A 108422-nucleotide genomic window follows, 5' to 3' on the forward strand; every position below is an offset into this window, starting at 1 on the left:
TACGCGGTGCCCGACCGCCACAAGCTCGGCAAGATCCTCGTCAACGCGGTCGCGCACATGGTGACGTCGGCCTCCGTCGGCCTCGTCAAGAAGTTTCCCCGTCGACCCGCCGGCGTGGTCGCGCCGCCGCTCGCCGTGGGCGCTCCGATGACCGGACGGGCTCGACCGAAGGCCCGGCTCGCCTAGCGGGGACCACCGGGCGAAGTCGGGCGGGAGAGGTCGTCGACCTCTCCCGCCCGTCGGGCGGTCAGCCCTTCGTCACATCGCCGAGGTCTCGGCGGTACGTCTCGGCGATCGCCGCGACGCTGACCACGCTGATCAGGGAAACCACCACCATGTACGCGGCGACCGAGGCCGACCCGCCGGTGGCGCTGTACAGCGCCGTGGCGATGAACGGTGCGATACCGCCACCGAACGTCGCACCGAGCTGGTAGCCGAGCGACGCCCCGCTGTACCGGACCCGTGTGTTGAACATCTCGGAGAAGAGCGCCGCCTGTGGGCCGTACGAGATGCCGAGCGTCAGGGCCATCCCGCCCAACGCCACCAGGGCGAGTGGCATGGACTTGGTGTCCATCAGCGGGAAGAACGCGATGGACCACAGGGCCATCGCCCCGGTGCCGACCAGGAAAACCTTGCGGCGACCGACCCGGTCGGACCACTTGCCCGCCGGTGCCAGCGCGGCCAGCCACACCAGCGACGAGCAGACCAGGGCGATGAGTACCTGCTGCCGGGTGAAGCCGACCACCTTGGTCATGTACGACAGGGCGTAGACCAGGAACAGGTAGCCCATCGCGTTGATGCCGATGTGGGCGCCGCAGGCCAGCAGCACCTGCTTCGGGCTGCGCCGCACCACCTCGCCCAACGGGAACTTGCTCTGGTCGTTCTCCTGCTTGGCCTTGACGAACTCCGGGCTCTCCCCGATAGCCAGCCGGATGAAGAGTCCGACCACGACGAGCACGATGCTGGAGAGGAAGGCGATCCGCCAACCCCAGGCGGCGAACTCCTTCTCCGTGGTGAACGCGTTCAGCAGCAGGAAGACACCGTTGGAGAGGACGAGCCCGGCGGGGACGCCCATGGCCGGGAAGCTGCCGTAGAAGCCGCGCTTGCCGGCCGGGGCGAACTCGACGGCCATCAGCGCCGCGCCGCCCCACTCGCCGCCCGCGGCGATCCCCTGCACGAAGCGGAGCGTGACGAGCAGGATCGGCGCCCACACCCCGATGGTGTCGTAGGTGGGGAGCAGCCCGATGCAGAAGGTCGCCGCACCCATCGCGAGCAGGGTGGCGACCAGCATCGACTTGCGGCCGACCTTGTCACCGAGGTGACCGGCGATCATCCCGCCGACGGGACGGGCCACGAAGCCGACAGCGAACGTGGCGAACGCGGCCAGCGTGCCACCGACGGAGGAGAACGAGGGGAAGAACTGCGGGCCCAGCACGAGCGCCGCGGCGATGCCGTAGATGTAGAAGTCGTACCACTCGATCGCGGTGCCGATGAGGCTCGCGACGGCGACCTTCCGCGCCGAGGCCGTGTTTTTCTGGTCGGGGCCGGCCTGGGTTGGGACCGTTCGGGTCATGGTGAATCTCCCTGGGGGTATTCGGTTCGCTGGCCGGATCACGCGTTTTGCTGGAGGACGTTCTGAGCTGCGGTGGCCATCCGGCCGCTCAGCTCGGGCTCCCAGCCTTCCCACTTGGGCCCGTTGTGGAAGGCGTCGATGACCGCCTCGTAGTGCTCCGGGGGGAGCGGATCCCGCTTCGGCACGGGGCGCCCCTCGGGGATCGGGCTGTACCAGCGGACGTCCTTGGTACGTTCCTCGAATTCGGCCTTCGCCGCGTCGAGGGTCGGCCGGTCACGCAGCAGGTCCAGCACGGTCGTCGAAATGATCTTCGCGGCGGTGAGGAACGACTGGTGCGCGATGTTGGAGAGGCTGAACGACGCGGTCGACCAGTCGGGCATGCCCCAGGCGCCGAGGTAGTTGGTCGAGATCATCACGAAGGGGCACTTGTACGAGAACGTGGTGATGTCCGTGGTGATCATGGTGTTGCGGACCGGCCGGGTCCCCGGCGGCGCCAGCTGCAGAGTGCCGAACGGGGTGTCGGTCTGCGGGGCCCCGATCGCCTTCTGGATGAGCTTGCCGAACTCGACGTCGGTCTCGGAGAAGCGCGGCGCACCGATGACCTCGACGTTCTTGTGCGCGGCCCGGGCCAGCACGAGGTTGGGGATCGGCTCCCAGGTGCCGGTGAGCACCTCGTTGCTCACCTTGACGCCCATCGCGAGCGCGGCCCCGTTGGCGCAGTCGAAGATCCGCTCCTGGATCTTCTCGTGCTCGGCCCGGGTCATCGCCCGGGAGATGTAGGTCGACTTCGCGACGCCCGGGATGCTGGAGACCGCGTAGTCGGCGTACTCCTTGTTCAGAATCGAGGCGATGATCGGGTACGACGACGCCGGGATGATCGAGTCCTTGATGAAGTTGACCGCGACGTCGGTGAGCTCCAGCGCGTGCAGCGCGTTGTTGCCGCCCCACGGCATGGCGTTGTAGACGGACACACCGTCGAAGGTGTGCGCGGTCTGGTTGTTGCAGCGGATCTGGCTGGAGAGGAACCAGTCGGCGCCCGTCTCGTCCGAGGGGTGCCACCCCACGCACGCGTCCAGCCCGTCGAAGACGCCCGCGCTGGCCATCACGTTCTTGCCGAACGCGTTCTTCTCCGCCGGCGTGCCGAAGAGCTTGAACGTCCCCGGGATCTGGTTGGCCTCCATCGCGTGCTTGATCGCGATGGCCGCGCCGACCGCGCCGGCGCCGAGGCCGTGGTGCATGTCGTAGCAGCCGGCCAGCCCCGGCAGGACCTGCTGCTTGTACGGCACCGGCATCTGCGACGTGCCGTCGACCGCCTCGTACTCGGCGAAGCTGCCGATCACCGGATAGCCGGAGCCGTACGTCGCGACGAAGGACGTCTCGAGGCCGGCGACGCCGGTCTCGACCGTGAAGCCCTCCTTGCGCAGGAGTTCCACGATCGCCGCGGCGGCGCGGTATTCCTGGAGCGCCGGTTCCGCGAAGAGCCAGATGCGGTCGCTGAGCTCGGTGATGACGGCCTGATTGTCATCGATCCACCGGACAGCGTCCTGCTTTTCACCCGAAAAGGACATGGTTCTGCACCTCCGTGAAGAGAAGTCGTGGGAACGAGCCGCTGCGGCGCGCTACGGGGTTCCGAGCCGTTGCGTCAGGAGGCTCCGGACGAGGACGTCCATGGTGTCGACTCCCGCGGCGATCGCCCGCTCGTCGACGTCGAACAATGAGTGGTGCAACGGGTGACAGCCGTCGGGACCGGCCACGCCCAGCTTGAAATACAGCCCCGGTACGCGTTCCGCGTAGAGCGCGAAGTCGTCCGTGGTCATCGGAGGTTCCGTGAGCCGCCGGACCGACCCGGCCCCGAGCGGTCCGGGCAGGACCGCATGGGCCCGGGCAACGACCCGCGGGTCGTTGCGCAGCGCCGGCATGGCGTTCGCCCACTCGACCTCGGCCGTGGTCCCCGCCGCCGAGGTCACGCCGGCGACGACCTGCTCCAGCCGCGCCTTGAGGCGCTCGCGCACGACGTCGTCGACCGTGCGGATGGTCCCGGTCATCTCGACACTGTCGGCGAGGACGCTCTGCGAGTTGCCGCCGGCCACGGTGCCGACGTTGAGCGACGCCAGGTCGCCGGCGTCGGTCGAGCGGGAGACGAGGTGGTGCAGCGCCCCGATGAGCTGGCTCGCGACCAGGATGGCGTCGACGCCGCGGCTCGGCGTCGCCGCGTGGGCGCCGACGCCCGCCACGTGGATCCGGAAGGCGTCCTTGGCGGCCATCGCCACCGCGTTGTCGACACCGATCACGCCGGCGGGCAGGTCCGGCCAGCAGTGCAGTCCGAGCACGGCGTCCACGGCGGGGTTGTCGAGCACCCCGGCGTCGACCATCGCCGCGCCGCCGCTCGCCTGCCCGAACGGGATCTCCTCGGCGGGCTGGAACAACAGCTTCACCGTCCCGGGCCAGTTCCGGTCACGGGCGAGACGCTCCCCCAGTCCGACCACCACCGTGGTGTGCACGTCGTGTCCGCAGGCGTGGCAGACGCCCGGGTTGGCCGAAACGTAGGGCACGGTCTTGCGGTCCGGCACGGGCAGGGCGTCCAGGTCGGCGCGGACCGCGACACAGGGTCCGGGGCGTTCGCCCGAGAGGACGGCGACGACACCGGTCTTGGCGACCCCCTCGACCACGTCCCAGCCGGCGGCCCGCAGCCGCGCCGCCACCAGCCCGGCCGTGCGGTGTTCGGCGAAGCGCAACTCCGGGTGGGCGTGCAGATCCCGCCGCAGCGCGACGAGTTCGGCGAACTCGTCAGTCGTTGTCTCCAAGCCGAAGCCCTTCTCTTGCCGGAATAGGCCCGTAATTACGTTCGGCTCACCGTAGAAGTACCGCTGTTAGGAGTCAAGACCTGCTTGACGGTGGTTTTTTTGCGTCCTACGCTGCCAATAGCGGACGTATTTCGGACTTTAGGTGGCAGCGTGCGGCGAGACGACGGATCGGCGACCCAGACTGGGACGGCTCACACCGAGGCGGTTCCGACCGAGCCGGCGGCGGCGACAGCGCCCCGGCGTGGACCCGAGGCGGTGCGCGCGGTCCTGCCACCCGCCTGCCGCGAGGTGGGCCAGCTCTGGATCGACGGAGAGTGGCGCCCGGCGAGCACCGGTGCCACATTCGACACCATCGACCCCACCACCGGCCGCCACCTCTACACCGTCGCCGCCGCCAGCACCGCCGACGTCGACGCCGCGGTCGACGCCGCGCGACGCGCCAGCGCGCGATGGTGGGCGATGGACGGCCAGGACCGCGCCCGGATCCTGCGCCGGATCGCCGACGCCCTGCGTGCCCACGCGCCCCAGCTGGGGCTCCTGGACACCCTCGACGCCGGTCGGCCCATCCGCGACACCCAGACCCGCGACGTGGAGCGGGCCGCCCGCATCTTCGAGTTCTTCGCGGGCGTCACCGACCGGCTGCGCGGCGCGAACATTCCCGGCCAGCCCGGTTTCGTCAACCTGACCCGGTACGAGCCCTACGGCGTGGTCGGCGCGATCATCCCGTGGAACTACCCGATGACCAACGTCGCCACGAAGGTGGCCCCCGCCCTGGCCACGGGGAACGGCGTGGTGCTCAAGCCCGCCGAGCAGACGCCGCTCTCCGCGCTGCTCATCGCCCAGGTGGCGCACGACGCCGGCCTGCCACCGGGACTGCTCAACGTGGTCAACGGCCCCGGCGACGAGACCGGACGGGCGATCGTCGCCCACCCCGGCATCCCGAAGATCAGCTTCACCGGCTCGACCGAGGTCGGACGCCTCATCGGACGCACCTGCGGCGAATCGCTCAAAAGCGTGACCCTCGAGCTCGGCGGCAAGACCGCCAACGTCGTGTTCCCCGACGCTGACCTCGCCGCCGCCGCCGACGCGGCCGTCTTCACCGCCTTCATGAACCAGGGCCAGACCTGCACCGCAGGCACCCGCCTCCTGCTGCACGACTCGATCGCCGATGAGTTCATCACGCTCGTCCGCGACCGGATGGCGACGATCGAGGTGGGGGATCCGCTCCGCCCCGAAACCCAGATCGGACCGGTCGTCTCCGAGGCGCAGTTCGACCGGGTCAAGTCGTACCTGAGCGCGGGCCTCGACGACGGAGCCCGGCTGCTCGTCGGCGGGGCGCGACCAGCGGGCGCACCAGACGCCGGCTTCTTCGTCGCACCGGCGCTCTTCGTCGACGTCGAGCCGACCATGCGGATCGCCCGGGAGGAGATCTTCGGCCCGGTCCTGTCCGTGCTGCGCTTCGGCGACGAGGACGAGGCCATCGCGCTGGCGAACGGAACGCCGTACGGGCTGGCGGCCGCGATCTGGACGAGTGACGTCGGTCGGGTGCACCGCTTCGCCGAGCGGGCGGAGGCCGGCATCGTGTGGGCCAACACCGTCCACACGCTGCACCCCGGGTCACCGTACGGCGGCTACAAGCAGAGCGGGGTCGGCGCCGAGATGGGCATCGAAGCGGTCACCCACCTGATGCGGCTCAAGAGCATCTGGATCGGCACGGAACCCTGGCGCTCCCCGTGGGTGGGCTGACGGGCGGGACCACACGCGACAGTCCGTGCATGCGAGCATTGGCGGTCACGGTGGCCCATGACGCGCTCGCACAGGGGGTGGTGGTGTGATCGGGATCGTCGGACCCGAGGACTCGGTCGCGCTGACTCTGCGGGTCGCCGCCGAGATCGGGCTCGCCGACTCGGTCATCGCCCGCACCTACGAGGTCGCCGACCAGGCGCCCGAGCTGGCGCGGGAGCTGGACGCCGTATGCCAGGTGGTGCTCTTCACCGGCCGCGTCCCGTACCTCTTCACCCTCGCGGCCGGCGACCACCGGGCGAATCTGGACTGCGTCGCCCACTCCGGCATCGACCTCTACCGCTCGTTGGTGCTGCTCCTGCGCACGTTCGGCGGCCATCTGCCCGCGCTGAGCATCGACACGGTGGAAGGCGAGGTGGTGAGCGAGGTCTGGCGCGACCTGTCGTTGGACCCGCCGACGACCGTGCTGCCGCTGACCAGCGCCGGCGACGCCGCGACGGTGCGCGGCACCGACGACATCGTGGCGTTCCACCTCGAGGCGTGGCGCTCCGGCGCCGTCGAGGCGTGCCTGACCTGCCTGCGTTCGGTCTACGACGCGCTGGTCCGCCACGATGTACCGGTGTTCCGGGTGGAGCACACCCGCGCGGCGATCCGCGACGCCCTCGACCGGGCGCGGCAGACGCTGCAGACCGCCCAGGTGGAGGCCCAGCAGATCGCCCTCGGTCTGCTGGAACTCCTGCCGACCGGCACGGACACCCCGCAGCCGGCCTTCGCCGCCGCCCGCGACCACCTGGTCAGCCTGCTGCACGGGCGCGTGCAGCAGGTCGACGAGCGGACGCTGATGCTCTTCACCACGTGGGGAACGCTGCAGAACGTGCTCAGCCGTCCCGGCTCAGGATCGGCGCTCATGCCGGACGGGTTGCGCGACGGGATCGCGTTGGGCTTCGGGCTCGGCGCCACGCTGCCGCGGGCCGAGGAGAACGCACGGCGCGCCGTGGCGCTGTCACGGGTGGAACGCGCCATCGGCTGCGTGGTCTTCACCGACGGCACGGTCCGCCGTCTCGACGACGACCGTCCGGGCACGACCCTGACGCTGCGCCAGACGGATCCCCGGATGCTCGAGCTGGCCCGCGCCCTGGACATGAGTCCGACCTCGTTCCAGCGTCTCGCCGCGGCCCTGCAGGGCCTGGACGCGCGTGCGCTGACCGCACAGGACCTCGCCGATTCGCTGGGCGTGGGCGCCCGCAGCGCCCGCCGGATCCTGCTCAAGCTGGAGCAGGGCAGGATCGTCTCCCGCAGCGGCAGTGTCACCGGGCCGGGCGCGGGGCGTCCGCAGACCCTGTTCAAGGTCGACCTGCAGAAGCTTCTCCCGGAGTCCTGACGCGTCGCCGGAGGCCGAGGATGCCGCGCCGGACGGGCGCGGCATCCTCTCCCCCACCACTCGGCTGAGGCGACGGTGGTGAACGCCGTCAGGCGGAGACGGCGGCCGGCTGCTCCTCGGTGCGCGTGCGCTTCTTCCGCCGACCGATCATCTGCGGCAGGAGAAGGAGCAGCGTGGTCGCCGTGACGATGATGCTCGACGCGGCCGCCATGGTCGGATCGATGTTGTACGTGACGCTGGTGAACATCTGCACCGGCAGCGGGCGCAGATCCGGCGACTGCAGATAGAGCGAGATCACCACCTCGTCGAAGGAGGTGACGAAGGCGAACACCGCGCCGGAGAGCACCCCCGGCACGATGAGCGGCGCGATGATCAGCCGGAGCACGGTGATCGGCGACGCGCCCAGACTCGCGGCGGCATGCTCGATCCGCCGGTCGAGCGTCCGGATGCTCGCGGAGACGGTGATCACCACGAAGGGGATGGCGAGTGCCGTGTGCGCGACAACGAGGCCGATCATCGTCCCCTGCAGTCCCCACTCCAGGAAGGCGATGTAGATCGCGATCGCGACCACGATCTGAGGAATGATCATCGGCAGCAGGAGCAGCCCCTGGGCGGCGACGGCCACCCTGATACGCCCGCGTACGAGCGCGAACGCCGCCGCGGTGCCGAGGACCGTCGCCAGCAGCGTCACCCAGACCGCGAGTTGCACCGACACCAGCAGGGCGTCCGTCCACGCCGGATCGGTGAAGAACTGCTTGTAGTAGGTGAGCGACCAGGACTCCGGCGGAAAGTTGAAGCTCTGCTCGCCGGTGAAGCTGAGCGGGATCACGACGAAGGTCGGCGCGACCAGCCACAGCCCCACGACGACGCAGAGCACCCGCAGCGGCCAGGGCACCCGGACGTGTTGCTTCATCGGTCTCCCTCCAGACGCGCGAGCGCACGGTTGAACCCGGCGACCCGGGAAACCACGGCCAGCAGAAGCAGGGTCACCACCAGCATGATCGCGCTCAGCGCGCCGGCCCCGCCGAACTGCAGGAGTTCCTGCACCTTCGTGCCGATGAGCTGGGACATCATCGACTGGGACGGCGAGCCGATCAGCGCCGGCGTGACGTAGAAGCCGAGCGACAGGATGTACACCATCGCGCCGCCCGCCACCAGGCCGGGCATCGACAGCGGCAGGTACACCTTGAGGAACGCGACCACCGGACGGGCACCCAGCCCGAGCGCCGCGTCCACCAGCCGCCGGTCGATGCCGCTCAGCGTGGCATAGAGCGGAAGCGTCATGAACGGCATCAGCACCTGCGTCATCGCGAGCGTGACGCCGCTCCCGGTGCCGAGCAGCTTGACCGGTCCCGCGCCGAGGGCACTGAGGAACGAGTTGACCGGTCCGTTCTCCTGCAACAGCACGACCCAGGCGAAGGTCCGGGCCATCAGGCTCGTCCAGAACGGCATGAGGACGAACGCCACCATCACCGCGCGGGTCTTCGGCCCCACCACCGTCATCACGTACGCGTACGGGTAGGCGAGCACGAGCGTGACGAGGGTGACGACCGCGGCGACCCGCATGGTGCGCCACAGAATGGTGAGGCTGATCCCGTCGGTGAACGCCGAGACGTAGTTGCCGAACCCGACCTCCGGGTTCGTGAAGCTCAGGTACAGCAACAGCACGATCGGATAGACGAACGCGGCGCCGACCAGCGCGACCGCCGGCGCGAGGAGCAGGTAGGCGCGCCCACGGCCGGGGACCCGGAGACGGGGGGCGGGCGGAAGAAGAGCCTTCCGCCCGCCCAGGGTTTCCGTCGTCACCGCGCTGCCCACTGGGTCCACTTCGCGGTGGCCTCGTCGAGGTTCTTCGCCCACCACTCCTGGTCGTTCCAGAAGCCCGTGCCGTTGTCCTGGCCACTCGGCAGGAACTTCGCCCGCAGCTCATCAATCTTGGGCTGGGCCTGCGTGTTGATCGGGGCGTACGCGATGTTCTCGGTCAGCTTGGCCTGCTGCTCGGGCTTCAGCATGAAGTTCAGGAACTTGTACGCCGCGTCCTGGTTCTTGGCGCCCTTGACGATGTAGACGACGTCGTAGTAGAACACCGGCTGGTTCCAGACCGCGACCAGGTCCACACCCTTGGTGGCGACTTCGTAGGCGCGCCCCGGCCAGGACAGCATCATGTCGACCCGGCCGCTCGCCATCGCCTGCTCCTGCTCCGCCCCGGTGTTCAGGAAGACCAGGCTCTCGCGGATGCTGTCGAGCTTGCGGAACGCCCGGTCGTAGTCGATCGGGTAGATGTCCTTCGGCTGGACGCCGTCACCGAGCAGCGCGATCTCCAGCGGGCCCTGGTTGGCGAAGTTCATGATGCCGCGCTTGCCGGGGAACTTCTTGGTGTCGAAGAAGTCGGCCCAGGACTGCGGCCCGGCGGTGGGGTACGACTTCTTGTTGTAGACGAGGGTGAAGGCCGACTTCATGATCGGGACGGCGCAGTCGGAGACGAGCTCCGTCTCCACGCCGGTCAGGTCCAGCTTGCTGCGGTCCAGCTTCTCGACGTAGGTGCCGCAGTTGGCGTGGGCGAAGTAGGCGTACCCCTCCATGATGTCCCACGACACGTTCTTGGAGTCCACCATGGCCTTCAGCTTCGGGTAGCTGATCGGCGAGTCCTGCTTGACCTTGATGCCGGTCGACGCGGAGAAGGGCTCGAAGAACGCCCTGGTCTGCGCCGCCTGATAGGCGCCGCCGGCGCCGGTGAAGACGAGGCTTCCGCCGGACCCGCCCGACGCGCCGCCGCCACAGGCGGAGGCGGTGAGGGCGACGACGACCGCCGCCGCGGCGGCGAAGGCCCTGAATCGAAGATTTCTCATGGTAAATACCCTTTTTCTCGGGTCGAAGAGCCGGCTCCCCGGCTCCTCGTGTTGAAGTGCGACGTCAAATCCCCGTATGTCAGTTGGACGGCCAGGCGCGGACGCCCCCGTCGGCTGGCACCGCGCGGTCGGTCCGGTTTCGTGGCCGGGCCGGTGTCTGCAGAGCCAGCGAGGAGACGCAGACGTGGCCGCCCCTGAGGAGGTTCGTGGCCATCGCGGCCACCTCCTGCGTGTCCGTGATGAGCTTCGTGCGGCTGGCGGTGAAGCGTGATGCGGGCACCGAGACCGTGAACGAACCGATCGGGTTGCCCTGCGCGTCGAAGAAGGGCGCGGAGACGCAGGAGATGTGCTCCGCGAACTCCTCGATGTCCAGGGCGTAGCCCTGCCGGCGCACCTGGACGAGATCAGAGAGGATCTCGTCGTAGGTGCACCGCGTCTTGGGGGTGAGCCGCGGCAGGTCGACCGTGGCGAACATGAGCTCGACCTGTTCCTCGGGCAGGAAGGCGAGGATCGCCTTGCACGAGGCGCGGGCGTGCAGGTTGCCCGTGTAGCCGATCTCCAGATGGCCCACGCTGAGCGCGTGCACCCCGGCGAGATGCTGCTGCAGCATGATCGTCCCGTGGTACCAGCCGCAGATGTAGGCCGTCTCCTGCGTCTTGTTGTGCAACCGGCCGAGCAGCGCCGACAGTTGGGGTTCAGGGCCGGCGCGCAGTTGCAGACTCCGGCTCAGCTTGGAGCTCTTCGGGCCGACGTCGAACTTCCCACCCGGCAGGCGCACCACGTAGCCGCTGGACCGCAGGGTGCGCAGCAGGTTGTACGTCGTACTCAGGTTGAGCCCGAGCATCCTGCTGATCCGCTTCGCGGTCACCTCGCCGTTGCCTGCGGCGACGGTCTCCAGCACGTCGAGTCCGCGCTGCAGGGTCACGAGCACGCCCTCGGGCGCCTCGTCGGAGGGGGTTGTCGACGCCTCGCTCATCGCTGGCCGTCCTGATCTCTCGTCGTGATCCGGCTACTGGCGCCGCGTCTCGGCGTCCGCCCAGCCGACGGCGATCTTCGAACCGTCGGAGGCGCGCTCCACCCATGTCTCGATCTCGACCCGACCGTCGTTCTCCGGCACGTCGCTCACCACGCCCAGCACGCGTACCTCCTCACCCGGGCCGAAGGGGGCGACGAAGGCCAAGTCGAGGTGGCCGGTGGTGAACCACGCGGGACCGAAGAACCCGGTGGCGAGCTCGGAGATGTACGCCGCGGCCATGAGGCCCTGCGCGAGGGTCGTCTCGAGCCCCTGCGACTGCGCCGCCGCAAGGTCGGTGTGCGTGGTGCGCCAGAACCCCTGGACGTTGGAGTAGACCGACATCTGCTCCTGATGGACCACCTTGCGCAGCGACGGCAACGGCGAGCCCACGGCGAGCCCCGGACCCGCGACCCGCACGATCTCCCGGTCGGTGGGGTAGACCCCGGCGACCCGTCGCGCGTTGGAGGCCGGAGCCGATCCGCCGCCGAGCGTGTCCGGGTCGCCGATCTCGGCGCACTCGATCGCCCGGTGCCGCACGATGAGCCGACCGTCCTCCAGCGACCGGGCCTCGGCGTCGGTGACGAAGTAGCCGCGGCCCCGCCGGACGTAGGTCTCGACGACCTCCCCGGTGAGCCGCACCCGCTCCCCCATCCGGACCGGCGAGGAGAACCAGACCTGCTCACGCTGGTGCAGGCCGAAGTCCTGGAACGGGTCGTAGCGGGTGTTGAGCAGCCGGAGCAGGTCACCGAGGAGGATCGCGGCCTGGCCCACGCGCTCGCCGAACGGCGAGACGCGCTCGTCGAAGCTCCACGCGTGGTAGTCGTCGACGGTGAAGGCGTACGACTTGATGAAGTGATCGTCGACGAGAAGATCGATGGGGCCGAACTTCTCCCCGACCTCGAAGTTCTCGTAGCGGACGGCCTTGAGCGCGGGAGCGCTGACGGTGTCGGTCATGCCTGAGCCTCCAGAGCTGGTACGCCGCCCCGCGCATAGGCGGTCGCGGCGAAACGGGAGATGGCCAGCGCGGTGACCTTGCTGGCATAGCTGACATCGGCCTCGGCGACCGACTCGTCCTTGACGTGGGCTTCCTGGATGTCACCCGGACCGAAGAGCGCAACCGGCACCGATTGACGCGCGAACGCCGACGCGTCACTGCCGTACGTGATGCACGCCGGTTCGGTGTCGCCGGAAAGCTGCGCGGCCGCGGCGAGCAGGCTCGCGGCCAGGTCGCCGTCGCGCGGGACCTCCCACCCGGCGAATCCGGGCCCGTCCCAGGTCAGGCTGGCCGGATGGGTACGGAACCAGTCGTCCTGATCGCCCAGCTCGTCCAACGCCCGACGCACCGCCGCCCGGACGGTGTCCAGGTCCTCCGACGGCAGCGTGCCGATCCGGCCGTAGATCCACGCCTCGTCGGGGATGGTGAGCCGCCAGTCCCCCGCTTCCACCCGACCGATCGACAGCGGCGCCTTCTGCGGCAGCTGGTTGAAGAGCGGGTGGTCCAGGGTGGTCTCGCGCTCCTGCTCCAGCCGGCGCAGCCGCTCGTGGACCTTGACGAGCTTGTCGAAGGCGCTCACCCCGGTCCACGGCGTCGCGACGTGGGCGGCTCGACCGGCGACGCCGACGGTGAACGGCGCGGCGCCGCCGGCCGCCGTGACGATGCGGCAGGCCGTGGGCTCCAGCACGATCACCGCGGACGGCAGCGGAGCCCCGTCCATCAGGCTCAACGTGCCGAGACCACCGGTCTCCTCGGCCACCACGCACTGCACCTGGACGTCGAACGGAAGCGCGACCCCGGCGTCACGCAACGCGCGCATCGCGAACAGGCCGGCGCCGAGGCCGCCCTTCATGTCCGTGGCGCCGCGACCGAAGATCCGGCCGCCCACCCGTGCCCCGGAGAACGGGCTGCGCTGCCACTTGCTCTCGTCCCCGACCGGCACCACGTCGAGGTGTCCGTTGAGGACCAGGTCCGGCAGGCGGCGGTCACCCGTGCGCAACCGGCCGACGATGTTCGGGCGCTGGTCGAGGTCACGCTCGTGCGCGCACTCCGGCCAGCGCTCCAGCGCGGACGGGTCGATGTACTGCCGCTCGGCGTCGAAGCCGTTGCGCCGCAGCCAGTCTTCGACAAACGCGGCGGCCTCGCCCTCACTGCCGCTGACGCTGGGAATGGCGACGAAATCGGAGACGAAGCGCGCCAGTTCCTCCGCGCTCGCCTCGAGCGCGGCCGTGACGGCGCGCTCCTGCTCGGACACGGCGCCGCCCGCGGGCGGGATATCGGTCATCGTGCTGGTCCTGCCTCTCTGTTGTACGGCGGCGGGGGCCACCGCATCGGTGTTGCGCAGCAGTCGGATCACCGGTGCGTGCCGGGCTAGACGGCGCCCCGTTCCCTGAGCGCGGCGATTTCGTCGTCGGTGAAGCCGCAGACGTCGACGAGTACCTCGACCGTGTGCTCACCGACCGCGGGCGGCCGACGGCGCACCTGTCCCGGGGTCCGCGAGAGCTTGACCGGGACGCCGGGCAGACGCAGTTCGCCGTGCTCGCCGGAGGGGAGGCTGACGATCATGTCCCGGGCCCGCAGCTGCGGGTTCTCGCACGCCTCCTCCACCGAGCAGACCGGCCCGCTCGGCACGTCGGCGCGGTCGAGCACGTCGCAGAGTTCGTCCAACGTCATGCCCCGCGTCCATTTCTCGATCAGCGCCTCGAGTTCGACCACGTTGGCCATCCGGTCCGCCTGGGTGAGGAAGCGCGGGTCGGTGCCGAGTTGCGGGGCGCCCATGGCGTCGGCGAGCGCCCGGAAGAGCCCGGTCGTGGCGGCATCGATGTAGACGTAGCGCTGGTCGGCGGTGGCGAAGATGTTGCCCGGAGCGGTCACCGGATCGCGGTTACCGGCCGGGGGTGGGACGGGCACGTTGTTGAGCGCTGCCGTCACCGGGTAGCCGACGAGCGAGAAGATCGAGTCGAAGAGCGATACGTCCGCGTGCTGTCCCAGCCCGGTACGGGTGCGGCTGTGCAGCGCCACGACGGTCGCGAACGCGGCGTACAGCCCGGCGGTGTGGTCGGCGGTGAAGTTGCCGCTGATCAACGGACCCGTCTCCGCGCTGCCAGCCCGACTCATCAAGCCGGACATCGCCTCGGCGATGGGATTGAACAGCGGCCGGTGCCGCCACGGCCCGGTCTGGCCGAAGCCGGAGATCGACGTGACGACCAGCCGCGGGTTGAGCTCCTCCAACTCTGCGGGGCCGAGTCCCATCGCGTCGAGGGTGCCGGGGCGGTAGTTCTCGACCAGGACGTCGGCCCAGGCGACGAGCCGGCGGAGGATCGCGACGCCCTCCGCGTCACGGGTGTTCACCGTGACGCCCCGCTTGTTGCGGTGGTAGTGCAGCACGTACGCGCTCTCGTCGCCGAGTCGGGGTTCGAGGACGCGTGCGTCCTCCCCGCCCGGACGCTCGACCTTGATGACGTCCGCGCCCATGTCGGCGAGGAGCATCGAGCAGACCGGCCCCGCGATCCACCGGCTCAGGTCGAGGACCTTGACACCCTCGAGCGGCATCGGGAGGTGACTCATCGGCACTACTCCTCTCTTGGTCGGTTCGCCGGGTCAGCCGGCGACGGCGGGTTCGCCCGAACGGCTGGGCTCCGGCTGCTCCACGGGCTCGCCACCGGCGGCCGGTCGCGCCACCGGCACCACGGCCCCGGCGTCGACGTCCCAGGTGACCAGCACGCGGTCGCCGATGGTCACCGGGGATTCCGCGCCCATCTGTTCCAGGCTCGAGGCGGTCACCCCGACGTCGCACCGGAGCAGCACCTTGCGGTGGGAGCCCCGGTAGACCACGTCCTGCACCGTGGCGGCCAGGGCGTTCACGCCGCTTCCCGCCGACGAGTCGGGCAGGGCGACCCGCACCCGCTCGGGGCGGACGACGAGGGCGCCGGGGACGCCGTTCGCCACGTCACCGGAGCCGGCGACGGTCAACTCGTACCCGTCGCCGATCAGCACCCGACCGCCGGCGCGCTCGCGAACCACGCCCCGGAAGATGTTCGAGTCACCCAGGAAGTCGGCGACGAAGAGCGACACCGGCGTCTCGTAGAGCTCGCTCGCCGTTCCCACCTGCTCGATGCGGCCGTTGTTGAAGACGGCGATCCGGTCGGAGAGGGCCAGCGCCTCCTCCTGGTCGTGGGTGACGAAGATGAACGTCAGGCCCAGCTCCCGGTGCATCCGCGCGATCTCGCCCTGGAGCTGCTCGCGCAGCTTCTTGTCGAGAGCGCCGAGCGGTTCGTCCATCAACAGCACGGGTGGGTTGAAGACGACGGCGCGGGCGAGGGCGACCCGCTGCTGCTGCCCGCCCGAGAGCTGACGCGGCATGCGCTCGGCGAGGTCGACGAGGCCCACCATCTCCAGCACCTCGTGGACCCGCCGTGCGATCTCGCGCTTGTCCACCTTCCGGCGCTGCAGCGGAAAGGCGACGTTGCCCGCGACGGTCATGTGCGGGAAGAGCGCGTACTGCTGGAAGACCATGCCGAGGTTGCGCTTGTACGCCGGCAGAGCCGCGACGTCGCTGCCTCCGACAAGGATCTCGCCGGAGGTGAGGCGCTCGAACCCGGCGATCATGTTGAGAGTCGTGCTCTTCCCCGAGCCGCTGGGACCGAGGAGCGTCATGAACTCCCCGGGCGCGATGTCGAGGTCGACGGCGTCGACCGCGGGCGCCTCCGTGGAGGGGAAGATCTTCGTCACGCGGCGCAGCTCGACGCGTCCGGCAGCGGTCATCTCACACCCCCTGCTGGACGAGGGTGGCGACGGGCTGGACGGTGCGCCGGACGGCGTCGACGATGACCGACGCCGACGGGATCACCGCGGCCTGCAGGGTCGGCGCCGCGGGGATGCGGACGTCGGGAGCGCCGACGCGTACCGGCGGGGCCACCAGGGGGACACCGGACTCCACGACCGACGTGACGACCTCGGCGCCGACGCCCATGAAGCGGTGGGCCTCGTGCGCCACGACGAGCCGGCCCGTCTTCGCGACGCTGCGCTTGACGGCGTCGGTGTCCAGCGGGCGCAGCCAGCGCATGTCGAGCACCTCGACCGAGACCCCCTGGGCGGCCAACTCGTCGGCGGCTTCGAGCGCGCGGTGCAGCATCGCTCCCCAGGTCACGAGGGTGACGTCGTCGCCCGGCCGGCGGACGGCCGCGCCGCCGACGGGTCCGGGCGCCGCGCCGAGCCGCACCTCGGCCTTTTCACCGTGGTAGAGGTTGCGGTTCTCGATGACGATCGTCGGGTCGTCGGAGTGGATAGCGGCGGTCAGCAGGTCGTAGGCGTCCTGCGCGGTGGCCGGCATGCATGCCTGCAGCCCCGGCACGTGCGCGAAGAACGTCTCCAGACTCTGCGAGTGCTGCGCGCATGACCCCGGCCCCGCGCCCTGCTGGGTGCGGATCGTGATCGGCGCGGTCAGCTTGCCCTGCGAGACATAGCGGACGTTCGCGGCCTGGTTCACGATCTGGTCGAGCGCCACCAGGCTGAAGTCCACCCACATGATCTCGACGATCGGGCGGCGGCCGACCAGCGCGGCCCCGATGGCGCCGCCCAGGATCGCCGATTCCGAGATGGGGGTGTCGAAGACGCGGTCACCGAAGGACTTCTGCAGCCCCTTGGTGACCCCGAAGACCCCACCGGGGATGGCGATGTCCTCTCCGAAGAGAAGCGTCTCGGGAATCTCCGCCAGGGCGCGACGCAGGGCCTCGTTGGCGGCCTGCGCGTAGGTGAGCTTGCGGGTCTCCTCAGGCATACAGGTGCTCCATGACGGTCGAAGGGTCGGCGAGCGGGGCCTCGAGTGCGCGGGCGGAGGCGTCGGCGACCTCCGCGCGGACCTTGTCCCGCAGGGCGTCCAGCTCGTCGCCGGTCATGCCGGCGGATTCAAGGACGCGGGAGAGCCGGACGATCGGCTCCTGCTCCAGGGCGCGGTCCAGTTCGCCCGGTTCCCGGTAGCTTTCGACGTCGCCGATGTAGTGGCCCACGATGCGCTCGGTCATCGCCTCGATGACGACCGGGCCGTCGCCCGCCCGGGCGCGTCGGGCGGCCTCCGCGACCGTGTCGCGCACGATGGCGACGTCGTTACCGTCGATCCGCACGCCCGGGATGCCATAGGCCGAACTACGTTTGAAAAGCCGGTCCGAGGTCACCATCGCGGCGGTCGGAGTGAGTTCCGAATAGCGATTGTTTTCGATGACGAAAAGAACCGGGAGCCGGCGGATCGACGCGAAGTTCATCGCCTCGTGAACCGAGCCCTGGTTGACGGCGCCGTCACCGAACGCCGCCACCGCGACCCGGCCGGAGCCGTCGAATGTGGACGCCAAAGCGGCACCGGTGGCAATCGGCGCGCCGGCGCCGACAATCGAATTCTCTCCATACATTCCGTGCTCCGGATCGGAAAGGTAGGCCGAGCCCCCGCGGCCACCATTGAGCCCACTGGTGCGACCGAGAAGTTCACCGAACATCGCGTCCAGGGACGCGCCGCACGCGATCGCCCAGCCATGGCCCCGGTAGGTCGGGAACACCACGTCCGTCGGCAGGTCAAGCGCGGCGCAGGTGCCGACGTAGATGGCCTCCTGGCCGTTGCAGAGGTGCACGGACCCGACTACGGCGCCCTCGGCGCGCAGCCGCCGGATCTCCTCTTCGAAGAAACGGATCCGCAACATGGTCGCCAGGTGACGCGCGAGTTCGTCGACGTCCTGAACTCGGTCTCGCACGCGCTCTCCTTCTGGTCGTCAAAGGCCACCGCGACGGCGTTTCGTGGCCGCAGTACGCGTGGTCGGCAGGCTCTCTGTCCTGTTGAGCAGACGAAACCGCGATACCGCGGGACTGTGCCAGTTTCTGGAACCGGAATTCCGGCTATTTAAAATTTCCGTGATGTTATGCCGCTCACTCCGCGTTTGAACAGGCAGGCTGGCCCCTGACCGCATCACAGAACAGAACCGAGGGGACCGACGTTGAGCGCCGTACGCCGCTGGAATCCGACTGAAATCGCGCCGCCGATCGGCAAGTACAGCCATCTGGCGCAGGCCCCCGCCGGACACCGGCTGGTCTTCGTCTCCGGACAGGTGGGCAACCTCGCCGACGGCGCCCTCGCCGGACCGGGGGCCGTCGAACAGACCCGACAGGTCTTCGCGAACCTGGAGGCGCTCCTCACGCACCTGGGCGTCACCCCGGCGGAGGTGGTCAAGCTGCTGACGTTCGTCGCCGGCACCGAGCACCTGGCCGGCTTCGCCGCCGCGCGTGATGAGGTGTTTGCCCGCTGGTACCCGGACGGACGCTGGCCGGGCCACTCGCTCGCGGTCGTCGCCGCGCTCGCCGCGCCCGACCTCGCCGTCGAGATGGAGGCGATCGTCGCGGTGCCGGAGAGCGACGAGCGGAAGTAGGGGCGGCAGACGTGACAACCGACCGCTGTCTCGACGCCCCCGCGTTCCGCGCGCTCTTCCCCGCGCTGGAGAGCTACGCGTGGCTCGACACCCCCGGCAGCCCGCCGCTGGCCCGCCCCGTCGGCGACGTCCTGAGCGCCACGCTCGACGCCTGGCTCGCCGGCGACTTCGACTGGCTCGCCTGGGACCACACCCCTCAGGACGTACGGACGCTCTTCGCCCGGTACGTCGGCGTCGATCCGGATGCCGTCGCGCTGATGGGCTCGGTCGCCGAGGGCGCGACCACGGTGGCCCGCAGCCTGCCGCCCGGGCGGATCGTCGTGTCGGATGAGGAGTTCCGCAGCAACCTGTTCCCCTGGCTGCAGCTCGACCCGGCGACGCACGACGTCGTTCGGGTGACCGCTCGTGACGGCGCGGTCCGGACCGAGGATCTCGTCGCCGCGTGCGGCGAGGGAACGGTTCTGCTCGCCGTCAGCGAGGTCCTCTCCCGCGACGGCGTCCGGGCCGACCTGGCTGCGCTGCGCGCCGCGACCGATCAGGTCGGGGCGCGGCTGTTCATCGACGCGTCACAGTCTCTCGGTGTGCTCCATCTTGATTTCGCCGCTCTCCGGCCCGACTACGTGGCCGTGCACGGATACAAGTGGATGTTCTGCCCGCGGGGTGCCGCCTGGCTCGTCGTGCGGGAGGACCGACAGCGCGAGCTGCGTCCGTTGCTGCCGAGCTGGAAGTCGACGCCGCTGCCGCACGGCTATTTCGGCGGGGGATTCGAGCCGGGCCCGGGGATGGCCCGATGCGACACCTCGCCGGCCTGGCTTTCGTGGATCGGGGCGGAAGCGGCGCTCGGGATCCACCTGCGGCTCGATCCGGTGGAGACGGAGCGGCACTCGATCGCGCTCGCCCAGGCCTTCCTGGAGGGAGCGGAGAAACGGGGCGCGACGCCGGTCGCATCCGGACTGCCGAGTCAGATCGCGGCCGTCCACGTCCGCGACCCTGGACTCGTGCGGGAGCGGCTGCGGGAGCGCCGGGTGAAGGCGACGATGACGGAGAACCGGCTGCGGGTCGGTTTCCATTACTTCAACCACGAGCGCGATCTGGAGGCCGTGCTCAGCGCGCTGGGCTGAGCACAGGGCCGCCGCCGGTGCCCGCGGGATGCGCGGGCACCGGCGGCGGCTCGGCACGGCGGTCAGGAGGGCGAGAGTCTCCGGTTACGGAGCGCCTCGCAACGACCGCTGGTAGATCAGGAGGAGACCTGGCCCCCGGCTTCGACGCCGAGCGGCGTCGCGGACCCCACGCCGGCGTCGCCGTCACGGTCGGCAAGGTTGCGCGCCTGCTGCGGCCACGTCGCCACGGTCGGCGCGAGCCGCAGCCCGGCCGACCGCAGGATCGCGCGCAGCGCCGTCTCGTCGGTCGCGGCCAGCTGCGCGTACGTGCGGATACCCGCGCCGTTCAAGGCCAGCACGATCTTCGGGCCGATGCCCGCGATCCGCCGGAGGTCGTCGCCGCGCCCGGAAACCGTGCCCGGTCCGTCGGCGGTCCCGGGAGTCGGCACATCGCTCCCGCTCACGGCGGCCGCCTGGGCCACCACGGCGGGTGTTGCCCGGCCGGTGGTCGCGGCAGGCGCGCCGGCGTCCACGTCAGCGGCAGGCGCATCCTCCGTCGCGACCGGGGTGGCCGCGGACGGGGTGTCGACGGGCGGCGCCGGGGAATCCACAACGGCCGCCGCGGCGGGCGTGGCCTCCGGCACCGCTGAGGCACCGAAGGCCGGCACCTCGACCAGGGTCACATCGGAAGCGGGCGCCGCCTTCTGCACCGGCGCGGCCTCGGGCCGGCGGGAGCCCGCGTCGACGTCGTCAGCCGGAGACGTGACGGACGACCGCTCCTCGTCGGTGCCGGCCGTGTCGGCCGGGGCTGGCGTGCTCGCGACGGGAGCATCAGCGGGTGACTCCGCACGCGCAGCAGGCTCGACCGGCGCGGTGGCGGTCACTCCCCCGGCGGGTGCGAGACCCGGGGCGTAGTCCACCGCCCGGTACGCGCCCGTGCTCGTCGTGCGCGGGTTCCTCCCCCACAGCAACCAGCCGAGCAGCAGCCCGAGCAGCACGGCCAGAACGCATATCAACGTATGCCCCGCGGACCACGACAACGACACGGCAAACCTCCTGAATAGCGCGCGGAAGCGCGAAAGAATCTCGCGGCAGCTTCGCACAGGTCGGGTGCGCACGACGAAGTGACCACGATCCCGCGGCGCGCCCCGGGACGCGGCGGGAGATCAGGAGGTCACTGCCGTGGCGGATTTCGCCGTGACCGGTGGCGGAGACGACCGCGGTTTCAGGCTCCGCTCGACGGTCGCAGCGGCAGGATCGGGCCCACGTAGAGCCAGAGCCCGTCGTGACGCACGAACCGGCTGTGCTCGTGCATCACGCCCACCCGTCCGTGCTCGCTGTAGTGCGCGCGGAACTCCACGGTCCCGTCGGCTGCCAGCATCCCACCGCCGGTCGTACCGATGATGTCGAGTCGCAGCCAGCGCTGTTCCGGGTCGAACCGGATGTGCGACGGTCTTGTCGTTGAGTGCCATGTCCGGAGGAGATAGGCGGCATCGGTGACGGCGAACGCGCTGAAGCGTGAGCGCATGAGCAGTTCCGCCGTCGGCGCCGATGCTTCCGCGCGGTGGAAGCGCCCGCAGCAGCCACCGTAGGGCTCGCCGGTCCCGCACGGACAGGGTGAGGCGGAATCGAGCGGCGGCGTGCGGGGCGCGCTGCGTCTGGCCATTACGACATTGTGCCCGAACTGGCCGCGGGCCTGGTAGCCACGGGCGACGAAACCGAAAGATACCTCCGACAGGTGTTGTCACGTCGGCAGATATTGACATGAACCTGACTTTAAGTCAGCCTCATCGATACGCCAGTTTCCCGTCGAGTGGAGGTCCAATGCTCAGACGTACCGGAAGACTTGTCGCCGCGCTCATGCTCGCCGCGACCGCGAGCCTCGTCGGCGCGGTCACCACCGCAAGCCCCGCGTCCGCCGACGGCTGTTACACCTGGGGACGCACGCTGTCGGAAGGGATGTCCGGGGCGGATGTCCGGGAGTTGCAGATCCGCGTCGCCGGCTACCCCGGCTACGGGGGCGTCCTCGCCCTCGACAGCGCCTTCGGCCCCGGCACGAAGGCTGCGGTCACCCGGTTCCAGCAGGCCTACGGCCTCTCCGCGGACGGCGTCGCCGGGCCGCAGACGTTCAACAAGCTCTACGCGCTGCAGGACGACGACTGCACCCCGGTCAACTTCAGCTACGCCGAGTTCAACGACTGTAACTCGGACTGGTCCGGCGGCGCCGTCTCGGCGGCCACCGCGCGGGCGAACGCGCTGGTCAACATGTGGAAGTTGCAGGCGATGCGGCATGCGCTGGGTGACCAGCCGATCCGGGTGACCAGCGCCTTCCGCAGCCACGCCTGCAACAACGCGGCCGGCGGCTCGGCGACCAGCCGCCACCTCTACGGGGACGCCGTCGACCTCGGCGTCAGCCCCCACTCGCTGTGCAAGTTGGCCCAGCAGGCCCGCAACCACGGCTGGAACGAGATCCTCGGCCCCGGCTATCCGGGCCACAGCGACCACACCCACGTCGCGCACAAGTCGAGCCGTACCTGGTCGGCCAGCTCCTGCGGAATCTGACCACTCTGGTCCACTGGTGCCGAAGCTGACCGACCCGCTTCGGCACCAGCAGTGGTCAGTCCGGATGGCCCTGTCGTGCCAGCCGAGACCACCGACCATTTCGGACAGACGAACGGCACGGAAGGCATGTAGTTCGAGCCCGTTCGATGTGACATGAATGTGTGGCTCACGGCCATGGCTCACCTCCGTCGACCGCCGTAGGTTTCCCGGCAACGCGACGATGTGTGACCCCCGTCACCCGACTGATACGCCGTCGCCACGGAACCCCTGCGGAGGATGGCGATGGCCGGCCAAGCGCTCCTGTCGGTTCGGGGGCTGACCCGTGACTTCCGGGGCTTCCGGGGCTTCCGGGCTGTCAACGAGGTCGACCTCGATGTCGTGGCGGGGAGCGTGCACGCGCTGGTCGGTCCCAACGGCGCCGGCAAGACCACCTTGGAGCTCGATCACCGGCGGGGAGAACGGCCTGCAGGGCGTGCCGCGCGAGTTGGCCGGCGTCGACCTGTCGGACGACTACTACTTCTACTACGCCTGCCTCCCCTTGGTGCTGGCCGGGCTCTTCGCCGCCTGGCGGATCGTGCACTCACCGTTCGGGCGGGTCCTGGTCGGCATCCGCGACAATCCGGCGCGCGCCCGGGCCCTGGGCTACCCGGTGCACCGCTACAAGCTGATCGCGTTCGTCCTCTCGGCGTTCCTCGCCGGCCTGGGCGGCGGCCTCTTCGCCGTCGCGCACCGGTTCGTCTCGCTGGACGTGCTGCACTGGACGACCTCCGGCAAGGCCGTCATCGTCGTCGTGCTCGGTGGCATCGGCACGCTCTGGGGCGGCCTGCTCGGCGCCGCCGTGCTGATCCGCCTCGAGGACTGGCTCTCGTTCTCCGGGTTCGAGGCCGTCGGCCTGGTCACCGGCGGCATCTTCGTGCTCGTCGTGCTGCTCTTCCGGCGCGGCCTGTGGGGCACCGTCGCCGCGCTGGCCAACCGGTGGATGGCGGCGCGCCGCCGGAGATGACCGCGCCCGGTGCGCGTCGTCGGACCGCCGTGCTCCGGGCGAAGACGCGCTGCCCGACGGCGGCCCGCTGCGCGGCAGCGGCGGTCGAGTCGGCACCGGGCAGCACGAGGGTCGAAGGGGTACGCGTTGCCCGCTCCCTCCGGACCGAGCGGTGCGTCACGCCTCGGCGGCCTGCCGCTTCACGATCTTGCCGACGTCGGTGCCGGCGGGCAGCGTCCCGTACTCGTACGACCGGTCCGGACCGAGCCGGGCGCCGACGAACGCGTCCGAGACCTCGGCCGGGGCATGCCGGATGAGCAGTGACGCCTGCAGGGCCAGCGCGAGCCGCTCGGTGAGACGGCGAGCCTGCGCGAGATCCGGCTCGGCCCGGACCGATGCGAGCGTCGAGGTGACCTCCTTGACATGGGCGTCGAGCAGCTCCGAGACACCTGCGGCCTGGTTGACCTCCGCGAGGAACGCCTCGATCACGGCGGGCTCGCGGGAGATCGCGCGCAGCACGTCGAGGGCGATGACGTTGCCGGAGCCCTCCCAGATCGCCAGCAGCGGCGCCTCACGATAGCGGCGGGCAAGGGGGAAGCCTTCCGTGTAGCCGTTTCCGCCGAGGCACTCCATCGCCTCGTAGGCGTGGTTCGGGCCGCGCTTGCAGACCCAGTACTTGCTCACCGGGGTCGCCAGCCGCCGGAACGCCTGCTCCTGCTCGTCGGCCTCGGCCTCGTGGGCCCGCGCCAGGCGCATCGCCGTCGCGGTCGCGGCCTCGGACTCCAACGCCAGGTCGGCGAGGACCGAGGTCATCACCGGCTGGTCGACCAACCGGGCGCCGAAGACATTGCGGTGCTGGGCGTGCCAGACCGCCTCGGTTACCGACTGCCGCATCCCGCCCGCCGTACCGATGACGCAGTCCAGCCGGGTATGGCTGACCATTTCGATGATGGTCCGCACCCCTCGGCCCGGCTCCCCCACCATCTGCGCCCACGCGCCGTCGAGTTCGATCTCCGACGACGCGTTGGACTGGTTGCCGAGCTTGTCCTTCAGCCGCTGGATACGGAACCGGTTGCGGGTGCCGTCGGGCAGGACGCGAGGCAGCAGGAAGCACGACAGACCGACCGTGCCGGTCTGGGCGAGCACGAGAAAAGCGTCGGACATCGGGGCCGAGCAGAACCACTTGTGACCGGTGAGCAGATACTCCCCGCCCGGACCGCCGGCGCCGACGGGTTCGGCCCGGGTGGTGTTGGCCCGTACGTCGGATCCGCCCTGCTTCTCGGTCATCGCCATGCCGAACAGCACGCCCGGCTTCTCCGCGGCGGGCGAGAGGCGTGGGTCGTAGCCGCGCCCGGTGAGGGGCCGCTCCCACTGCGCGGCGATCTCCGGCTGCTGCCGAAGGCTGGGCAGGGCCGAGTAGGTCATCGAGATCGGACAGCAGTGGCCCGGCTCGACCTGGTTGAACAGGAAGAACGCCGCTGCGCGCGCCACGTGGGCCGCCGCCCGGGGCTCAGCCCACGGTCCGGTGTGCGCCCCGTACGCCATGCTGCGGGAGATGATCTCGTGGTAGGCCGGGTCGTAGGTCACCTCGTCGATCCGGTGGCCGTACCGGTCATGCGTGTGCAGCACCGGCTTCTTCGTGTTGGCCGCCTCCGCCCAGCCCTGGTACTGCTCGGAGCCGACCAGCCGGCCGATCTCGTGCAGCTCCTCCTCGGCGTACGAAGCGCCGTACGTGTGCACCGCCTCACGCAGCGGAGCGTTCGCGTCGTACTCGTCGATTCCCACCCGGACCGGCGGCTGGTTGATGACCTCGTGCGTGTTCATCTCGACCCCTCGTTGACAACGGCGATCCCTACCGCGCGTAGACAGATGGCGCGCAGCGGGTCGGTCACGGCCTCCGGCGTCGGGTAGGCGGCGATCGGGGACAGCGGGCCGACGAGAGCCTCACCGATCGCGCCGACGACCGCGGCGGCGGCGAGCTTCGGGTCCTGCTCGGGCACCTCGCCGCCGCTGATGCCGGCGCGCAGAATGCCCTCGACAAGGTCGCGATAGCTCATCCGGAACGTGAGGCGCTCGGCCTCGACCAGCGGATCCACCGGCTCGACCAGGAGCGACCACGCCAACCGGCGCCCGCGCAGCGCGCGGCGGGTGAAGACCTCGACCAGCGCGGAGAGACGCCGGGCGGTATCGGTCCGACGGTCGTCCACGGCGGCAACGGCGTCCTGCACGGCGGCGAACTCCCGGCCGGCGGCACGGCGGAAGGTCGCGGCGAGCAGCTCGGCCTTGCTCGGGAAGTGGGTGTAGACCGCGCCGGTGCTGACGCCGGCCGCTTTCGCGACCGCCGCCACGGTGGCGGTGGAGAACCCGTCGGTCGACACGATCGACTCCGCGGCAGCCAGCAGGCGCTCACGTCGCTGCGCGGCCCGGCTCCGGGTGCGGTCCGTCTCCCGATACACCATCGCGAATCCTCCGAGCCTGTGACACGACCGGTTCAGACGACAGCTCCACCGGCCTGCGCAAGAAATGAACCACAGTTCAGGTCTTTAGGCAAGAGAGACGGGCTCGCACGGGCCGCACTGTGCCTACGAAGCCGAGACGTCGGGGTTGGCGGACAGGATCGCCTCGGTCGTCGCCCAGAGGCTGGGCAGGAATCGCGTGACGTCGGCGGCGCGGCTGAGGAGGTCTTCGGTCGAGGTGATGCCGAGGTCGGCGACCACTGCCTCGAACGCCGGACCCAGTTGCTGTCGCAGGTCCGGTGGGGCGTCCGCCGCCAAAATCTTGTGGCAGCGGGCAAAGGTGGCCACGATCCAGAACACGGCTTCGCGGTGGCAGCCGCGGTCGATGAGCTCATGACTTCCGTCGATCGCGATCGGCCGCGCCGCGGGGGTGATGTCGGTGCTGAAGAAGAACGGGGTCCTGGCAACCGCGGCGGTGGCGTCGAACGTCCGGGCGAGTTCGCGCAGGTGGTACCGCACGCGTTGGCGGGTCATCCGCGTGCAGCCCAGGAGGTCCAGGAGTTGCGGGTAGAGATCGGCGTGGCCGTAGTCGGCGAGGACACCACGCACCGCGAGATACCGCAGGCGCACGGTGGGGTTACGCAGGGCGGCGACGAGCAGGACCTGGGTGGTCACGCTCGTCGGGAACATCCAGGCCGTCACCTGGTCATGGAACGGCGCCGACACGTCGATGGCCCGCAACCCTCTCTCGATCCGCTGTCCAGCGTCTTCGCACCTGCGGCGTACCCACACCCGTTCGGCGAAGCTGCCGGAGATCCGCTCGGTGAGCTGGCGCAGGTGTCCGGTGGGGTCGTCGATGATCGTGTCGATGCGGAAGCTCGAGGCCAGGTAGTAGCAACCCAGCACCTCGTCGGCCGAGACGAACTCGTCGAACGACAGGTACGTGACCTCGAGCAGCACGCCGCGGTAGACGAATTTCCCCAGCTTGTGGGGAGCCTCATTCGCGGTGACCACCACGACGTCGACATCGGATGCCGGCGGCAACTCAACGTCGTCCGCCAGCCAGGTCGTCGATCCCGAGAAGAACGCACCCCGGAAACCGGCATCGTGCCGGGCTTCCCGCATGACCCACTCAGCCGCCGCCGCTCGCGCCAGCCCGACTCTCACGACGACCATCGTTCCACGACGCGAGGAAGACTGTGACGTTGATGAATCGCTGCCTGGCCACGGGCCAGGTCAGTTTCGCGTCGGTCTGTTTGCGGATGTTCCGCGCCCGCTACCGGAGCATGTGCAGACGAATGGCCGTGCCGACGGCGGTGGTGTACACCCGGTCGAGGACGCCCTACAGATCGACAACGAGGATGCGCCCCTGCAGGCCGGTGGTCATGTCGTAGTTCTGCACCCGGATGAGCAGCCGCTCGGTGATGACCTGGCCTCGTGCCACGAGCAGGACGCCCTTGGCGCTGTACAGGTCGTCCGCCAGCTCGTCCCCGGGGGCCAGGTCGTCGACCCCGATCTCGCGTACCGCCTGGTTCGGCAGGCGCAGCCCGCCAACCTCGGCGAGGGCGCGCAGTGTCTCCAAGTCGTGGGTCTTGCGGAACGACAAGGTGGCCACCGCGAGGTCCGGCGGCATGCCGCGCCACACGAGCGCGTCATACTCGCGCACCGCCTGCAGCAGCCGCGCACCCTCCGGAGCGTCATCGGCCAGCGGGCTCACGGGGTTGCGGTCGGTGGGCAGCTGGTGGCGGACGATCTCGCGTACGGCCTCCAGGCGCGGGATCCGCGCGAGCACACCGTCGGCCAGGCCGGGGAGTCGCGCCAGCATCTCCGCTTCGCCGTCGCTGGCGGGTTTCCCCCCTTCCAGGGCGCTGATCGCCGAGGGCGGCAGTGTGATGGCGCCGATCTCCCCCATCTGCGCCGCCATCTCGATCTGCCACGCGTCCGCGACCCCGAGCTTGGCGCAGAGCCCTTCCGCTAGGCGACGCAGTCGGCCGGCCCGACTGAAAAGGGCGGGCTGCGCCATGCTGAGCGTGTCCATCAGCGCGTTGACGCAGCCCTTGAGCGTGGCCTCGAGCAGTTCCCGCTCGGCCCGTACAAGCCGGTGCTGCTCGGCGGCCGCGCCAATGGTTGCCTTCAGGGTCTCCGGCGGGCAGGGCTTGAGCATGAACCGGAAGACGTGGCCTTCGTTGATCGCCGCCATGGCGCTGTTCAGGTCCGCATCACCGGTCAGCAGCAATCGGGTCGTGTCGGGAGAGATCCGCTCGGCGCGCTCCAGCACGGTGACGCCCGTCATCTCCGGCATCCGCATGTCCGACAGGATCACCGCGATCGGATCCTTGTCGTTACCGGCGAGCAACTCGAGCGCTTCCTGCGGTCGCGTCGTCGTCACGACGTCGTAGTTCACACGCAGGTACCGCTGAAGTCCGTTCAGGACGTATGGCTCGTCGTCCAGACAGAGAATTCGGGGGCGGGCCGTCATCGACGTTTCCTGTTCCTGCTGAGCCGCGTGCAGTTCGGTGCTGCGGGTTGTCTTCTTCATCGGCCGTACATGCCCGGGGCTTAGCGTCCGAGCGGTTCCGGATTGGATCGGGAAACGTCGGCGCGTTGCAGGGTGAGCGTGAAGACGGAACCCACGTTCAGGGTCGAGGTGACGCCGATGTCGCCGCCCATCGACTGCGCCAGCCGGCGTGCGATGAACAGGCCAAGCCCGGTGCCGCTGGTGCTCATGGTCATGGGGTCCTCGACGCGATGGAATTTCTCGAAGACCTTCTGCAACTGATCGCTCGGGATGCCCCGTCCGTGGTCCGCCACCTCGACGTGCACCCGGTCGTCCTCGATCCGCATGCTGACCCGCACCTCTTCGGTCTCCGGGGAGTACTTCAGCGCGTTGCCGATCAGATTCGCGGCCACCTGCAGCGCCCGCTCGGCGTCGCACCGGGCGGGCACGGAATTGTCCGGGAGATCGACCGTGATCCGTGGTGTGTCGAGGTCGTGGACGACCTGACGGACGATCCCGGCCAGATCATGCACGCCGACGGAGACGTGCAGCGCCAGGTCATCCTCCGCGTCGCCGACGCGGGACGCCATCAACAGATCCTCGACGAGCCGGGAGAGATGCGCCGCGCGGTCGGCCATGAGATTGAGGCAGTCGTTGCGCTTCTGGGGCGTCATCCGGTCACCGCGGGTACGCAGAAGATCGAGGTAGCCGACGATCGGCGTCAGCGGTGTACGCAGCTCGTGGGAGACGGTCGCGATGAAGTCGGACTTGAGCCGCTCCGTGCGATGCTCCCGGGTGAGGTCACGGACGACCACGACGTCGCGCACGAGGCTGTCGCCCGCGAAGACCGCCGAATGCGCCAGCCGCAGCCGCCGCAGTTCCCCGTCGGGGCGCCGAATCGTGATCTCGACGGCGGCCTGCGGACGGTCCGCCGTCACCGGCAGCAGGCAATCGCGTTCCTCGGCGTCCGGCACGTCCAGCAACCCGGCCAGCCTCCGGCCGGACGCCTCCTCGCTGGTGATTTCGGTGAGCTCTGCGAACGCGCGGCTCCACATCTGCACCGCGCCGTCGCCGTCCACCATGAGAATCCCCTCAGTGGACTGCTCGGCGATCGCCTGCAGCTTGCTCGTCTCGGCGATCAGCCGGTCCAGGTGCTCCGCTCCGGCCATGGCCGCCGCGAGCGCGTTGGCGAGCGGCGCCAGCACCGTGAGGTCACGCGTCGTCAACCGCCCCCGCCGCCGCTCCCGCATGACGAGCGCGGCGATGCCGAAACGGCGGCCCCCGGCGTCCAGCGGAACGACGAGCATCTGCCGGATGTCCGGCTCCAGCGTCTGGGAGAGCAGTGTCGGACGGTCGACATCACCAAGGCGCACGAGGTAATGCGGGGCCGGTCCGGTGGAGAGCTCCCGCGGCGCCGCGGAGTCCACGGAGAGCGCAAGGGCTCCCCCGTCGAGCATGACCACGGCGAGATCCGCGTTGAACGCCTCGCGGACGAGGAGCAGGAACTGCCGTACGACGTCCTCGCGCTCCGCGAGGACGTGGGAGAGCCGGAGCAGGCAGGCCGACCGGGCACGCTCGTCCGCCTCCTGCGCCGCGGCGCGGTACGCATAGGTCACGGCGAGCGCGGGCATCGCCATGAAGGGCAGCAACAGCGGGGCATGCAGGCCGATCTCAGCGGTAATCAGTCCGGTGGCGACCGTCCCGACGGCCATGTACCCGGAGAGCCGTGCCTCCGACCGGACGATCTGCCACGGGGATTCGCGGTTCACCCTGGCGAGAACCTGGGCCAGGCAGCCCAGATTGACGGCCGTGAACATCAAGGTGCCCAGAAGTACACCGGCCAGCACCCGGGCGGACAGGGTCCCCGCATTGCCGCCGACCACGTGGACGACGCCCACCAGGACCGAGACGGCCGCCGTATAGGTCCCGAGGTTGAACACGGACTTCAGCAGTGGCCGCCGACGAAGGGCGCTGGCGATCACAAGCCCCAACGCGGCGGCGATCAGTGCGTGGCTGGCCGGCAACAGCAGCACATCGACGACGACGGCCGCCTCGTAGAGGCTGAGCTCCTCTTCGGCCTCCCCGTGACGCAACCGGACGACGGTCATCTCGGCGACACACGTCAGGACGACGAGTCCCGGCAGCAGCCACCAGCCGCCCAGCTCGTGCGCGTCCAGCACGCCGTGCGGCTCGGGGAACCACAACACGACACCGGTGGCCAGGGCGGCGCCGAGAAGGCAGACTCCGGCGATGATCCGGTGCATCGGATCACTCACCCAGGCACGCACGGCGCCGACCGCCGGGGCATTGCCCCGGCGGTCGGCTGACGACGCGTTCGCACTCACCTTACGGCTGCCACGTCCACGCGCGAGCGCTCCACGTACCGGAGACCCAGGCCCGCGCGGCCCAGTCGTTGGTGACCCACGCTCGGGCCACCCAGGCCCGCGCCGCCCACTCGTCCTTGACCCAGGCACGAGCGGACCAGTCCTCGGACACCCAGGCACGAGCGACCCACGCCCGGGCGACCCAGGCGCGGGCGGCCCACTCCTCGGCCGTACCGTCGCCACCGCCGCCCCAGCCCTCGGTCACCCAGGCCCGTGCCGCCCAGTCCCGGGTCTCCGGGTCGAGCTGCACCCAGGCCCGCGCGGCCCAGTCACGGGAGCCCGCGCTCAGCTTCTGCCAGGCCGCCGCCGCGCCGGCGCGGTCACCGTTGACGATCGCCTGTTCCAGCGCCATCCAGCGCTTCGCGTCGCGGCCGATGGCGGCCGTGTCCCGGTCGAACTGCGCTTCCGACCGTGACATGCGCCATGTCGGGGCGGAGCTCAGCGCGCGTCCGGCGTCGAGGGCACCCGCACCGGCCCCACCGGCGCGGGTGAGCCCCGGCGCGGTGTAGGCGGTTGTGGTGAGCAGGTTCTTCACCGCGTCCGGGCGCAGCTTCGGCTGCACCGCGAGCGTGCGCGCGACGACACCGCTGGTCACAGCCGTCGCCATCGAGCTACCGGAGCCACGGAAGTAGTCGTTTCCGATCCGCGCCTGCGGGTTGTCGGTGTCGGCCACGCTGCCGGGAGAGCGCAGGCTCACCAGGTGTCCCCCCGGCGCGACGAGATCCGGCTTGGCGTCGCCCTGCCAGGTCGGTCCGCGACCCGACCACGCGGCGACCACGTCGTCCCGCCGGTCGGCCGTGCCGGACTCGTCGAGGCCCCCCGCGGTCAGCAGCACCGGGTCACTCCCCGGGGAGGTCACCGAGCCCTTGTCCGGTCCGTCGTTGCCCGACGGCACAACGACCGTGACGCCGTGACGCCACAGCGCCTCGAGCGCCTGGGTCAGCGGGTCGATCTGGTACGGCAACGGGCTGTTCGACGAGAGCGACAGGTTGAGCACCTGCACCTCACGCGAGTGCTCGCTGACCCACTGCAGGCCGCGGAGCACCGTGATGAGGTCGGTTTCGCCCCGGGCGTCCGCGACCTTCACGTCGATGAGCTTCGCCGCCGGCGCGACGCCCCGGTAGGCACCGCCGGAGGCGGCGCCGGAGCCGGCGATCAGCCCGGCCATGAAGGTGCCGTGGCCGAACCCGTCACCGGCCCCCGTACCGGTCACGTCGACGCGACGGGACACCCGCGCGGCGAGGTCCGGCACGTCGGCAATGCCCGTGTCCACCACGGCCACGGTGACACCCCGCCCCTCGTTCCCGTCGGCCGGCAGGCCGAGGGTCTCGCGCAACGTGGACACCGGGCCGTTCGTGACCGAGGCGGGCGCTGATGCCACCCGCAGCTCCCGCTGCGGCGCCACGACCCAGTCCGCGCCGAGTTCGGCTCCCTGCGGCAGTCGCGCGGCGACGCCGCGTACCACGGGCAGGGACGCCAACACGCGACCCCCTGCGGCCGTGACTGCCCTGGCCGCGTCGTCCGCGCCCGAACCGGTCACCACAACGTCCTGCCACGCCCGCGTGGGCGTGTCGTTACTCGTCCCCGCAGCGGCCGGCAGCGCGGTTGCCACGACTGCCGTAGCAGCGGTGGCCACCAGCGCGACCCGCCGGAAGCGCGTCGACGCGCTCCCAACGGCCGCGGCTGTCAGGTTCAATCCCATCTCCGGTACTCACCTCGCCGTCGTCAGTAGTCCCGAATCGGACTCGTAGTGAGATCATCGGCGTGGCTGGCACCGGTCTTAGCGAAGTACGTGGTATTCGGATCATGACCAGATCACCGGGTGCTGTCCGTGGGTGCGCCGGCGGGTCACCAGACTCGCGGAGCCGCGTTACGCCGCGCCTTCGTCCGCGGCTCACGCCTCCACGGTCGGTAGGCGGTACTCGAGCACCCCGTCGATGAGGTTGAGCACCTCGTCCGCGCCGAAGGGCTTCGCCAGGTAGTAATCGACACCGTCCGCCCACGCCCGCACGGCGGAGTCCGGCTCGGCCGCCGCGGTGAGCATGATGACCGGGACCGGGTCACCGTCCTGCTCGCGGATGCTGCGCAGCACGCCGTAGCCATCGAGGCCCGGCATCATCACGTCGAGCACCACGCAGTCCGGCCGGAACGCCTCCAACGCGCGTACAGCCGCGAGGCCGTCCACCGCCACCCGCACCTCATGCCCCTCCATCTCCAACACGTCCGTGAGTAACTGACGGATCGCGGGGTCGTCGTCAACTACCAGGATCTGCGCCATGACGCCCTCCTCTTCTCGCCTCGGTCGTGCCCGTCCCGGCACTGCTGTTCTCATCGCTCATTGCGACGACCACCGCCCGGCTTTCGCGGATGCCTCCTCCGCGGCCCTGCGCCAGTCGGTGGAATTGGCCGTCAGCTGCGGATGCGCCAGCAGCAGCGCGAGTTCGTCGTCATGCGTGCCGTCGGAGGGATCACCCGACTCGGTCTGCTGCATGAGCAGGTGGGCGGCCCGGACGGCCGCCGCGACACCCAGGCCGGAGGAGGCCGGGCGGTGCTCGAGATCCCGCTGGGCCACCGCCGTGACGATCGGCGACGGCAGACCCCACAGATGCAGCAGTTCGACGCCGACGTCGCGGTAGGGGACGCCCTGGCAGTGGGGGGACATCACGTTCGCCCCCGGACACGGGCCGCTTCCCGCGCCGGCCACGCAGACGAACCGGCCGACGTCCTGGAGCAACGCGGCGGCCTGTGCGTAGGGACGGTTCGCCGGCGAGGCCATCGACGCGACCAGAACGGCGGTGGCGACCGCGTGCCGCCAGGAGGCGGTCAGGTCCCGTTCGACGGCGGGCTCCCACGGCACGGACGACCACAGCATCTGAGAGGTATCCACCACCGCCTGGATCGTGGGCAGGCCCAGGGCGTTGACGACACTCTCCACGGACGCGACCCGTGGCCGGGCACCGAAGAACGCGGAATTCGACAGCTGTAGGAGCTTGGTCGTGAGGCCCACATCGCGCGAGACCGCCCGGATGGCGCTGGCGAGCTCGGCATCGGGCGCCGCCCGCACCAACGCGGTGAGCCGATCGACATGTGCCGGCAGGCTCGGTAGAGACCGGACGGCTCCCGCGATCCGCCGCGCCTCGGCCCCGTGCGTACGGGACGTCGTCATCGCGAGCTGGTCGATGACGCCGACAACGCTCTCCATGTCGGAGGGCTTGGTGAGAAAGCGGTGACCCGCGATCGCGACCTTGATCGCGGCCTGCGGCTCGGTGTGGCCGGACAGAACGACCCGAGCCACCTCGGGATGGCGGTTGCTGACGTGGGTGAGCAGCTCCGCCCCGTCCATACCGGGCATCCGCATGTCGGACACCACCACGTCGTGCGGCGACTCCCCCAGCAGCTCCAGCGCTGACCCACCGCTCGTCGCGAAGGACATCTCCCATTCCCCCCGCCGACAGCGGAGGGACCGCCGCAGACCGTCGAGGATGCGCGGCTCGTCGTCGACGAAAAGTACGCGCGCCCTGGTCATGCCGAACCGGGCCGCTTACCGTCGACCGGGAGGCGCAGGACGAACTCGCTACCTTCTCCTGTCCGGGAGTTCACTTCGATCGTCCCCCCGTGCTTCTCCAACACTGTCCGCGCCAGCGCCAGCCCTTGACCCGTCCCCTTCCCGACCTCCTTCGTGGTGAAGAAGGGTTCGAAGATCAGGTGGTTGAGGTGCTCCGGGATGCCGCATCCGTTGTCAGCGATGCTGATCGCGACCATCGGGCCCTCGACACGGGTGCTGATCCGGATCTCTCCCCGCTCGTCCTTGTCCTGCATCGCGTCCGCGGCGTTCACCAACAGGTTCAGGAACACCTGGTTCAGGTCTCCGAGCGTGCACGGGACCTCTGGAAGCTCACCGAGGTCGAGCGTGACGTCGGCGACGTACTTGACCTCGTTCCGGGCAACAGTCAGGGTCGTCCTGATCGCCTCGTTCAGATCCACGTACGACCGGTCGTTGGAGTCCTTGTAGCTGAACGACTTCATCGCCCGCACCAGAGAAGCGACCCGCTCGATGCCCTCCAGACTCTGTTCCACCGCGACCGGCACCTCTGATGCCAGATAGTCGATGTCGGCCTTCTGCTCCGCCTTCGTCACACGGCCGATGCGCTCATCCCATGCGATCTCCCCCGCCGAGAGGTCCATGCACTCCCGGTAGACGAGGAGAAGCTCCAACATCTCCTGGTAGGCGGTCGCGAGGAACCGCGTGTTGTCGCCAACGAACTGAATCGGCGTGTTGATCTCATGGGCGATACCGGCCGAGAGTCGGCCCAGCGACTCCAGCTTCTGGTCGTGCCGCGCTTCGAGCTCACGCTGCTGCCGTTTCCGCTGGTCGGTGATATCGCGAAACACGATGACGGCACCCCTGAACGTCGACCCGATGCGCAGCGGCGCCGCCGAGTAGGAAACCGGGAAAACGGAGCCGTCTTTGCGGGTGAATGCCTCCGCGGCCACGCTCACCGGCCGTCCTTCGGCCCGCACCTTGAGCAGACCGCACTCGTTCGAGGGCATGGGAGTCCCGTCGAACCTCTGGAAGTGCACGGCCGCATGCATGTCCCGGCCCTCGAGCTCGCTCTCCTCCCACCCGAGCATCTTTGACGCCGCCCGGTTCAAGGACGTCAGGCGTCCCTCGTCATCGATCGTGTAGAGACCTTCGGCCATGTTCTCCATGACGACCGAGCGGAACTCCTCAGCCGCCGTGCGCTCGGTGATGTCAACCACGACGAGCCCCACACCGATGATCTCTCCGTCGAGCCGGACCGGGTAGTAGCTCCCGAGCCAGGAGTGGACGCGGTCGGGATCACGACCGGACGGCGCGGTTATGTGCAGGTTGCGGACGGCTTCTCCGGTATCGAGCACCCGGCGGTATGTGGACTCGACGCGGGGCCACAGCTCCGGAATCACCTCAGCCAGCGGGCGTCCGAGTTGCTCCGCCGGGGAGCCGGTGCCGATCGAGGCGAGGATTTCATTGCTGCGGACCACCCGGAACTCGCGGTCCACGAAGCCGAAACCGATCGGCGCGGCTGATTGGAGCGTTTCCAGGAGGGTGAGCGTCTCGGCGGTTTGCCGCTCAGAACGGCGCAGACTCTCCTCGAGCGCCTTCTGATCCTCGATGTCGGTGGCGGTACCGATCCAGCTCACGATCGGACCGTCGCCACGGCGCACCGGCAAGCTTCGGAAGCAATGCCAGCGGTATTCGCCGTCGGCGCGGCGAAGCCGGTAGTCCCGCTCGTACGGCGTTTCCGTCCGGGTGGCCTCTGCCCACCCCTCTCTCGCGTAGTCGACATCGTCAGGGTGGACCAACGACAGCCAGTCCCAGTCGTAGTGCGACTCCCGGCGAAGCCCCGTGTATTCGGTCCCGCGCCGATTGACGTACTCGATGGACCCATCGGGCGCCGCCACCCACATAAGGTGCGGGATGGAGTCGGCGACGAGGTACAGATCATCCTCGCTCAGCAACAGTTGGCAGCTGGCAGCGGAATAGTCGACCTCACGCTGAGCAGCCTGCGGTGCGCGGCTTCCGGACATGGCGCGGCCTTTCTACGAAGCCCACAAGGAGCGCGACGCGTCCGGGACGCCCGCGGACCTCGCTCCCACTCTTGTCATGGCTCCGATACTCACTTCACGTAGTCGCTATCGTCCGCCCCTTCTGTCGGCGCCCCTGCACCCGACTTGAGGCAATTGTCGAGAAACGGCCTACCCGCTGGCCAGCGCGCGAACGCGGGGCGATCGGGGCGGGCGTATGCGCAGCGCGGGCGGGTATGCGGGCCGGCATGAACGACGGCGACGTGGCCCGGGCATTCCACCGCGAGACGAGCTACGGCGGGACACCTCCGCGGCGCCCGGACGTACCCGGGTTCGTCCCGATGGATCCGGGCAACCGGCCCCGGCCGTTCAAGCGCTACCCGGAGGCACGTCTCCACGCTCTCCCCGCGGAGCTGCCCCCCCCGCGGGGAGAGCCCGCCGCCGCGGCGCTCTCCGGACGGGTACGGGTCGCGGACCCGAGCGTGGACCCGGAGTTCCTCGCCCGGCTGCTGTCCTTCTCCGCCGGCGTCACGCGCGTGGCCGGAGCAGGGGACGAGACGACATGGTTCCGGGCGGCGCCCTCCGCGGGAAACCTCCGATAGCGGCGATCACCCTCGGCGCGCCCCGCGATCCGGCCATGGCGGGCCATTCCCCCGGCGAGCGCCGCAGCTGACGGCCACTCCATTGTCCCCCGCACCGATCGAGTTCCCGCTCATCACCCGCGTACAGCAGGCGGGCAACCTCGCCACCCTCGGTCACGGCGGGACCGGGCTCACCTTCTCGGACGAGGACGTATCCGCCGCATTCGGGGCGCTCGCGGCCTGCATGCTCGCCGTGTCGATCGGCACTCCGGTGCACCGGGCGAAGGCGGGCGGGACACCGGGCCGCCCCACACGACTCGCCGGGTGACCTGACGGGTATCGACGATAAAGTCCGACATCAGGTGTCAGATTTTTCTGTCAGTGCGTTGATCATGTGCTCCCTCCAACCCTCGCAACGTAGACGGTGTTGATCGACTCGCGCCGTTGCAGGGCGTTGTGGAAGCTGACGGCGTGCGCCTTCGAGGTATCGAAAACGTCGGCGAGCAGCGCGGTGAATTCCTCGTCAGGTGGGTCGTTCGACCAGAGTGCGAACACGCCACCGGGATGCAGGTGACCGGTGAGACGACGCAGGCCGTCCGGCGTGTAGAAATCGGCATGGCTCGGGTGCAGGAACTGGCGCGGCGTGTGATCGATGTCCACCAGGATCGCGTGGAAGCGGCGATCCGGTACGTCGGGATCGAATCCCGTCGCGTCTCTGACCATCGCGAAGAAGTCGCCGTGCACCATACGGCTTCGCGGATCGGAGGTGAGGGCGCCCGCGAACGGCAGCAGGTCCTGTCGGTGCCACTCGATCACCTCGCCGAGCGCCTCCACCACCGTCAGCGAGTTGACGCGCGGATCCTCCAACACCGTCCGCGCCGTGTAGCCCAGGCCGAGACCCCCCACCACCACATCGAGGTCCCTGCCCGCCAGTTCTGCAAGGCCGAGGCGGGCGAGCTCGATCTCGGCCACCGTGAACAGGCTGGACATGAGGTACTCGTCATCGAGTTTGACCTCATACACCTCGACGTTGAGCGATGGATCCACTCTGCGCCGCAGACTGATCGCGCCCATCGGCGTCTCGTGCCAGGCAAGCTCCTCGAAACGCGGCCTCATTCGCGACTTCCTCTCCTGCCATATCCAGCGAGGGTGGCCTCTCGCCTTCGCGGGGGGTATTTCTAAGCGCGCCGCGACCACGTAGGCGCCTCGACCGTCCCTACGCCCGGCGCCGCCCGGTCGCGTTCACCCCTGCCGTACCGATGGCAAGCCGGACGCCGTTCGGCCTGCCCAGGCGTGACGCCACGTCGTGCAGTCTTCCACCGGCCGGCGGTGGCGGACGCGGGACCTCCCCGGGACGCGTATCGCGGCGCCCGTCGGCGCTACCGGGCAGTGACATGCGGCTGTGGCCGTGTACGCACTCGCGCAGTTCGCCATCCACGACCGGAACGCTAGGACCGGTATGTGCGCGGGCTTCATGCCGATCCTCATCGAGAGCTACCAGCGGTGCGCCGACTCCCCCGGATACCAGGAAATATCGACGGACCGGGCGGCCTCGACGCACGGTGTCGTGCTTCTGGTCAGCGGCGCCCCGGCCAGCCCGGCACGGCACGGCACGGCACGGCCAGGGTTGAGGACTATGGCCGCGTGCCGGCCCGTGGCGAGCCCCTCGCCAGCACGCGGCCTCGCCCACGCACCCGATCCGGTGCGTGGGCGAAATCGACCTGGGTATCTTCCCGGGCGACGGTATCCGGCCGGCCGCCGCTACTTCGAAGGCTGCGGCACTGTGCAATTGACCTTCGGGTTCACGCCGACGTAGTTCAGGGGCCCGGCAACAACTGTTACTGCAATGGTCCCGACCTCGGCGCAGTTGGTGTCAGATCCATCGAAGTAGCCACGCTGGGCGGCCGCTATCGCGCCGATGAGCAGCCAGATGAGGAGGACCACTCCTCCTATTGATCCGGTACGCACTCGCGTCTCCTCGCTTGGAAGATAGGCCCCGCATGAGGGGTGGCCACCGATGTAGGCGGAGGGATTCATACCCATCGGTGGCGAGAACCTAACCAAGTTGATCGCGCCTGACGACCTTCGTAAGCCAGCCCACCGCGGATGCGGGGAAGGAGGGTCGGCTCAGCCGCTGTGCGCCCAGTAGTCGCGGACGGGCAATCGAACCCGGAGGCCCTGGGGTTCGCGTCGTGAAACAGATCGTCGGCCATCGCCTCAGGATCGTCGTGCTCGACGACCGTGGCTTCCAGCCGTCACACGGCTTCGGCCGCGTCCACACCCGCCACCCAGGTGAAGTTGAGCCCGTCGTAGTCGAAGTCGCGCAACGCGTCGATGAGGCGATGCGCCTGCGTGACGGCGGCGCTCTCGTCCTGCGCAAGGCCGGGGCTGGCAGATGCGGCGGTGAAAGGCCGGAATCCGCGCTGGCCAGACTCAGCCGCCCTGGCGACCAACCGGCCATCATCGGCCGTCATGCGTTCGCCTGCTGCAGCAAGTACGCGGGCGTTATCGTGCATGTCGGCCTGTACCGCGACCCACAACGCGGTGCGGCCGTCGTGCTCGGCGTCGACGTCATCAACGAGGCCCACCAGTTCGGCAATCACGTCGACAGAGCCGGATTCAGCCGTTGGCTGCCCGCCTGGCCGGACAACTACGAGTACCCCGGTGATGAGGTGGGTCTGGCGTTGGGCTACCGCACAGACGCGACCGATCCGGATCGTGTCGTCAGACATCCGGACGAGTGCGCCGCGTCGCCATGGCTCGGGCTCAGTCCCGACCCTCCTCGCCGGTTGCTGCGAAGATGCGCGCATAGATGTCATCGATGACGTCGTTCTTCGCCAGGTTGTAGTCGCCGGGTTGATGCGCCGTGTCTCGCGCGAGGTGTCGCTTGGTCGTGGCGTAAAGCTCCCGGTCTTCGGGATGCGAGCGCAGCCAGTCGCGGAAGAGCCTGTGCCGTACAGGTTCAGGCGCATCCTGCGGCCAAACGTGAAGATTCACGTCCCCCGTCGGGCTAACGAGCATCCGGTGCCCGTGCCACCACGGCTCCCGAAGAACGAGTCGGTACCCGACCGCTTCCAGAGCGGGGATGTAGCGGGGCTCTTCCGTGGTGTCCCCGACAAGGAGATCGATGTCGATGATGGGCTTGGCCGCCAGGCCCGGCACCGAGGTGGACCCGACGTGTTCAACATTGATGACCAGGCCGCCCAGAACCTCCTTCAGCACGGAGCTGGCAGCAGCGAATCGGCCCACCCAGGCCGGGTCATAATCCTGGATGACGATGGCCTGCCAATTTCTTGGCGGCTCGCCTACCAGGCCGGCAACCATCTGCTCGGGCGTGCCTTGAAAGCGCTGCCTGACTTCCCGCGGATACTCAGCCAACCCAACCTCCGAAAGAATCAAGTTGGTCAGGGTACGACAGAAGTGCTGGGGCTCAGTCGCGATGATGTCGACCCGGAGACCAAGCAGGGCGAGCGAATGCCCGCACACGAACCGCACCTATTGCCGAATTGACTTCAGCGGGGTTGCGGGGAGCGGTAGCAGTCGGAGTGGATGAGCAGGGCCAGCATGGTCGGCGGCGACGTGCTCTCCAAGCTGATGCGGTAGCCGTCGGTCGGCGTCTTCGCCGCCACCGTCCCTTCGGCGCTGTCCGGGAAGGTGCGGTCCTCCGTGATGGTGTAGCCCTGGCCTCGCCACTGGTCCCGAATCCGGGCGAGGGTCGCGAGGTGCTTGTCTGGTGCTAGCGGCAGCTGATATGTGCCTTGTACGTAGTAGATGTCTTCGGAGAGTTCCCCGGCACGGCCTTCGCAGGGGGCGGAGCTGGCGGCCGCATTGGTCAAGGTGCTGCCGACGGCAGTGGCGGTCTGCTCGGCGTACTGCTGCACCTGGCGCGTTACGTCAGCTTCGCTGCGGATGTCCACATCGTCTCCCTTGCCCTTGTTCCCGGTACAGGCCGCCCCAGCCAGTAGAAGTGCGCACAGCATCGCCGTGACGCGGAAGCCGCTACTGCTGCGCATTCTCGGTCCTCTCATGGCAGGTCCGGTGGTGCCTGGCCGTGCTCCAGACCGGTACGGCTGTACTTGCCGACAATGACCCGAGCCTGGTTCTCGATGCTTTCCGAGCCGGGGTTCCAGTAGTCGCTGTGCCCGGAGGTGTCGACGACGTAGCGGTTGGCGCCGAAGTCGTCGTAGTGCGGGCTCGGCCCGTGTCCGTCGTCCTCGGCGTCGTCGAGGAACGGCCCGACGATCGGAATGAAATCCAGGTACTTCCCGTGATGCTCAACCGGATTCGACACCGGGTCGTCCTCGGCCGAGCCGGCCCACACGTGACGTGGGTCCGTCATCAGGTCGCCGGCGTGCTCCGCGTGCGTACCGGGGCTGCCCGCCGTGACGATGTCGTCCACCGGCAGCCTGCCGCTCAAGGCGGCCTCGCCGACCACCGTGGAGCCATAGGAATGCCCCACCGCGGTCACGTGGTACGACCCGTCACCGTGGGTGGCACGCAGCCCTCCGACGAACTGGCTCAACGGCTCCGCGCCCTGCCGGGAACGCTCCCCGGTAACCACGGAATGGTCGAGTTCGGGAGCGTCGTAACCCAGCCACATCACCGTGGCGACCTCCCCTTGCCCGGGCGTCAGCCGGTCGGCGGCCTCCTGCAGATGCAACACCCGATCCACGTTGCCACGCGTGCTGTCCAGCGTGGTGCCCAGCCCGGGCACCCACACCGCCGTGTGCCGGGCGGTGTCCGGATTGCCAACCGCCACGATCGCCTTGCCGTCACCGGCCGGGTCGATACCCAGCAGCAGACCCTTGTCGCCGAGCTTCGCCAGCGCGGCGTCGACCTTCGCGAGGCTGACCTGCGTCGCGTCTATGCTGTTCAGCTCGTTGGTGAGCGTCAGGATCTGCCGGCCGATCCCCTCAAGTTCGCTACGGCTGGAACCGGGGTGGATCCCCGCCCGCAACTGCGCGATCTGCCGGTTGATGTCGTCCTCGCGTCGTTGCAGGTCGTCCTCATGCCGGCCCAACGAGATCCGGTTCGCGGTGTCCCGATCCGTCGCCGGCACCCCGTCCAGCCAACCCACCAGGTCCGGATGATCGGCGATGGCCTGTTCCTGCTGCTCCGGCGTCAGACTCAACCACCAGGCGTTGACATCCTTCGGGGGGCGTCCGCGCTGACTCTCGAGATCCGCCCGGCTGACCGGCGGAAGGGTCAGCGACCCGAACCCGGTCCGGGCGTCCGGAAGATTGGCGTTGATCGCGTTGGTCGTTCGGTCGTCCAGGGCCGCTGCCTGCGCGACCACGTCGCTCAGCTGGTGGGCGTAGCCGCTGACGAGCTGCGCGGTCGCGTGCGGCGCCGGACCCTCGTACATGCTCTGCGGGGCGCGCACAGTCCCGGCCGCGACGTCGACGAGCAGTCCGGTGCGGCGCGCGTCGTCGACGATCGACCGCGCCGTCTCCTGCAGACTCGCCAGCGCGTCGGCATGACCCCGCAACGCCTGAAAAATCCGCCGACACGGGTTGTAGGCGTTGCTCACCTCGGCTCGCAACTGCGCGGTCTTCGCATGTGCCGACTGCGACGCCGGACCTTCCGGCCAGGCGTCTTCCAGGTCACGGGTGCCGCGGATCAGCTGCTCGGCGGCGTTGTCCAACTCCTCGGCCATCGCCTGCCACGCCACGGCGGCCGCCGCGACCGGCGCCGCGTCGGCGTCCAGCAGTTGACGCAGGCTCACGACGCTCATCGCGGAACCGGACCCCCGCGACGCAGCAGCTCCGCCGCGTCCTCGTCGGCCTGCTGGTACGCGTCAGCCGCGGAGCGCAGGTCGCCGGCCAACCCCGACACCGACGCAGCCAGCTGGCCGACGAACGTACCCCAGGCCGTCGACGCCGTGCGCGCCGCCGCGACGCTGGACCAGCCATCGTCACCGCGGCACGCCAGGCTGTCGCGCCTGGACGTGTACGCCGGCCCGACCGTCTCCGACGCCGCCGTCACCTTGCCGGCTACCGCCCGCAGCTGCTCCACATCCACACACAGCGCATCCGGGAAACCCACGCGTCCCTCCCCGCTTGAGCGCCTTGCCGACGCGTTTCGCCTGGTCGGAACCGTACAACAACCGGGCTACATGGCAAGCCGCGCGCTAGCGCCCGCCACGCAATCCCCGTTGCCAGATTCAGAGCGGCAAGCCGCGGCAGGCGTTAACGCAGTTGCTGATCGGCGTCGAGGTTCCACAGCAGCCACGCAATCATCTCGGCAAGACCGCGTGTCGAGCGCCACCGCAGGTCAGCCACGAATTGTGACGCCCGATCGGCGGCAGAAGCGGGTGTTCTTCCGACTTCAGGTGGTCGCGTGGCCCTCGACGAGGGTGTTGATGCGGGCGTGCAGGTGCATGTCGTGCCAGCCGTCGGTGTGCAGGGCTTCCTGCCGCTTGGTGCCCTCTAGGGAAAAGTTGGCTTTGACTGCGACCCGGCAGGAGGCCGTGTTGCGGGTGGAGTGCGCCAGTTCGGCGCGGTGGATGCCGACGGTCTCAAACAGCCATGCGGTCACTGTCGTCAGCGCTCGCGAGGCGACCGCATGGCCACGGCCGGCGGGCAGCATCCAGTAGGAGAACTCCACACCGCCCTCATCAAGACGGATTCGGCGCACGCTGATCTGCCCCACGACCGCCCCTCCGGCAGCGATGGCCCACCCGGCGCCAGTTTCGTCGGCCCAGCGCTGCGCCCAGTGAGCGATCCAGTCGCACGCCTCCTTGACGGTCATGGTCTTCGCGTGCCACTGCTGGATGGCCGGATCGCTGTAGGCGGCGACCACCGCAGTTGCGTCATAGCGAGCCCACGGACGCAGCAACAGCTCATCGGCGCATAAGGAGGGCTGCTCGTGGCGGGCGAGGCTTCCGGCGGGCAAGAAAGCACTGACGAGGCTGGGCATGGATGCCATTATCGCGAATCCGTCGAAAATCGACGCACCGCTTGCGCTTCTGGCGACTGAGCGCTCATCGGCAGATCCGGTCGTTCAGCGACCGGTGAGCCGGCGCCCTGATCGCGGCAGAGGAGGAGACCCTGCGACAACGACGCGCTCACTCGGGCCGTCTGGGTTTCTATGCGGATGAGTGGTTGCGATGATCTACGGATGGAGTTCGTGCTCGATCCGCCGCACGGGATCGGCCCGCTGCGGCTTGGGCTGACTGCCGAAGAGGCGCGAGCGGCGCTCGGGACGCTCGGGCCGCTGACGCCAACGGCCTTCGGTGAGCTGGCGCAGCACCTGCCAAGCGGGCTCGGCTTCAGTGTGGGTTTCGGAGTTGGGCCGACACGGGACAGGGTCAACGCGATCGAGGTGTGGCGTCCACACGAGCGGGACGTGGTGCGGTTCCGCGACGTCGATGTCTTTGGGCTGCCCGCGCTGGAGGTCGTGGAGCGGCTGCGTTGCCACGTCGATCTCGCTCCGAACGAGGATGACGACGGTTTTACCGCGCGAGAGCTGTACCTGGCGCTGTGGCGGCCGTTCGCGGCGGACGACGACCCGGGTGAGGAGCAGGGCCACTTCTTCCAATCGGTACTCCTCGCCCGGCCGGGCTACGACGACACGCCCGCCGAGGCAGCCGCACGGCTGGCCGCTGGCGGAGAATCGGTTACTGATCCGTCCGATCCATCCGTGCCTCGCATCGCGCCACCGCAACCCGCTGATCTCGGAACGTCCGGACGGCAACCGGGCCAGCTCGGCGTGACGCTGCGTAGCGCGCGGACCGCGGCAGAAGCCTGCGTCGCGCCCGTCTGCTGCCGTGCACAGCGGCCCGGCCGTGTGGGTCCCGGGCGTGTCGTCGGCGGTTAGATGTTTTGCCCAGAGAGGCTGGGGGCGCGGCTGGCGGGCGGGGTGCTGGTAGCGCCCATGCCAGCTGTGATGGGTGAGGAATTGAAGCCCTTGACCACCAACCAGACGCCAAGGGACAGCTCCCATAGCGCGATCGGGATGGTCAGGAGCGCCGACGGCGCGGACGCCTGTTCCCAGAGGCCGAACAACGTGGCGGCGGCGGAAGCGACGAGCAGGGGCGCTCCGATGAATCCGAGTAGGGGAAGAACCCGCGGCACCAGGCGCGACTGGTACAGCAGGGAGCCCAGCAACAGGGCGTTCACGGCCGGGAGAAAGCCTTGGCCGAGCAGGAAGGTCCAGTCACGCATGGCGACCAGCGCCTGGCCGGTGATCAACGCGTCTGCTCCGGCTCCGGCCTGCCGCAAGGTCACGACCGACATCAGGATCACGACGCCAGCAACGATGGTGGCAGCTTCCAGGACCCGTACGCCGACGAAGCCCAACGCGACCGCTTCGTTCTGCCTCTTGACCACCGGATACAGCACGACCGCGGTGCCGATGCAGGCGAGGGCCACGATCATCTCCAGGACGCCGCCGACCATGACGGCAGTGTCCGGGCCGGGGCCGACGATGTAGTTCGGTTCGCGCACCGGAGCGTAGAGAGCCAGGGTCGGGATCGAGGAAAAGGTGAGCAGGTAGAGCCCGCCCGCGACGAGCGCTGTCTTCCTCAGCGAGGTCATCGGAACTCCTTTCGGTTTTGCTGGGCTCATGTCGACCCGTCCCGAGTGGGGACGACATGCGCGAGCGCCGAGGGTGTTTGGCGGCCGACGATTGCCGGTGCCTCATGGACGAGCTCGTCGTCGGTGAGGGCTTCAACCATGAATAGGGCAAAGTCCACTCGGCGCGTGATGTTGCTCTTGAGAAGCGGGTCACCCGCATGTTTGCTCCACACGGGTAGGCCCTGACTGTCGCCCTCCTCCAGGTCACTGCCGCGCACAACGGTCCACCGCGTGTCGCTGGCGAACACCCGCCGGCACGCTTCCACCTGGTCGTCGAGGTCGGCGAAGCGAGCGAGCTTCGCGAGTGGACCGGCGACCTTCACAATCGCCTTGAGCTTCCACGAGTACACGTCTTGGCCGTCGCGCGTGATGTGCCACCCGCACGAGAACACGAGGCGTGCCCCGGGACGTGCGTAATCGAGCACCGCCTGGGCTGTTCCCGCCGAGTAGTGGTGGACCCCTCGCGGAACCAACACCGTCAACACGCCGTCGCACCCGGCAACCGCGCGTCTGATGACGTCGCGGTCGTCTGTCGCTCCCGGAATGACTGTGATGCGGCCCTTGAACGCGTCGAGCTTGCCCACGCTTCCTTCCCGGCACACGCCGACGACTTCGTAGCCGCGGTCAAGCGCGTGTTGCACCATGTATTGCCCGAGTTTTCCGGAGGCCCCGACGACGCAGATCTTCTGCATGGCCCGGCGACTGGCGTCATTTCGGTCTTGTGCGGTTTCCATGACTTCTCTTCTCGCGTCTGAGGTTGCGGCCAGATGACTCAGGACCGCAATTGCGCGACCAGGCCGAACGGACGCCGTGCTCAGTTCCTTGCACCGGTCGAGGCGCGGCCTGTCCCAGACGGCGTGGGTGTCCTCGGTGCAAAGTGGACTCGGCAGCGCGGTTCGGGCGACGATCACGGCCGGGCTCAGCCGTCGCGAGCAGAGCGTGACCGTGTGCATCCAGAGGCGGGCATCGCGCTACAGCGCAAAATGCCGTCAAACGGAACCCGACCACGACGCAGGTGAGCAGGGTCGCGGCCCGACTGATTGACAACTTCTGCGTACGGCGGTCAGCTCGGTCATGGTGGCCCCGGTTTGATTGCATTCGCGCGACGTCGGAGACTGTCAGACACCGGGACCACAGTGACATCTGGACGCTACGCGCTAAACGGTCCAACCTCAATGGCCAGGCGTTTGGCGCGAATTGAGCCCGTCGGGAAATGACCTGAATCTGGCGTAGTCGGGACCGGACTCGGCTGGACCAGCCCTTACGGAACCCTGAAACGGATCTCCTACTGGAGTACCAGGGCGGCTGGTCTCTAGGACGCCTGACGGATGGGCATGTCGGCCAGCCAGACGTCGGCCAGCTCGCTGAGGGGGACGTCGAGGGCCTGGCTGAGGCAGACCACAGTGCCGAACGCCGGTGCGGGAAGGCGGCCCGCCTCGATCTTGCGCAGCGTCTCGGGGGAGATGCCGGCTGCCAGGGCCACCTCGACGAGGCTACGGCCGGCGCGCGCCGCCCGGAGGGCGGCTCCGAGGCGCTGGCCCGCTGCGATCTGTTCGGCGGTGAGTGGTTGGCGAACCATGCGAGCAGGATATCCCTCCGGAGCATCCCCGACCGGACGTGGTATAAAAATACCGCATCCGGAAAGGGAGGCTGTCGTGATCGAGCTCAAGTCCGCCGAGGAGATCGGCCGGATGGCGGTGACCGGCCAGTTCGTCGGCGAGCTGCTCGCCGAGCTGAGCGGTGTCGCCGCAGTCGGCGTCAACCTGATGGACCTCGAACACCACGCCCGCCGCCGGATCTCCGAACGCGGCGCCGAATCCTGCTACTGGGACTACGCCCCTTCGTTCGGCCGCGGCCCGTTCCGCAACGTGCTGTGCCTGTCGGTCAACGACGCTGTGCTGCACGGCCTGCCGCACGACTATGTTTTGCGGGACGGTGACCTGCTCAGCATCGACATGGCGGCCGGCATTGACGGCTGGGTGGCCGACTCCGCGCTCTCCGTCATCGTCGGCGCCCCCGACCCGGCCGACCTGAAGCTGATCGAGGCCACCGAGGTCGCACTGGAGGCCGGCATCACCGCCGCCCAGCCCGGCGGCCGCCTCGGCGACATCTCCGCCGCGATAGGCGAGGTCGCCCACTCCTACGGCTACGGCGTCAACGCCGAGTTCGGCGGCCACGGCATCGGCCGCACCATGCACGAGGCCCCGCACGTCTCCAACAACGGCCGCGCCGGCCGCGGCATGAAACTCGAGCCCGGCCTCACCATCGCCATCGAGCCCTGGTTCTGCCGCTCCACCGACAAAATCACGTTCGACAACGACGGCTGGACGATCCGCTCCGCCGACGGCTCCCGCACCGCCCACTCCGAACACACGGTCGCCATCACGGCTTCCGGCCCCCAGGTCCTGACCCGCCGCCCCACTCACGGCGCCACCTCGGCTGACCCCACCAAAAAGCCCGCCACAGCCTCCTGACCCACTGCCCGCCTCGGAGCGTGACTCAGAGCGTTCCGGGGATGGGTCCTGCCGCAGCTTCCTGAGCAAGTCCCAGCCACACGACTCAGCCCACCGCTCAGGCATGCGTGCCGTCCGGCTGGCCCCTTCGGCGGCCAACCGTTGCGGCAAATCGTCGCACTGCCATTGGACAAGACGTGGCCGCTGCCGAGATGGGCGCGCGATCTGACCGGCCCGAATGGTGAGGGCCGCGGTGACGTGCTGCGCCTGGCCTCCTACACGGGCGTGCGATGGGAGGAGATTGCGGCGCTGCTGTCGGAGCCGCTCAAGCCCGACGACCTGACCATCTGGGTGTTGCGCACCGCAACCGGGTCCGGCGGCCGGCGTGAGGTGTGCGACGAGACGAAGACCGAAGCGGCCACGTTCCCCATCTTCATCACCGAGCAGGCGATGCCGGTCATCCGCCGGCTGGAGGCCATCCGCCGGCGGGCCTAGGAGCTGGAAGCCGCCCGCGAGGAGCGCCGGCAGGCGCGCGGCAGCAAGCGCCCGCCGAGCCTGCCCCCCGAAGAGCGCTGGACGCTGCTGCTGTCCGGCGAGCGGGGCGGGTACATGAGCGACGGGCAGTGGCGAAAGCGCCTCGACGTGGCCCGCAAGGCAAGCGGCGTGGACCTGACGGTGCACGAATGCCGGCACGTGAGCGCGCTTCCCCACATAGCAAAAAGCCCCAGGCCTGTTGACCTGGGGTTCTGCTGGTCCGCAGCTCGCTGTCCCGTCGGGCACGCAACGGGCACGCACCCGCAGGGGATTTGAACCCCTTACACCTTCGGCCTTGATAGATCACCTCCTATCGCATGGATCGCCGGCCTGACCTGCACAACCGTCGTCAACACCTCTCGACGTTTGACACGGCTTGTCGGCCCCAGTTGTGCCAGATCTGTGCCCGATGATCTTCGGCGGTAGCGCGACCCCGGTCCTACTGGGCAGGCTTTAATCCAAAAGAGGGTTAGGGCGTAACCGCACCTGCCTCGAAGCCAGGCGGAGACTCCTCAAGGCTGGTCGGTTGTAGTGCCTCGCTGTCGAGTGGCCCTTAGCTGTAGACGATAAGTGCGAAGGGTTACCCAAGCGAGCAAGCCGAGGCCGACGATGGCCAGCGGTCCGAACCAACCGCCGAGACCGCCCAGGGCAAGAAACCCAAACGCCACACCAATGCCGACACAAAACCATCCATACTGCGCGACGGATTGGAAATGACGTAGTTCTCGTTGTGGAGCTCGACCGGTAACGAGCACGACCACGCCCCACGTGGTAGCCAGCACAGCCATGATGCTGCAACCCCACGAACCTAACGTGTCCATGACGTCTCCCAAGCCCCGAGAGTAGGCGAGCACGCAACTCTACGGGTAGACCGACGACTAGCCCAGGGCCTCGCAACGCCAACCCTGCTGCGCCCTAGCCATCCCGTCGGCCTTCGTCCGCACACCGTGGAGTGGGTGAGGCCTGTCCGGTCAAGGTGGAGCACCCCACCGTCTGAACGACCTTGACCGGACAGGCCCCACCTGCTCGGTGGGCTTCCCCCGGAGGTGTGGACACCCTGAGAACTGGATCTTGAGTCCAGAGGAAGGGGTGTCCCCGTTGGGGCGTCCATCGAAGTACACGCAAGAGTTCCGGCGCGACGCTGTTGACCTGGTGCGCTCGTCCGGGCGGCCGATCAACGAGGTCACGCGCGAGTTGGGTATCGGGTTCGGTCCTGGTGGCGGCTGGTGGCGGGTTGTCGGTGGCGGACAAGGACGCCGAGATCGCCCGACTGCGTCGGCAGGTCGCCGAGTTGCAGGGCGAGAAGGAGATGCTGCTCGAGGCAGCCGCCTATTTCGCCAAGGAGATGGATCGGTGACCAGCCGCTTTCGGTTCATCTCCGCCCACCGCGCCGCCTACGGCGTCAAGCGGCTGTGCCGGCTGTTGGCGGTGTCCCGCTCGGGGTTCTACCGGTGATCGCCGCCGAGCCGACCCGGGTGGCGCGGGCCGCCGCCGAGGATGTCCTGGCCGCGCAGATCACGGCGGTGCACGCCGCGTCGGGCGGCACCTACGGCTCGCCGCGGGTCACCGCCGAGCTGCGTGATCAAGGTGTGCGGGTCAACCGTAAGCGGGTGGAGCGGATCATGCGCCAGCGTGCCGTCGTGGGTCGCCACCTACGCCGGGGCAAGCGCACCACGATCCCGGACCCGGCGGCGCCGGCGGTGGCGGATCTGCTCGGACGCGACTTCACCGCGACCGCACCCGACCAGCGCTGGTGCGGCGACATCACCTACCTGCGGGTCGGTGACCGGTTCCTCTACCTGGCCACCGTCATCGACATCGCCACCCGCCGGCTGATCGGCTGGTCACTGAACACCCACATGCGTACCGACCTCGTCATCAACGCGCTCGACGCGGCCGTCGCCGCCCGCGGTGGCCGGGTCCACGGCGTGATCTTCCACAGCGACCGCGGCGCCCAGTACGGCAGCGCCGGTTTCACCGACGCCTGCCACCGCCACGGCGTACGCCGCTCCAGGGGCCGCATCGGCTCATCGTTCGACAACGCACTCGCGGAGGCGTTCTTCGCCACCCTCAAAACGCGAACTCGCCGTCGACCATCGACGCTGGAACAGCGAGGCCGATGCCCGGCGCGACATCTTCCGCTGGATCGCCTTCTACAACCACCGCCCTCGCCACTCCGCCCTCGGCTACCGCAGCCCCGCCGAGTACGAACGAACCCTCGACCCCACTACGCTGCTACCGATCGCGGCATAACCCGGTCTCCACACCCCCGGGGGAAGCCCAGCTCTGCCATCCACACAGCGTGAACGTCGACACGCCGCCCGGCCGACAAGCCGAACAGCATGTCAACCAACACCGTGAACGTTTGTGGTCAGGGCACTAGATCATACGGCGCCGTACCCGCCACACCACCACACCGATCAGGACCGCCGCGACGGCGATGAACAGGGCCGCCTCGATGAGCTGGAACGTCCAGAACCGGTCGGCCGGGTGGTAGACCCCGAACTGCTGGATGCCCCGCGCGTGCAGGAACTGGTTGAGGTTGGTGCCGGCCCGGTTGGCGGCGCCCTCCAGCTCGTAGTACTCGGTCCAGCTCAGCCTGCGCCCGGTGGCGTCTGCGTAGCCGTGTTCGATCATCCAGTCAGCGAAGCTGGGCACGGACCGGTGCCCCGCCTGGTCCTTCGAGCCGCCGACGGGGACCGGCTCCATGGTGGTGAGCGGCGTGGCGTACGCGGGACGGGCCAACAGCGCCACCGGCATCCGGGCGGCGAGGAACGCCCCGAACGCGACGCCGAACGCGGGCAGGCTGCGCCGCAGGATCGCCCCCGCGGCGGTGGCGACGCCGAACGCGAACAGCGCGTACGCCACCGGAACAAGTCCCTCCAGGTCGAAGGCGTCGTACTGGAACCGCCCTTCCCACGCGTCGAATGGCTGACGGAACCAGGTGAGCACCGCGGTGAACATCCCGGTGAGCGTGACGGCGACGCCGGCCAGTACCGCGAGCTTGGCCGCCAGCCAGCGCATCCGCGGCACGGCCTGCGTCCAGGCGAGCTGCCAGGTGCCGTCCTCCAGTTCGCGCGCGAGCAGCGGCGCACCGAGGAACGCACCGATGACGACGGGGACCAGATAGAAGCCCGCCAGGAGGTTCTCGACGTACCCGTGCTCCTCGTCGAGCCGGCGGAAGGAGGCCGCGCAGGCCTCGTTGATACCGGCCTCTCCCGCACACCGGGCGGGCCCGCCGGGGAACAGGTCGTGGGCCTGCGTCCCGAGCACGAGCAGGGCAATGCCGAACATGCCGACAAGCAAACCCAGGACGCAGACCTCGGTCCGGTGCTGGCGCCAGATCAACCACGTCATGCCGCCACCCCCGACGTGACCGCGGCGCTCGGCTCGGACGGCCGGCGCAGGTACGCCAGCACCAGGTCCTCCAGCGCGACCGGCTGGGCCTGCCACCCAGGCGCGGCCGGGATCGCGCCGTCGCGTACCAGCAGGGTCGTGTGCCGGTCGCTGTGGACGGCCTCCACGACGGCGCCGGCCCGGTCGAGGTCGGTGGCCGTGCGCGGGCCGACGAGCAGCCGGTGCTCGGCGAGGAGGGTGTCGATGTCACCGGTGAGCGTGACCCGGCCGTGGTTAAGCACGACCAGGTGGTCGCAGACGCGCTCCAGCTCGTGCACGACGTGGGAGGAGAACAGGACGGTCACCCCGCCTTCGGCCACCGCGCCCATGAGGACCTGCAGGAACTCGTGCCGGGCCAGCGGGTCGAGGCTGGCCACCGGCTCGTCGAGGACAAGCAGGTGCGGCCGCTTCGCCAGGGCCAGAGCCAACGCGACCTGGGCCTGCTGCCCGCCGGAGAGCGTACCAACCTTGCGGTCGAGCGGGATGCCCAGCTTCGCCAGCCGGCGCTCGGCCAGCCCCTGGTCGAACCGCAGGTTGCAGGCCCGGCCGAAGCGGAGCATCTCGGCGACGGTGAAGCGCTTGTACAGCGGGTGGTCCTGGGCCAGGAACCCGACCCGGGACAGAGTTTGCGGGGTGCTGGCGGTGACGTCGTGGCCGAGGACCTCCACCGTGCCGGTGCTCGGTGCCAGCAACCCGACGACCAGGCGCAGCAGCGTGGTCTTGCCCGCGCCGTTCGGCCCGACCAGGGCGATCACGCCGCCCGCCGGCAGGGCCAGGGTGCAGTCGCGCAGCGCCCAGCCCCTCCGGTACCGCTTGCCCACACCGTCGGTGCGCAGCGCGAACTCGGTCGCTGTCACGCCACGTCCTCATTCCTCGTCTGCTGGTGGACGGAAGTAAAAAGCGCGTTGACCGCCTGCTCGTCGAGGCTGGCCGCGTAGGCGCGGCGCAACCAGGTCGCCAGGCCGCGGCGCAGCGACGTGTACGTCGATGCCGACATCGCGGCCGACTGCTGTTCATTGACGAACGTGCCCTGGCCGGGCCGGCCGGTGACCAGGTTCTCCTGCTCCATCTGCCGGTACGCCTTGGCGACGGTGTTCGGATTGATCGCCAGGTCCTCGACCACCTCGCGGATGAGCGGGAGGCGGTCACCGGGTTGGAGAAAGCCCAGCAGCACCGACTGGCGGACCTGCTGGACGAGTTGCAGGTACGGCGGCACGCCGGAGTGGGTGTCGAGCCGGAAGACGAACACGGTAGCCCCTTCCTGCTTTACTACTACCATAGTAAAAGAAGTTGGCGGTCAAGAGAGCCGACGCGCCCGCACGACCGCGGCACCGGATCCGGGCGCACGCCTGCCCCGACCGCCGGCGGGTACCCGCGCGGTCGGGGCGCGCCGGCGACAGTGACAACGGACCGGCGATGTACGCGATGAGGCGGCTGGCCGCGTGGACCGCGGCTGGGGCACGTATCGGTATGGCCGTCCTCGGTGGCGTGGCGGGATGGAACTTGCTCCACTGCCCGGCCCAGCGGGTGCTCTCGGCCCGGGAAGACGTAGTTGTTGACCGTGGCCCCGGTGACCAAGGACAGGCCGCCGGAGACCAAGAACCTTTGTATCGTGGCGGGCGTGGACGCCCGCCCTACAGGAACGCGCCCGCCTGCGGTCCGCCGCCCGGGCGGGTGGCGCCGACCGGCTGCGCGGCCACATCGTCTGTGACGGGCTGGTCCGCATCTTCAAGGCCGAAGGGGTCGAGGTCGTCGCCCTACAGGGCTTGGACCTCGTGGTCGACCGGGGTGAGCTGATGGCCCTGGTCGGCGCCTCCGGATCGGGCAAGTCGACGCTACTCACGATCCTGTCCGGGCTCGACGTGCCCACCGCCGGCACGCCGACTACGAACAGACCTTTACACCGACTAGCCGGACGTGTCACGAACGTCCCGAGACTGATCTGTCACGCACGTCCTGAGACCCGACATCGCCGGCAGCCGGCCGGGCGTGGGCTCAGCTGACGTCATCAATGCGCGAGTCGGCTGACAGGGGCGTGGCCATTCGGCTCTCCGAATCTGGCCTGTTCGCCCGTACCGTCCTCGACGTGATCGCTGCGATTTTCGCGGCCACTGCTCGCCACCGCCGATTCATCTTGGTGGTGGGCGTAGTGATGAGTGCTGGCTACGGGGTCGCGCGGTGGCTGATGCCGTCGCTCGGCCGCCAGCTGTTCCCCTTCCAGGGAGTGGTGGTCCTGGTCTTCGCTCTGCTGGCGCTCATTGGGTGGGTTCGGCAACGGCCCGCGGCCTTCGTGGTGCAGCAACGCGTGCCAAGCTTCAACGCTCCTGCTAGTGGCGCTGCGGTTTACCACGCCCTTTTTCTCTTCGGCCTTTTCGTACAGCAGGTTGAGTTGCTGGTCCGGATGATCCACTCGCGGCATCTCTGGTGGCCGTTCTCGTTCACCGGCGTTCTGGGGCTCGTGCTGGTCGGCCTGTTGGTTGCTGGTGCGTGGCGTGGACTGGGCGTACAACTGCGGCCGGACGGTTTGCGCGATCGGGACGTCCTCGGTTCGTTCCCCGTGCCGTGGGACGCCTTGCCTGTCGCTCATCCGCCGACACACAACAACAAGACGACACTTCGTCTCAGGTACGCGCGACCGGAACTGGTGCGACGTCGGGGCCTCAGCCTGAGCCGGTCCCTGCTACGGGCCGACAACATCGACGCCCGGTTCCTCGCCGCCGCCATTCGGCACTACGTCACTCACCCAGAGCACCGGACGGCCATCGGCACTGAGGCTGAATACCACCGCCTGCTTCATGCACTGGCTGAAACGACGGGCACACGAGACGACAACGCTGGGTAGGGCTTGACGAAGACAGGAGTTCAAGGGACGACAGCCCGCCGGTCTACGCGGTATGGGCGGAAGCGTAGGTGGATTGCTCGGCTTCGAGCTGGTCCCGCACCTGCGGCCACTCCTCACGGATCACGCTGTAGTAGATCGAGTGGCGGATGTGGCCCTCCCGCAGGATTCGATGATCCCGGAAGACGCCCTCCTGCTGGCGCGACGCCGGCGGGCGGCAGAAGGCCAAGACCTTCCGCATTAAGAAGGAAGCCAGTGCCTTCCTCGCTGAGACGGAGGCCGCGCTCAACCGTGGGTCATGAGTCGATCCGCACGCGGGACGTACGCGATTCGGTGACTACGCCGTCGAATGGCTGGGCGCGCGTAACAGCCAGGTGAACACGTCCGCACGGGACGCATCGATCATGCGCAACCATGTTCTGCCGCAGTGGAGCGCCATGCCGCTCGGCAAGATTGACCATTTGTCCGTGCAGCGGTGGGTGACCGACCTGGGTCGTCGGCTCTCCCCCGCCACGGTGGCGAAGTGCCACCAACTCACGGCAGGCGTGTTCCGGGCGGCGCAGCGCGATCGGCTGATCGGTATCAACCCGTGCGACGGCGTGCGGTTGCCCAGCATCCGGCGAAAGGACAGCGATGGGCAGGTAATCACTCCGGCCGACGTCACGAGCAAGCTTGTTCCGGCAGTGCCGCAGCGATACCGGGCGCTGGTGGGCTTGGCTGCCGGTACGGGCCTTCGTTGGGGCGAATGTGTGGGGCTGCGCTGGAACGCAGTGGACCTGACGGCGGGCGTCGTCCATGTCGTCCGGGTGGCGGTCGAAGTCGCCGGAAACGTGACCACTCGGCCGTTCCCCAAGTCGCGTGCCGGACGTCGAACCGTGCCGTTGCCGCCCTTCGTCATGCAGCTACTCGTCGCGCACCGCGAGACGTACTCGCGCGGCCCGGTTGGTGAGATCTTCACCAACACGGCCGGCGGCCCGTTACGTCGTACCCTGTTCCGCTCACGCGTATGGCGGCCGGCGCTTGTTCGGGCCGGGCTACTCGGTGAGGTCACCAGCATCGCGGTCGACCGCTGGCGCGCGTGCTGGCTGGACGCGGCGGGGCATGAGCAGCATCAGGAGTTCGCGACGGAACGTGAGGCGGTCGGCCAGGTCGCCAAGCAGGCAGCCAGCGGACTGCGGTTCCACGATCTACGTCACTCGTATGCGACGTGGCTCGTGTCTTCGGGTGTGCCAATCAACGACGTGCAGAAGGTCATGGGGCACGAGCAGGCGTCCACGACCCTCAACCGCTACACGCACGGCTCTGACGATCGGGACGCTCGGGTGCGCGGTGCGCTTGCTGACTTCCGGTTCGCGGAAAGATCCGGAAAACAAGGAAGGCCCCTCCGAAGAAGGACCTTGACCTGGTGTTCTACTGGTGGGCGATACTGGGTTTGAACCAGTGACCTCTTCCGTGTCAACGAACGGTCCGCGACGCTCTGACCAGCGCAGACGCGAGGGCCTGCAGGTCACGCCGAGACAATACGAGCAGCTCAAGCCGGTCGGACGCGATTCAGCGCCGTTGGGCGCGCGGCGCTGCTCCCATCCTGCTCCCCTACCGTCGTCCGTTTCCACCCACTCGTGCTGCGGCAAGCCTGACCCGTGACCGTTGTCAGCGGCGCCACGGCAACCAGGATCGCTTGCCTGCAGAGCCGTCCGTCGTGGCCTCGACAGGTAGCGAGGCGACCAGGAAACGGTTCCAGCGATGACGTCGCCAGGCTGCGGCAACTCCCGAGCATCGTCTGCCGGCAGGCACACGTCGACCTCGAACCCTGCGGTACGCACCCGCGCGGCTACAAACTCCTGTCCGGTTGGGGCCACCGTCTTGCGCTGCGTGCCCAGCACCGTGCCCGTTGAGCCGCGCGTACGCCTGCGCCTGCGCGGGCTCGCCAAACACTCCGTCGGAGATGAACGACTCGGCGGCCATCCGTGGCGGCCACGGCCAGCCCTGCTCCACCACATGCGCCGGCGCGCCGGCGCCTCGTCGCCGTCGCCGTCGCCGTCGCCGTCGCCAAGCAGGCTCGCGTCCGACGCCGCGAACGCGTCTTCATCCGCCCACACCGTGACGTCGACGCCGAGCGCGACCACGCAGGCCGGTCCGCCCACCGTGCCCGTCGCCCGCAACAGCCGCCGCTGCTCCAACTCAGCCGCCAGCATCGTGACCTGCTGACCATCCTCATCGAGGATGTCGGCGACGGCGACGTCGTCGTTGACGGCGCGGACGTTGGCCAGGTGCGCACCGGGCTCACCCGCGTACGTAGGCGAGGTTCTCGGTGTAGATGAACTTGTCGCAGGCTGCGACGAAGGATCGGGGTGTCTTGCGTTCGCCGAACCCGTAGACGGTGAGGCCGGATTCGCGGATACGGGAGGCCAAGCGGGTGAAGTCGCTGTCGCTGGAGACGATGCAGAAGCCGTCAAACCGCCCGGTGTAGAGCAAGTCCATCGCGTCGATGATCAGGGCGGCGTCGGTGGCGTTTTTGCCGGTCGTGTAGGCGAACTGCTGAATAGGCTGGATTGATTGAGCGAGGAGGTGCTCCTTCCAGCCACGCAGGCCAGTGCTGGTCCAGTCACCGTAGGCGCGTTTGACGTGCGCGGTGCCGTACTTCGCGACTCGGCCAGCAGTGGCGCGACGACTGCAGACTGCACGTTGTCGGCGTCAATCGCACCGCGAGCCGGATAGCGCTCTGGTCAGTCGCGTCAATGTGTTCCCTCCGGCCGATCATCTGAGTCCTCACCAGCCGCGCGAACCTACTTAATTCTCAGCATGAGGCAGGCTCAAAGAAACAGCCGCGATGGCTGCATTGACGGCGCGGTCGTGATCAACTCCCGATCTTGTAATTTTCGCCTGCGTTTCGGCGCAATCGACGATAGTTAGGGTCATTGGCCAGTGGACTGATGCCGCCATCGATGCAGTACGCGACGCTGATCTCAGACTCCGCTACAAAGCTCCACGGCCGGCGCCCGCGCCGAGGTGGTCTCGGTCGTCATCTGGCGTCTCTGCCTTGATCGGTCGACCAGCCGTTATTGGTACGTCCCGACCCTGGGATCATTCAGCCCCGTTAAAGAGCGCCCGGTATAGCTCTGGACTCAGTTCCCGCAGCGCCGCCGGGTACGGCGGATCCTGCAACCCATTGAGGTAGTACATATCGATCGCGTACTCGAACTGCGACAGGTGCTTGATCACCGTCTGTAGAAACCTGACCAGTTGTTCGCGCTCCCAGGTCAAATCGGGATCGAGTAGCACCTTTCGTGTCCATGGCAGGACAACCCGGATAATAAGATCGAATTCGGTGATCTGGTCGAGAGGCTGCATCTCCGGCAGAGACGACTCAAGATGCCTGCAAGCCAGCTCCACCAGGGCTGCCCGGCAGAACGGCAAGGTCAGCCAGACGACGTCACCCAGGGAACCGAAGCTCCACGGCATCGGGATCTGCGGCTCGTCGTCCGACCGCGGATAGAAGATCCTCCACATGATCTTGCTCAGATTCGCCGTTGCTCATCCATTCCTCACTCTCACGAGCCTTGCCAACCAAACGCTTTTCTCGGGCACTGCCCGTCAGGTTTGACAGAGCCATGGGTTTTCTCTGCATGGATCAGGGGGAAGCGCCCCGACCTCGATGAGATACGGCTCAGCCGCCCCCGAGGCGTTCGCTCGTTGCGTCGAGCTCGGGTAGCTGATGGCGGGGCTCCAGCAGCACGCGCAGGGCCCCCACGGCCAGACGGCTCCTACCGGGTGCCGACGATATCGCGGGTGACGGTGGACTGTTCGGTCAGCACCCCGCTGATGAGGGTCTGCGTCTCGTTGATGCGTTCGACGATGTCACTGATCGAGCCGAGGGCTTGGACGACGTTGTCGGCGTCGTTCTGGATCGCGGTGATCAGTTCGGCGACGTCCCCGGTCGCGCGAGCCGTGCCCTGGGCAAGTTCCTTGACCTCGCTTGCGACGACAGCGAATCCCTTGCCGGCTTCCCCGGCGCGGGCGGCCTCGATAGTGGCGTTGAGCGCGAGGAGATTGGTCTGCCCGGCGATGCCGGTGATGACCTTGACGACATCGCCGATCTTGGTGCTGGACTCCGACAGCCGGGCGACGGCCTGGTTGGCTTCTTCGGCCAGAGCGCTGGCTTGGCCGGCCACCGCGGTCGCCTGCGCCACGTTCCGTTCGACCTCGTCGATGGAGGCGACCAGTTCGGTGCTGGCCGAAGCAAGCCGGCTGCTCTCGTCGATGCGCTCCAGTGCCTGGGATACCAGGATGGCGGTGTTGCGCAGGGCGTCGGCGCGGCTGTCGGACAGGTCAAGCCGCTGGCCGGAGAAGAAGTCCATGGTGCCGACGACCTGACCGTGCACGATCAACGGCAGGCAGACACCAGACTTGACGCCGGCGCGCCGAGCGGCCGGAGCGCGCACGCAGTCGGTGACCTCACCCAGGTCCTGGACGAAGACCATCTCACGAGCCTTCCACGTCCGGCCGGCCAGACCGACACCTTCGGCGAACGTGGCCGACCGGGTCACCCGGCGGAACTCCTCACCGGCGTCACCGGACTCCAACACGAAGGTCAACACATCCGCGGCCGGGTCGACGGTCCAGAACGACCCGTATTCCCAGCCGAACTCTCGCCGGATGGTCTCCAACGCCTGCCGGGTCGCCTCCTCGCGCGTAGTAGCCGCGGACAGTCCGCGCAGCACGGTGTTGACCGCGGCAACGTCCACAGCGGAGGCCCGTTGCCGCTCTACCTGTCCCACGCGTTCCAGGGACTGCGAGACCAGCAGCCCGACGCTGCGCAGCGTCTCCAACCGCTGCGCGGACAGGTCGAGTACCTCGGTAGTGAAGAAGTCCATGGTGCCGACGACGTCGCCGCCCTCCAGCAGCGGGAAGCACACCCCGCTCTGCACGCCGACCGTGCGGGCGACCGGTGCCCGTACGCAGTCGGCCAGCTCGCCGAGGTCACGCACGTGGACCAGGTCGCGGCTGCGCCAGGCACGCCCGGACAGGCCGACGCCCTCCCGGAAGGTCGCGCTCAGGGTCACCTGCCGGAACTCCGGACCCGCGTCGCCGGACTCCACCGCGAACCGCAGCACGCCGGCCTCCGGATCCACCCGCCAGTACGACCCGTAAACCCAGCCGAAGCAATCGCGCACCGTGTCCAACGCCGCCCGCACCGCCTGCTCGGACGAGGTGGCCGCGCCGAGCGCCCGGACCACGGCCGTCACCGCTGACGCGTTGGCCGCCGCCTCCGTGAGCGCCACTTCCAGCGAGGTTGTTCTCGTGCCGGCGTTGCGACGGATGAACCGACGGGCGGCCGGGTTGCCGCCGCGCACGGTGGCGGAATCGTCTGGTATTGCCATCAATGGCCCTCTCAACGCTTCTCAAGCTAGAGAGCCGGGTTGCAGCGCTGTACTCGGCGCTGATCCCGGCTGACGTCCGGTCACCCATCGGTAGCGTTCCGGGTCGGATGAGGAATATCGGCTATACACCCTGCTCGACCCGAGCAAGGGACGCCGCAGCAACTGCACCTCGGCTTCGCCGGGGTCTGCTGCAGCGATAGGTGACATCTGAGTTGGCTTGCCGTGGAGGCGGGCTGGAAGGATGTTGCTGTGCCCAAGCCCTACCCTCGTGAGTTCCGCGATGACGTCGTGCGGGTGGCCCGTGATCGGGATCCAGGTGTGACAGTCGAGCAGATCGCCAAGGACTTCGGGTTCATCCGATGACGTTGTTCAAGTGGCTGCGTCACGCTGACATCGACGCGGGGACCAAGCCTGGTGTCAGCGGCGGCGAGTCGGCTGAGCTGCGCGAAGCGCGCAAGCGGATCAAGTTGCTGGAGCAGGAGAACGAAGTTCTGCGCCGGGCCGCGGCGTATCTGTCGCAGGCGAATCTGCCGGGAAAAGGCTCTACCCGCTCGTGAACGAGCTCGCCGCCGACGGGATCCCCGTCGCGGTGACGTGCCGGGTCTTGAACATTGCTCGACAGCCCCTACTACCGGTGGCTTGCCCACCCGGTCACCGACGCCGAACTGGCCGAGGCATACCGGACGGACGCGTTGTTCGACGCACATCGTGACGACCCGGAGTTCGGCTATCGGTTCCTGGCCGACGAGGCCCGCGCGGCCGGGCGACCGATGACCGAGCGCACCGCCTGGAAGATCTGCTCCGGCATGGGCTGGTTCAGCGCGTTCAGCCGCAAGCGGCGGCGGGGTAAGGGCGGTAGGCCGGGGCCGCCGGTGCACCCTGATCTCGTCAAGCGCGACTTCACCGCCGACGGTCCGAACCGGTTGTGGCTGGCCGACATCACCGAACACCACACGGCTGAGGGCAAGCTATACCTGTGCGCGATCAAGGACGTGTGGTCGAACCGGATCGTCGGGTAGTCCATCGACTCGCGGATGAAGTCGCGACTGGCGGTCAACGCCGTGCACAACGCCGTCGCTCGGCGTGCTGACGTCGCTGGCTGCGTGCTGCACACCGACCGCGGGTCGCAGTTTCGCAGCCGCACGTTCGTCCGCGCCCTCAACCAGCACCACATGATCGGATCGATGGGCAGAGTCGGTGCCGCCGGCGACAACGCCGCCATGGAATCCTTCTTCGGCCTGCTGCAGAACAACGTCCTCGACCGCCGGACCTGGCCGACCCGGCAACAGCTCAGGACCGCGATCGTGACCTGGATCGAACGGACCTACCACCGCCGCCGACGCCAACGATCGCTGTCCCGGTTGACCCCTATCGAGTACGAGACCATCATGACCCCACCGGCCAGTCAGGCCGCGTGACTGGAACTGTCACCTATCCGTGCAGCAGACCCAAGTGCCCTGCACGTTCCTGGGCAAGCACCTGCGCTTCTCCCCCACCGACCTGGCCGCGATCGTCGCCAACTCCGCCCGCCCGGCCGTCGGTCGCCGCGGCCGGCGAAAGACGCCGCCCACCGTCCGGGATCGGGACTTGCCACCTGGCCGCCAGCGAAGCGTCCATGCACCGACCGATGACCACACATCGAATGGGAGCAGCCCATGGCATGGGTAGAACGACGCGGCAACAGCTTCCGCGTGCGCTACCGCAACCCCGACGGCAGCGTCGGCACCGACTCCTCACACCCCACCCGTACCGCCGCCGAGATCCGCTGCAAACAGGTCGACGTCGACCAGGCCTTCGACACCTACCTCGACCCCGCCGCCGGGCGGATCACCCTCGCCGAGTGGGTGGCCATCTGGGAAGCCGGCCACCTGGCCGGCGAGGCCAAGTGGGCCGCCTACCGCAGCCACCTGCGCAACCACATCCTGCCCCGCTTCGGCCACGTCCAACTATCGAAGATCACCCGGCAGTCAGTGAAGGTCTTCGTCAAACACCTCAAGACCCAGCTCGCCGACTCCAGCGTCTCGAGCGTCATGTCGCTGTTCGGCCTGCTCATGCTGAAGCCGTCGCCGACCGGCGCATCGGCTACAACCCCTGCGCCGGCATCAAAGTGCTCACCCGCCGGGCCCCGGAACGCCCGCACGCCACCCCGACCCAGGTCAACACCATCGCCGCCCGCATCCACCGGCGCGCCGACCAGATCCTGGTCATCACCGCCGCCTACACCGGCATGCGCTGGGGCGAACTCGCCGGCCTCGCCCGGGCCAACACCCACCTCGGCGACGGACTCATCCAGGTGCATCCCGAGGTCGGCGCCCTGCACGAGGTCCAAGGCCGCCTCTACCTCGGCCCACCCAAAACCGCGAACTCCGTCCGCGACATCCACCTCCCGCCGTTCCTGATCGGCCTGCTGCAGGAGGTCCTCGACAGCCACGACCACGACATCGTCTTCTGCGGCGCCCGCGGCGCCTACCTACGCCGCTCCAGCATGTCCCGCCGCATTTGGGGCCCCGCCGTCAACGGCGACGAGCGCGCCCACACCGGCCCGGTCATCGAAGGCATGCACTTCCACGACCTCAGACACACGCACAAAACCTGGCTGATCGAAGACGACATCCCCGAAGTCGCCCAAGCCCAGCGGCTCGGCCACCGCCTGCCCGGCGTGCGCGGCATCTACAGCCACGTCACGCCCGCCATGCGCCGGCGCATCACCGATGCGCTCCAGCACCGCTGGCTGGCCAACCAACCCGCGCCCGCCGCCCACGTGCCCCACTGCTCCCAATCTGCTCCCCGCACGAATCGACGCCAGCACGACGGCAAGGGACGAACGAAAGGGAACGCGGAGCCGCCAGGTCGTCGCCACGACCGCGCGTCACGGCAGAAGAGGGCACGGGGTCTGGCCACACTGCCAACGCAGTGTTGGCCGGTCGCTCCGTTGTGCACTATCCGCGGCAACGACGCCGGTCGCGAGCAAGCACGCGCTGGCGGCGATTTGGGGGTTCGCCCCTGTAGACGCGGGCGAGGTTGAGCGCGCCAGTGAACACCACCTCCGCCGTGGGTGCTCCCGCAGCGAGCTCGGCCGGCGTCCAGACGGGTCACGGTGAAGGGGCCACAACGTGCCGTTGCGGCCCCTTCACGGTGGATGGAAAGTGCACTCCGCCAGACCCTCAATCAGTAGTCCGCCGCCGGCAAGCTCACCGCAACTGACCATCGCGATTCGGTCTTTTCACCCGCCGCGTCGGCGGTGCAGCAGCCGCATCAGCATGTTCTACGCAGGAGCATCGACCAAACCGGGAGATCTCGCTAGTCCGCTGCCGTACGCTCTCGGAGCCGCGTTGTCTCCTCGATGTCAAGGTCGAAGGTCCTTGCGTCGAGCACGACTCCGTAGTCGCGCCTCGCCCCTTCGACGGACACGCAGTTGGCAAGCACGTCCATCCGTACCGCCTCGGGATCGCGCTCGTACGGGTCGCCGTACCCGCCGCCTCCGCTGGTGTGGATCTCCACCACGTCGCCGGCGGCGAGCACCGTGTCCGGGCAGATGGGGTCGAGCCGCTGCTCCCGGTCCGTGCCCGGATTGCGGACGACGAACCCGGAACGGCCGTCCTCGCCGCCGTTGGTACCCCACGGCGGGAACTCGACGTTGGACAGGCGTGAGCTGAACGACAGCCCGTCGCGGAGCACCTGGACCCGCCGGACGACCCCGACCCCGCCGCGGTACCTGCCCGGTCCGCCCGAGTCGCGGCGGAACTCGTAGCCGAGCATCCGTACCGGCCACTGCCCTTCGATGAACTCCACCGGCAGGTTCTTCTGGGCCAGGTAGTAGACGCTGTCGAGCCCGTCCGCCCACGGCTTGGCACCGTAGCCGACGCCGATGCCGTCAACGAACATCGTGTACTGGCCGGTCTGGGAGTCCAGGCCCCGCAGGTAGTACACGACGTAGGAGCCGGACCCGGCCGGGGCGCTCTCGACGTCGGCCTGGGCCAGCGTCCCGAGTACAGCGTTGTTGGTGAGTCCCCAGGTGATGCCACGCATGCCCACCGCGGCGGGGAACCGGGGCGACAGGATGCTCCCCTTGCGGAGAAGCACCTCACCCAGGCCCTCGACCATGCCGCCGTTGAGGCTCATCGTCGGGTCGTCCTTCATGAAGTACGCCCCGTACATCAATCCGAGCACCGAGGAGTGCATGAGGAAGTTGATGGGCGACAGCGACTGGTCGCTGGAGCGGCGCGTGTCGACGGTCACCGAGTCGCCGTTCTTGATCAGCGTCAACTCGATGTGGTGCACCTCGGCGCCCGGGTACTGCGCGTCGATGGGCTGCCGGAACGTGTACTCGCCGTCGGGCAGGGAGAGCAGACCGTTGCGGACGATCGCGCGGCCCTGCTCGAGCAGTTCGGTGATGGCGGCCTGGGTGGTCTCCACCCCGAAGTGCCCGAAGATCTCCGCGAGGCGTTCCGCGGACACGTCGGCGGCGGCGATCAGTGACCTGAGGTCGCCCTCGAGCATGTTCGGGAACCGGGTGTTGGCCAGGACGATGTTCCAGATGCCCTGGTCGATCTGGTCGCGGGCGCGCAGGCGGACCGGTGGGATGCGGAACCCCTCGTGGAAGATCTCGCGGGCGGTCGTCGACTGGGAGCCGGGGGCCACACCACCGACGTCCATCATGTGGGAGAAGATCTGCACGAAGGCCACCACCCGCCCGGCCAGGAACACGGGCCTGACCACGAGGAAGTCGGGCAGGTGCGAGACGCCCCCGTTGGACTCGTAGGGGTCGTTGTAGGCGAAGAGGTCTCCCTCGACCATGCGATCGACGGGGAACCGGTCGATCACGGCGTCGATCGCGCGGGCGCCCAGCGGCAGGTTGGTCCCGGTGACGAGGTGGCCCTGGTCGGAGAAGAAGGCGACGAAGTAGTCCTTCTTCTCCCGTACCACCGGCGACATCGCGGTGCGCTCGACGAGTGCCTCCACCTCACGCCGGGCGGAGACGAACCGGGACTTGATGAGTTCGCGGACGATGGGGTCATTGAGGACGGCCGGGGCGGCGCTGTCGGTGCTGGGGCTCACGGTGCTGACTCCTTCGTCGAGGGCTGATCGCGGAGGAACTCGAAGACCGCCGCCTGGAACGTCGCCCACGACGGTGCGTGCGTGGCGACGGCGTGCGGCGCGTACTCGAGGTGGACCGACCGGGCGTTCGGCAGCCACCGCAGCAGCTCGTCGCCCAGGCGCTCGCCGGTGATCCAGTCCCGTGGGCCGGTGTGCACGACCAGCGTGGGGCAGGTGACGCCGGAGAGCTCGTCCCGGGTGTCGTGCCGGGCGGACGCTTCGATCAGCGCCAGGTGCGCGTCGACGGCGTCGCGGATGTCCGTCCACGGCCCGGTGGGACTGACGATCTCATCGCGGTGCTCGGCGAAGTAGGAGGGCAGGTGGCACATCCACGAGCAGGCCAGCTGGAACTCCTCGAACGACCGCCGGCGCAGCTCGGACAGCGTGGTGAACTGCGCTTGGAGCAGGGCATCGGCGTACACCCAGGACTGGGCGAAGATCGCGCCGGACACCAGGTCGGGATGCTGGATGGCCAGGCGCTGGGCGATGCACCCGCCGAGGCCGCCACGGCCGAAGACGGCCGCCCGCTCCAGGCCGAGTCCCCGCATCAGTGCGGCGAGGTCGTCGGCGTACAGCTCGGTCGACGGCTCGCGGTCCAGGCCGCCGTTGGACCGGCCGACGCCGCGGTGGTCGTACACGATCAGCTGGAACTCGTCAGTCAGGCCGGGCGGGTACGCGGCGACCTTGTGCCCGGTCCCCGTCCCCCACCCGGTCGAACAGACGACGGGCGGCCCTGATCCGATGACTTCGTAGTACATGTCGAAGCCATTGATCGGCATGTGCGGCACGTCAGCTCCTTTCGATGGCGAGGTTGCCGCGGTCGTCGCGGTGGACGTTCCAGCCCGGTGGGACGACCACGGTCGAGTCGGCCTGCTCGAAGACCACCGGTCCGGGGTGCGTCCAGCCGGCCTCGAGCTGTTCGCGCCGGAATACCGGCGTCGAGACGTACCGGTCCGCGAACCAGACCTCGCGCTGCCCCAGTTCGGCTCCGGCGCCCGGGCGCGCGGGGACCGTCCAGTGGCGGGCGTGCGGGCGGCCCCGGGCGACGACGCGCAGGGTCGTCAGCTCCACTCCGGACTCGGGGAAGCAGAAGGTGTACAGCTCGCGGTGCCGCTCGTGGAAACCCGCGATCATGGCTTCCCGGCTGGCCTGCGTGCTCAGCGGCCCGGCGACCGGCACGGTCAGCTCGTGCCCCTGGTTCTCGTACCGCAGGTCGGCGTGCCGGGTGATGGTCCAATCCTCCCGCGGCACGCCCTCGTCGATGAGCCACTGCGTGGCCTGCTCGGTCAGCTCGTCGTAGACGGCGTCGCAGGCCGCGGCGTCCAGGCTGGCGCCCCGCTGGAAGAGGCTGCGGGAGTAGTCGTTGCGCGGCTCGGCCACCAGCAGCCCCAGCGACGCGAGCACACCCGGCGTCGGTGGCACCACGACCCGGGTCATGCCGAGCAGCTCGGCGAGTTCGACCGCGTGCACGGCGCCGGCGCCGCCGAGCGGCATGAGCGCGAACGTCCTGGGGTCGAGGCCGCGCTCCACGGTGATCTGCCGGATCGCGCCCATCATGTTGTTGTTGATGATCTGGATGACGCCGTAGGCGGCCTCCTCGACGCTGATGCCGAGGGGGTCGGCGATGTCGGTCCGCACCGCCCGCCGGGCGGCCTCGACGTCGAGCCGGACCGTGCCGTTGGCGATGCTGTCGGACAGCCGGCCGAGCACCAGGTTGGCGTCGGTCACCGTCGGGTGCTCCCCGCCGCGCGCGTAGCAGGCCGGTCCGGGGTCCGAGCCGGCGGACAACGGCCCGACGGAGACGCTGCCGGTGGCCGCGACCGCGGCGATGGAGCCGCCGCCGGCACCGATGGTGATGATGTCGAGCATCGGTACGTGCATCGGCCAATCGCCGACCTGGCCCTCGACCGTGGTCTGCGCCTCCCCGCCGCGGATCAGGCCGATGTCGGCGCTGGTGCCGCCCATGTCGAGGGAGATCAGGTCTAGCGCCTCCGCGCTCGCGCCCTCGTGCCGGGCGCCGATGACCCCGGCCGCCGGACCCGAAAGCGACATCCGCAGCGCCTGCCGCTCGGCCTCCTGGCGGCTGAGCGCGCCGCCGTTGGACTGCATGTAGGTGACCGGGGCGGTGACCCCGACCTCCGGCAGGCCCTGCTCCAGCCGGGTGAGGTACCGGCGCACCGACGGCTGGACGTAGGCGTTGAGGCAGGTGGCCATGGTCCGCTCGTACTCGCGGAACACCGGCAGCACGTCCGACGAGCAGCTCACGGCCAGGTGCGGCAGCGCGTCGGAGATGGCCTCGGCGAGCCGCCGTTCGTGGGCGGGGTTGGCGTAGGCGTGCAGGAGGCAGATGGCCACGGAGTCGACACCGAGCTCCGCCAACTGCTTGACGACGCGCGCCGCCTCGTCGTCGTCGAGCGGGATGACGGGTACCCCGTCGACCGACATGCGCTCGGCCACGGTCAGGACCGCCTCCGGCGGGATGGGCCGGGCGGGCTTGCGCCAGGTGTACACGTTCGCGTCGCGCGGGACGTCGTGCCGGCCGATCGCCAGTACGTCCCGGAAGCCCGCGGTCGTGACGAGGCCGGTACGCGCGCCCTTGCCCTCGAGGATGGCGTTGGTCGCGACGGTGGTTCCGTGGCGGAACCGCGTCACGGCGGCGGGGTCGACGCCGGCCATGTCCAGGATCTCCCGGACGCCGGTGAGGATGCCCTGGGTGGGGTCGCCGGGGGTGGACGACGTCTTGTGGATCCACATCCGCCCGCCGGTGGTCGGTACCAGGCAGCAGTCGGTGAAGGTTCCGCCGACGTCCACGCCCAGCAGGTAGGTCTGATTGTCCAATGGGGTCACTTGCAGTCCCTTTCGTACCGGCACGACGAACGCGAGATCGACGAGTGCGCGCGGGCTGCTCGGCGAGCAGCCCGCGCGGCCTGCTACTCGAGCTCGGACTTGTGCGTCTCGCTCATCTTGAAGAAGCAGAACAGGGAAATGACCATCAGGACGGTCAGCTCCAGGGTCGCCCCGACCGGCACCGGGAACACGCCGGTCAGCAGCTCGGCCACGAACGGCGCGGTACCGCCGAAGAGCGCCAGCGCGATCCCGTACGGCACCGAGAAGCCGCTGTAGCGCACCTTCGCCGGGAACATCTCGACGTAGGCGGCGATGACCGGGCCGCCGTACAGGCCCGCCATCACGTTGCCGACGATCGCGGCGGCCACCACGGACCCGAAGCTGCGCGAGGCATCCATCCAGGCGAACAGCGGGTACGACAGCAGGATCACCGCCAGGCCGTGCACGACGAGCACCGGTTTGCGCCCGAACCGGTCGGAGAGCATCGCGGCGACCGGCAGCGACACCGCGAACCCGATCAGCCCGATGGTGTTGGCCAGCAGCGCGGTCTGCGGCGCCATCTTCAGGACGGAGACCGCGAAGTTCACCAGGTACGTCTGGTACAGGTAGTACACGACGGCGGGGCCGGCGGTCATCGGGATGATGAACAGCAGCTGGCGGCGGTACTGCCGCCAGACCGCCACCAGCGGCCGCTTCTCCACGTCGCCGGTCTGCTGCACCTTGGTGAACTCCGGGGTCTCGGGGACCTTGGCCCGGATGTACAGCCCCGACAGGGCGAACACGGATCCGATCGCGAAGACCAGCCGCCAGCCCCAGGACGCGAACGCCTGCGGGGACATCGTCAGCGTCATGGCGGTGACCAGGCCGCTGCCCAGCAGCAGGCCGATGGCGATGGTGACCTGCTGGATGCTGCCGTAGAGGGCCCGGCGACCGCGCGGGGCGTACTCGACAAGGAAGGCGCCGGAGCCGGCGAACTCACCGCCGGCGGAGGCGCCCTGGACCAGCCGGGCGAGCACCAGCAGCGCGGGCGCCAGCCACCCGATCGCCGAGTAGGTCGGCAGCAGGGCCATCAGCAGGGTGCTGCCGCCCATCAGCAGCACGCTCAGCGACAGCGCGCGCTGACGGCCGGCCCGGTCGCCGTAGTGGGCGAAGAGGATCGCGCCCAGCGGCCGCGCGGCGAAACCGACGCCGAACACGGCGAGGCTGGCCAGCATGGTCACCCGCTCGTCTCCGGAGGGGAAGAAGAGCCCACCGATGACCTTCGCCATGTAGGCGTAGACCACGAAGTCGTACCACTCGACCACGTTGCCGACGGCGCCGGCGACGATGGCCTTACGGCGCATCCGCCCGGCATCCGGTGCGACGCTGGATAATTCAGTTTCAACCGCGGCCATGCTGAGGTTCCTCTCTGACAGGTGAAGCTGGCCTTCCGTGTGGGTTTCGCAGTGGTGCTGGACCTGCTCAGATGACGTCGTCACGCCTCAGCCGGTCGATGACGCCCGGATCGAGCCCGAGCGCGCTGTAGACCTCGTCGTTGTGGGCCCCCAGTTCCGGGCCCGCCCATCGGACGGTGCCGGGGGTCCCGGTCAACCGTGGGAAGACGTTCTGCATCGGTACCTCGCCGAGGCCGGGCACCATCAGGCGGACGATGGCGTCCCGGGCGGCGAAGTGCGGGTCGCGGAGCATGTCCTCGGCGGTGAAGATCCGCCCGGCCGGTACTCCCGACTCGTCGAGCGTGCGGAGCAGGTCGTCGGCCAACTGGGTGGAGGTCCAGTCGGCTATCAGGTCGTCGAGCTGCTCCATGTTCTTCCCGCGCGCGGAGTGCGTCGCGTAGCCGGCGTCCTCGGCCAGCTCGGGCCGGCCCATCACCGTCGCGAGCCGCTTGAACACGGTGTCCTGGTTGGCCGCGATGAGGATCGACTGGCCGTCCTTGGTCGGGTACACGTTGCTCGGAGCGATGTTCGGCAGCACCGCGCCCGTCCGCTCGCGCTGGTAGCCGGCGACCGCCCACTCGGCTACGAGAGACTCCATCAGGGTCAGGACGGCCTCGTAGATGGCCATGTCCACGACCTGGCCCCGGCCGGTCCGGTTACGGGCGTGCAGGGCCACCATGGTGCCGAGGGCGGCGAAGGTACCGGCGAGGGAGTCGCCGAGGGAGATGCCGGCCCGGGACGGCGGCCGGTCGGGTTCGCCGGTGACGTACCGGATGCCGCCCATCGCCTCGCCGATGGAGCCGTAGCCGGCGCGGGAGGAGTACGGGCCGGTCTGGCCGTAGCCCGTCACCCGGGTCAGGACCAGTCCCGGGTTCAGCTCGGACAGCTCCGCATAGGACAGTCCCCAGCGCTCCAGCGTCCCGGGCCGGAAGTTTTCGATCACCACGTCGGCGGTGCTGATGAGTTTGCGGGCGAGGTCCTGGCCCTCCTCGGTACGCAGGTTGCACGTCACGGACTTCTTGTTGCGGGCTAGGGTCGGCCACCACAGCGACTTGCCGTGCGGCTTCTCCCGGCCCCACTGGCGCATGGGGTCGCCGGCCCCCGGCGGCTCCAGCTTGATGACCTCGGCACCGAAGTCACCCAGCAGTTGGCCACAGAACGGGCCGGCGAGCAGCTGGCCCATCTCGACGACTCGCACGTCCTTGAGCGGCAGCTCGGGTGTTTCCGGCATATCAGCCTTGCCCTTCCCTAGAAGTGTTCGGCAGCAGGACGTTGCGCGCCGCGTGGATGTGCGAGCGCATGACCGACTCGGCCCAGTCGGGGTCGCGGGCCCGGAAGGACGCGAGGAGCTCGCGGTGGTGGCGGTGGCTGCGCTCCAGCGAGTCGGGCGAGTAGCGGTGGAAGGTCCGGATCACCATCGGGACCGACACCACGGAGCCGACGAGCCCGAGCAGCTTGGTGTTGCCCGACGCGGCGAGGACCGACTTGTGCAGGTCGGCGTTGAGCTGCGAGAGCAGGTTCAGGTCCTGGCCGGGGCCGGGTCGTCCGACCCGCTCCATGTCGTCGCAGAGCGCCTCGAGACGTTGCAGTTCGGCGTCGTCGATGCGGGTCGCGGCCCGCCTGGCCCCGTACGGCTCGAGCAGGCCCCGCAGCTCGAAGGTGTCCTGCAGCTCCGCATCCGACCAGGTGGCCACCCGGGCGCCCCGGTTGGGGGCCAGATCGACCAGACCGTCGGCGGCGAGCTGGCGCAGCGCCTCGCGTACGGGGGTGCGGGAGACGCCCAGCGTCTCCGCCAGCTCGACCTCCCCCAGCCGCGCGCCGGGCTCGAAACGGCCGTGCAGGATGCCGTCACGCAGCTGCGCGTACGCCTCGTCCGATGCCGACACGGCACCTCCTTCGTTCGATGATTGCATACAATCGTAGCCAGATGTGACCTAGGTCAAGGCCCTGATCGGGCTATTTCCAAGATTGCCCTCTTGGTTGTATACATCGACCATGGATGGACGCAGGGTCGAGATCATCGAGGTCGGGCCGCGGGACGGGCTGCAGAACGAGCCGCGGCCGCTGCCGACCGCAGCGAAGGCGGAGATGATCGAACGGGCGATAACGGCCGGGGTACGCCGGATCGAAGCGACCAGTTTCGTCAACCCGCGGCGGGTACCCGCCCTGGCCGACGCCGAGGACCTGATGGGCCTCGTGCCGCGCCGGGCCGGCGTCTCCTACATCGGCCTCGCCTTCAACCAACGGGGGCTCGAGCGCGCGCTGGCCGCCCAGATCCACGAACTGAACTTCGTGGTCGTGTCCACGGAGACCTTCAGCCGACGCAACCAGGGCATGTCCATCCCCGAGACGCTGCGGACGTGGCACGAGCTGGCCGGGCAGGCCCGCGCGGCCGGGCTGCGGGTCTCCCTCACGCTCGCCGCCGCGTTCGGCTGCCCCTTCGAGGGTGAGGTCGACCCCAAGCGTGTGGCCGGCCTGGTCGAGCAGGCGCTGGACACCCGCCCGGACGAAATCGCCCTGGCGGACACCATCGGCGTCGGGGTGCCGAGCCAGGTGACGGAGCTGGTCGGCCTGGTGCGACAGGCCGCGCCGGACATGCCACTGCGCTGCCACTTCCACAACACCCGCAACACCGGGTACGCCAACGCGGTCGCCGCCGTCACCGAAGGCGTGCAGACTCTCGACGCGTCCATGGGCGGCATCGGCGGCTGCCCGTTCGCCCCCGGGGCGACAGGCAACCTGGCGACCGAGGACCTCACATACCTGCTCCATCGGATGGGACTGACAACTGGCCTGTCGCTACCCACTCTCATGCACAACGCGGAGTGGCTCGCGACCCAGCTCGACAAACAGGTACCGGGATTGCTGTGCCGCGCTGGCAACTTCCCGCCGGGCGAAGCGAGGTGAGGTCATCGACCACATCCTCGGCTCCCAAGACCTGCGGCTGCGGCTTGCCAGCATCGACAGCCTCATCGACGACCTCGGCTCCATCACCGCCTCCATCAAAGCCGTCCGGCGAGCGTGCCCGACCACGCCCCGGTGGTCGCCCGGTTCAACCCGGCCTAGTTAGCAGCGCAGCAGTGCGTGCGTCAGATGTCCATCAACGGGCTGGTCAGGGCGAGGCTCAGGCGTCGGCCGGCTCGTCCAGGCGCTTGAGTACCGTCACCGGCAGGTCCTCCGCCTCGAGTCGGTAGGCGCGCCACCGTTCCTTGGCGTATCTTTCATCGACGCGGAGAACCTGTCTCGCCCGCAGCTGTTGAGACCGGTTAGCGTGGCCGCGTAGTCCAGGCGCCGCCACCAGCCATGCCTTCATTACGACGCAGCGGGTGACGTCCACGGCGACGAAGAGAATCTCCAGATTCGGCTGCGGCGTAAAGGTTTGCGAGCGCACGAACGCCACAAAACCCTGCGACTGCACCCTGTACCGCGCCAAAAACCAGTGTCGGGGTCCCGAGCTGACCTTTCACTGAGGTCAGGCTGCCCTGCCGTATTCGTTGATGACGCCGCCGAGGATGCGTCGCCGCCGTACCGGCGAGTCGATGACGATCACCACGCCGGGGTCATGGTCGGGCGGATGCTGATCCAGGCTCTGGTGTGGACGGTGCCGGTCGAAGTGGTGCTCGTAGTCGCCGAGCACAGCGCGGGCGTGCCGCTCGTTGTAGATGAGCATCCGGTCGGTGCACTCGGCCCGGACGGAGCGGATGAACCGTTCCGCGTAGCAGTTCGCCCGAGGCGTCCGTGGCGGAGTCTTGACCACCTTGACGCCTTCGACGGCGAACACCGCGTCGAAGGACGCGGCGAACTTGGTGTCCCGGTCGCGGATCAGGAAACGAAACGCGCCGATCCGGTCGCCGAGGTCCATCACCAGGTTGCGGGCTTGCTGAGTGGTCCAGGCGGCGGTCGGGTGTTCGGTGACGCCGAGGATGTGCACCCGGCGGGTGACGACCTCCATCACGAACAGCACGTACAGCCGTCGCAGGCGGATCGTGTCGATGTGGAAGAGGTCGGTCGCGAGCAGTCCAGAAGCCTGAACACGGAGGAAGGTCCGCCAGGAGGTGTCGACGCCGCGCGGGGCCGGGCCGATCCTGGTGGCGGCGAGGATCCGCCGGATCGTGCCCGCGCCCACTCGGTGGCCGAGCCCCACCAGTTCACCCTGAATGCGGCGGTGCCCCCAGCCCGGATTCTCCCGGGCCAGCCGCACGACGAGATCCCTCACCTCGTCGCTGACCGACGGGCGGCCGGTCCGGTTCGGATACGTCCAGTGTCGCTTGATCAGGCGGCGGTGCCAGGCCAGCAGCGTGGCCGGGGTGACGATTCGGTGCGTACACAGTGCGCGGGGCAGCAACCGCGTCAGCGCGGACAGCACGGCGCGGTCCGGCCAGGATGGCCGTGGGCGACCGACCTGGCGGCGCAACACGGCGACTTCATGCCGCAACACCAGCAACTCTGCTGTGTCTTGGCGGCATCGCTCCTGGTAAGGAGCGCGAGCCAGCCGAACACCGAACCATGATCAGATATCGCAGCCGAACCATCACGAACCGATCATGCCGTAGTCAGGCGAAACCTCAGCTCACAGCCCGTGCGTCTAGTTTCGGCACGGTACAGCCGGTAGGTGGCAGAGGATCATGTGCTCCCAGTTTGCTCCCAACGTAAGGAGCACAAACAGAAAGGCTCGTTACCGCGATCCGGTAACGAGCCGTTTGACCTGCTGTTCTACTGGTGGGCGATACTGGGTTTGAACCAGTGACCTCTTCCGTGTCAAGGCGGGTATAGGCACCAGTCCGGCACGGTCCGATGTCACGTCGCTCTGCATGGTGCAGCTCATGCAACGTCCGCTGCCGCCGCATAACAACGGCTGGCGTCGGTTTCGCTGACTTCTCGCTGACTCGGTCATGCCCGACTTGAAGCGGAACTGAGGGCCCCAGCGGGTTAGCGGAAGCGCGGAGTGAAGACGTCTCGCCACAGCATGAACTCGACATCCCGCTGCGGCAGGTTCCACTCGAAATATGCCATCTACCGCACTGGCGAGAAGCAAATCCAGCCCAGGACGATGACCGTTCCCCAGATCGGCGGCCCTAGAACCCAAAAGTCGATGAATGCCACGGGCAAGGTCACCAGCGCTAACCTCAGGTACCACACGGCGAGCCGATAGGGCAGCGTCGTGCGGACATGCTGCACGACCGCGGTGTGATCGTTCGGCTGTGGGTCTGGCACGGCAGCACCCTAGCGCCTGCGTCGATGGACAGCAGCCGCTCGTCGTGACGTGGGACCCCTCGCTTGTAAGTTCTGCGCGCTCTGTCCGTGCGCGTCCGCGCACGTCTCTGACGTCGGGCACTGATCCACCGCTCTCCGTCTCCGGCCCTCCCCGTCCGGCCCTGTTGCTGTCATCGTTGCTGTCGACAGCAGCAGGGCTACCGGCGCTCCTGGAACTGACGCGGAACCGACTACCGTCGACCCGTGCTCGATCCCGCAACTGTCTTCGACGGATCCGGCCCGCTGGAGGACCCGCTCACCGACGAGGTTCTGCGGTCGGTGGAAGCGCAGCTTGGGCACCAGTTGCCCAACGCGTACGTCGACCTGGCCCGTCGACACAACGGCGGCCCGCTCGCCCGTGACGCCCACCCTGCACCCAACCGAACCTCCTGGGCTGCGGACCACGTTGGCGTCTACACGTTGGCGGCGATCGGTCGAACCGCTCGGTTCAGCCTCTGCGGCGAGTTCGGCAGCGCGTTCTGGGTAGCGAAATGGGGCTACCCCGACATCGGCATCTACATCGCCGACTGCCCGTCGGCGGGTCACGACATGGTCGCCCTCGACTACCGCTCGCCCGGTAAGCCGGCCGTCGTACACGTCGACCAGGAGTGGAACTACCAGATCACGGTCCTCATACGCGACCGCGACGCGAAGTTCACTCGACCCTTCGACGAGGTGTTCGCCGGCGAGGGCGTCGACGTGCGCCATGGCCACTACGGGGCAGCTAGGCGTTGCGCCGCAAGCTCAACTACCGTTCCCATCACCTGTCTCGCGCGGGGCTCTGTTTTCGCCTGCACGCTTAATCTTGTCGCGATGTCGTCGCGAGCCAACAACGCAATACACACGTAGTTCACGCGGTTCAGGACTTCGCAGAACATGACACTTTCGTCGATACCTGGAGGCTTCGGAAGATCGACTACTCGCAGCGACTCGTGCTCACCGTCACGGTCGACGTATTCGCCGCAGCCCAAATGGGTTCGACTTTGGGCAACAGCGTCGCGGGCGGTGACGCTCGCGAATGCACCCACGAATTGACGGATCCCTAAGTCCGGTCCTCGCCATTCTCGACGCTGCCCGAATCGACTTTCGTACACGCCTTTTCCCGCTCGGTTACCGCATGCCGACGTCACAATGTCGTCCATGTAGACAACTTCGAGTGGGACTTCGACCGCGGAAGCGATATCTGCCTTGGGGCCAATGAGGACAGCGCCGACTCTGTCTTCCGCGTCCGGTTTAAATGCTTCGTTCGGCTGCAACCCCTGGTCCCAGAACTTCGACGCTTGAGGTGATCGCGAGGGGCCGGCAGTGCCATCCGAAGACGCAGCGCAGCTCGTCGCGAAGAGAGCCGCAGCAGCTACGCATATTGCGAGGCGAGGAGCTCTAGGTCCTCCCATTTTCACCACCGCCGTCGTGTCGGTTGGGTTACAGAAGCGGTCGAAGGAGAACCGACCGTCCATACAACATCTCGAACGAGAGTACCTGACGAGTTGAAGGGTTTGGCCCAGCCCAGTTCAGCGAAACGTCCGTTGACGTTATCAGGTACACCTGTGGCGATATCGCTGGCGCCTCTATTAAAGTTGTAGCGGTCTTCGGCACGGACAGTGATACGCATCGCAATTACATTGCCCGTCACAGTGACGTCCGCGCTGGCCCAAATGTCGTGAGAGCCAATGGCCTTTTGCCACTCTTCCGTATTGGGGTTGCTTAGGTTCCGGGCGCGACCGGTCATCTGGAACGATTTGCCACCTGCAGCGCGTAACAGCTTTTCTGCCGCTCGCTGCGCATCCAGAATCTCCTTGTCCACACTCATCGCGATATATGGATCGTCCAAGTACGCCTGACCGTAGTCAAAACCGTAATCACTGCCATCACCAGTCAGGTAGTGGTTGTACATCTCGCCGGCGTCGCCCCAGCCCGCGCAGGGCCCCGCGTCAAATGTCACACTCCAGAGACATGCGAGGCGCTTCATATCCCACTCTGACTTGCTCCCATGGTCCGCTATGGTCGGAGCCTCGGCAGGGTCATATACGAAGTCGTCTTCCCAAGGTCCATGCGTTACGGGCTTTTTGGGCGCGCCAATACAAAACCGGCCGGAACACATCGTGTTGGCCCATTTCATGCGCTTCGCGGTATCAGCTTCGAAATCTTTTTGATAGTCGGCCCAGCTAACGCCTTCCGGCTTGAGGCCACTTGGATCGCTGAGTGTTGCGGGGGAATTATTGGAATAAGCATAGCCATGCATCTGTTGAGAATCCGAGAGATCCATGATCGGGTCCACGGAGATGAATCGGCCGATCTTTGGATCATATTCACGGGCGCCGAGGTGGGTGAGGCCGTTGTTGTCGCTAGTGCCGCCGACGAAGCCTTTGTCCATGGCGGTAGGCCAGGTGCCGGTGGTGGTGCCGCGTGTGTCGCCGAAGGGCAGGGTGCGGCGCCGACTGAAGGATAGGTCGGTGTTGTTGATGGTGGCTTCGGCGGTGTTGTGGTGGTCGTTTGCCAGCCAGGAGAGGCCGGTGACAGTGCGGGCGGCGATGGGTGTGCCGGCGTGGGTGTAGTACCGGGTGCAGGTTGCGGCGCCGTTGGTGGGTTTACGAATTTCGATGCCGCCCGGGAGGTAGAGCGTGGCACCCGCCGGGTCACGTCGGATGAGTCGGTTGCCGTCGGCGTCGTAGAGGTAGCTGCTGGTACCGGTCGAGTCGACCAACTTGGCGAGATCACCTTCGTTGTCCCACGTCAGCGTTTGCCCGTTGCTGCCGCCTGGTCGAGTAAGGGTGTTTCCCGTGGCGTCGTACGTGTAGTTGTCGGTCTTGCTGGTGGCGCCGCTGCTGACGACCTTCGTGACGGCATGGGGCTTGGATCCGGCCGCTCCGCCCTGCGGTGGATAGGTGTAGTCGCGGGTGGTGTTGGTTACGGCGTGGTGCGTCTCGGTGAGCCGGTTGACGCTGTCGTAGGTGTAGGAGTGCCAGTAGGCGGCGGGGCCACCGAGCCCCGCGACGGTGGGGGTCGGCGTGCAGTCACCTGAGGCCGGGGTCCAGCCGCTGGTCAGCCGGCGTAGGTAGTCGTAGGAGTAGCACTGGGTGTCAGTCGTGCCGTTAGCAGGCTTGTCAGCGATGCTGGTGACGTTTCCGGCCTTGTCATAGCCGTAGGACAGGTTGAAGAGTTCGGGTTTGACTTCCGGGATGACGCTGGCGTTGGTCAATCGTGCAGTGTGTTGGTCGATCGTGTAGGTGTGCAAAGTCCGGTTCCCGGACGCCCCGACCACGCGCTGTGTGAGCTGGCCGAGTTTGTTGTATGTGACGGAGTTGATGTAGAGCTGCATTGGCGAGCTGAGACCGCGCTGGGCACCGACCTCGTTGTACGTCAGCAGCAGCCGTTCGCTGGCAAGACCGGCGGCGGCGGGCAAAGTGATGGTCTGCGGTTGCCCGGACGCGGTGTAGGTGGTGCCGACGGCATAGGTGCAGGGGGTGCCGCCGTCCGCAGCGCATAGGCCGGCGTCAGTAGACGGGATGGTGGTCGCGCTGCCGAGGGGTCGGCCGGCTGCGTCGTAGCTGGTTATCTCGTTGACGTAGGCGTTGGTTGAGCCGGCGGGTTCGTAGCGTATCGATTTGCTTAGCTTGCCGACGCCGTACTGCAGGCTGTCGTACTCCCACTTGGCTCGCAGAGGACCCGTTTCGGACCCCTCACGTACGGTGATTTTGCGGCCGAGGTCGTCGTAGGTGTAGGCGAGGGTGACAAGGCGGGCGTCGGTCGTCTCGGTTATCTGCCCTACCGCATCGTACTTAGAGGTGGTGCGGCCCTTGTCGGGGTCTTCGTCCGTGGTTTTGCGCCCGCGCTGGTCGTAGGTGTAGCGCCAGGTGTTACCGGCGGGGTCTTTGACTGTGGCGAGTTCACCACGGTCGGTGTACGTGTACGAGGTCTGATCGAACTTCGTCGCGTCGTCGCTGCCGACGTCTGCCGGACTCTTGTACTGACGCAAGTACCTCGTCCTGCCACGCGCGTCCGTGATGGTCGTGGTCGCGGTCCCGCCGTCCGGTGGGGTCACATTGGTGCGGTCGCCGCTGTAGGAGGTGACGGTGCGCCACTTCTCGCTCGCGGCACCGTCGGCGCTGATCTTGAGGATCGCGTTGGTGAGGCGCCCGGCTCCGTCGTAAACGTTTTCCGTCCAAGACGGGATGGCCGGTATGCCGGCACCGGTAACGAGCGTCGTGTTCGGCGCCGTGTTGGTGGTGTCGTAGTAGGGGTTGGAGGTCAACTCGACCAGGCCGCGCGAGTCGTGGATGGTGTCGGCGAGTACGCGCCCGCCGCCGGGGGCCTGCGTTTGGGTTTGCCGCTGCCGCATCAGTCCGTCATACAGACTGATGGCAGTCTTGTAGGTGCTGGTGCCGTACGGCATCAGCGTCTTGGTCGTGACGGCGGTAGGCGCGTTGTTCCGTACGAGGTATGTGAACTGCGCGCTGCCGGCGTTGGGGTATGTGGTCTTGGCCCGTCCGGGCAGCCAGACCTGAAGCTGCCGGCCCAGCCCGTCGTAGGTGATTTCCGTGACCGCGTTGTTGGCGCCGACGGTCAGTGTCGGCAGGTTCCACGCCGGCGCCCGGGTTGACGTGACCGTGTGGCCCATCGCATTCGTGACGGTCGTCGACGTGACGGGTCCGGTGAGTTGCGGGGTATATGAGGTCGCCGTTTTGCGGTTGAGCCCGTCGTAGGTGGCGGTGACACGGCCGTTGGGGTCATAAGTCGCCCGCGTCGTCGTGACCCACACAGGCGTGGAGCCGGACCAGGAGTCGAGTTGCTCAACCTTCGCGACGTCACCCGTCAACGGAAGATACGTGTCCCAGTTGTTGTCTTCCTTGTCGTACGTGGTGCGGGTCGATGACAGCATGTCGCCCGGCAGCGAGGGCGTGGTGGCGCAGTTGACGCCGACGGTTTCGATCCGCTTGGCCTTGTCGAGCATCCAGTTCGAGTCGTTACGGGCGTACCAGGTGCGTGTGCAATTGTCGTCTGTGGCGGTGCCTTCGTCGCCCTGGTCGTCGACATGCGTTGGCAGGTTGTCGCTGTTGAAGGTGGTGACGGTTTTGGTCCAGCGCGCGGTGCCGTTGGGCAGCTTCGTGCGGGTCCGCACCGTGCCGGTGTTGGTCATCCACGCCGTCAGCGGGCCGGAGGTGGCCAGCGGGCCCTGCCGGACGGGGGTGTTGATCGTGCCGGACACCCACGCGCCGCCATTTCCGAGCAGCGTGGTTTCCTCGCGCAGCATGCCGGAGTAGGCATCGTGGTCTTCGATGCGGATGCCTTGCGAGTCGGTCACCCACACGTCACGCGTGCCGGACGGCTGCTTGTCCCCGTCCATGCCTCGCAGGTACAGGTATTCGGTGGCGGACTGGACGCCGGATTCGAGGCCCTTGCGGACTCGGACCTTGCCGTAGCCGCGGAACTGCCCCCAGGTGCGCTTTTTCTCCTCGACCAGCTCCGAATCGTCGTAATGCCAGGCTGGGGTGTCGAGGTAGTCGTAGTTGGTCTGCTCGTGCTCGAACCCGCCGGTGTTGTCGTATACATCTACCCGGGCGACGCGGTAGTGGTGGAACCAGTCCAGGGTTGCTTCCACCCCCTTGGGGGCGTAGTACTGCGGGAAGCAGCGCTTGGTGTTGTTGTCCACGGTTGGCAGCGTCGATCGGGTGCACTCGGTTGCCGAGTAAGATACTGAGATTTGCGCGCCGGATTCGGTGGTGATGGTGTTGACTCGGTAGCGGAATAGATTGGATCGGCCGTCGGCGGGCCCGTCGACGCGGTTTGCCAGGGCTTCGGAGCCGGGGTCGAAGACAATCTCCGGGTCCGACACCTCGGTACCGCCGGCGCTGGTGACCTTCCCCGTGTGGGTGATGCCGGCCAGCCACATCGGTTCGCCTTCATTACCACCGGCCTGCAGGTAGGTGTGGCGCAGCGTCCACCACTCGACCTCGTTGTAGGTGGTGCCGGTGCCGGAGTAGACCTGGGCGCGGATGCGTGACAGCCGCTTGGCGGTCCAGAACGTCGGTGACATTTGATCCGTGCATGGTGCGGCTTTGCAGTACTGGTCCCACGGGGTGTCGCGCCACGACTCCTTGACGGGGTCCGTGCCCGACCAGCAGTTGCTGACACACCGGTCGGCGACGTCAAACAAAATTTGGGCAGCGGCCTGTGTGGTGGACGCGGCGTTGTTGCGGTTGCCGTATTCGACGCGGGTCAGGTAGCCGCCGCGGTCGTAGGTGGTGCGCTTGTTGACGTCACCTTCGCGCCCGTACGCGCCAGTCTCCTTGCCGTAGAAGTAGGTCATGGTGTTGCCGTGCGGGTCGAGTACGTAGTCGAGGTTCCACCGCCACCCCTGCGTGGTGCGCGACCCCGCGAAGTCCCCGGCCACGTAACCCAGCTCATCGGGGTGGTTGCCGTATACCGGCATGGTCCACACTGAGTTTGTCTTCGTCGCGGCCGACGCGCCGCCAGGGCCGGAGTTGCGACCGAAGAAGTACTGGGTTCCGTCGACCGTGGTGACCTTCCAGTACTCGCCGTCGGCGTCACCGTTGCCAAACGACGTGTTCTTCCACAGCTCGACTTTCGAACCGTCGTCGGTCACACCCTTCCACGTGTTACCCGACGACTTGACCAGCTCGGTTGCCCGGCCGTTTAGCGAGATGGTGGCATTAGCGTCGCCGTCTGGCTTGAGCCAGCACTGGTCGCCCCCGCCGACGCTCTTGTTGTTCGGGTCACTGCCGCGGATGGCGTCTTTGTCATCGGCGCACGGCTTGTACTTACGTTCGATGTAGCCGGGCCACATGTCCCAGCCGTCACCGATCCACGATCCCTGCGTGTTGGTCCCACCCGTGCGCCCGTCAATGGATGCAGACGAGTACGACAGGCCAAGGTTCGGGGCGGGACCACCAACGGCCGGGACCGCGCGCAGCGGATACGACCAGGAAAACGCGCCGGTCTGCTGCGACACCTGCCACGTGCTGGCCGGGCTCAGGCTCGTCGCGGTGTAGTCGCCGTTGTCGCCGGACGCACCAGCGGTAGCGGCCAACGTGGTCACGGATCCGTCGGCGGCCAACGGAACGGCGGCCGTGAGGGTCTTCGTCGCCGCATTGTTGTCTGTCGGAATCGATTGTCCGTCCAGGGTCACGAGCCGAAGACGCGAGGCCCAGTCGCCGCCGTACGCGCCAGCGAACCCGGAGTAGTCCACCTGCATCGTGACCGTGCCGGCACGCTTAACACCGTCGCCGCGGCTGACCTTGAGCAGCAGACCCGACACGCCTGTCTTCGCGGCGGCGGCGCGGTCGGTAACTTCGACCTTGACCTTGTTCACCAACTCGGCGGGCGCGTTCGCGCTCCGCTCCACGTCCTTACCCGGCTTTGTCGGCGCCGTCGAGAACCAGACGGGCAGCGCACCGGCCTTCACGCGTGGCACGTCCCGGCCATTCGCCATCGCAGCCGGCGCGGCGGTTGCGGCAGCGGCCAGGTCGATGGTCGCCGTCGCGGCGGAAGGCCAGGTAACTGCCGGTGCATGCCGAACCTCACGGCCCGAGGCGGTCCACGCCGGCCGTACCTTGTGCTTCACGGGCGTGACGGCCACACCTGTGACGTCCTTGGGCTTGGGCGGCGTCCAGGGGGAGGCTGATGCCGTCGAGGTGGGCACCTGCGCGCCGAGCGTGACCACCATAACCGCGGCCAGTGCCCCGGCCGTACGGCGAACGGCAGTCGCGGTCGTCGTATTGGTCGGCAGGATTGGGATGCGTACAGCTCTCATGGAGGCGCTTCTCCTTGCCGTTACCGCGATATGCCTGACGGAGTTTTCTGGCGTGATGACGTCACCCGAACGCATACTCGTCGACTTCCTGTTCCGTCCAGACGTACTGAGATGCATACACGTGGTCGAGGTCGCCGATCCAGCGCTCCGCTGGCAACGTGTTGGTGCCGCTTCGGCCGATCGCGAACGCTCCGGTAGCTGACCATCCGCCGGCGGCGGCCTCGCTCGCGTAGACACCGCCAATCGACTCCGTGCCGTTGACGTACAGACCGATCGTGTTCGCGGGTTTGTTGTACACGCCGACCAGACTCACCCAGTCGCCCGTCACCACGTACTCCTTGGTGCATGCCTGAGCCGAACTCGCCGCAGGAGTGTCACTCGCCGCGATCGTGAAGCACCACGCCTTGTCGGCGACGGTGTCACCGTCAACGTCTAAATCGTTCCGGAACCCGAGCCGGAACATCGATGTCCTTGTGCCATCCTGCGACACCGCCGTGCGCGAGGCGGTTGTGTCGGTGAGGCGTACCCATGCCGTGACAGTGAACCCGGCGGAATCTGTCGTGTCCAAGACCGGTAACGGATCACCGCTGCCGGTCAGAGTCTTCAGCTCACCGCTACCGTCCAGGGTGACCGCGCCGGGTCCGACCTTCGGAGCATCAGCCCACGTCACTCCAGTGGCACTGAACTTTGCCGGGCGAGTGTTCGGAACCGAGCCCGCCTGGGTGCCGGTGCCCTCGTCAAGGGTCCAGTTCCACGATCCGGTACTCGGGGTGACGAGGAAGTCATAAATCCTCGGGTCTGAGGTCACGCCGGCGGTGTTGCGCGACTGCACGGCCAGTCGGTTCACACCGTCCTTTGTAGGGGTGATCGACGTTGTGGTTGTCGTGCCGATGACTTCCCGTGCCGACAGGTCATCCCAGTACACGGCCTTACCCGAGCCGGCAGAAAACCCGTTGTAGAGGCGAACGAAAGCATCGGTTGCCGCAGTCGGGATGGTGATGACCACAGACAGCGCCTGCCACTGTCCTACAACTGTCGCCGGTGACGACGACACGTACGTGAAGGCGCCGTTGAGCTTGTAGTAAGCGACGATGCGCAAACCGCGTGCCTCAGCCGGGCTGAGTCCGGTTGAGGCCGGAACGTTGATCCACCCCGTCACGTTGTACCGCTTGCCCGCCTGCATGCCGAGGCGCATGCCGCCGTAGTCGCCGCCGACAGTCGCGTACGTATCCGCTGATGTACCTGACGCCACCGGTGTGAGCTTGAGCGAGTCGGTGGAGTTATGGCCTAGATCCGTTGCGCGGGTCAAGGTCGTGTTACCTGCGGTGAAACCCGACAGATCGGCCACCTGTTGCTGGCTAGAGGTCAGCAGTTGCGCCTGAGGGGTTCCGGCCGCCACAGTGACCGCGCCCCCGTCGTTGACGCTGTAGATGTACTCGTAGACATCTGTGGTGCCGTTGGCGCCGAACGTGAATGAGCCGGGCTGGCCGGGTCCGCCGTTCCACGTGCCGGTTGTTTTTTCCGCATACGGCGTGCCGGACACGGTCGGCAGCCCGACCGGGCTCGTATTGACCGTGAATGTGAACCATGCGAGGTAGCCACCGCAGACGTAGGAGTCACACGCGCGCACAGCCCAGTGGTAGGTGCCGTCAGGCAAGGCTGGTGTGACCCGCCACGGCTTGGCCGTTCCTGAGGCCACGCCGGTGACTGCGGTACCCGACTTGGCCTTGACCGCCGTCTTGGCGTTATCCCACACCTCGTACTCAGCGCGCAGGGTTCCACCGTCAGGGTCCGAGACGGTCGCCTTGAGCGTCGGGGTGGCAGAGCGCACGACGGCCGGCGATGTGCACGCCGAGTAGCACGAGTCGATCGACCAGCCGGTCGGCACGTTCGGCGTGCGATTCCACACGACTTGCACGTACGGCTTGGCTCCGGCTTCCGAGGAACTGAATTTTTTCCAGCCGCCGTTCGACGTCTCGTTTGTGGCCTTCAACCCGACGTTCGCCGTGGAGTCGCCGGCGGAGAAAGCTCCACCGAACGTTTTGGCGACCGAGATCTCCACCCAGTCGGCGGCGCAGGTGTTGCCCTTCGAGACGCTCGACGTTCCGTCTTTCTGCACCCACGTCGGCTGGTTGTTCCACCGCGCGGTGTAGTTGACGTAGCTGGTCTTCCACGCCTCCCACCCTTGCGAGCCGCAGTTGTAGGAGTGCCAGTTGTACAGGTGCAGGCTCGCCGAAACCACCGACGCACCCGCGTAACCGTCCAGGTAGTGGAAGCTCAGAAACGACCGGGCGACACACGGAGAGCCGCACCCCTTGCTGGCATCGTTAGTCCACCCGATCCGCAGCTCCGTCTCCGCGGACTCGTCCGTGGAGTACGTGTTCTGCACGAACGCGTCGTACGCGGGCCGCAAAGTGACTGACGGGTCAATCGTCACCGGATACTGCGTTGCCGGGTCGGCCAGAAACTTCTGATCCGGGGTCAGCACGAGATCAGTAGTGCCGTCGGCGGAGTGAACGGTAGCCATCGGGACAGTCGCACGCGGCGCCCCGTCGCTACCGTGAACGGACGTCCGGGCGTCCCACATCTTCGCCGGCAAAACGTCAACCGTCCCACCCGAAGGCGACTGCAGTTGCATAGCCCCGTTCATCGACGACTGCGTCACCGACGAGCCCTGCCGCCACGGCATCACCACCGACGCGACACTCGCAGCCGCGCCACGGTTCTTGACCACAAGAAAATACTCATAGCCCGTGCTGTGGGCTTCAACGACCAGGTCTACGCCCGGCTTGACCTCCGGGTACGTCGCCTTCGGACCATCGAGAACAGGCTGTGGCAACGCCCCGTCCCAGCCCAAGGACGTGCGCTGTTCCCCCGCACCGACAGACACGAACTCGGTCGATGACGCCGACCGCTGACCGGACAACGTCAGACCATGCGGGTGGGCCTTCGGCCCGACGCTGCCGTCGGGCTTTCGCTCCATCGTCAAGTCGATGGCAATCCACTGACCCGTCCCGGTACGCATCCGGACCGGCGCAGTGTGCATCGTGGTCTTGAACGTGCCGTCCGGGCGAGCCCACGTCAACGCAGTGTCTGAGCGCAGGCTCGCCACGAGTACGTCTTCTCGCATCCGGTACGCCAACGCCATCGCAGATGCCTCGTCAGCGGCCTCAAGTGGCGCGGACGGTACAGGTGTGGCCGGCAGAGTGGCGGTCGGCTGCGCCCCCGCCGGCGCGGCTACCGCCAGGACGGGGATCAGCACTGCAACCGCCACAGCGGCCGTGACTGCCTGCGATCTCCGCCGTGTACGTCCGGTTTTCGGAAGCATCCCCGCCACGAGCAACCCCCCAAGCGTGCACGACGTCGATCGTGATCACGAACGATGATCGTCAAAACTAGAGAGCGCTGAATGCCATGTAAAGAGGGATTACAACTAGCGAGCACGAATCAGACATACGCTGACACATTCCTTGAATCCTTGCCAAGTACATCCAGTTGATCACGAGTCAACCCAGCTCCCGTCCGAAGAAAAATGATCAAAGGGGGTTAAAATTATCCGTTGATGCATATGAGTCAGTGACACGGCGTGACGTATCTGGTCCGGCATCGCCGGGCGGATCGAGAACTGCCGCATGGGCGGGTGCCTTGCAAATGGCTGCATGTCGAAAAAGGTCGATGGACCGGGAGTTGCAGCTGCCACCTCGTAGACCGACGACCGAGCTACTCGTACGCAAGCCCTGACCTGGGAAAACGGTCCACCCTCGTCCATGGATGTGCACGCCGGACGCTGCGGTCGTCACTCAATTCGTCACCCACCACGCCTGGCAACCTCTCGCTTAAGTCCCAGGCGCTTCGTCCGGCGCTGTCCGTCCGCGTTCGCGACCTCGGACCACTGTCCGCCTCAGGCCGCCGTCCGCGTCTACACTGCCGGCCATGATTGCGGCCAACCCGGCGCTTGACCGCCACGTCACCTTGCTGCGCTGGCTGGCGGGCGGGTTTCTGATCGTCTATCTCCTCCTCGGGCTGGTGGTGGTTCTGGCGAAAGGGCCCACGGTGGGGTGGGGCACTGGCGTCCTCGTGTTCTACCTGTGCAGCGCCGTACCGGCCGCATTCGTTTACGCCCAGTCCCGGCCGCTCAGCAGGTACTTGACGCGATCGGACGTGGGACGGTTGTACATCGTGGCCCTGACCCGGCTGGCAGCGGCACTGCTCATCGGACAGTTGGGGATGATGGCCACATTCGCGCTCGATGCCGGCGTTACTCCGTACATACTCGGCGCCGGCACGGCTACAGCACTACTGGCGATCGGGGTATGGCCACGCCGAACCGATCGCTGACCTGTTATTTGCCGCCGGACGCGCTGGAGCGCCTCCCCACAGCGCCGCTGCGCAATCCCGTCTGCCGGGTCCGCGACGGGTCTGCTCCGCCGCTCGTCGATGTCCCGACGCGTGTTCGGCCCCGCGGTCAACGGCAACCAGCGCAACAACCTCCCGCCGATCATCGCCGGGATACACTTCCACGACCTCCGACACACGCACAAGACCTGGCTCATCGAAGACGACATTCCCGAAGTCGCCCAGGCCCAGCGGCTCGGCCACCGGCTGGCCGGGGTGCGCGGCATCTACAGCCACGTCACCCCCGCCATGCGGCAACGCATCGTCGACGCCCTGCAGGCCCGCTGGGAGGCCCACCAACCCGGCCGCAGCGCCGACGCGCCCATCGCGGCCTGACCATCACCAGCCAGGCGGGGCGGCGCGACACGCGCCGCCCCGCCTGCGTCACACGGCCACAGCCGCCGCACGCCCCCACGATCCGCCCCGTGGCCACCCGGCAGATCGACGGCCAGGAATCGCCCTACACGAGACGGCGGAGCAGCAAGACGATCATGTGCTCCACTTGTAATGATCAAAAGCGAAACGGCTCGTTACCTGAATCTCGGTAACGAGCCGTTGACCTGCGGTTTTACTGGTGGGCGATACTGGGTTTGAACCAGTGACCTCTTCCGTGTCAAGGAAGCGCGCTCCCACTGCGCCAATCGCCCTCGTTGTTGCCGAGGTGGAGACGGGATTTGAACCCGTGTACACGGCTTTGCAGGCCGTTGCCTCGCCTCTCGGCCACTCCACCGAGGTAGCCCCCGAACGTGCGTGGCGGCGTATCTCCGAGCGGACGACGGGATTCGAACCCGCGACCCTCACCTTGGCAAGGTGATGCGCTACCAGCTGCGCTACGTCCGCTTGTCCTGCGGGTTTTTGTTTCCCGCTGACGGATCAGAACTTTAGCCGAGCACAGGAGCATGTGCCAAATCGGGGTCCCCCGGCGCGTCGGTCACTCCGCCGAACCCTCCTCCACCTGCGGTTTCTCCATCACCGTCCCCGGAGCAGGGCTGTTTGCGACCGGGAAAGTCCTGACATGTCGGCGCGCAAGATTCTCGCGAACTCGACCCACAGCCGCTGAAGCGTCCTAGGAACCTGCGCTTGAGGCGGGGCGGGCGCAGCCGCGCAGCTTCACGTACGCATGATCCCGGCCTGCGGCCACCTTCGGCTGGCCGGCGCGGCGCGAGATGACGGCCGGCACGAGTTGGGTGCGGGCCACTTTGCGCGGCCGCGGCGTTGGCGCCGGCGCCGCCGCCGACCGTCGGAACACCGCTGTCCCGGGCGGCGGCGAGGGTCGTCACCACGTCCACCCCGGCGGCCCGGACCGCCTCGTACGTGCTGGCCGGCGCGCGGAAGTGGGAGGCCTTCGGCTCCGGCACGCCGCCGGGGTCTCGAGGTTGACCATCGTGACGTCGGCGGCGGAGAGCGTCGAGGCGATCGGGCCGAACGCCGCCGCTGGGTCGTCGAGCAGCTTCAGGGTCCGGTCGACGAAGTGCACGTCGCCGGCGAACGCCAGCGTGATCTCGCCGGGGTCGGGGGCGGCCGCCGGCGCCCAGCGCGGGACGGCGACGTCGACCGGCAGGAGGCAGGAGCGCGGCCGCGCCGGCGAGCGCCACGAGCCGCAGTCGACGCGAGGAGGCAGGGACCCGGCGCGACGATACGACCGATCCGGCGCGACGGACCGCGACGATCTGGCCACGATGCACGCCGATACGTTCGATGCCGGGCCGCCCGGCTCCGTCGGCCGGCCCGCGGAGCACCTACTGCGGCGCCTTCAGTTGGTCGAGCGCCGCCGTCGCGCCCCGGTGCAGCGGCACCGGGTCCGTCTTGCGGGCGGTGTCCAGGCTGATCTCCTTGGCCGCCTTGTTGGCCTGTTCCAACTGCGGCTTGCGCTCGAAGAGCGCCTTGGTGAGCACGCAGACCACGTTGGGGTCGAGATCGTTCTTCACCAGGAGCAGATTGGGCACCACGATCGTCTTGACCTCTGTGGGCGTGCCGTAGGTGGCGGCGGGGACGCTGCCCTCCTCGTACACCGGGTTGATCTTCTGCATCTCGGCGAGCAGCGGGGTGATGTCGATGAAGGTGACCTGGTCGCGGGCGGTGGTGAAGAGATCCGTGATGCCCGGGGTGGGCAGCCCGCCGGACCAGACGAGCGCGTCGATGGAGCCGTCCTTCATCCCGTCGACCGTCTTGTTCAGGTCGAGCCGCTGGGCCTGGACGTCCTTGGCCGGGTCGAGGCCGGCGGCCTGCAGCAGGCGGTTGGCGATGACCTCGGTGCCGGAGCGCGGCGAACCGGTGGAGATGCGCTTGCCCTTCATGTCGGCGACCGTGGTGATGCCGGCGCCCTTGCGGGCGATCACCTGGGTGTAGTTGGTGTGGATACGGGACAGCGCCTGCACCGGCTGCGGCTTGCCTTCGAAGGCCGCCTTGCCCTGCACCGCGTCGGCGGCCGTATCGGCGATCGAGAACGCCACCTGGTAGGTGCCGGCGACCAGTTGCTGGACGTTCTGTACCGAAGCGCCCGTCTCCGACGCCGTGGCCTTGACCTTGCCGCCGCCGGTCGTGGAGATCTGCTCCGCGTAGGCGTTGCCGATCGCGAAGTAGACCCCGGTGTTGTTGCCGGTGGCGATGCTGATCCGGGTCTCGGCGGCCAGCTCGCAGGTGACCTGTCCGCCGGCGTCGGTGCCGGCGGCGTCCTGGCGGCCGCCGCAGCCGACCAGCCCGGTCAGCCCGACCCCGCACGCGGTCAGCGCCGCGGCGATGCGTGTCGCACGGTTCATGTCTGTTCCCTCCCGATGGATGCCTCGACGTCCTTGCCCGTGGCGCGGCGGAGCAGTGCCAGCACGACCACGACGACCAGCACGGTGGTCCCGGCGGCGATGGTGACCGGGTGCAGGTAGAGCAGGAGCAGGCCGGCGATGGCGGCGAGGGCGCGTTGGGTCGGACCGACCGGCCCGACCCCGAGCACCCAGCCGCCGGTGGCCACGGCGAGAGCGGCGACCCCGAGGCAGGCGACGGCGCCCGCCCAGAGCACGCCGAGCGCGGGACCCCGGCCGAGCAGGTATTCGCCGGGGCCGGTCAGCACGAAGGCGAGCGGCGCGAGGAACGCCGGCAACGCGTACTTCAGCGCCTGCCACATCGTCGGAACGGCCCGCCCGCCGGTGACCGCGGCGGCGCCGACGGCGGCCAACGCCGTCGGCGGGGTGACCTCGGACAGGACCGAGTAGTAGAAGACGAACATCGCGGCCGCCGGGGCGGGCACGTCGAGCGCGATCAGCGCCGGGCCGATGATGACCCAACCGATGATGAACGAGGCGGTCACCGGCACCGCCAGGCCGAGCAGGGACAGCGCGACCGCGGCGAAGATGACGGTCAGCGCGAGCACGGCGGTCGGCTCGTCGGTCAGCGCCCGTGCGGCCCGTACCAGTAGCGAGGCGACCTGGGAGCCGAGCCCGGTCTTGGTGGTGACCGCGGTGATGATGCCGGCGGCGGCGCAGACGGCGGCGACCGGCAGCACGCCGCGCACCCCGGCGGAGAGCGCCTCGAAGAGCCGCCGCGGGGTGAGCCAGCCACGCCGGTCGAGGAAGGAGAGGACGAACACCAGGGCGGTCGCCAGGACGACCGCCCTGGTGGCGGTGACCCCGAGCGCGAGCAGCACGACGATCACCACGAGCGACGAGAAGTGGTAGCCGAAGCGGGCCAGCAGCCGCCATGCCGAGCCGGCCGTGACCTCGACCGCGCGTACCCGGAACCGGCGGGCGTCGATCTCGACCGCGAGCAGGATCCCCAGGTAGTAGAGGATCGTCGGGATCATCGCCCAGCCGAGCACGGTCAGGTAGGAGACCTCGAGGTATTCGGCGACGATGAACGCCGCCGCGCCGAGGGTGGGGGGCGAGAGGATCGCGCCGACGCCGGCGGCGGCCAGCATCCCGCCGGCCTGCTCGGCCGGGTAGCCGGCCCGGCGCAGGATCGGCCAGGTGACGGCGCCGACGCTCACCGCGGTGGCCGTCCCGGAGCCGGAGACCGTGCCGAGCAGGAAGCCGGAGGCGACCGCGGTGCGCCCGGCGGCGCTGCGCGAACGCCGGAACGTGGCGACGGACAGGTCCACGAAGAACCGTCCCGCGCCGGAGAGTTCGAGCACCGCGCCGTAGATGGTGAACAGCACGATGTAGCTGGCCGCGACGTCGAGCGGGGTGCCGTAGAAGCCGCTGCCCGAGTTGTAGAACGCGTCGACGAGCTGGTTGAAGTCGAATCCGGCATGGGCGATCGCCCAGCTCTGCGGCAGCAGGCCGCCGTAGTAGCCGTAACCGAGGAAGACCAGGCAGACCAGCGGCAGCACCCAGCCGGTGGTGCGCCGGCATGCCTCGACCACCAGCACCAGCAGGAGGGTCCCCATCGCGATGTCGGCCGGCGCGAGCAGCGCCTGCCGGTTCAGGAACGCGTCGTAGCCGCCCCCGGCCCCGGCCCCGCCGAGCGTGACCGGCAGCACCGGGTAGAGGCAGACGATCAGGGCGAGCAGCGCCAGCACCCAGTCGACGACCGTCGGCCGGTCGGCGCGCGCGCCCGGCTCCTCCGGGACCGACGGCGCCGGCGGTGCGGCGGGCGCGCGGCGGGTCAGCGTCGCGGGCAGCCGCAGGCCGGAGCGGTAGGCGAGGAAAACCAGCGGGAGTACGCCGGCCAGGAAGATGATCAGATAGAACTGGCTGCCCTGCGGCAGTGGCCGGAACACCTGCCAGAGCGTGAGCAGCGCGACGGCGAACGCGACGACAGCGACGAGCGTCCCGGCCGCACCGGTCAGCTGCCGGGCTGGGCGTTCCTCGTCGTCGACCGTCACGGCGGCGGGCGGCTCGGCCGGCGGCGGGGCGGTCGACGGTACGCGGTCGACGGAATCATCCACAGTGGAGGTCGTGGTGACGGCCGGCGTGCTGTCAGCCGTTCGTTCGAGCGGGGCCTGACCGTCGGACATGTGCGGACCCTACGTCCCGGTAGATCCCGCGGCCGACCGTCCACCCCGCCATTGTGGCTGAATCGTGACATGTCGATCCCGCAGGTCAGCCGGGCGACTGACTGTCGCGCCAATCAAGGAAATCCGAAGTAACGCACCGTGCCCGGATAGATGCGTTACCGTGTGCCCCGTGACGCGACGTTCCGCCGAGGTGCGCCTGGACTCACTGCTGCGCACCGCGTGCGACGTGATCGTGGAACGGGGCCTCGCGAACACCCGCACCGCCGACGTCGCCCGCGCCGCCGGAGTCAGCCAGGCGCTCGTCTTCTACCACTTCTCCACCAAGGAAAGACTCCTCGCGCAGGCCTTCTCCTACGCCGCCGAGCAGGACCTCAGCCGGCTCGACGCGGTGGTGCACTCGACCGCGGCGCCGCTGGAGAAACTGAGGAAGATTCTCCGTCTCTACGCCCCGACCGGCCGCTCCCAGTCCTGGTCGATGTGGATCGACGGCTGGTCGGAGTCGCTGCGCGCGCCCGAGCTGGAGAAGGTCTGCCGCCGCCTCGACCTGCGGTGGAAGGAAGCGCTCACCGAGGTGATCAGCGCGGGCTGTCACGACGGCACCTTCACCTGCGACGACGCGCCCGGCGCGGCCTGGCGGATCAACGCCCTGATCGACGGGCTCGCCGTGCAGGTGGCCGTGCATGAGCGCGTCATCTCCCGGCGGTTGGCCGCCGAGTGGGTCCGGCTCACCACCGCCCGCGAGCTGAGCCTCACGCCGGAGCAGCTGATCTGACCCGGCGCGACCCCGCCCACGATTCGCCGGGTGAAGATCGGCCCGGCGGAGCAGAATCGGCGCGTGGACCTGCTGGAGCTCTACCGCCGCGCCCAGCCCGAGTTCATCGACCGGGTCGGCCAGATTGGGCCGGAAGACTGGTCGGCGCCGACGCCATGCGCGGACTGGGACGTGCGCACCCTGGTCAACCACGTGGTCGGCGAGGATCGTTGGACCGTGCCGCTCCTCGCCGGCGCGACGATCGACGAGGTCGGCGACCGCTTCGCCGGCGATCTACTCGGCGCCGACCCGGTGGAGCGCGCGCGGGACTCGGCCGCCCAGGCCGAAGTGGCGGTCAGCCGGCCGGGCGCGCTGGAGCACACCGTTCACCTCTCCGTCGGCGACACCCCCGCCCGCGAATACCTCCGCCAACTGATCTCCGAACATCTGGTCCACGGGTGGGATCTCGCCGTATCCATCGGCGCACCGCCGCGGCTGGACGTCGAGGCCGTACGCGAGACCGTCCGGTGGTTCGCCGAGCGGGAGCAGAGCTACCGCGACTCCGGGATCATCCACGGCCGGGTGGAGGTGCCGCCGGACGCGAGCGAGCAGGACCAGCTGCTCGGCGCCTTCGGGCGCGACCCGACCTGGCACCCGCCCCGGTGAAGAACCGTCAGTCCGAATCGGCGAGGAGCCCCTCGACCCGGGCGCGGCCGAGCGCGCCATCGGCGACGAGCACGGTGTGCCGCCGCCGCACCGCGGCCCCCGCCGCGATCACGAGCGGCTGGTCGTAGGCGAGCGCCACGCAGACGCCCGGATAGATCCCGGTCCGCACGAACCAGTGGTCGCCGTCGCCCAGGCCGGAGAAGACCAGGGTGTACGGGGAACCGCCCACTCCCCGTCCGACCAGCGCCACCCACGGCTCCGTGCTGCCGTTGACCCGCTCCTCGCCGTCGGCGCTCGCCGTGAAGGTCTCCGACGTTCCCGGCGCGACGCGCCAGAAGAAGCCGCCGTAGCCCGCTCCACCCGGCCGACCGTTGGTGGCCGGGCTGCCCAGCGCGACGTCGCGCCCGGTCGGGGCGGTCAGCGTGTACGCCACGTCGAGCAGCCACGCGTCGCCCGTCGCGGTATGGTCGCGGCCGACGATCGCGCGGGCGGCGATCCGGCGTTCCTCGGTCAGCAGCGTCGCACCCGTCGGGTCGCACCAGCGCAACCGCTCCGCGAAGTGGTCGTCGGTGTGGCTCAGCCAGGCATCGTGCTCGATGCGGCCATGGTCGTCGCGCCACGTGTAGCCGGCGTCGCGCACGTAGGTGCGCCCGCCCCACAGGTTGGTGCCGGAAACGTCCTGCATGGTGACGGAGACGCCGAGGTGCCAGCGGTGGTCCTCGGGGAGCGCGTCGGTCACCGGCACGCCGCCGAGCGTCCGCACGGGGTGCAGGTAGGGACGGGGCGAGTAGCGGGGATCGATCTGCGGCGCGACCACGTACTCGGCGACCGTCTCACTGCCGACCCACAGCCGGACCTCCGTGTCGTCCGCGCCCATCTCCGCCCCGCCTCTCTCGACCGTCCGGAAGCGCTTGCCGAGGAGGGTAGCCGAGAACGGCGCACGGCGGTGATCGCCGAGTTCTGAGCACTGTGGAGTGCTTTGCGGCGACATCGCGGAATACGCGTCTGGGCCGCTCCCCTTCCGCGACCGCGATGCGCGGGTCACGATGGCGTCACCGACACGAACGGAGACCTGACGATGAGCGATGAGATCTCTCCCCGTCGAACGGCGATGGACACGATTCGTGACGCGGTCCAGGGCGCGACCGCACGGACCGTCTTCGGCGAACCGGTCACCCAGGGCGAGACCACGGTCATCCCGGTGGCCCGGGTCACCGCCCGTGGCGGCGCGGGCGGCGGCGCGGGCGGCACGGCGGCGACCGCCGCCGGGACCGGCACCGGATCGGGTGCCGGGTTCTCGCTCTCCGCCGAGCCGGCGGGGGTGTTCGTCGTGACCGGCGACAAGGTCGACTGGCGCCCTGCGCTGGATCTCAACAAGGTCATCCTCGGTGGTCAACTGATCGGCATCGCCGCGCTGCTCACCGTCCGCGCCATGATCAAGGCCCGACGGTCGTAGGCCCTTTTGCGCGGAAACGCGCCGCCTCGGTCCGGTCGACCGCGCGCCTGAGCAACCGGCGCGCGGCCCGATCCCACCTGACCGCTTCGGTCATGCCCATGGCGACGACCACCAACCCGGCCAGGATCGGCGAGACGGGCCACCCGATCAACTGACTGCCGGCGGTCCACAGCAGCACGAAGAGGAAGCGCGATGGGGGGCTGACCGGGCTTCGTGCGGAACCGTCAGAAGCGGAGGGTGCGGCGACGGCGGGCAGTGGACCCGGACCAGACGGCGCCGGCGAGATCGGGCGCGGTGGCGCGGGAACGGCGCAGCCGCCACCCGGCCCGGACCAACAGGCCGGCGCCGAAGAAGACCAGCACGGCGCCGATCAGGAAACCGATCAGCGGCAGTCCGGTATCCCGGTTGTCGGCGGCGGGGTCGAGCGCCTGACCCGTGCCCGCGCCGCCGCCGGGGTTTCCGCCATCACCGCCCGCGGCTCCCGCCGACGGATCGGCCCCTGCGGGGCCTGACGGGCCGGGATCGGACGGGGCGTCGGTCGGCTGGGGTTCTGTCGGAGCGGGCGACGACGGGACCGGATCCCCGATGACCTGGCGGGTGGCGGTCTCGCGCGCCAGCAGTCGCAGGTTCGCGTCGTACGCCTCAGCGGCGAGACTCACCTGGCCCTTCGTCACCGCCTCGGCGAAGGAGATCGCGTAGCGCGCGGTGACCGTCCGGTCCCGGCAGAGGGTGCCGGGGTCGAGTTGCACGTCGGTGACGCGGGCGGTTGCGCCGTCGGCCCGGATGTCGACGGGGAACGACCCGTTCTCCTCGATCCGCTCCACCCGTACCTGATCGATACGGAGCTCCTGCACCTGCAACACCATCGACCAGCGCACCTTGAGGCAGTCCCGGCCGGCGCTCCGGGCGACCACCACGCTAACCGTCGCGGGGCTCGCTCCCGAGGCGAACGCGTCCGGCAACTCGGCGAAGCGCGCGGTGAAACCGGGCGCGGCCGCCGCGGGCGCCGCGGCCGTCAGGGCCAGCACGTTCACGCAGGTCAGGAACGCGCCCAGCCGGGCCGGGAACCGCCACACCGTCAACCACCGCCTCGTCAACCCGCCGATTACCTCCGCACCAACGCTATGGGCGGGCGGGCCGGTTCGTAAGGGTGGCGTCTTATCGCCCACCGACAATGAAAGACTCCATTTTCACCGCGAGTGGTGAACCGTTTACGCCTCCCGCGCGTCGCCTCGGGAGGCGCGGCGGGCACAATCCGGTCGTGCCCGACACCTCGACCGCGTTCGTCCGCGCCTACGCCAGACTCGCTCCCGCCGCCCACGTACCGGAGATCCAGCTTCATCAGGCCGACGAGCCGATCGGGCTATGGGAGTTGACCGAAGGCGAGTTCCGCAGCGAGCAGCCACCCCCCTTCTGGGCGTTCGCGTGGGCCGGCGGGCAGGCGCTGGCGCGCTACGTGCTGGACCATCCCGAGTTCGTCGCCGGGCGGCGGGTGCTCGACCTCGCCGCGGGCTCGGGCCTGGTCGCCATCGCGGCCGCGAAGGCGGGGGCCGCGCAGGTGCGGGCGGTGGACGTGGACCCGATCGCCCTCGCCGCCGTGGCGCTGAACGCCGACGCCAACGGGGTGACGGTCACCGGCAGCGTCGGCGACATTCTCGACGGTGACGCCGACGGCGCGGAGGTGGTGCTCGCCGGCGACGTCTTCTACAGCCAGGCCATGGCCAACCGGGTGCTCCGCTTTCTGCTGCGCGCGGCGAAGAGCGGCGCCCGCGTGATCGTCGGCGATCCCGATCGCGCGTTCCTGCCCCGCGAACGTTTCCGGATGCTCACCGCGTACGACGTGCCGGTCCCGTTCGCGTTGGAGAGCGTCGAGGTGAAGCACACGACGGTGTGGGAGTTGGCGTCGCGCCCCGGCGCCGCCACAAACGGTGATCAAGCCGCCGGCTAGGGCGGGCTTCATTCACGCCACAATCCATCATTTCTCTCTATTCGGACATAATTCAGTTTTCCCTTGTTAAGGTTGTTAGCCCGCTGAAGTTGGCGGCGGCAGACCCATACGGGGGAAAAGTGCGACAATCCATATCACGGCCCGGCCGCGCGGGCCGCAGACGCCGATCGCTCACCGTAGCGGTCGGCGTCCTTGCAATGGTGACGGTGCTCGGCGCGCAGGCGGCACCCGCCTACGCCCTGGAGCGCGCTACCGGGGGCGCCACCGCCCAGGCCGCGACCACTCCGGCCCGCGAGGCCACGAACCCGACCGGTCAGGACAGCACCGGCGAGGACCCGACGGACCAGAGCTCGGCCGAGCCGAAGCCGGCCGAGCCGAAGCCGGCTGACCCGGGCGCTGCCGAGCCGGAGGCCGCCGAGCCGGAGGCGACCGGCCCCGAGCCGGCCGAGGCCACGACGGCCGACCCGGACCCCAAGAACACGGCCGACCAGAAGGGGACCGCCGGGACGACGACCAAGCCGTCGCGCACCGGGCCACGCGCCGCGGCCACGACCTCGCAGCAGGGCGGCGTCACGGCCCAGGCGACCGCGCCGGCACCGACCGGCGTCCAGGCGTCGGTCGACTCGGGAAACGTCACCATCACCTGGGACCCGCAGCCCGGCGTCGGGTACGCCTTCTTCCTCGGCGGTTGGGACACCTACGATGAGGCGGGTTGTTCCCCGATGGAGAACGGGCCGTGCTCCCTGCCGATCTCCGCCGGCGACTATTACGTGTGGTGGCTGGGCACGCTGGGCGAGGGTGACCTCACGCCGGTGACCAGGACCGACGTGCAGGTGACGTGCTGCCTGGTGCAGATGCCGCAGAACGTGGTCGCAGAGTCCACGGTGCACGGCGTCGCCATCAGCTGGGAGCCGTCCTCGGCTGTCGACACCTACACGGTGACCGCCGGACCCGCCGACGGCACTGGAGCTACGGGGAGCTGCGAGCCCATGGTCGCGGAGAGTGCCAGCTCGCTCATCGGCTGCACTATCGACGGTCTGAGCTACGAGCTGTACAACATCAGCGTGGTCGCGATCGCCGGGGAGAGCCGGTCCGACCCCGCCACGACCACGGCGACGCCGCTGTCGGAAAAGCCCGGCACGCCGATCCTCACCGGGGCGAACGCCGTTTCGAACAGCATCAACGTCAGCTGGACGCCGGTGACCAGCGCGTACGGCGTGCCCATCACCTACACCGCCACCGCGAAGGCCAGTGCAGTACCAGACCAGAGTTGCACGGGCGTGACAGGAACCTCCTGCGTCATCTCCAATCTCTCGTACGGCAGTGCGTACACGATCTCCGTCGTGGCCCACGGCGACGTGGACTCCGACGCCGGCACGTACCCCGGCTCGGTGGTCGTCGGGTTCCCGTTCCCGACGCCGCCGATCCCGTTCCCGACGCCGCCGATCCCGTTCCCGACGCCGCCGATCCCGTTCCCGACGCCGCCGATCCCGACCCCGACCCCGACCCCGACGCCGCCTACCCCGACCCCGACGCCGCCGATCCCGACCCCGACCCCGACCCCGACGCCGCCTACCCCGACCCCGACCCCGACGCCGCCGACGCCACCGCAGAACGTGGCCGCCACGCCGCGCCTGCACGGCCTGGACGTGAGCTGGGGTCTCTCTCCGTCCGGGGCCAGCCGGTACAGGGCGACGGCCGAGCCGGCCGTCGCGGGCACCGGACCGACCCGCAGCTGCGAGCCGATCCTGGTGAACGGATTCGGGGCCGCGACGACCGATCTCGGCTGTCGCATCGACAACCTTCCGGCGGTGCTGTACCGGGTCACCGTCGTCGCCAGCCTGAACGGCCTGTCCTCGACTCCGGCCACCGTCACCGCGACACCGCTGTCCGGTACGCCGGTCGCGCCGGCGGTGACCCGGGTGACCCCGGGCGCGGACAGCCTGGCGGTGGCGTGGGAAACCGTCTCCGGGGCCAGCTCCTACACCGTGACGGCTCGGGGCACCGACGGGTCCAGCGGCACCTGCACCGCCGCGGTCTCGCCCTGCACCATCAGCGACCTCGCCGCCGGCGTGGAGTACGAGGTCGCGGTGAAGGCGACCGGTCCCGGTGGGACCTCCCCGGCGGGCGTCGCGGGCCGGGGAATCCCGACGGGCGTGCCCGTGCTGCCGCCCGCCGTGCCGGTGGGTGCGACGAAGCTGCACGCCAACGTGGAGGGCGGTGGCAACCCGACCGCCGGCGGCACGATCACGGTCTCCGGCGAGGGCTTCCGGCCGGGCAGCATCGTGGTGATCGCGATCTACTCCCAGCCACGGGTGCTCGCCCGGGTCACCGTACGCGCCGACGGCACCTTCTCCGTACCCGTGGTCGTGCCGGAGGATCTTCTCGGCGAGCACACCTTCGTCGCCACCGGCCTCGGCCGAGACGGCAAGGTCCGCTACCTGACCCTGCCCGTCTCCGTCTCGACGAGCAGCGGGTCCGGCGGCGGTGCCGACCTGCCGCGGACCGGTACTCCGTTGGCCCTGTTCGTGCTCCTCGGGGCCGCCATGGTCACCGCGGGCGCCGGATCCCTCTACATCGGTCGCCGACCGGTCGCGTGACAGCCACGTGAACGACGGCGCGAAAACGGCCGGGACCCTCTGGGTCCCGGCCGTTTCCGTGATGGACCGTCCGGGCCTTTCAGCTCACTTCGTCGGCCCAGGCCCGCCAGTCGTCCAGCACGCCGTACAACGCGGGGGTCAGCCAGCCGGGGGCGGAGCGTTGGAACACTCCCGGCTCCATCGCCCCGGCACCGTCGGGCAGCGCGCCGACCATGGTGGGGACCAGCTCCGAGAGGTTGGCCCAGTGCACCAGCTCCGGCTCGGCCGGCCAGGCGCCGAGCACCACCCCGGCCGGCACCGCGCGGCGCTCGAGCGCCTCCAGGGTCAGCGCGGTGTGGTTGAGGGTGCCGAGCCCGGCGCGGGTCACCACGACCGCGGGCGCGCCGAGGGAGACCGCGAGGTCCGCGAGCGTCCACGGCTCGCCGGAGGGGCGCAGCCCCATCGGGACCAGCAGCCCACCGGCCCCCTCGACGAGCACCAGGTCATGCTTTCCCGCCTCTTCGCGGACCGCGTCGACGACCGCGTAGAGCTCCAGCGGTTCGAGTGACGCCACCCGGGCGGCGGCCAGCGGCGCGAGTGGTTCCGGGAAACTCGCCAACGTGCGCGCCGTGGTCGGGGTGGCCAGCCGGCGGACGGTGTCCACATCGGAGGGCTCGCCGGTCACCGTACCCGTCTGACCCGGCTTGACCACGGCGACCCGCAGCCCGGCGGCCTGCGCCGCAGCCGCGATCGCCGCGGTGACGACGGTCTTGCCGACCCCGGTGTCGGTGCCGGTGACCAGGACCGGTCCGCGCCACGCCTGGTCCGTCACGGCGCACACTCCACGATCACGTCCAGCGCCCGGTCGAACTCGACGCGCGGCACCCCCACGTTGACGGTCAACCGCAGCCGCGACCGACCGTCCGGAGTCGACGGCGGGCGGAAGCAGCCGACCGCCACTCCGCGGTCGAGGCAGTCGGCCGCCCAACTCACCGCCGACTCCGGGCCGGGGGCCTCCACCGACACCACTCCCCCGGCCGGGGCCGAGACGGTGAGTCCGGCCGCGGTGAACCGGCGGACGGCGCTCGCCGCCCGGTCGGCCAACTCGGCGCGCAGCCCGTCGCCGTCGCGCGCCAACCCCGTGGCGGCCAGCACTCCGGCGGCGACCGCGGGCGGCAGCGCGGTGTCGAAAATGAACGTCCGACCGGTGTCGATGAGGTCCCGGACCAGCGGCGCGGGCCCGGCCAGCAGGCCGCCCGCGCCACCGAGGGACTTCGAGAGCGTCGCGGTGACCACCACGTCCGGCTCGCCCGCCAGCCCCGCCGCCGCGACCCCACCCGCGCCGGCCGGCCCGATCAGACCGAGCGCGTGCGCGTCGTCGACCAACAGCAGCGCGTTGTGCCGCCGGACCGTCTCGTGCAGCTCAGGCAGCGGGGCGAGGTCGCCGTCGACCGAGAAGATCGACTCGGTGATCACCACCGCGGGGCGCCCGTCCGCCGCGTCGAGCGCGGCGTCGACCGCGGCGACGTCGGCATGCGGCGTCACCTGTGTCTGCGCGCCGGAGATCCGGCAGCCGTCGATGAGCGAGGCGTGGTTGTGGGCGTCCGAGATCAGCAGCGTCCCGGGCTGCGCCAGGGCGCGTACCGCACCGAGGTTGGCAAGGTAACCGGAGGAGAAGACGAGCGCCCGTTCCGCTCCGAGCCACGCCGCGAGCAACCCCTCCAACTCGGTGTGCAGGTCGGTCGAGCCGCGCACCAGACGTGAACCGGTCGCTCCCAGGCCGTACCCGGTCAGCGCCCGCGCCGCCGCGTCGACGACGGCCGGGTGGCGGGAGAGACCGAGGTAGTCGTTGCCGGCGAGGTCCACGACCGGGTCGGTCGCCGCGCGCGGCCGCAGCCGTCGGGTCAGGCCGGCCTTGGCCCGCAGCGCCGCCCGACGGTCGAGCTCTTCCAGCCAACCCGACACCGCGCCCACCCCGTCCACGTTGTTCGCGCTGCACAGCGCCCCGCGCCCTGTGCCGACCACGCCCCGATCGGGGAAGTTACCACCCGTCCGATCCGTACGGTCGTCGTCACGTCGCGGTTGCCAGCTTCGACCCGGGAACGCTCGTCAATGGCCGTACGGTCGACGGTGAGCCACGGACCGGGATGGTCGGGGTGGCGCGATCGGCGATGTTGATCACCGAGACGGTGTTGGCCGTGGCGTTGGTCACGTACGGTATCCCTTGTAGGGTACGACCATGCCAGAGATCCTCGATCACGCCCGCACGCAGGTGCTCGATGGCGGAATCGGCCTCGACGAGGCCGGCGTACTCGCGGTGCTGCGCCTCCCCGACGAGGACGTGCCGGCGGCGCTGCAGCTCGCGCACGAGGTGCGGATGCGCTGGTGCGGTCCCGAGGTCGAGGTCGAGGGGATCGTGTCGCTGAAGACCGGCGGCTGCCCCGAGGACTGCCACTTCTGCTCCCAATCGGGGCTCTTCGCCTCGCCGGTGCGCTCGGTCTGGCTCGACATCCCGTCCCTGGTCGAGGCGGCCAAGCAGACGGCGGCCAGCGGGGCGACCGAGTTCTGCATCGTGGCCGCGGTCCGTGGCCCCGACGAGCGGCTGATGAAGCAGATGCGCGACGGCGTCGCCGCCATCAAGGCCGAGGTCGACATCCAGGTGGCAGCCTCGCTCGGCATGCTCAGCCAGGCCCAGGTCGACGACCTCGTCGAGATGGGCGTGCACCGCTACAACCACAACCTCGAGACCTGCCGCTCCCACTTCCCCAACGTGGTCACCACCCACTCCTGGGAGGAGCGCTGGGAGACGCTGAGCATGGTGCGCGCCTCCGGCATGGAGGTCTGCTGCGGCGGCATCCTCGGCCTCGGCGAGACGATCGAGCAGCGGGCCGAGTTCGCCGCCCAGCTCGCTGAGCTGGACCCGCACGAGGTCCCGCTCAACTTCCTCAACCCCCGCCCGGGCACCCCGCTGGGTGACCAGCCGGTGGTCGAGGCCCGCGACGCGCTGCGCGCGATCGCCGCGTTCCGGCTGGCGATGCCGCGCACCATCCTGCGGTACGCCGGCGGCCGGGAGATCACCCTCGGCGACCTCGGCACCCGGGATGGCCTGCTCGGCGGCATCAACGCGGTGATCGTCGGCAACTACCTGACGACCCTGGGGCGTCCGGCGACCGACGACCTCGCCCTGCTCGACGACCTGAAGATGCCGGTCAAGGCACTCTCCGCCACGTTGTAGATGAGGTGGGGGCGTGACCATCTGGTGTGACCGCTGCGGCGGCGACGCGAGCGCCGGCGCGCACGCGGCGTGCGAGGCCGCACGGGCGCTCGAACCACCCCGGTTCTGTCCGGCGTGCCGCCGCCGGATGAAGGTGCAGGTGCTGCCGGCCGGCTGGTCGGCGACCTGTGTCGAGCACGGCGTCACCCGCAGCCGCTGAGGACGGGGCGGCGGGCTAGCGGATGTTGCCGGTGTGGCCGAGGGAGTAGCGGCCGGGCTGGGGCCAGATGACGAGGCCGTGCGCGCCGTTCCCCACCGGGATACGTTTGATCAGCTTGCCGTCGTTGGTGTCGATCACATAGACCTCGCCGTGATAGCGGCCGGCGAGCCAGAGCTCGTTGCCGTCGGCCGAGAGGCCGCCCATGTCGGGGCTCCCGCCGCCCGGGATCTGCCACTTCGCCACGGGCTTGAGCGTCGCGGTGTCCAGCACGCTGACGCTCCCCTCGTCGCGGTTGGTGACGAAGGCACGGCGGCCGTCCCGGCTGAAGTAGACGCCGTGGGCGCCGCGACCGGTCGGGATGAAGCCGGTCTTCTTCGTGGCGGCGCCGTCGAAGACGTAGACCCCGTGCGCGTGCATGTCCGCGACCAGGAAGTGTTTGCCGTCCGGGGTCAGCCGGGTGTCCTGCGGCATGCCGTCCTGCGACTTGTCGAGATCGAAGTGCCGCAGCTTGCGGCGGCTCGCCGTGTCGATCGCCACCACCCGGTTGGCGAACTCGCAACTGGCGAGGATCGTCTTGCCGTCGGCCGTGTAGTCCAGGTGGTTGATGCCGGCACAGTCCGGGTACTCGGCCGACGACTGCTTCTTCCACGTCTTCGGATCGTAGAAGTCGAGTCGCTTGAAGTACTCGGCCACGACGATGCCCTGCTTGCCGTCCGGGGTGAAGTAGAGGTTGTAGACGTCCTCGACCTTGATCTCCTTGCCCGGCTTGCCGGTCTTCGGGTCGATCGGCACGAGGCCACCGCCCGGCACCTTGCTGGACGCGACGTAGAGCGTGGACAGGTCGTAGGAGGGGACGACGTGCTGGGCCTCGGAGCCGCCGGGGTACTTGTCGATGACCTTGTAGGTTTCGGGATCGATGACGTGGACGTCGTTGCTGATCGTGTGCGGCACATAGACGAGACTGCGGTGGCCGCGGACCTGGTCGCTGAGCATGTTGGGACCGGCCGCCGCGTAGATGTTGCGGGGGTCGGGGTAGTCGGGCATGCCGGGCAACCGATCGGTCAAGCCGTCGGGCGCCAGGGCCGTGGAGGCCGCCGGTTTCGTCGCGGGCGCGCGGGTCGGCGCCGGGCCGGTGCGTTCCGTGACGCATCCGAGCAGCGGCAGTGCGACGGTGACGGCGAGCAGCGCCCGGCAGGACCTGGACATAGCCCGGAAGCGTAGCCACGGCCCGGACGCCTCGGATTATTTCGCTGCACATCCCGCCAACGCGGAGACGATGCGCTATGCCGGTGGTTCGCCACCGGCGAGTCGTCATGTCGGCCGTCCGAACCGGTTACTGACAAGCCGCGCGGCCGTCCATGTGAGAACCGGACGGTACGGGTACGCGAGGAAACCGTTTTCCGTTCAATAGACACGGGTCACATTATCGACTTCCATCTATTTTATATCGACATAATACCTGGTCCTCGGCTTACCGCCCGCCGCCAATGGACCTGAATGAGCGTTTAGCCGGACGCGCGTCATCCTGGCATACGAGCGTACTGTTGCCCGCCCGTTACCGGAGCCTGCACAGTCGCCCTAGATCAGCGGTGCCATCGATGCCGCCGCCCGACTGGTCAGACCCGAGGGAGACACGATGGCTCTACGCCTTGCCCCCGGCACCGCATGGGACGACACCCTCGCCCGCGCCGTCGCCGCGACCCCCGAAGCCTTCGACACCGCACCGCACACCACCACCCTGCGCAACCTGGTGGAAGGCGGGTGGAAGTCGGTCGGCACGCCGACCCCGGTCCGCACCCCGCTCGACAACACCGACCTGGTCAACCTGCCCCGGCTGGACGCCGAGTCGGCCCGTGCCGCCGTACGCTTCGCCGCCGCCGAACACCGCGACTGGGCCGCCACTCCCCTCGCCGAGCGCAAGGCCCGGGTCACCGACGCCCTCGACGAGCTGACCCTCCACCGTGACCTGCTCGCCATGCTGCTGGTCTGGGAGATCGGCAAGCCGTGGCGGCTCGCCTGCGCCGACGTCGACCGGGCGCTCGACGGCGTGCGCTGGTACGTCGAGGAGATCGACCGGATGCTCGCCGACGGCCGCGAGCCGCTCGACGGCCCGGTCAGCAACATCGCCAGCTGGAACTACCCGATGAGCGTCCTGGTCCACGCCGAGCTGGTCCAGCTCCTCGCCGGCAACGCGGTGATCGCCAAGACCCCGTCCCAGGGCGGCGCGGTCTGCCTCACCGTCGCCCACGCGCTGATGCGCCGCGCCGGACTGCCGGCCACCCTGCTCTCCGGCGGCGGCGAGGAGCTCTCCGAGGTGCTCGTCCGCGCGCCGGAGATCGGCGCCGTCGCGTTCGTCGGCGGCCGCTCCAACGGCGGCAAGGTCGCCGCGGCGCTGCTCGACTCCGACAAGCGCCACTTCATCGAGCAGGAGGGCCTCAACGCCTGGGGCATCTGGAACTTCTCCCAGTGGGACCTGCTCGCCAAGCACCTCAAGAAGGGCTTCGAGTACGGCAAGCAGCGCTGCACCGCGTACCCCCGGTTCGTGGTCCAGCGCGAGCTGGTCGACCAGTTCCTCGACATGTACCTGCCGGTGGTCCGCTCGGTCCGCTTCGGCCACCCGCTCGCGGTCGGCGACGACTGGACCGAGGGCGACGCGCTCCCCGAGCTCGACTTCGGACCGCTGATCAGCGCCGCGAAGGCCGAGGAGCTGCGCCGCAAGGTCGACGAGGCGGTACGCGGCGGCGCCGTCCCGATCTACCGGGGCAAGCTCGACGGGGCGCCGTTCCTCGACGGTCAGGACACCTCGGCGTACGTCGCGCCGTCGGTGCTGCTCGCCCCGCCCGGCCGCTCCCGGCTGATGCACGCCGAACCGTTCGGACCGGTCGACACGATCGTCGTCGTCGACACCGAAGACGAGCTGCTCGCCGCGATGAACGCCTCCAACGGCGCCCTGGTCGCGAGCCTCGCCTGCGACGACGAGGACGAGGCGGCGAAGCTCGCCGTCGACCTGCAGGCGTTCAAGGTCGGCATCAACAAGCCGCGCTCGCGCGGCGACCGCGACGAGCCGTTCGGCGGACGGGGCGCCTCGTGGAAGGGCGCGTTCGTCGGCGGCGACCTGCTCGTGCACGCGGTCACGACGGGCGGCGACGGTCAGCGCCTCTATGGCAACTTCCCCGACTACAACAGCTACCCCGCCACCTGATTCTTCATGATCGCGAAGAGTTCGGCTCGCCATAGCCGGCCGAACTCTTCGCGATCACGGGTGGCTTCAGGCCTGAGGGCGCATCGGGCGGTCGGGGATGGCCGGGGCGGGGCGCTCCTTCGACGGCTTCCCCTCGAACGTGGTGCGCCCCTCGCTCTGGTCGGCGTGGGGGATCACCGTCGGCTCGTCCTCCGCGCGCGCCGGGTAGACGCCGCCGCGCGGATTGGTGCCCCGCTGCGGGGGTTCTTCACGGTCGCGCTCACTCACGCCGGCCTCCCTGTGGAGTAACTGGGTCCGGCTCTAAGTCTTCCCGGGATGCAGGCGGACTAACGTCCCGCGCTGCTGAACAGCAGTTTCCACGGCACGAGCGCGGACTCCATCTGCACGCCCAGGCTCATCTTCGACACGCCGTCGCTGCGTTCCTCGAACCGGATGGGGACCTCGGCGATCGTCATCCCTCGCTGGACGGTCCGGTAGTTCATCTCCACCTGGAAGGCGTAGCCGTTGCTCTGCACCGACTCGACGTCGATCGCCCGGAGGGTGGCGGCGTGCCAGGCCTTGAAGCCGGCGGTCGCGTCCTTGACCCGCAGCCGCAGGATCGTGTTGACGTAGAAGTTCGCCCAGGCTGACAGCGCCTTGCGGTGCCACGGCCATTCGCTGGCCACCGCGCCGCCGGCCACGTAGCGCGAGCCGAGCACGACGGCCGCGTCCGTGGTCGTCAGCATCTCGACCATGCCGGGGATGGCCTCACACGGGTGGGAGAGGTCGGCGTCCATCTGGATCACGATGTCCGCGCCTTCGGCCAGCGCCCGGGTCATCCCCTCGACGTAGGCGCGCCCCAGCCCGTCCTTGACGGTCCGGTGGAGCACCCCGACGGGAATCGGCGCCTCGATCGCGAGCTTGTCGGCGACCTCACCCGTGCCGTCCGGGGAGCTGTCGTCGACGACCAGGATGTGCATGTTGGGGATCTTCAACGCCGCGAGAAGCTCGACGATCTTGGGCAGGTTGTCGCGTTCGTTGTACGTCGGTACAACAACGGTTAACTTCGGCGCGCCGCTTTCCATGATCACCTTCGTATGATCTGTGATCCCGACTCGCCGTACCAAGCGCGGAGAGTGCGATCGCGAACAGTGGGAGATCCTACTACCTGAGCGGCGCCGGCCAGCGAGCCGCTGACGTGGCCATAGCTATTCCACAATATTGATGCCGAACGGTGTCGACCGCCCCGCAGGGCCCTCAGAAGTCTGCCCGATCCGGTCGGGCGAGTCGCTTGGCGCGTCGCGGGATCTGCTCAGGCTTGACCGTTCATGGCCGGTCGGGGTCTCGCGGCGCGTCATTGGCGCCGCCGGGGAACCTGCCGTTACGCGCTCAGCGGCTCTCGGTACGACGACTGCGACGGCCTCCGTGACCCGGCCGTTTGGCTGGCGATGCCCGCACCGTTGCCTGACCCCATCGTTCCCCTGTGGCGGACGACGTGACGCGACGGGGACCGGAAACCGCGACGCTGCGGCTGAACAACCGCTGGCCAGCCCACTTACGGCGCCTACCGATAGCCATTCGTCCGACTGGTGCGAGGCTCGCCGCGTCCGTAGCGTCCGGCCGATGGTGGATCTTGATCGGCGACGACGGTCGGTAGTGGCGGCGGAGTAACGCCCCGCGTAGGCGGAACCGCGACGGGGCGACGCGCAACCCTCTCCCCCACCGCGGTCCGCGCAGCCGACAGCCCGGCACCGTTGCGGGTGAGTTCAGGGAAGCCTCGGCGTGGGTGCCCAGGCCAGGAAGCGCTGGAACAGCAAGATTGGCGTGAGCGCCGACGGCAGATCCCCGATCGCCTCATGCATGAGCGAACACAGGAAGACACTCAAGCCGACCCGATCGGATTGGAAGTCGACAAGGAGCGCGATGCGTGCCCGCTCACACGGCCACTCGTCGGCGCACTCTCGACACGTCCACGCGGGCCGCAGTGGTGTGTGCGGGGGCAGAGGTGTCGGCCTCACCAGTGCCGCCCGCCATTCGCCCGATACTCCTGGCCCCGTGTCAACCAGCCGGGGCTGCCGACGCGCGGCGTCGCGATGGTCGGCCCGTTCCAGCGGTCATTCCGGTATCGCATGGGGTAAGGCGGGACAGCGGGGCCGGCGTAGTGCCGGTCAGGACAGGGCCAGGGGTATCCGCACGTGCAGCGGCGCCACCACCGGCGCCAGTCGCGACGATGCGTCGGACTCATCGGCACCGACGCAGGGGGTCTAGGCATGTGCCTAGGCTGACCGTTCCGCCTCGCCCTTGTCAAGTGCCTACTAGGCTCCTGTACAGATGGCTTGTGACTAGCAGGCACCTACCTAGGGTGCGTCGACATGAAGTTGATGGGCGCCCAGGAGATTCGCGTGCGGCTAGGGATCAGTCGCCAGCGAACGGATCAGATCGTGGCGCGGCCCGACTTTCCGGCACCGATCGAGACCCTGGCCATGGGCCGGGCCTGGCGGGCACAGGACGTCGAGAAGTGGATCGCCGAGCACCGGCCGTACCTTGACGAGGATGACGTTTAGGGCGGGGCCCACTCTCCACACCGACCC

89 protein-coding genes, 3 tRNA genes and 8 pseudogenes are annotated in these 108422 nt (G+C 68.9%); 33 read left to right on the forward strand and 67 right to left on the reverse strand.

The genetic code is table 11. The features are described from left to right. Positions 1–186, forward strand: a 186-nt coding sequence (locus AB0J06_RS04105; RefSeq protein ID WP_357424406.1) for a hypothetical protein, incomplete at its 5' end; no start/stop codon positions are given. Between the two features lie 61 nt (positions 187–247). On the opposite strand, the gene AB0J06_RS04110 is transcribed toward AB0J06_RS04105, so the two are convergent. Genes AB0J06_RS04110 through AB0J06_RS04120 form a run of 3 tightly spaced genes read right to left on the reverse strand, consistent with a single transcriptional unit; the run spans position 248 to position 4377 of the window. Then, positions 248–1573, reverse strand: a complete 1326-nt coding sequence (locus tag AB0J06_RS04110; protein ID WP_357424408.1) for an MFS transporter — start codon at positions 1571–1573, stop codon at positions 248–250. Between the two features lie 38 nt (positions 1574–1611). Further along, positions 1612–3141, reverse strand: a complete 1530-nt coding sequence (locus AB0J06_RS04115) for a hypothetical protein (RefSeq protein ID WP_357424410.1) — start codon at positions 3139–3141, stop codon at positions 1612–1614. A 51-nt stretch (positions 3142–3192) separates the two neighbouring features. Beyond that, positions 3193–4377, reverse strand: coding sequence for a M20 family metallopeptidase (locus AB0J06_RS04120; protein ID WP_357424412.1), 1185 nt, complete (start codon positions 4375–4377; stop codon positions 3193–3195). Positions 4378–4527: 150 nt separating this feature from the next. On the opposite strand from AB0J06_RS04120, the gene AB0J06_RS04125 reads away from it, so the two are divergent. Together AB0J06_RS04125 and AB0J06_RS04130 are read left to right on the forward strand one after the other, a co-directional pair. Next, the gene (locus tag AB0J06_RS04125) at positions 4528–6123 is read left to right on the forward strand and encodes an aldehyde dehydrogenase family protein (protein ID WP_357424414.1); all 1596 of its coding nucleotides are present in this window, start codon (positions 4528–4530) and stop codon (positions 6121–6123) included. Between the two features lie 85 nt (positions 6124–6208). Further along, positions 6209–7501, forward strand: coding sequence for a hypothetical protein (locus AB0J06_RS04130; RefSeq protein WP_357424416.1), 1293 nt, complete (start codon positions 6209–6211; stop codon positions 7499–7501). Positions 7502–7589: 88 nt separating this feature from the next. Here AB0J06_RS04130 and AB0J06_RS04135 read toward each other — a convergent pair whose 3' ends face one another. The 10 genes from AB0J06_RS04135 to AB0J06_RS04180 form a co-directional block, all read right to left on the reverse strand. Then, entirely contained in the window at positions 7590–8414 is an 825-nt protein-coding gene (locus tag AB0J06_RS04135) for an ABC transporter permease (protein ID WP_357424418.1), read from the reverse strand. Then, positions 8411–9307, reverse strand: coding sequence for an ABC transporter permease (locus tag AB0J06_RS04140; protein WP_357424420.1), 897 nt, complete (start codon positions 9305–9307; stop codon positions 8411–8413). The genes AB0J06_RS04135 and AB0J06_RS04140 overlap by 4 nt, the downstream gene beginning before the upstream one ends. Further along, a complete protein-coding gene (locus AB0J06_RS04145; RefSeq protein WP_357424423.1) occupies positions 9304–10350 on the reverse strand; it encodes an ABC transporter substrate-binding protein in 1047 nt (348 codons plus the stop codon). The genes AB0J06_RS04140 and AB0J06_RS04145 overlap by 4 nt, the downstream gene beginning before the upstream one ends. A gap of 79 nt (positions 10351–10429) precedes the next feature. Next, a complete protein-coding gene (locus AB0J06_RS04150; RefSeq protein WP_357424425.1) occupies positions 10430–11326 on the reverse strand; it encodes an IclR family transcriptional regulator in 897 nt (298 codons plus the stop codon). A 33-nt stretch (positions 11327–11359) separates the two neighbouring features. Then, positions 11360–12319 (reverse strand): hypothetical protein, encoded by a 960-nt coding sequence (locus AB0J06_RS04155; RefSeq protein ID WP_357424427.1) that lies wholly within the window; start codon positions 12317–12319, stop codon positions 11360–11362. Continuing rightward, positions 12316–13644 carry an ArgE/DapE family deacylase gene (locus AB0J06_RS04160; protein ID WP_357424429.1) on the reverse strand — a complete coding sequence of 443 codons (1329 nt, stop codon included), beginning with the start codon at positions 13642–13644 and terminating at the stop codon, positions 12316–12318. Before AB0J06_RS04160 ends, AB0J06_RS04155 begins: the two co-directional genes overlap by 4 nt. Before the next feature lie 86 nt (positions 13645–13730). Next, on the reverse strand, positions 13731–14927 hold the full coding sequence (locus AB0J06_RS04165; RefSeq protein ID WP_357424431.1) for a CoA transferase: 1197 nt from the start codon (positions 14925–14927) through the stop codon (positions 13731–13733). Between the two features lie 33 nt (positions 14928–14960). After that, positions 14961–16124: an ABC transporter ATP-binding protein gene (locus tag AB0J06_RS04170; protein ID WP_357424433.1), complete on the reverse strand. Its 1164-nt coding sequence runs from the start codon at positions 16122–16124 to the stop codon at positions 14961–14963. 1 nt (position 16125) lies between these two features. Beyond that, entirely contained in the window at positions 16126–17139 is a 1014-nt protein-coding gene (locus tag AB0J06_RS04175) for a transketolase C-terminal domain-containing protein (RefSeq protein WP_357424436.1), read from the reverse strand. Continuing rightward, positions 17132–18049 carry a thiamine pyrophosphate-dependent dehydrogenase E1 component subunit alpha gene (locus tag AB0J06_RS04180; RefSeq protein ID WP_357424738.1) on the reverse strand — a complete coding sequence of 306 codons (918 nt, stop codon included), beginning with the start codon at positions 18047–18049 and terminating at the stop codon, positions 17132–17134. The genes AB0J06_RS04175 and AB0J06_RS04180 overlap by 8 nt, the downstream gene beginning before the upstream one ends. A 291-nt stretch (positions 18050–18340) precedes the next feature. On the opposite strand from AB0J06_RS04180, the gene AB0J06_RS04185 reads away from it, so the two are divergent. Both AB0J06_RS04185 and AB0J06_RS04190 read left to right on the forward strand, forming a co-directional pair. After that, positions 18341–18769, forward strand: a complete 429-nt coding sequence (locus tag AB0J06_RS04185) for a RidA family protein (RefSeq protein WP_357424438.1) — start codon at positions 18341–18343, stop codon at positions 18767–18769. A gap of 11 nt (positions 18770–18780) precedes the next feature. After that, positions 18781–19890 carry an aminotransferase class V-fold PLP-dependent enzyme gene (locus AB0J06_RS04190; protein WP_357424440.1) on the forward strand — a complete coding sequence of 370 codons (1110 nt, stop codon included), beginning with the start codon at positions 18781–18783 and terminating at the stop codon, positions 19888–19890. 116 nt (positions 19891–20006) lie between these two features. On the opposite strand, the gene AB0J06_RS04195 is transcribed toward AB0J06_RS04190, so the two are convergent. Together AB0J06_RS04195 and AB0J06_RS04200 are read right to left on the reverse strand one after the other, a co-directional pair. Next, positions 20007–20915, reverse strand: coding sequence for a helix-hairpin-helix domain-containing protein (locus AB0J06_RS04195; RefSeq protein ID WP_357424442.1), 909 nt, complete (start codon positions 20913–20915; stop codon positions 20007–20009). Between the two features lie 179 nt (positions 20916–21094). Beyond that, positions 21095–21403 (reverse strand): YchJ family metal-binding protein, encoded by a 309-nt coding sequence (locus AB0J06_RS04200; RefSeq protein WP_357424740.1) that lies wholly within the window; start codon positions 21401–21403, stop codon positions 21095–21097. A 290-nt stretch (positions 21404–21693) separates the two neighbouring features. Here AB0J06_RS04200 and AB0J06_RS04205 point away from each other — a divergent pair, with 290 nt between their 5' ends. The 3 genes and pseudogenes from AB0J06_RS04205 to AB0J06_RS04215 form a co-directional block, all read left to right on the forward strand. Further along, positions 21694–22431, forward strand: a complete 738-nt coding sequence (locus tag AB0J06_RS04205) for a D-Ala-D-Ala carboxypeptidase family metallohydrolase (protein ID WP_357424444.1) — start codon at positions 21694–21696, stop codon at positions 22429–22431. Between the two features lie 282 nt (positions 22432–22713). Beyond that, positions 22714–22863: pseudogene (locus AB0J06_RS04210) on the forward strand (ATP-binding cassette domain-containing protein); the annotation flags it as partial. Between the two features lies 1 nt (position 22864). After that, positions 22865–23434 (forward strand): annotated as a pseudogene (locus AB0J06_RS04215) (branched-chain amino acid ABC transporter permease); the annotation flags it as partial. A gap of 156 nt (positions 23435–23590) precedes the next feature. On the opposite strand, the gene AB0J06_RS04220 reads toward AB0J06_RS04215, so the two are convergent. The 9 genes from AB0J06_RS04220 to AB0J06_RS04260 form a co-directional block, all read right to left on the reverse strand. Beyond that, positions 23591–25237 carry an acyl-CoA dehydrogenase family protein gene (locus AB0J06_RS04220; RefSeq protein ID WP_357424446.1) on the reverse strand — a complete coding sequence of 549 codons (1647 nt, stop codon included), beginning with the start codon at positions 25235–25237 and terminating at the stop codon, positions 23591–23593. Beyond that, complete coding sequence (locus AB0J06_RS04225; RefSeq protein WP_357424448.1) at positions 25234–25872, reverse strand: TetR/AcrR family transcriptional regulator; 639 nt, start codon at positions 25870–25872, stop codon at positions 25234–25236. Before AB0J06_RS04225 ends, AB0J06_RS04220 begins: the two co-directional genes overlap by 4 nt. 123 nt (positions 25873–25995) lie before the next feature. Next, on the reverse strand, positions 25996–27045 hold the full coding sequence (locus AB0J06_RS04230) for a hypothetical protein (protein ID WP_357424450.1): 1050 nt from the start codon (positions 27043–27045) through the stop codon (positions 25996–25998). Positions 27046–27211: 166 nt separating this feature from the next. Continuing rightward, positions 27212–28408, reverse strand: coding sequence for an HD domain-containing phosphohydrolase (locus AB0J06_RS04235; RefSeq protein ID WP_357424452.1), 1197 nt, complete (start codon positions 28406–28408; stop codon positions 27212–27214). Positions 28409–28428: 20 nt separating this feature from the next. Next, positions 28429–30642: an ATP-binding protein gene (locus AB0J06_RS04240; RefSeq protein ID WP_357424454.1), complete on the reverse strand. Its 2214-nt coding sequence runs from the start codon at positions 30640–30642 to the stop codon at positions 28429–28431. A 70-nt stretch (positions 30643–30712) separates the two neighbouring features. Continuing rightward, positions 30713–32233, reverse strand: a complete 1521-nt coding sequence (locus tag AB0J06_RS04245) for a S8 family peptidase (RefSeq protein WP_357424456.1) — start codon at positions 32231–32233, stop codon at positions 30713–30715. A gap of 411 nt (positions 32234–32644) precedes the next feature. Further along, the gene (locus tag AB0J06_RS04250; RefSeq protein ID WP_357424458.1) at positions 32645–33028 is read right to left on the reverse strand and encodes a response regulator transcription factor; all 384 of its coding nucleotides are present in this window, start codon (positions 33026–33028) and stop codon (positions 32645–32647) included. Between the two features lie 57 nt (positions 33029–33085). Then, positions 33086–34276, reverse strand: coding sequence for an HDOD domain-containing protein (locus tag AB0J06_RS04255; protein WP_357424460.1), 1191 nt, complete (start codon positions 34274–34276; stop codon positions 33086–33088). Then, complete coding sequence (locus AB0J06_RS04260; protein WP_357424462.1) at positions 34273–36249, reverse strand: PAS domain S-box protein; 1977 nt, start codon at positions 36247–36249, stop codon at positions 34273–34275. Before AB0J06_RS04260 ends, AB0J06_RS04255 begins: the two co-directional genes overlap by 4 nt. Positions 36250–36563: 314 nt before the next feature. Here AB0J06_RS04260 and AB0J06_RS04265 point away from each other — a divergent pair, with 314 nt between their 5' ends. Together AB0J06_RS04265 and AB0J06_RS04270 are read left to right on the forward strand one after the other, a co-directional pair. After that, positions 36564–36917: a hypothetical protein gene (locus tag AB0J06_RS04265; RefSeq protein ID WP_357424464.1), complete on the forward strand. Its 354-nt coding sequence runs from the start codon at positions 36564–36566 to the stop codon at positions 36915–36917. 82 nt (positions 36918–36999) lie between these two features. Next, complete coding sequence (locus tag AB0J06_RS04270) at positions 37000–37224, forward strand: hypothetical protein (RefSeq protein ID WP_357424466.1); 225 nt, start codon at positions 37000–37002, stop codon at positions 37222–37224. Positions 37225–37286: 62 nt separating this feature from the next. Here the strand turns inward: AB0J06_RS04270 and AB0J06_RS04275 are convergent, their stop codons facing one another. The 8 genes from AB0J06_RS04275 to AB0J06_RS04310 all read right to left on the reverse strand — a co-directional run bounded on the left by AB0J06_RS04275 (position 37287) and on the right by AB0J06_RS04310 (position 43814). Beyond that, the gene (locus AB0J06_RS04275) at positions 37287–38012 is read right to left on the reverse strand and encodes a spermidine synthase (RefSeq protein ID WP_357424468.1); all 726 of its coding nucleotides are present in this window, start codon (positions 38010–38012) and stop codon (positions 37287–37289) included. Positions 38013–38657: 645 nt separating this feature from the next. Continuing rightward, the gene (locus AB0J06_RS04280; RefSeq protein ID WP_357424470.1) at positions 38658–38864 is read right to left on the reverse strand and encodes a hypothetical protein; all 207 of its coding nucleotides are present in this window, start codon (positions 38862–38864) and stop codon (positions 38658–38660) included. A gap of 287 nt (positions 38865–39151) precedes the next feature. Further along, positions 39152–39628 carry a hypothetical protein gene (locus AB0J06_RS04285; RefSeq protein WP_357424472.1) on the reverse strand — a complete coding sequence of 159 codons (477 nt, stop codon included), beginning with the start codon at positions 39626–39628 and terminating at the stop codon, positions 39152–39154. A 34-nt stretch (positions 39629–39662) separates the two neighbouring features. Then, the gene (locus AB0J06_RS04290) at positions 39663–40295 is read right to left on the reverse strand and encodes a GrpB family protein (protein WP_357424474.1); all 633 of its coding nucleotides are present in this window, start codon (positions 40293–40295) and stop codon (positions 39663–39665) included. 113 nt (positions 40296–40408) lie between these two features. After that, on the reverse strand, positions 40409–40909 hold the full coding sequence (locus AB0J06_RS04295; protein WP_357424476.1) for a hypothetical protein: 501 nt from the start codon (positions 40907–40909) through the stop codon (positions 40409–40411). Positions 40910–40920: 11 nt separating this feature from the next. Then, positions 40921–42630, reverse strand: a complete 1710-nt coding sequence (locus tag AB0J06_RS04300) for an alpha/beta hydrolase (protein WP_357424478.1) — start codon at positions 42628–42630, stop codon at positions 40921–40923. Beyond that, positions 42627–42941: a type VII secretion target gene (locus AB0J06_RS04305; RefSeq protein WP_357424480.1), complete on the reverse strand. Its 315-nt coding sequence runs from the start codon at positions 42939–42941 to the stop codon at positions 42627–42629. The genes AB0J06_RS04300 and AB0J06_RS04305 overlap by 4 nt, the downstream gene beginning before the upstream one ends. A gap of 282 nt (positions 42942–43223) precedes the next feature. Further along, the gene (locus AB0J06_RS04310; protein WP_357424482.1) at positions 43224–43814 is read right to left on the reverse strand and encodes a GNAT family N-acetyltransferase; all 591 of its coding nucleotides are present in this window, start codon (positions 43812–43814) and stop codon (positions 43224–43226) included. 201 nt (positions 43815–44015) lie between these two features. On the opposite strand from AB0J06_RS04310, the gene AB0J06_RS04315 reads away from it, so the two are divergent. Beyond that, positions 44016–44714: a hypothetical protein gene (locus tag AB0J06_RS04315; RefSeq protein WP_357424484.1), complete on the forward strand. Its 699-nt coding sequence runs from the start codon at positions 44016–44018 to the stop codon at positions 44712–44714. Here the strand turns inward: AB0J06_RS04315 and AB0J06_RS04320 are convergent. From AB0J06_RS04320 to AB0J06_RS04330, 3 genes are all read right to left on the reverse strand, one after another. Next, positions 44711–45433: a DUF4386 domain-containing protein gene (locus AB0J06_RS04320; protein WP_357424486.1), complete on the reverse strand. Its 723-nt coding sequence runs from the start codon at positions 45431–45433 to the stop codon at positions 44711–44713. The two genes, AB0J06_RS04315 and AB0J06_RS04320, sit on opposite strands and share 4 nt — an antisense overlap. Before the next feature lie 26 nt (positions 45434–45459). Then, entirely contained in the window at positions 45460–46206 is a 747-nt protein-coding gene (locus tag AB0J06_RS04325) for an NAD(P)H-binding protein (RefSeq protein ID WP_357424488.1), read from the reverse strand. Positions 46207–46784: 578 nt separating this feature from the next. Continuing rightward, complete coding sequence (locus AB0J06_RS04330; protein WP_357424490.1) at positions 46785–47051, reverse strand: helix-turn-helix transcriptional regulator; 267 nt, start codon at positions 47049–47051, stop codon at positions 46785–46787. Positions 47052–47127: 76 nt separating this feature from the next. Here AB0J06_RS04330 and map point away from each other — a divergent pair, with 76 nt between their 5' ends. From map to AB0J06_RS04345, 3 genes and pseudogenes are all read left to right on the forward strand, one after another. Beyond that, complete coding sequence (map, locus tag AB0J06_RS04335) at positions 47128–47946, forward strand: type I methionyl aminopeptidase (RefSeq protein WP_357424492.1); 819 nt, start codon at positions 47128–47130, stop codon at positions 47944–47946. Positions 47947–48183: 237 nt separating this feature from the next. Then, positions 48184–48420: a hypothetical protein gene (locus tag AB0J06_RS04340; RefSeq protein WP_357424494.1), complete on the forward strand. Its 237-nt coding sequence runs from the start codon at positions 48184–48186 to the stop codon at positions 48418–48420. A gap of 1137 nt (positions 48421–49557) precedes the next feature. Next, positions 49558–50712 (forward strand): annotated as a pseudogene (locus AB0J06_RS04345) (IS3 family transposase). Positions 50713–50838: 126 nt separating this feature from the next. On the opposite strand, the gene AB0J06_RS04350 reads toward AB0J06_RS04345, so the two are convergent. Genes AB0J06_RS04350 through AB0J06_RS04360 form a run of 3 tightly spaced genes read right to left on the reverse strand, consistent with a single transcriptional unit; the run spans position 50839 to position 53104 of the window. Continuing rightward, the gene (locus tag AB0J06_RS04350; RefSeq protein ID WP_357424496.1) at positions 50839–51816 is read right to left on the reverse strand and encodes an ABC transporter permease subunit; all 978 of its coding nucleotides are present in this window, start codon (positions 51814–51816) and stop codon (positions 50839–50841) included. Continuing rightward, entirely contained in the window at positions 51813–52712 is a 900-nt protein-coding gene (locus AB0J06_RS04355) for an ABC transporter ATP-binding protein (protein ID WP_357424498.1), read from the reverse strand. The genes AB0J06_RS04350 and AB0J06_RS04355 overlap by 4 nt, the downstream gene beginning before the upstream one ends. Next, positions 52709–53104, reverse strand: a complete 396-nt coding sequence (locus tag AB0J06_RS04360; protein ID WP_357424500.1) for a GntR family transcriptional regulator — start codon at positions 53102–53104, stop codon at positions 52709–52711. The genes AB0J06_RS04355 and AB0J06_RS04360 overlap by 4 nt, the downstream gene beginning before the upstream one ends. 403 nt (positions 53105–53507) lie before the next feature. On the opposite strand from AB0J06_RS04360, the pseudogene AB0J06_RS04365 reads away from it, so the two are divergent. Both AB0J06_RS04365 and AB0J06_RS04370 read left to right on the forward strand, forming a co-directional pair. Beyond that, positions 53508–53732 (forward strand): annotated as a pseudogene (locus AB0J06_RS04365) (ATP-binding cassette domain-containing protein); the annotation flags it as partial. A gap of 209 nt (positions 53733–53941) precedes the next feature. Next, complete coding sequence (locus tag AB0J06_RS04370; RefSeq protein ID WP_357424502.1) at positions 53942–54697, forward strand: hypothetical protein; 756 nt, start codon at positions 53942–53944, stop codon at positions 54695–54697. Positions 54698–54740: 43 nt separating this feature from the next. Here the strand turns inward: AB0J06_RS04370 and AB0J06_RS04375 are convergent, their stop codons facing one another. Then, a complete protein-coding gene (locus AB0J06_RS04375; RefSeq protein WP_357424504.1) occupies positions 54741–54935 on the reverse strand; it encodes a hypothetical protein in 195 nt (64 codons plus the stop codon). A 163-nt stretch (positions 54936–55098) separates the two neighbouring features. Here AB0J06_RS04375 and AB0J06_RS04380 point away from each other — a divergent pair, with 163 nt between their 5' ends. Next, positions 55099–56130 (forward strand): site-specific integrase, encoded by a 1032-nt coding sequence (locus tag AB0J06_RS04380; protein WP_357424506.1) that lies wholly within the window; start codon positions 55099–55101, stop codon positions 56128–56130. Positions 56131–56977: 847 nt separating this feature from the next. On the opposite strand, the pseudogene AB0J06_RS04385 reads toward AB0J06_RS04380, so the two are convergent. The 3 genes and pseudogenes from AB0J06_RS04385 to AB0J06_RS04395 all read right to left on the reverse strand — a co-directional run. Next, positions 56978–57289: pseudogene (locus tag AB0J06_RS04385) on the reverse strand (NYN domain-containing protein); the annotation flags it as partial. Positions 57290–57778: 489 nt separating this feature from the next. Continuing rightward, complete coding sequence (locus tag AB0J06_RS04390) at positions 57779–58204, reverse strand: hypothetical protein (RefSeq protein WP_357424508.1); 426 nt, start codon at positions 58202–58204, stop codon at positions 57779–57781. Between the two features lie 254 nt (positions 58205–58458). After that, positions 58459–60075 (reverse strand): GAF domain-containing protein, encoded by a 1617-nt coding sequence (locus AB0J06_RS04395; protein WP_357424510.1) that lies wholly within the window; start codon positions 60073–60075, stop codon positions 58459–58461. A gap of 249 nt (positions 60076–60324) precedes the next feature. Between AB0J06_RS04395 and AB0J06_RS04400 the strand changes: the two are divergent. The 3 genes and pseudogenes from AB0J06_RS04400 to AB0J06_RS04410 all read left to right on the forward strand — a co-directional run bounded on the left by AB0J06_RS04400 (position 60325) and on the right by AB0J06_RS04410 (position 63100). After that, positions 60325–61493: pseudogene (locus tag AB0J06_RS04400) on the forward strand (IS3 family transposase). A 237-nt stretch (positions 61494–61730) separates the two neighbouring features. Continuing rightward, positions 61731–62018, forward strand: a pseudogene (locus AB0J06_RS04405) (site-specific integrase); the annotation flags it as partial. A 164-nt stretch (positions 62019–62182) separates the two neighbouring features. Further along, complete coding sequence (locus AB0J06_RS04410) at positions 62183–63100, forward strand: tyrosine-type recombinase/integrase (RefSeq protein ID WP_357424512.1); 918 nt, start codon at positions 62183–62185, stop codon at positions 63098–63100. A gap of 275 nt (positions 63101–63375) precedes the next feature. Here AB0J06_RS04410 and AB0J06_RS04415 read toward each other — a convergent pair whose 3' ends face one another. From AB0J06_RS04415 to AB0J06_RS04440, 6 genes are all read right to left on the reverse strand, one after another. After that, on the reverse strand, positions 63376–65133 hold the full coding sequence (locus tag AB0J06_RS04415; protein WP_357424515.1) for a hydantoinase B/oxoprolinase family protein: 1758 nt from the start codon (positions 65131–65133) through the stop codon (positions 63376–63378). Then, a complete protein-coding gene (locus tag AB0J06_RS04420; protein ID WP_357424742.1) occupies positions 65130–65951 on the reverse strand; it encodes an alpha/beta hydrolase in 822 nt (273 codons plus the stop codon). The genes AB0J06_RS04415 and AB0J06_RS04420 overlap by 4 nt, the downstream gene beginning before the upstream one ends. A gap of 10 nt (positions 65952–65961) precedes the next feature. Next, complete coding sequence (locus tag AB0J06_RS04425; protein ID WP_357424517.1) at positions 65962–68019, reverse strand: hydantoinase/oxoprolinase family protein; 2058 nt, start codon at positions 68017–68019, stop codon at positions 65962–65964. Between the two features lie 83 nt (positions 68020–68102). Next, positions 68103–69362, reverse strand: coding sequence for an MFS transporter (locus AB0J06_RS04430; protein ID WP_357424519.1), 1260 nt, complete (start codon positions 69360–69362; stop codon positions 68103–68105). Between the two features lie 118 nt (positions 69363–69480). Beyond that, positions 69481–70683 (reverse strand): CoA transferase, encoded by a 1203-nt coding sequence (locus AB0J06_RS04435; protein ID WP_357424521.1) that lies wholly within the window; start codon positions 70681–70683, stop codon positions 69481–69483. Position 70684: 1 nt separating this feature from the next. Further along, entirely contained in the window at positions 70685–71338 is a 654-nt protein-coding gene (locus AB0J06_RS04440; RefSeq protein ID WP_357424523.1) for a GntR family transcriptional regulator, read from the reverse strand. Between the two features lie 109 nt (positions 71339–71447). Between AB0J06_RS04440 and AB0J06_RS04445 the strand changes: the two genes are divergently transcribed. Next, on the forward strand, positions 71448–72359 hold the full coding sequence (locus AB0J06_RS04445; RefSeq protein ID WP_357424525.1) for a hydroxymethylglutaryl-CoA lyase: 912 nt from the start codon (positions 71448–71450) through the stop codon (positions 72357–72359). Positions 72360–72576: 217 nt separating this feature from the next. On the opposite strand, the gene AB0J06_RS04450 is transcribed toward AB0J06_RS04445, so the two are convergent. The 3 genes from AB0J06_RS04450 to AB0J06_RS04460 form a co-directional block, all read right to left on the reverse strand. Beyond that, a complete protein-coding gene (locus tag AB0J06_RS04450) occupies positions 72577–72870 on the reverse strand; it encodes a hypothetical protein (protein WP_357424527.1) in 294 nt (97 codons plus the stop codon). Between the two features lie 54 nt (positions 72871–72924). Next, positions 72925–73818: an integrase core domain-containing protein gene (locus AB0J06_RS04455; protein WP_357424529.1), complete on the reverse strand. Its 894-nt coding sequence runs from the start codon at positions 73816–73818 to the stop codon at positions 72925–72927. Between the two features lie 647 nt (positions 73819–74465). Then, positions 74466–74666, reverse strand: a complete 201-nt coding sequence (locus tag AB0J06_RS04460) for a hypothetical protein (RefSeq protein WP_357424531.1) — start codon at positions 74664–74666, stop codon at positions 74466–74468. A gap of 176 nt (positions 74667–74842) precedes the next feature. Here AB0J06_RS04460 and AB0J06_RS04465 point away from each other — a divergent pair. After that, a pseudogene (locus tag AB0J06_RS04465) lies at positions 74843–75338 on the forward strand (SMI1/KNR4 family protein); the annotation flags it as partial. A gap of 763 nt (positions 75339–76101) precedes the next feature. On the opposite strand, the gene AB0J06_RS04470 reads toward AB0J06_RS04465, so the two are convergent. Continuing rightward, complete coding sequence (locus AB0J06_RS04470; RefSeq protein WP_357424533.1) at positions 76102–82476, reverse strand: RHS repeat-associated core domain-containing protein; 6375 nt, start codon at positions 82474–82476, stop codon at positions 76102–76104. Between the two features lie 61 nt (positions 82477–82537). Further along, positions 82538–85738 (reverse strand): DNRLRE domain-containing protein, encoded by a 3201-nt coding sequence (locus AB0J06_RS04475; RefSeq protein ID WP_357424535.1) that lies wholly within the window; start codon positions 85736–85738, stop codon positions 82538–82540. A 671-nt stretch (positions 85739–86409) separates the two neighbouring features. On the opposite strand from AB0J06_RS04475, the gene AB0J06_RS04480 reads away from it, so the two are divergent. Together AB0J06_RS04480 and AB0J06_RS04485 are read left to right on the forward strand one after the other, a co-directional pair. Beyond that, the gene (locus tag AB0J06_RS04480) at positions 86410–86814 is read left to right on the forward strand and encodes a hypothetical protein (RefSeq protein ID WP_357424537.1); all 405 of its coding nucleotides are present in this window, start codon (positions 86410–86412) and stop codon (positions 86812–86814) included. Between the two features lie 99 nt (positions 86815–86913). Next, the gene (locus AB0J06_RS04485) at positions 86914–87207 is read left to right on the forward strand and encodes a hypothetical protein (protein ID WP_357424539.1); all 294 of its coding nucleotides are present in this window, start codon (positions 86914–86916) and stop codon (positions 87205–87207) included. 236 nt (positions 87208–87443) lie between these two features. Here the strand turns inward: AB0J06_RS04485 and AB0J06_RS04490 are convergent. The 6 genes from AB0J06_RS04490 to AB0J06_RS04515 form a co-directional block, all read right to left on the reverse strand. Further along, positions 87444–87518, reverse strand: a tRNA-Val gene (locus AB0J06_RS04490). Between the two features lie 12 nt (positions 87519–87530). Further along, a tRNA-Cys gene (locus AB0J06_RS04495) sits at positions 87531–87601 on the reverse strand. A 37-nt stretch (positions 87602–87638) separates the two neighbouring features. Beyond that, positions 87639–87711, reverse strand: a tRNA-Gly gene (locus tag AB0J06_RS04500). A gap of 436 nt (positions 87712–88147) precedes the next feature. Beyond that, entirely contained in the window at positions 88148–88549 is a 402-nt protein-coding gene (locus tag AB0J06_RS04505; protein WP_357424541.1) for a CapA family protein, read from the reverse strand. Between the two features lie 61 nt (positions 88550–88610). After that, positions 88611–89630 carry a TAXI family TRAP transporter solute-binding subunit gene (locus AB0J06_RS04510; RefSeq protein ID WP_357424543.1) on the reverse strand — a complete coding sequence of 340 codons (1020 nt, stop codon included), beginning with the start codon at positions 89628–89630 and terminating at the stop codon, positions 88611–88613. Next, complete coding sequence (locus AB0J06_RS04515) at positions 89627–91816, reverse strand: TRAP transporter fused permease subunit (protein ID WP_357424545.1); 2190 nt, start codon at positions 91814–91816, stop codon at positions 89627–89629. The genes AB0J06_RS04510 and AB0J06_RS04515 overlap by 4 nt, the downstream gene beginning before the upstream one ends. A gap of 169 nt (positions 91817–91985) precedes the next feature. Here AB0J06_RS04515 and AB0J06_RS04520 point away from each other — a divergent pair, with 169 nt between their 5' ends. Together AB0J06_RS04520 and AB0J06_RS04525 are read left to right on the forward strand one after the other, a co-directional pair. Further along, positions 91986–92588, forward strand: a complete 603-nt coding sequence (locus AB0J06_RS04520; protein ID WP_357424547.1) for a TetR/AcrR family transcriptional regulator — start codon at positions 91986–91988, stop codon at positions 92586–92588. 30 nt (positions 92589–92618) lie between these two features. Further along, positions 92619–93233 carry a TIGR03086 family metal-binding protein gene (locus AB0J06_RS04525; protein WP_357424549.1) on the forward strand — a complete coding sequence of 205 codons (615 nt, stop codon included), beginning with the start codon at positions 92619–92621 and terminating at the stop codon, positions 93231–93233. A 7-nt stretch (positions 93234–93240) separates the two neighbouring features. On the opposite strand, the gene AB0J06_RS04530 is transcribed toward AB0J06_RS04525, so the two are convergent. Further along, positions 93241–94110 (reverse strand): PmoA family protein, encoded by an 870-nt coding sequence (locus tag AB0J06_RS04530; protein WP_357424551.1) that lies wholly within the window; start codon positions 94108–94110, stop codon positions 93241–93243. A gap of 201 nt (positions 94111–94311) precedes the next feature. Here AB0J06_RS04530 and AB0J06_RS04535 point away from each other — a divergent pair, with 201 nt between their 5' ends. Beyond that, on the forward strand, positions 94312–94689 hold the full coding sequence (locus AB0J06_RS04535) for a spore germination protein GerW family protein (RefSeq protein WP_357424553.1): 378 nt from the start codon (positions 94312–94314) through the stop codon (positions 94687–94689). A 224-nt stretch (positions 94690–94913) separates the two neighbouring features. Here the strand turns inward: AB0J06_RS04535 and AB0J06_RS04540 are convergent, their stop codons facing one another. Then, positions 94914–95771, reverse strand: coding sequence for a hypothetical protein (locus AB0J06_RS04540; protein WP_357424555.1), 858 nt, complete (start codon positions 95769–95771; stop codon positions 94914–94916). A gap of 179 nt (positions 95772–95950) precedes the next feature. Here AB0J06_RS04540 and AB0J06_RS04545 point away from each other — a divergent pair, with 179 nt between their 5' ends. Together AB0J06_RS04545 and AB0J06_RS04550 are read left to right on the forward strand one after the other, a co-directional pair. After that, on the forward strand, positions 95951–96637 hold the full coding sequence (locus AB0J06_RS04545; RefSeq protein ID WP_357424557.1) for a 50S ribosomal protein L11 methyltransferase: 687 nt from the start codon (positions 95951–95953) through the stop codon (positions 96635–96637). A 197-nt stretch (positions 96638–96834) separates the two neighbouring features. Then, complete coding sequence (locus AB0J06_RS04550; protein ID WP_357424559.1) at positions 96835–99237, forward strand: hypothetical protein; 2403 nt, start codon at positions 96835–96837, stop codon at positions 99235–99237. 79 nt (positions 99238–99316) lie between these two features. Here the strand turns inward: AB0J06_RS04550 and bioD are convergent, their stop codons facing one another. From bioD to AB0J06_RS04565, 3 genes are all read right to left on the reverse strand, one after another. Next, a complete protein-coding gene (bioD, locus tag AB0J06_RS04555; protein ID WP_357424561.1) occupies positions 99317–100057 on the reverse strand; it encodes a dethiobiotin synthase in 741 nt (246 codons plus the stop codon). Next, positions 100045–101181, reverse strand: coding sequence for an 8-amino-7-oxononanoate synthase (locus AB0J06_RS04560; protein WP_357424744.1), 1137 nt, complete (start codon positions 101179–101181; stop codon positions 100045–100047). Before AB0J06_RS04560 ends, bioD begins: the two co-directional genes overlap by 13 nt. Positions 101182–101287: 106 nt before the next feature. Then, positions 101288–101428, reverse strand: a complete 141-nt coding sequence (locus tag AB0J06_RS04565; protein WP_357424563.1) for a hypothetical protein — start codon at positions 101426–101428, stop codon at positions 101288–101290. Positions 101429–101455: 27 nt separating this feature from the next. On the opposite strand from AB0J06_RS04565, the gene bioB reads away from it, so the two are divergent. Then, complete coding sequence (gene bioB, locus AB0J06_RS04570; RefSeq protein WP_357424565.1) at positions 101456–102451, forward strand: biotin synthase BioB; 996 nt, start codon at positions 101456–101458, stop codon at positions 102449–102451. A gap of 19 nt (positions 102452–102470) precedes the next feature. After that, complete coding sequence (locus tag AB0J06_RS04575) at positions 102471–102650, forward strand: hypothetical protein (protein ID WP_357424746.1); 180 nt, start codon at positions 102471–102473, stop codon at positions 102648–102650. A gap of 15 nt (positions 102651–102665) precedes the next feature. Here AB0J06_RS04575 and AB0J06_RS04580 read toward each other — a convergent pair whose 3' ends face one another. After that, positions 102666–103856: a YncE family protein gene (locus AB0J06_RS04580; RefSeq protein WP_357424567.1), complete on the reverse strand. Its 1191-nt coding sequence runs from the start codon at positions 103854–103856 to the stop codon at positions 102666–102668. A 430-nt stretch (positions 103857–104286) separates the two neighbouring features. Here AB0J06_RS04580 and AB0J06_RS04585 point away from each other — a divergent pair, with 430 nt between their 5' ends. Then, complete coding sequence (locus tag AB0J06_RS04585; protein ID WP_357424569.1) at positions 104287–105852, forward strand: aldehyde dehydrogenase family protein; 1566 nt, start codon at positions 104287–104289, stop codon at positions 105850–105852. A gap of 66 nt (positions 105853–105918) precedes the next feature. Here the strand turns inward: AB0J06_RS04585 and AB0J06_RS04590 are convergent, their stop codons facing one another. Both AB0J06_RS04590 and AB0J06_RS04595 read right to left on the reverse strand, forming a co-directional pair. Continuing rightward, complete coding sequence (locus AB0J06_RS04590) at positions 105919–106119, reverse strand: hypothetical protein (RefSeq protein ID WP_357424571.1); 201 nt, start codon at positions 106117–106119, stop codon at positions 105919–105921. A gap of 59 nt (positions 106120–106178) precedes the next feature. Further along, a complete protein-coding gene (locus tag AB0J06_RS04595; RefSeq protein WP_357424748.1) occupies positions 106179–106916 on the reverse strand; it encodes a polyprenol monophosphomannose synthase in 738 nt (245 codons plus the stop codon). Positions 106917–108203: 1287 nt separating this feature from the next. Between AB0J06_RS04595 and AB0J06_RS04600 the strand changes: the two genes are divergently transcribed. After that, positions 108204–108395 carry a DNA-binding protein gene (locus tag AB0J06_RS04600; RefSeq protein WP_357424573.1) on the forward strand — a complete coding sequence of 64 codons (192 nt, stop codon included), beginning with the start codon at positions 108204–108206 and terminating at the stop codon, positions 108393–108395. Positions 108396–108422 lie beyond the last annotated feature (27 nt).

The organism is Micromonospora sp. NPDC049679 (assembly GCF_040659735.1).
Lineage (GTDB): Bacteria > Actinomycetota > Actinomycetes > Mycobacteriales > Micromonosporaceae > Micromonospora_I.

Excerpts from the sequence above, each read along its gene's own strand:
- AB0J06_RS04530 (WP_357424551.1), bottom strand. The coding sequence starts at position 94,110 with ATGGGCGCGGACGACACGGAGGTCCGGCTGTGGGTCGGCAGTGAGACG.
- AB0J06_RS04350 (WP_357424496.1), bottom strand. The coding sequence starts at position 51,816 with ATGACGTGGTTGATCTGGCGCCAGCACCGGACCGAGGTCTGCGTCCTG.
- AB0J06_RS04375 (WP_357424504.1), bottom strand. The coding sequence starts at position 54,935 with ATGCGGAAGGTCTTGGCCTTCTGCCGCCCGCCGGCGTCGCGCCAGCAG.
- AB0J06_RS04300 (WP_357424478.1), bottom strand. The coding sequence starts at position 42,630 with ATGAGCGTCGTGAGCCTGCGTCAACTGCTGGACGCCGACGCGGCGCCG.
- AB0J06_RS04175 (WP_357424436.1), bottom strand. The coding sequence starts at position 17,139 with ATGCCTGAGGAGACCCGCAAGCTCACCTACGCGCAGGCCGCCAACGAG.
- AB0J06_RS04150 (WP_357424425.1), bottom strand. The coding sequence starts at position 11,326 with ATGAGCGAGGCGTCGACAACCCCCTCCGACGAGGCGCCCGAGGGCGTG.
- AB0J06_RS04325 (WP_357424488.1), bottom strand. The coding sequence starts at position 46,206 with ATGGAAACCGCACAAGACCGAAATGACGCCAGTCGCCGGGCCATGCAG.
- AB0J06_RS04320 (WP_357424486.1), bottom strand. The coding sequence starts at position 45,433 with ATGACCTCGCTGAGGAAGACAGCGCTCGTCGCGGGCGGGCTCTACCTG.
- AB0J06_RS04585 (WP_357424569.1), top strand. The coding sequence starts at position 104,287 with ATGGCTCTACGCCTTGCCCCCGGCACCGCATGGGACGACACCCTCGCC.
- AB0J06_RS04110 (WP_357424408.1), bottom strand. The coding sequence starts at position 1,573 with ATGACCCGAACGGTCCCAACCCAGGCCGGCCCCGACCAGAAAAACACG.
- AB0J06_RS04480 (WP_357424537.1), top strand. The coding sequence starts at position 86,410 with ATGATTGCGGCCAACCCGGCGCTTGACCGCCACGTCACCTTGCTGCGC.
- AB0J06_RS04220 (WP_357424446.1), bottom strand. The coding sequence starts at position 25,237 with ATGAACACGCACGAGGTCATCAACCAGCCGCCGGTCCGGGTGGGAATC.
- AB0J06_RS04395 (WP_357424510.1), bottom strand. The coding sequence starts at position 60,075 with ATGGCAATACCAGACGATTCCGCCACCGTGCGCGGCGGCAACCCGGCC.
- AB0J06_RS04295 (WP_357424476.1), bottom strand. The coding sequence starts at position 40,909 with ATGCGCAGCAGTAGCGGCTTCCGCGTCACGGCGATGCTGTGCGCACTT.
- AB0J06_RS04380 (WP_357424506.1), top strand. The coding sequence starts at position 55,099 with ATGCGCAACCATGTTCTGCCGCAGTGGAGCGCCATGCCGCTCGGCAAG.
- AB0J06_RS04595 (WP_357424748.1), bottom strand. The coding sequence starts at position 106,916 with ATGGAAAGCGGCGCGCCGAAGTTAACCGTTGTTGTACCGACGTACAAC.
- AB0J06_RS04535 (WP_357424553.1), top strand. The coding sequence starts at position 94,312 with ATGAGCGATGAGATCTCTCCCCGTCGAACGGCGATGGACACGATTCGT.
- AB0J06_RS04420 (WP_357424742.1), bottom strand. The coding sequence starts at position 65,951 with ATGCCGATCAATGGCTTCGACATGTACTACGAAGTCATCGGATCAGGG.
- AB0J06_RS04165 (WP_357424431.1), bottom strand. The coding sequence starts at position 14,927 with ATGAGTCACCTCCCGATGCCGCTCGAGGGTGTCAAGGTCCTCGACCTG.
- AB0J06_RS04155 (WP_357424427.1), bottom strand. The coding sequence starts at position 12,319 with ATGACCGACACCGTCAGCGCTCCCGCGCTCAAGGCCGTCCGCTACGAG.
- AB0J06_RS04485 (WP_357424539.1), top strand. The coding sequence starts at position 86,914 with ATGTCCCGACGCGTGTTCGGCCCCGCGGTCAACGGCAACCAGCGCAAC.
- AB0J06_RS04115 (WP_357424410.1), bottom strand. The coding sequence starts at position 3,141 with ATGTCCTTTTCGGGTGAAAAGCAGGACGCTGTCCGGTGGATCGATGAC.
- AB0J06_RS04315 (WP_357424484.1), top strand. The coding sequence starts at position 44,016 with ATGGAGTTCGTGCTCGATCCGCCGCACGGGATCGGCCCGCTGCGGCTT.
- AB0J06_RS04470 (WP_357424533.1), bottom strand. The coding sequence starts at position 82,476 with ATGAGAGCTGTACGCATCCCAATCCTGCCGACCAATACGACGACCGCG.
- AB0J06_RS04135 (WP_357424418.1), bottom strand. The coding sequence starts at position 8,414 with ATGAAGCAACACGTCCGGGTGCCCTGGCCGCTGCGGGTGCTCTGCGTC.
- AB0J06_RS04580 (WP_357424567.1), bottom strand. The coding sequence starts at position 103,856 with ATGTCCAGGTCCTGCCGGGCGCTGCTCGCCGTCACCGTCGCACTGCCG.
- AB0J06_RS04255 (WP_357424460.1), bottom strand. The coding sequence starts at position 34,276 with ATGACCAGGGCGCGCGTACTTTTCGTCGACGACGAGCCGCGCATCCTC.
- AB0J06_RS04330 (WP_357424490.1), bottom strand. The coding sequence starts at position 47,051 with ATGGTTCGCCAACCACTCACCGCCGAACAGATCGCAGCGGGCCAGCGC.
- AB0J06_RS04310 (WP_357424482.1), bottom strand. The coding sequence starts at position 43,814 with ATGCCCAGCCTCGTCAGTGCTTTCTTGCCCGCCGGAAGCCTCGCCCGC.
- AB0J06_RS04550 (WP_357424559.1), top strand. The coding sequence starts at position 96,835 with ATGGTGACGGTGCTCGGCGCGCAGGCGGCACCCGCCTACGCCCTGGAG.
- AB0J06_RS04515 (WP_357424545.1), bottom strand. The coding sequence starts at position 91,816 with ATGTCCGACGGTCAGGCCCCGCTCGAACGAACGGCTGACAGCACGCCG.
- AB0J06_RS04180 (WP_357424738.1), bottom strand. The coding sequence starts at position 18,049 with ATGTTGCGGATCCGTTTCTTCGAAGAGGAGATCCGGCGGCTGCGCGCC.
- AB0J06_RS04430 (WP_357424519.1), bottom strand. The coding sequence starts at position 69,362 with ATGCGCCGTAAGGCCATCGTCGCCGGCGCCGTCGGCAACGTGGTCGAG.
- AB0J06_RS04275 (WP_357424468.1), bottom strand. The coding sequence starts at position 38,012 with ATGAGGCCGCGTTTCGAGGAGCTTGCCTGGCACGAGACGCCGATGGGC.
- AB0J06_RS04600 (WP_357424573.1), top strand. The coding sequence starts at position 108,204 with ATGAAGTTGATGGGCGCCCAGGAGATTCGCGTGCGGCTAGGGATCAGT.
- AB0J06_RS04445 (WP_357424525.1), top strand. The coding sequence starts at position 71,448 with ATGGATGGACGCAGGGTCGAGATCATCGAGGTCGGGCCGCGGGACGGG.
- AB0J06_RS04250 (WP_357424458.1), bottom strand. The coding sequence starts at position 33,028 with ATGGCGCAGATCCTGGTAGTTGACGACGACCCCGCGATCCGTCAGTTA.
- AB0J06_RS04235 (WP_357424452.1), bottom strand. The coding sequence starts at position 28,408 with ATGAAGAAGACAACCCGCAGCACCGAACTGCACGCGGCTCAGCAGGAA.
- AB0J06_RS04265 (WP_357424464.1), top strand. The coding sequence starts at position 36,564 with ATGAACGACGGCGACGTGGCCCGGGCATTCCACCGCGAGACGAGCTAC.
- AB0J06_RS04145 (WP_357424423.1), bottom strand. The coding sequence starts at position 10,350 with ATGAGAAATCTTCGATTCAGGGCCTTCGCCGCCGCGGCGGCGGTCGTC.
- AB0J06_RS04510 (WP_357424543.1), bottom strand. The coding sequence starts at position 89,630 with ATGAACCGTGCGACACGCATCGCCGCGGCGCTGACCGCGTGCGGGGTC.
- AB0J06_RS04225 (WP_357424448.1), bottom strand. The coding sequence starts at position 25,872 with ATGGTGTATCGGGAGACGGACCGCACCCGGAGCCGGGCCGCGCAGCGA.
- AB0J06_RS04390 (WP_357424508.1), bottom strand. The coding sequence starts at position 58,204 with ATGTGGAGGATCTTCTATCCGCGGTCGGACGACGAGCCGCAGATCCCG.
- bioB (WP_357424565.1), top strand. The coding sequence starts at position 101,456 with ATGCCAGAGATCCTCGATCACGCCCGCACGCAGGTGCTCGATGGCGGA.
- AB0J06_RS04285 (WP_357424472.1), bottom strand. The coding sequence starts at position 39,628 with ATGTCTGACGACACGATCCGGATCGGTCGCGTCTGTGCGGTAGCCCAA.
- AB0J06_RS04160 (WP_357424429.1), bottom strand. The coding sequence starts at position 13,644 with ATGACCGATATCCCGCCCGCGGGCGGCGCCGTGTCCGAGCAGGAGCGC.
- AB0J06_RS04230 (WP_357424450.1), bottom strand. The coding sequence starts at position 27,045 with ATGGTCGTCGTGAGAGTCGGGCTGGCGCGAGCGGCGGCGGCTGAGTGG.
- AB0J06_RS04205 (WP_357424444.1), top strand. The coding sequence starts at position 21,694 with ATGCTCAGACGTACCGGAAGACTTGTCGCCGCGCTCATGCTCGCCGCG.
- AB0J06_RS04170 (WP_357424433.1), bottom strand. The coding sequence starts at position 16,124 with ATGACCGCTGCCGGACGCGTCGAGCTGCGCCGCGTGACGAAGATCTTC.
- AB0J06_RS04435 (WP_357424521.1), bottom strand. The coding sequence starts at position 70,683 with ATGCCGGAAACACCCGAGCTGCCGCTCAAGGACGTGCGAGTCGTCGAG.